The 111,323-nt window shown below is 71.4% G+C and carries 103 protein-coding genes, 2 other RNA genes, 7 pseudogenes and 1 riboswitch; of the genes and pseudogenes, 50 read left to right on the top strand and 62 right to left on the bottom strand.

The genetic code is table 11. The annotated features are described in order from the left end of the window. Positions 1-83 precede the first annotated feature (83 nt). Entirely contained in the window at positions 84-761 is a 678-nt protein-coding gene (locus tag ACFPZI_RS03780; RefSeq protein ID WP_381358150.1) for an HAD-IA family hydrolase, read from the top strand. A 54-nt stretch (positions 762-815) separates the two neighbouring features. Here ACFPZI_RS03780 and ACFPZI_RS03775 read toward each other — a convergent pair whose 3' ends face one another. Next, the gene (locus ACFPZI_RS03775; protein ID WP_381358147.1) at positions 816-2,204 is read right to left on the bottom strand and encodes a peptidoglycan-binding domain-containing protein; all 1,389 of its coding nucleotides are present in this window, start codon (positions 2,202-2,204) and stop codon (positions 816-818) included. 161 nt (positions 2,205-2,365) lie between these two features. On the opposite strand from ACFPZI_RS03775, the gene ACFPZI_RS03770 reads away from it, so the two are divergent. Continuing rightward, positions 2,366-4,603, top strand: coding sequence for an MDR family MFS transporter (locus tag ACFPZI_RS03770; protein WP_381358144.1), 2,238 nt, complete (start codon positions 2,366-2,368; stop codon positions 4,601-4,603). A gap of 14 nt (positions 4,604-4,617) precedes the next feature. Here the strand turns inward: ACFPZI_RS03770 and ACFPZI_RS03765 are convergent, their stop codons facing one another. After that, a complete protein-coding gene (locus ACFPZI_RS03765) occupies positions 4,618-5,109 on the bottom strand; it encodes a GNAT family N-acetyltransferase (RefSeq protein WP_381358142.1) in 492 nt (163 codons plus the stop codon). 124 nt (positions 5,110-5,233) lie between these two features. Here ACFPZI_RS03765 and ACFPZI_RS03760 point away from each other — a divergent pair, with 124 nt between their 5' ends. Together ACFPZI_RS03760 and ACFPZI_RS03755 are read left to right on the top strand one after the other, a co-directional pair. Next, on the top strand, positions 5,234-5,908 hold the full coding sequence (locus tag ACFPZI_RS03760; RefSeq protein ID WP_381358139.1) for a hypothetical protein: 675 nt from the start codon (positions 5,234-5,236) through the stop codon (positions 5,906-5,908). A 5-nt stretch (positions 5,909-5,913) separates the two neighbouring features. Next, the gene (locus ACFPZI_RS03755) at positions 5,914-6,567 is read left to right on the top strand and encodes a hypothetical protein (RefSeq protein WP_381358136.1); all 654 of its coding nucleotides are present in this window, start codon (positions 5,914-5,916) and stop codon (positions 6,565-6,567) included. A gap of 24 nt (positions 6,568-6,591) precedes the next feature. Here the strand turns inward: ACFPZI_RS03755 and ACFPZI_RS03750 are convergent, their stop codons facing one another. Beyond that, positions 6,592-7,023, bottom strand: a complete 432-nt coding sequence (locus ACFPZI_RS03750) for a DnaJ family domain-containing protein (RefSeq protein WP_381358134.1) — start codon at positions 7,021-7,023, stop codon at positions 6,592-6,594. Between the two features lie 149 nt (positions 7,024-7,172). Here ACFPZI_RS03750 and ACFPZI_RS03745 point away from each other — a divergent pair, with 149 nt between their 5' ends. Continuing rightward, a complete protein-coding gene (locus ACFPZI_RS03745) occupies positions 7,173-7,565 on the top strand; it encodes an FHA domain-containing protein (RefSeq protein WP_381358132.1) in 393 nt (130 codons plus the stop codon). Between the two features lie 30 nt (positions 7,566-7,595). On the opposite strand, the gene ACFPZI_RS03740 is transcribed toward ACFPZI_RS03745, so the two are convergent. After that, entirely contained in the window at positions 7,596-8,267 is a 672-nt protein-coding gene (locus ACFPZI_RS03740; RefSeq protein WP_381358129.1) for an O-methyltransferase, read from the bottom strand. 420 nt (positions 8,268-8,687) lie between these two features. On the opposite strand from ACFPZI_RS03740, the pseudogene ACFPZI_RS03735 reads away from it, so the two are divergent. Then, positions 8,688-9,959, top strand: a pseudogene (locus tag ACFPZI_RS03735) (phosphatase PAP2 family protein); the annotation flags it as partial. Positions 9,960-10,088: 129 nt separating this feature from the next. On the opposite strand, the gene ACFPZI_RS03730 reads toward ACFPZI_RS03735, so the two are convergent. From ACFPZI_RS03730 to ACFPZI_RS03695, 8 genes are all read right to left on the bottom strand, one after another. After that, positions 10,089-10,505 carry an aggregation-promoting factor C-terminal-like domain-containing protein gene (locus ACFPZI_RS03730; protein WP_381358127.1) on the bottom strand — a complete coding sequence of 139 codons (417 nt, stop codon included), beginning with the start codon at positions 10,503-10,505 and terminating at the stop codon, positions 10,089-10,091. Between the two features lie 364 nt (positions 10,506-10,869). Continuing rightward, positions 10,870-11,751 (bottom strand): ECF transporter S component, encoded by an 882-nt coding sequence (locus ACFPZI_RS03725; protein WP_381358124.1) that lies wholly within the window; start codon positions 11,749-11,751, stop codon positions 10,870-10,872. Further along, positions 11,748-13,508: an ABC transporter ATP-binding protein gene (locus ACFPZI_RS03720; RefSeq protein ID WP_381358121.1), complete on the bottom strand. Its 1,761-nt coding sequence runs from the start codon at positions 13,506-13,508 to the stop codon at positions 11,748-11,750. The genes ACFPZI_RS03725 and ACFPZI_RS03720 overlap by 4 nt, the downstream gene beginning before the upstream one ends. After that, complete coding sequence (locus ACFPZI_RS03715; RefSeq protein WP_381358186.1) at positions 13,505-14,572, bottom strand: energy-coupling factor transporter transmembrane component T; 1,068 nt, start codon at positions 14,570-14,572, stop codon at positions 13,505-13,507. The genes ACFPZI_RS03720 and ACFPZI_RS03715 overlap by 4 nt, the downstream gene beginning before the upstream one ends. 70 nt (positions 14,573-14,642) lie before the next feature. After that, positions 14,643-15,368 carry an SCO2322 family protein gene (locus ACFPZI_RS03710; protein ID WP_381358118.1) on the bottom strand — a complete coding sequence of 242 codons (726 nt, stop codon included), beginning with the start codon at positions 15,366-15,368 and terminating at the stop codon, positions 14,643-14,645. Continuing rightward, on the bottom strand, positions 15,365-16,612 hold the full coding sequence (locus ACFPZI_RS03705; protein ID WP_381358115.1) for a prenyltransferase/squalene oxidase repeat-containing protein: 1,248 nt from the start codon (positions 16,610-16,612) through the stop codon (positions 15,365-15,367). The genes ACFPZI_RS03710 and ACFPZI_RS03705 overlap by 4 nt, the downstream gene beginning before the upstream one ends. Before the next feature lie 122 nt (positions 16,613-16,734). Then, positions 16,735-16,833, bottom strand: a riboswitch (adenosylcobalamin-variant (AdoCbl-variant) riboswitch). Between the two features lie 195 nt (positions 16,834-17,028). Beyond that, the gene (locus ACFPZI_RS03700) at positions 17,029-18,384 is read right to left on the bottom strand and encodes a glycoside hydrolase family 10 protein (RefSeq protein ID WP_381358113.1); all 1,356 of its coding nucleotides are present in this window, start codon (positions 18,382-18,384) and stop codon (positions 17,029-17,031) included. 289 nt (positions 18,385-18,673) lie between these two features. Next, complete coding sequence (locus tag ACFPZI_RS03695; protein WP_381358110.1) at positions 18,674-19,375, bottom strand: TetR family transcriptional regulator; 702 nt, start codon at positions 19,373-19,375, stop codon at positions 18,674-18,676. Positions 19,376-19,582: 207 nt separating this feature from the next. Here ACFPZI_RS03695 and ACFPZI_RS03690 point away from each other — a divergent pair, with 207 nt between their 5' ends. The 3 genes from ACFPZI_RS03690 to ACFPZI_RS03680 are packed head-to-tail and all read left to right on the top strand — an operon-like array spanning position 19,583 to position 22,961. Beyond that, positions 19,583-21,094: a glycosyltransferase family 4 protein gene (locus ACFPZI_RS03690; protein ID WP_381358108.1), complete on the top strand. Its 1,512-nt coding sequence runs from the start codon at positions 19,583-19,585 to the stop codon at positions 21,092-21,094. Continuing rightward, positions 21,088-21,888 carry a class I SAM-dependent methyltransferase gene (locus ACFPZI_RS03685; RefSeq protein ID WP_381358105.1) on the top strand — a complete coding sequence of 267 codons (801 nt, stop codon included), beginning with the start codon at positions 21,088-21,090 and terminating at the stop codon, positions 21,886-21,888. Before ACFPZI_RS03690 ends, ACFPZI_RS03685 begins: the two co-directional genes overlap by 7 nt. Next, positions 21,885-22,961: a prenyltransferase gene (locus ACFPZI_RS03680; protein WP_381358103.1), complete on the top strand. Its 1,077-nt coding sequence runs from the start codon at positions 21,885-21,887 to the stop codon at positions 22,959-22,961. The genes ACFPZI_RS03685 and ACFPZI_RS03680 overlap by 4 nt, the downstream gene beginning before the upstream one ends. A gap of 79 nt (positions 22,962-23,040) precedes the next feature. On the opposite strand, the gene ACFPZI_RS03675 is transcribed toward ACFPZI_RS03680, so the two are convergent. From ACFPZI_RS03675 to ACFPZI_RS03655, 5 genes are all read right to left on the bottom strand, one after another. After that, positions 23,041-23,334, bottom strand: a complete 294-nt coding sequence (locus tag ACFPZI_RS03675; protein WP_381358100.1) for a hypothetical protein — start codon at positions 23,332-23,334, stop codon at positions 23,041-23,043. 200 nt (positions 23,335-23,534) lie between these two features. Further along, positions 23,535-24,356, bottom strand: a complete 822-nt coding sequence (locus ACFPZI_RS03670) for a hypothetical protein (protein ID WP_381358097.1) — start codon at positions 24,354-24,356, stop codon at positions 23,535-23,537. A gap of 157 nt (positions 24,357-24,513) precedes the next feature. Continuing rightward, positions 24,514-25,530, bottom strand: coding sequence for an N-acetylmuramoyl-L-alanine amidase (locus tag ACFPZI_RS03665; RefSeq protein WP_381358095.1), 1,017 nt, complete (start codon positions 25,528-25,530; stop codon positions 24,514-24,516). Between the two features lie 77 nt (positions 25,531-25,607). Beyond that, a complete protein-coding gene (locus ACFPZI_RS03660; protein ID WP_381358092.1) occupies positions 25,608-26,300 on the bottom strand; it encodes a class I SAM-dependent methyltransferase in 693 nt (230 codons plus the stop codon). A gap of 200 nt (positions 26,301-26,500) precedes the next feature. Further along, positions 26,501-27,991, bottom strand: a complete 1,491-nt coding sequence (locus tag ACFPZI_RS03655; protein ID WP_381358089.1) for an MFS transporter — start codon at positions 27,989-27,991, stop codon at positions 26,501-26,503. A gap of 278 nt (positions 27,992-28,269) precedes the next feature. Between ACFPZI_RS03655 and ACFPZI_RS03650 the strand changes: the two genes are divergently transcribed. Next, a complete protein-coding gene (locus ACFPZI_RS03650; protein WP_381358087.1) occupies positions 28,270-29,709 on the top strand; it encodes an MFS transporter in 1,440 nt (479 codons plus the stop codon). Positions 29,710-29,872: 163 nt separating this feature from the next. Here the strand turns inward: ACFPZI_RS03650 and ACFPZI_RS03645 are convergent. The 3 genes and pseudogenes from ACFPZI_RS03645 to ACFPZI_RS03635 all read right to left on the bottom strand — a co-directional run bounded on the left by ACFPZI_RS03645 (position 29,873) and on the right by ACFPZI_RS03635 (position 33,082). Further along, a pseudogene (locus ACFPZI_RS03645) lies at positions 29,873-30,201 on the bottom strand (ATP-binding protein). A 1,136-nt stretch (positions 30,202-31,337) separates the two neighbouring features. Beyond that, positions 31,338-31,634 (bottom strand): hypothetical protein, encoded by a 297-nt coding sequence (locus ACFPZI_RS03640; RefSeq protein ID WP_381358085.1) that lies wholly within the window; start codon positions 31,632-31,634, stop codon positions 31,338-31,340. A gap of 815 nt (positions 31,635-32,449) precedes the next feature. Then, positions 32,450-33,082, bottom strand: coding sequence for a response regulator (locus ACFPZI_RS03635; RefSeq protein ID WP_381358183.1), 633 nt, complete (start codon positions 33,080-33,082; stop codon positions 32,450-32,452). A gap of 252 nt (positions 33,083-33,334) precedes the next feature. Here ACFPZI_RS03635 and ACFPZI_RS03630 point away from each other — a divergent pair, with 252 nt between their 5' ends. Then, complete coding sequence (locus ACFPZI_RS03630) at positions 33,335-34,216, top strand: MaoC/PaaZ C-terminal domain-containing protein (protein WP_381358082.1); 882 nt, start codon at positions 33,335-33,337, stop codon at positions 34,214-34,216. A 237-nt stretch (positions 34,217-34,453) separates the two neighbouring features. On the opposite strand, the gene ACFPZI_RS03625 is transcribed toward ACFPZI_RS03630, so the two are convergent. Further along, a complete protein-coding gene (locus tag ACFPZI_RS03625; RefSeq protein WP_381358079.1) occupies positions 34,454-34,621 on the bottom strand; it encodes a hypothetical protein in 168 nt (55 codons plus the stop codon). Between the two features lie 97 nt (positions 34,622-34,718). Next, positions 34,719-35,960 (bottom strand): hypothetical protein, encoded by a 1,242-nt coding sequence (locus tag ACFPZI_RS03620; protein WP_381358077.1) that lies wholly within the window; start codon positions 35,958-35,960, stop codon positions 34,719-34,721. 197 nt (positions 35,961-36,157) lie between these two features. On the opposite strand from ACFPZI_RS03620, the gene ACFPZI_RS03615 reads away from it, so the two are divergent. The 3 genes from ACFPZI_RS03615 to ACFPZI_RS03605 are packed head-to-tail and all read left to right on the top strand — an operon-like array spanning position 36,158 to position 39,246. Continuing rightward, positions 36,158-37,024, top strand: a complete 867-nt coding sequence (locus ACFPZI_RS03615; protein WP_381358074.1) for a Nif3-like dinuclear metal center hexameric protein — start codon at positions 36,158-36,160, stop codon at positions 37,022-37,024. Next, on the top strand, positions 37,021-37,764 hold the full coding sequence (locus tag ACFPZI_RS03610; RefSeq protein ID WP_381358181.1) for a zinc ribbon domain-containing protein: 744 nt from the start codon (positions 37,021-37,023) through the stop codon (positions 37,762-37,764). Before ACFPZI_RS03615 ends, ACFPZI_RS03610 begins: the two co-directional genes overlap by 4 nt. 60 nt (positions 37,765-37,824) lie before the next feature. Beyond that, positions 37,825-39,246 carry a bifunctional RNase H/acid phosphatase gene (locus ACFPZI_RS03605; protein ID WP_381358071.1) on the top strand — a complete coding sequence of 474 codons (1,422 nt, stop codon included), beginning with the start codon at positions 37,825-37,827 and terminating at the stop codon, positions 39,244-39,246. Here ACFPZI_RS03605 and eda read toward each other — a convergent pair. The 5 genes from eda to ACFPZI_RS03580 form a co-directional block, all read right to left on the bottom strand. Beyond that, positions 39,221-39,931 (bottom strand): bifunctional 4-hydroxy-2-oxoglutarate aldolase/2-dehydro-3-deoxy-phosphogluconate aldolase, encoded by a 711-nt coding sequence (gene eda / locus ACFPZI_RS03600; protein ID WP_381358068.1) that lies wholly within the window; start codon positions 39,929-39,931, stop codon positions 39,221-39,223. The genes ACFPZI_RS03605 and eda overlap by 26 nt on opposite strands. 79 nt (positions 39,932-40,010) lie before the next feature. After that, positions 40,011-40,793, bottom strand: a complete 783-nt coding sequence (gene yaaA / locus ACFPZI_RS03595; protein WP_381358066.1) for a peroxide stress protein YaaA — start codon at positions 40,791-40,793, stop codon at positions 40,011-40,013. A 49-nt stretch (positions 40,794-40,842) separates the two neighbouring features. Next, positions 40,843-41,445: a hypothetical protein gene (locus ACFPZI_RS03590; protein ID WP_381358063.1), complete on the bottom strand. Its 603-nt coding sequence runs from the start codon at positions 41,443-41,445 to the stop codon at positions 40,843-40,845. Then, positions 41,442-42,200, bottom strand: a complete 759-nt coding sequence (locus tag ACFPZI_RS03585) for a MerR family transcriptional regulator (RefSeq protein ID WP_381358060.1) — start codon at positions 42,198-42,200, stop codon at positions 41,442-41,444. Before ACFPZI_RS03585 ends, ACFPZI_RS03590 begins: the two co-directional genes overlap by 4 nt. Before the next feature lie 526 nt (positions 42,201-42,726). Continuing rightward, entirely contained in the window at positions 42,727-43,392 is a 666-nt protein-coding gene (locus tag ACFPZI_RS03580; protein WP_381358057.1) for an NADPH-dependent F420 reductase, read from the bottom strand. Between the two features lie 407 nt (positions 43,393-43,799). Between ACFPZI_RS03580 and ACFPZI_RS03575 the strand changes: the two are divergent. The 4 genes and pseudogenes from ACFPZI_RS03575 to ACFPZI_RS03560 all read left to right on the top strand — a co-directional run. Further along, positions 43,800-44,030: pseudogene (locus ACFPZI_RS03575) on the top strand (EamA family transporter); the annotation flags it as partial. 115 nt (positions 44,031-44,145) lie between these two features. Further along, positions 44,146-44,435, top strand: an RNA gene (gene rnpB / locus ACFPZI_RS03570) — RNase P RNA component class A. Positions 44,436-44,564: 129 nt separating this feature from the next. Next, a complete protein-coding gene (locus tag ACFPZI_RS03565; RefSeq protein ID WP_381358055.1) occupies positions 44,565-44,825 on the top strand; it encodes a type II toxin-antitoxin system VapB family antitoxin in 261 nt (86 codons plus the stop codon). Continuing rightward, a complete protein-coding gene (locus ACFPZI_RS03560) occupies positions 44,822-45,235 on the top strand; it encodes a PIN domain nuclease (protein WP_381358054.1) in 414 nt (137 codons plus the stop codon). Before ACFPZI_RS03565 ends, ACFPZI_RS03560 begins: the two co-directional genes overlap by 4 nt. Positions 45,236-45,353: 118 nt before the next feature. On the opposite strand, the gene ACFPZI_RS03555 is transcribed toward ACFPZI_RS03560, so the two are convergent. Together ACFPZI_RS03555 and ACFPZI_RS03550 are read right to left on the bottom strand one after the other, a co-directional pair. Further along, positions 45,354-46,196 carry a hypothetical protein gene (locus ACFPZI_RS03555; protein ID WP_381358051.1) on the bottom strand — a complete coding sequence of 281 codons (843 nt, stop codon included), beginning with the start codon at positions 46,194-46,196 and terminating at the stop codon, positions 45,354-45,356. Positions 46,197-46,425: 229 nt separating this feature from the next. Then, positions 46,426-47,574: a M50 family metallopeptidase gene (locus ACFPZI_RS03550; protein WP_381358048.1), complete on the bottom strand. Its 1,149-nt coding sequence runs from the start codon at positions 47,572-47,574 to the stop codon at positions 46,426-46,428. A gap of 234 nt (positions 47,575-47,808) precedes the next feature. Between ACFPZI_RS03550 and ACFPZI_RS03545 the strand changes: the two genes are divergently transcribed. From ACFPZI_RS03545 to ACFPZI_RS03535, 3 genes are all read left to right on the top strand, one after another. Beyond that, positions 47,809-48,105, top strand: a complete 297-nt coding sequence (locus ACFPZI_RS03545; protein ID WP_381358046.1) for a hypothetical protein — start codon at positions 47,809-47,811, stop codon at positions 48,103-48,105. A 905-nt stretch (positions 48,106-49,010) separates the two neighbouring features. Further along, positions 49,011-49,160, top strand: coding sequence for a hypothetical protein (locus ACFPZI_RS03540; RefSeq protein ID WP_381358043.1), 150 nt, complete (start codon positions 49,011-49,013; stop codon positions 49,158-49,160). Positions 49,161-49,664: 504 nt separating this feature from the next. Further along, the gene (locus ACFPZI_RS03535) at positions 49,665-50,201 is read left to right on the top strand and encodes a manganese efflux pump MntP (protein ID WP_381358040.1); all 537 of its coding nucleotides are present in this window, start codon (positions 49,665-49,667) and stop codon (positions 50,199-50,201) included. A gap of 9 nt (positions 50,202-50,210) precedes the next feature. On the opposite strand, the gene pqqE is transcribed toward ACFPZI_RS03535, so the two are convergent. From pqqE to ACFPZI_RS03490, 9 genes are all read right to left on the bottom strand, one after another. After that, positions 50,211-51,317 (bottom strand): pyrroloquinoline quinone biosynthesis protein PqqE, encoded by a 1,107-nt coding sequence (gene pqqE, locus ACFPZI_RS03530; protein WP_381358038.1) that lies wholly within the window; start codon positions 51,315-51,317, stop codon positions 50,211-50,213. After that, positions 51,310-51,639, bottom strand: coding sequence for a pyrroloquinoline quinone biosynthesis peptide chaperone PqqD (gene pqqD / locus ACFPZI_RS03525; protein ID WP_381358036.1), 330 nt, complete (start codon positions 51,637-51,639; stop codon positions 51,310-51,312). Before pqqD ends, pqqE begins: the two co-directional genes overlap by 8 nt. 5 nt (positions 51,640-51,644) lie before the next feature. Beyond that, the gene (gene pqqC / locus ACFPZI_RS03520; RefSeq protein WP_381358033.1) at positions 51,645-52,343 is read right to left on the bottom strand and encodes a pyrroloquinoline-quinone synthase PqqC; all 699 of its coding nucleotides are present in this window, start codon (positions 52,341-52,343) and stop codon (positions 51,645-51,647) included. A gap of 4 nt (positions 52,344-52,347) precedes the next feature. After that, on the bottom strand, positions 52,348-53,235 hold the full coding sequence (gene pqqB / locus ACFPZI_RS03515; RefSeq protein ID WP_381358030.1) for a pyrroloquinoline quinone biosynthesis protein PqqB: 888 nt from the start codon (positions 53,233-53,235) through the stop codon (positions 52,348-52,350). A 105-nt stretch (positions 53,236-53,340) separates the two neighbouring features. After that, positions 53,341-53,439 (bottom strand): pyrroloquinoline quinone precursor peptide PqqA, encoded by a 99-nt coding sequence (gene pqqA / locus ACFPZI_RS03510; protein WP_381358027.1) that lies wholly within the window; start codon positions 53,437-53,439, stop codon positions 53,341-53,343. A gap of 47 nt (positions 53,440-53,486) precedes the next feature. Further along, entirely contained in the window at positions 53,487-55,187 is a 1,701-nt protein-coding gene (locus tag ACFPZI_RS03505) for a PQQ-dependent dehydrogenase, methanol/ethanol family (RefSeq protein WP_381358025.1), read from the bottom strand. A gap of 13 nt (positions 55,188-55,200) precedes the next feature. Further along, positions 55,201-55,662: an MSMEG_3727 family PQQ-associated protein gene (locus ACFPZI_RS03500; RefSeq protein ID WP_381358022.1), complete on the bottom strand. Its 462-nt coding sequence runs from the start codon at positions 55,660-55,662 to the stop codon at positions 55,201-55,203. Between the two features lie 466 nt (positions 55,663-56,128). Then, entirely contained in the window at positions 56,129-58,369 is a 2,241-nt protein-coding gene (gene katG / locus ACFPZI_RS03495) for a catalase/peroxidase HPI (RefSeq protein WP_381358020.1), read from the bottom strand. A gap of 21 nt (positions 58,370-58,390) precedes the next feature. Further along, on the bottom strand, positions 58,391-59,785 hold the full coding sequence (locus ACFPZI_RS03490; RefSeq protein ID WP_381358019.1) for a DNA-binding protein: 1,395 nt from the start codon (positions 59,783-59,785) through the stop codon (positions 58,391-58,393). Between the two features lie 447 nt (positions 59,786-60,232). On the opposite strand from ACFPZI_RS03490, the gene ACFPZI_RS03485 reads away from it, so the two are divergent. The 11 genes and pseudogenes from ACFPZI_RS03485 (at position 60,233) to ACFPZI_RS03435 (ending at position 74,324) form a co-directional block, all read left to right on the top strand. Then, entirely contained in the window at positions 60,233-61,066 is an 834-nt protein-coding gene (locus ACFPZI_RS03485) for an AraC family transcriptional regulator (RefSeq protein ID WP_381358017.1), read from the top strand. 19 nt (positions 61,067-61,085) lie between these two features. Beyond that, positions 61,086-61,865 (top strand): annotated as a pseudogene (locus ACFPZI_RS03480) (DMT family transporter); the annotation flags it as partial. A 115-nt stretch (positions 61,866-61,980) separates the two neighbouring features. Further along, an RNA gene (gene rnpB / locus ACFPZI_RS03475) (RNase P RNA component class A) lies at positions 61,981-62,386 on the top strand. Between the two features lie 307 nt (positions 62,387-62,693). Then, positions 62,694-65,213, top strand: a complete 2,520-nt coding sequence (locus tag ACFPZI_RS03470; RefSeq protein ID WP_381358015.1) for a sensor histidine kinase — start codon at positions 62,694-62,696, stop codon at positions 65,211-65,213. A gap of 230 nt (positions 65,214-65,443) precedes the next feature. After that, positions 65,444-65,533, top strand: coding sequence for a K(+)-transporting ATPase subunit F (gene kdpF, locus ACFPZI_RS03465; RefSeq protein ID WP_381358012.1), 90 nt, complete (start codon positions 65,444-65,446; stop codon positions 65,531-65,533). 12 nt (positions 65,534-65,545) lie between these two features. Beyond that, entirely contained in the window at positions 65,546-67,210 is a 1,665-nt protein-coding gene (kdpA, locus tag ACFPZI_RS03460; RefSeq protein WP_381358009.1) for a potassium-transporting ATPase subunit KdpA, read from the top strand. Further along, on the top strand, positions 67,210-69,345 hold the full coding sequence (gene kdpB / locus ACFPZI_RS03455) for a potassium-transporting ATPase subunit KdpB (protein ID WP_381358006.1): 2,136 nt from the start codon (positions 67,210-67,212) through the stop codon (positions 69,343-69,345). Before kdpA ends, kdpB begins: the two co-directional genes overlap by 1 nt. Positions 69,346-69,380: 35 nt before the next feature. Further along, complete coding sequence (gene kdpC, locus ACFPZI_RS03450; RefSeq protein ID WP_381358003.1) at positions 69,381-70,010, top strand: potassium-transporting ATPase subunit KdpC; 630 nt, start codon at positions 69,381-69,383, stop codon at positions 70,008-70,010. Between the two features lie 141 nt (positions 70,011-70,151). Then, complete coding sequence (locus ACFPZI_RS03445; RefSeq protein WP_381358000.1) at positions 70,152-70,277, top strand: hypothetical protein; 126 nt, start codon at positions 70,152-70,154, stop codon at positions 70,275-70,277. 711 nt (positions 70,278-70,988) lie between these two features. Next, entirely contained in the window at positions 70,989-72,641 is a 1,653-nt protein-coding gene (locus ACFPZI_RS03440; RefSeq protein WP_381357998.1) for a serine/threonine-protein kinase, read from the top strand. A 393-nt stretch (positions 72,642-73,034) separates the two neighbouring features. Beyond that, the gene (locus tag ACFPZI_RS03435; RefSeq protein ID WP_381357995.1) at positions 73,035-74,324 is read left to right on the top strand and encodes a serine/threonine-protein kinase; all 1,290 of its coding nucleotides are present in this window, start codon (positions 73,035-73,037) and stop codon (positions 74,322-74,324) included. Positions 74,325-74,572: 248 nt separating this feature from the next. On the opposite strand, the gene ACFPZI_RS03430 is transcribed toward ACFPZI_RS03435, so the two are convergent. From ACFPZI_RS03430 to ACFPZI_RS03415, 4 genes are all read right to left on the bottom strand, one after another. Next, complete coding sequence (locus ACFPZI_RS03430; RefSeq protein ID WP_381357992.1) at positions 74,573-75,139, bottom strand: TetR/AcrR family transcriptional regulator; 567 nt, start codon at positions 75,137-75,139, stop codon at positions 74,573-74,575. Next, entirely contained in the window at positions 75,136-75,498 is a 363-nt protein-coding gene (locus ACFPZI_RS03425) for a DUF1304 domain-containing protein (protein WP_332427058.1), read from the bottom strand. The genes ACFPZI_RS03430 and ACFPZI_RS03425 overlap by 4 nt, the downstream gene beginning before the upstream one ends. 295 nt (positions 75,499-75,793) lie before the next feature. Next, positions 75,794-76,012, bottom strand: coding sequence for a DUF397 domain-containing protein (locus ACFPZI_RS03420; RefSeq protein ID WP_381357989.1), 219 nt, complete (start codon positions 76,010-76,012; stop codon positions 75,794-75,796). After that, complete coding sequence (locus tag ACFPZI_RS03415) at positions 76,009-76,956, bottom strand: helix-turn-helix domain-containing protein (RefSeq protein WP_381357987.1); 948 nt, start codon at positions 76,954-76,956, stop codon at positions 76,009-76,011. Before ACFPZI_RS03415 ends, ACFPZI_RS03420 begins: the two co-directional genes overlap by 4 nt. A 289-nt stretch (positions 76,957-77,245) precedes the next feature. Between ACFPZI_RS03415 and ACFPZI_RS03410 the strand changes: the two genes are divergently transcribed. Then, positions 77,246-77,977: a DUF7873 family protein gene (locus tag ACFPZI_RS03410; protein ID WP_381357984.1), complete on the top strand. Its 732-nt coding sequence runs from the start codon at positions 77,246-77,248 to the stop codon at positions 77,975-77,977. A 386-nt stretch (positions 77,978-78,363) separates the two neighbouring features. Here ACFPZI_RS03410 and ACFPZI_RS03405 read toward each other — a convergent pair whose 3' ends face one another. Together ACFPZI_RS03405 and ACFPZI_RS03400 are read right to left on the bottom strand one after the other, a co-directional pair. Then, positions 78,364-78,642 carry a hypothetical protein gene (locus tag ACFPZI_RS03405; RefSeq protein WP_381357982.1) on the bottom strand — a complete coding sequence of 93 codons (279 nt, stop codon included), beginning with the start codon at positions 78,640-78,642 and terminating at the stop codon, positions 78,364-78,366. Between the two features lie 83 nt (positions 78,643-78,725). Further along, positions 78,726-79,268, bottom strand: coding sequence for a DoxX family protein (locus ACFPZI_RS03400; RefSeq protein ID WP_381357979.1), 543 nt, complete (start codon positions 79,266-79,268; stop codon positions 78,726-78,728). A 406-nt stretch (positions 79,269-79,674) separates the two neighbouring features. On the opposite strand from ACFPZI_RS03400, the gene ACFPZI_RS03395 reads away from it, so the two are divergent. Together ACFPZI_RS03395 and ACFPZI_RS03390 are read left to right on the top strand one after the other, a co-directional pair. After that, on the top strand, positions 79,675-80,904 hold the full coding sequence (locus ACFPZI_RS03395) for an RNA-guided endonuclease InsQ/TnpB family protein (protein ID WP_381357976.1): 1,230 nt from the start codon (positions 79,675-79,677) through the stop codon (positions 80,902-80,904). A 9-nt stretch (positions 80,905-80,913) separates the two neighbouring features. After that, positions 80,914-81,234: pseudogene (locus ACFPZI_RS03390) on the top strand (nuclear transport factor 2 family protein); the annotation flags it as partial. A gap of 134 nt (positions 81,235-81,368) precedes the next feature. On the opposite strand, the gene ACFPZI_RS03385 reads toward ACFPZI_RS03390, so the two are convergent. After that, complete coding sequence (locus ACFPZI_RS03385; RefSeq protein WP_381357973.1) at positions 81,369-82,394, bottom strand: Gfo/Idh/MocA family protein; 1,026 nt, start codon at positions 82,392-82,394, stop codon at positions 81,369-81,371. Between the two features lie 164 nt (positions 82,395-82,558). Between ACFPZI_RS03385 and ACFPZI_RS03380 the strand changes: the two genes are divergently transcribed. The 3 genes from ACFPZI_RS03380 to ACFPZI_RS03370 all read left to right on the top strand — a co-directional run bounded on the left by ACFPZI_RS03380 (position 82,559) and on the right by ACFPZI_RS03370 (position 86,185). Then, on the top strand, positions 82,559-83,968 hold the full coding sequence (locus ACFPZI_RS03380) for a multidrug effflux MFS transporter (protein ID WP_381357970.1): 1,410 nt from the start codon (positions 82,559-82,561) through the stop codon (positions 83,966-83,968). Between the two features lie 11 nt (positions 83,969-83,979). Continuing rightward, positions 83,980-85,098: a serine hydrolase domain-containing protein gene (locus ACFPZI_RS03375; protein WP_381358178.1), complete on the top strand. Its 1,119-nt coding sequence runs from the start codon at positions 83,980-83,982 to the stop codon at positions 85,096-85,098. Between the two features lie 76 nt (positions 85,099-85,174). Then, entirely contained in the window at positions 85,175-86,185 is a 1,011-nt protein-coding gene (locus tag ACFPZI_RS03370) for a small ribosomal subunit Rsm22 family protein (RefSeq protein ID WP_381357967.1), read from the top strand. A 259-nt stretch (positions 86,186-86,444) separates the two neighbouring features. Here the strand turns inward: ACFPZI_RS03370 and ACFPZI_RS03365 are convergent, their stop codons facing one another. Genes ACFPZI_RS03365 through ACFPZI_RS03355 form a run of 3 tightly spaced genes read right to left on the bottom strand, consistent with a single transcriptional unit; the run spans position 86,445 to position 88,741 of the window. After that, entirely contained in the window at positions 86,445-87,251 is an 807-nt protein-coding gene (locus tag ACFPZI_RS03365; protein ID WP_381357965.1) for an ABC transporter permease, read from the bottom strand. After that, positions 87,248-88,189: an ABC transporter ATP-binding protein gene (locus ACFPZI_RS03360; RefSeq protein WP_381357963.1), complete on the bottom strand. Its 942-nt coding sequence runs from the start codon at positions 88,187-88,189 to the stop codon at positions 87,248-87,250. Before ACFPZI_RS03360 ends, ACFPZI_RS03365 begins: the two co-directional genes overlap by 4 nt. A 36-nt stretch (positions 88,190-88,225) precedes the next feature. Then, positions 88,226-88,741, bottom strand: coding sequence for a YceI family protein (locus tag ACFPZI_RS03355; RefSeq protein WP_381357961.1), 516 nt, complete (start codon positions 88,739-88,741; stop codon positions 88,226-88,228). Positions 88,742-88,919: 178 nt separating this feature from the next. Between ACFPZI_RS03355 and ACFPZI_RS03350 the strand changes: the two genes are divergently transcribed. Beyond that, positions 88,920-90,119, top strand: coding sequence for a sensor histidine kinase (locus tag ACFPZI_RS03350; RefSeq protein WP_381357960.1), 1,200 nt, complete (start codon positions 88,920-88,922; stop codon positions 90,117-90,119). Continuing rightward, a complete protein-coding gene (locus tag ACFPZI_RS03345) occupies positions 90,116-90,772 on the top strand; it encodes a response regulator (RefSeq protein WP_461111634.1) in 657 nt (218 codons plus the stop codon). The genes ACFPZI_RS03350 and ACFPZI_RS03345 overlap by 4 nt, the downstream gene beginning before the upstream one ends. Before the next feature lie 3 nt (positions 90,773-90,775). Here ACFPZI_RS03345 and ACFPZI_RS03340 read toward each other — a convergent pair whose 3' ends face one another. Together ACFPZI_RS03340 and ACFPZI_RS03335 are read right to left on the bottom strand one after the other, a co-directional pair. Beyond that, positions 90,776-91,303 (bottom strand): glycosyltransferase, encoded by a 528-nt coding sequence (locus tag ACFPZI_RS03340; RefSeq protein ID WP_381357954.1) that lies wholly within the window; start codon positions 91,301-91,303, stop codon positions 90,776-90,778. Between the two features lie 66 nt (positions 91,304-91,369). Next, complete coding sequence (locus ACFPZI_RS03335) at positions 91,370-91,588, bottom strand: DUF6243 family protein (protein WP_381357952.1); 219 nt, start codon at positions 91,586-91,588, stop codon at positions 91,370-91,372. Between the two features lie 101 nt (positions 91,589-91,689). Here ACFPZI_RS03335 and ACFPZI_RS03330 point away from each other — a divergent pair, with 101 nt between their 5' ends. Together ACFPZI_RS03330 and ACFPZI_RS03325 are read left to right on the top strand one after the other, a co-directional pair. After that, positions 91,690-92,361 carry a TetR/AcrR family transcriptional regulator gene (locus tag ACFPZI_RS03330; RefSeq protein WP_381357949.1) on the top strand — a complete coding sequence of 224 codons (672 nt, stop codon included), beginning with the start codon at positions 91,690-91,692 and terminating at the stop codon, positions 92,359-92,361. A gap of 203 nt (positions 92,362-92,564) precedes the next feature. Continuing rightward, complete coding sequence (locus tag ACFPZI_RS03325; protein ID WP_381357947.1) at positions 92,565-93,302, top strand: bifunctional DNA primase/polymerase; 738 nt, start codon at positions 92,565-92,567, stop codon at positions 93,300-93,302. A gap of 90 nt (positions 93,303-93,392) precedes the next feature. Here the strand turns inward: ACFPZI_RS03325 and ACFPZI_RS03320 are convergent, their stop codons facing one another. From ACFPZI_RS03320 to ACFPZI_RS03305, 4 genes and pseudogenes are all read right to left on the bottom strand, one after another. Then, the gene (locus ACFPZI_RS03320) at positions 93,393-94,415 is read right to left on the bottom strand and encodes an SCO2278 family lipoprotein (RefSeq protein ID WP_381357944.1); all 1,023 of its coding nucleotides are present in this window, start codon (positions 94,413-94,415) and stop codon (positions 93,393-93,395) included. Next, positions 94,381-94,512, bottom strand: a pseudogene (locus tag ACFPZI_RS03315) (iron transporter); the annotation flags it as partial. The gene ACFPZI_RS03320 and the pseudogene ACFPZI_RS03315, both read right to left, overlap by 35 nt. A gap of 51 nt (positions 94,513-94,563) precedes the next feature. Further along, entirely contained in the window at positions 94,564-95,313 is a 750-nt protein-coding gene (locus ACFPZI_RS03310) for an ABC transporter ATP-binding protein (protein WP_381358175.1), read from the bottom strand. Further along, positions 95,274-96,317: pseudogene (locus ACFPZI_RS03305) on the bottom strand (serine hydrolase domain-containing protein); the annotation flags it as partial. The pseudogene ACFPZI_RS03305 and the gene ACFPZI_RS03310, both read right to left, overlap by 40 nt. A 255-nt stretch (positions 96,318-96,572) precedes the next feature. Here ACFPZI_RS03305 and ACFPZI_RS03300 point away from each other — a divergent pair. Continuing rightward, positions 96,573-96,701, top strand: coding sequence for a hypothetical protein (locus tag ACFPZI_RS03300; RefSeq protein WP_381357942.1), 129 nt, complete (start codon positions 96,573-96,575; stop codon positions 96,699-96,701). 26 nt (positions 96,702-96,727) lie between these two features. On the opposite strand, the gene ACFPZI_RS03295 is transcribed toward ACFPZI_RS03300, so the two are convergent. Continuing rightward, positions 96,728-98,527: a hypothetical protein gene (locus ACFPZI_RS03295; RefSeq protein WP_381358173.1), complete on the bottom strand. Its 1,800-nt coding sequence runs from the start codon at positions 98,525-98,527 to the stop codon at positions 96,728-96,730. 278 nt (positions 98,528-98,805) lie between these two features. Between ACFPZI_RS03295 and ACFPZI_RS03290 the strand changes: the two genes are divergently transcribed. Next, positions 98,806-99,267 carry a DNA-binding protein gene (locus ACFPZI_RS03290; RefSeq protein WP_381357940.1) on the top strand — a complete coding sequence of 154 codons (462 nt, stop codon included), beginning with the start codon at positions 98,806-98,808 and terminating at the stop codon, positions 99,265-99,267. Between the two features lie 87 nt (positions 99,268-99,354). Here ACFPZI_RS03290 and ACFPZI_RS03285 read toward each other — a convergent pair whose 3' ends face one another. Continuing rightward, entirely contained in the window at positions 99,355-99,777 is a 423-nt protein-coding gene (locus tag ACFPZI_RS03285; protein WP_381357938.1) for a hypothetical protein, read from the bottom strand. A gap of 150 nt (positions 99,778-99,927) precedes the next feature. Continuing rightward, positions 99,928-100,680, bottom strand: a complete 753-nt coding sequence (locus tag ACFPZI_RS03280; protein WP_381357935.1) for an SCO4225 family membrane protein — start codon at positions 100,678-100,680, stop codon at positions 99,928-99,930. Positions 100,681-100,844: 164 nt separating this feature from the next. Between ACFPZI_RS03280 and ACFPZI_RS03275 the strand changes: the two genes are divergently transcribed. Beyond that, positions 100,845-101,489: a PhzF family phenazine biosynthesis protein gene (locus ACFPZI_RS03275; protein ID WP_381357932.1), complete on the top strand. Its 645-nt coding sequence runs from the start codon at positions 100,845-100,847 to the stop codon at positions 101,487-101,489. 2 nt (positions 101,490-101,491) lie between these two features. Here the strand turns inward: ACFPZI_RS03275 and ACFPZI_RS03270 are convergent, their stop codons facing one another. Both ACFPZI_RS03270 and ACFPZI_RS03265 read right to left on the bottom strand, forming a co-directional pair. After that, positions 101,492-101,695 carry a DUF397 domain-containing protein gene (locus tag ACFPZI_RS03270; protein WP_381357929.1) on the bottom strand — a complete coding sequence of 68 codons (204 nt, stop codon included), beginning with the start codon at positions 101,693-101,695 and terminating at the stop codon, positions 101,492-101,494. Next, the gene (locus ACFPZI_RS03265) at positions 101,692-102,576 is read right to left on the bottom strand and encodes a helix-turn-helix domain-containing protein (protein ID WP_381357927.1); all 885 of its coding nucleotides are present in this window, start codon (positions 102,574-102,576) and stop codon (positions 101,692-101,694) included. Before ACFPZI_RS03265 ends, ACFPZI_RS03270 begins: the two co-directional genes overlap by 4 nt. Positions 102,577-102,765: 189 nt before the next feature. Here ACFPZI_RS03265 and ACFPZI_RS03260 point away from each other — a divergent pair, with 189 nt between their 5' ends. The 3 genes from ACFPZI_RS03260 to ACFPZI_RS03250 are packed head-to-tail and all read left to right on the top strand — an operon-like array spanning position 102,766 to position 105,195. Next, positions 102,766-103,389 (top strand): ATP-binding protein, encoded by a 624-nt coding sequence (locus ACFPZI_RS03260; protein ID WP_381357924.1) that lies wholly within the window; start codon positions 102,766-102,768, stop codon positions 103,387-103,389. Between the two features lie 44 nt (positions 103,390-103,433). Further along, positions 103,434-104,618 carry an AAA family ATPase gene (locus ACFPZI_RS03255; protein WP_381357921.1) on the top strand — a complete coding sequence of 395 codons (1,185 nt, stop codon included), beginning with the start codon at positions 103,434-103,436 and terminating at the stop codon, positions 104,616-104,618. Continuing rightward, a complete protein-coding gene (locus ACFPZI_RS03250; protein WP_381357919.1) occupies positions 104,608-105,195 on the top strand; it encodes a DUF4276 family protein in 588 nt (195 codons plus the stop codon). The genes ACFPZI_RS03255 and ACFPZI_RS03250 overlap by 11 nt, the downstream gene beginning before the upstream one ends. Before the next feature lie 168 nt (positions 105,196-105,363). Here ACFPZI_RS03250 and ACFPZI_RS03245 read toward each other — a convergent pair whose 3' ends face one another. Beyond that, on the bottom strand, positions 105,364-106,788 hold the full coding sequence (locus ACFPZI_RS03245; RefSeq protein WP_381357916.1) for a sugar porter family MFS transporter: 1,425 nt from the start codon (positions 106,786-106,788) through the stop codon (positions 105,364-105,366). Positions 106,789-107,300: 512 nt separating this feature from the next. Further along, positions 107,301-108,599, bottom strand: coding sequence for a DUF1479 domain-containing protein (locus tag ACFPZI_RS03240; protein ID WP_381357913.1), 1,299 nt, complete (start codon positions 108,597-108,599; stop codon positions 107,301-107,303). A gap of 92 nt (positions 108,600-108,691) precedes the next feature. On the opposite strand from ACFPZI_RS03240, the gene ACFPZI_RS03235 reads away from it, so the two are divergent. After that, positions 108,692-109,834, top strand: a complete 1,143-nt coding sequence (locus ACFPZI_RS03235; RefSeq protein WP_381357910.1) for an ROK family transcriptional regulator — start codon at positions 108,692-108,694, stop codon at positions 109,832-109,834. Between the two features lie 143 nt (positions 109,835-109,977). Next, positions 109,978-110,313 (top strand): hypothetical protein, encoded by a 336-nt coding sequence (locus tag ACFPZI_RS03230; RefSeq protein ID WP_381357908.1) that lies wholly within the window; start codon positions 109,978-109,980, stop codon positions 110,311-110,313. Positions 110,314-110,510: 197 nt separating this feature from the next. Here ACFPZI_RS03230 and ACFPZI_RS03225 read toward each other — a convergent pair whose 3' ends face one another. Next, entirely contained in the window at positions 110,511-111,263 is a 753-nt protein-coding gene (locus tag ACFPZI_RS03225) for an SCO4225 family membrane protein (RefSeq protein ID WP_381357905.1), read from the bottom strand. Positions 111,264-111,323: the final 60 nt, after the last annotated feature.

Raw genomic sequence — 111,323 nt, 5'->3', positions numbered from 1 at the left:
GCGGGGCCGCCTTGTCTCCCCTTCCCGAAAACCGCACCGGGGCCCGCACCCGGGCCCCACCTTCCCGCGCTTTGGAGCTGCCGATGACGGCCACCGCCGTACTCACCGCCCGCGCCCTCCTGCTGGACATGGACGGCACCCTCGTCAACTCGGACGCCTCGGTGGAGCGCGTCTGGCGACGCTGGGCCGAGCGGAACGGGCTCGACGGCGACGAGGTCATGAAGGTCGTGCACGGCCGCCAGGGCTACGCCTCGATGGCGCTGCTGCTGCCGGACCGGCCGACGGAGCGGAACCACGCCGACAACGCGCGCATGCTCGCCGAGGAGACCTCGGACATCGAGGGCGTCGTCGAGATACCGGGCGCCCGCGCGTTCCTCGCCTCGCTCGACGGCCTCCCGCACGCCCTCGTGACCTCCGCCGACGTCGCCCTGTCCACGGCACGGATGGCCGCCGCAGGGCTGGAGCGGCCCGAGGTGCGGGTGACCGCCGAGTCGGTCGGCGCGAGCAAGCCCGACCCCGAGGGCTTCCTCAAGGGCGCGGCGGAACTGGGCGTCGCCCCGGCCGACTGCGTGGTCTTCGAGGACTCCGGGGCGGGGATCGCGGCAGGGCGCGCGGCCGGCATGCGCGTCGTCGGCATCGGTCCGCGCGCCGGACTCCACGACCCGGACGTGGTCGTACGCGACCTGACCCAGGTACGGGTGGAGCGCGGCGCGGACGGGACGATCCTGCTGCACATCACGGAAGCCGGGCACGCGGGCTGACGTCGCCTGTCGCCGCCGCGAGGCGGTGCGGCCGGTACGGCAGGTTCCGTCGCCTCAGCGGTTCCCGGTCTCCGCCTCCAGCCGGGCCCGGGTCTCCGGTCCGTACACACCCGGCTCGTCGCCACGGACGCCCCGCGTCCACTGGTAGGTGCGGACGGCGTCCTCCGTGCGGCGGTTGAACTGGCCGTTGGCCGAGCCGTTGTACAGGTACACCTTGCTCAGGCGCTGCTGGAGGTCGACGACCTCCGGACCCCGGTCGCCGCGCCTCAGTGTGGGACCGGTGGCGGTGCCGTCGTCCAGTTCCTCCGCCTCCTCGGGGGCCTCGGCCGGGGCGGTGGTCGTCGGGGTCGCGGAGGGCTCCGCCGCATCCGACGGGGCCGCCGAAGCGCTCGCCTCCGACTCCGCCTCCGCCTCCGAGGCCGATGGCGACGCCGACGGGCTCGCGGTCTCGGACGGCGGGGCCGGGGCCGACGCCGGGGCGGACACCTCCGGTGAGCCGGACACGCTCGTGTCCGGTGCCGCCGAGGGCGCGTCGGCCACGAGCGTGTCCGGCACGCTCGCCCGTACGTCCTTCGGCAGTGCGTCGTCCCGGGACGGCGTCTCGTAGGCGAACAGCCCGCTCGCCCACCCGGCGGCCCCGATCACCGCCACGACGGCCCCGGCGGCCACGACCAGCGTGGTGCGGCGACGGCGGCGGCGGCTGCCGGGGGGAGCGGGTTCGCCGGCCTCCGGGACCGGAAGTGAACCCGCCCCGGCAGGTACCGTCCCGAGGGGACGCGTGGAGTCGAACAGGTTCAGGTCGGTGGCGCTCGGCTCGCTCGTGGACGGCGCGAGAGGCGCGGCGAGGGGCGTGGGCCGGGGGGCCGGGGCCGGCACGGGGGTGGCCGGGGGGAGCACGGACGTCGCGTCCGGGTCGCCGGGGGTTTCGGGTGCGGCGAGCGAGTCCGCGGTGAGGGCACGCAGTTGCATGGTCGCGTCGGCGGCCGGCCGCAGTGCCTCGGGTGCCGTCTGCCCAGCCCGTGCGGTCCGCTCGCCGTGTGCGGTCTGCTCGTTCCGTGCTGTGGGCCCGCCGTGAGCCGCCGGGGTGTCCCGCCGGTTCGAGTCGGCCGGGGTGCGGGCCTGCTCGGTCCCCTGCCCGGCTTCCGGCGCACCGCCGTCGGCCGGGGTGTCGCCGACCTCCGGCATGCCGGGGTTCCCGTCGGCCGGTGCGGCGTTCGGCGTACTCGCTGCGGCTGCCCCTGCCGCTGCCATCGTCGTGCCGTCGTCGAGTTCGACGTACGGGCGGATGCGGAGCGGAGTGAAGTCCTCGGCCTCTGCCGCCTGCGCCGTACGGGCGTCGCGAAGGGCGTCGGACGCGCGCAGATTGCAGGCGCAGGAAGGGGTGTTGTCCCTGTTCCTGGACGCACCGCAGTCCGGGCACGGGGTGCCCGTCGAATCGTCCACGTGTATTCCCTCCCCTCGCGATCTCCAGAGATTATGCAGATCTTCTCCACACGCCGACGCACACGCCCCCCGGAATGCGGTCTTCCGGATGGACTCAACAGGCCATAACCGGTCACACCGATCACGATGGACCGTGGAAACGAGAACCTGTGGAGGTGGTCATGTCCGGGGACACGCACGGCAGGGCGGAGAGGGCGGGCAGCGCGTGGCCCTCGCCCGGTGCCGGTTCCGGTTCCGGACCGCCGGCCACCGATGCCGGCCCGGGCGGCCCGGGCGGTCCAGGTGGCCCGGGCGGTCCGGGCGGTCCCCGTGAGCAGGTGTCCCGCAACGTCATCGTCTCGATGGGCGCACTGCTCCTCGGCCTGCTGCTCGCCGCCCTCGACCAGACCATCGTGGCCACCGCGCTGCCCACCATCGTCAGTGAGCTGGGCGGCCTGGAGCATCTGTCCTGGGTGGTCACCGCGTATCTGCTGGCCTCGACCGCCGCGACCCCGCTGTGGGGCAAGCTCGGCGACCAGTACGGCCGCAAGCGGCTGTTCCAGACCGCCATCGTCATCTTCCTGATCGGGTCCGCGCTGTGCGGCGTGGCGCAGGACATGGCCCAGCTGATCGGTTTCCGCGCGCTCCAGGGGCTGGGCGGCGGCGGACTCATCGTGCTGTCCATGGCGATCGTCGGCGACCTCGTCCCGCCCCGCGAACGCGGCAAGTACCAGGGCATGTTCGGCGCCGTCTTCGGTACGACGAGCGTCCTCGGGCCGCTGCTCGGCGGACTGTTCACCGAGCATCTGAGCTGGCGCTGGGTGTTCTACATCAACCTGCCCCTCGGGGTCGTCGCCCTCGCCGTCATCGCGACGGTGCTGCACATCCCGCGCAGTTCGACCCGGCACGTCATCGACTACCTCGGCACCTTCCTCATCGCCTCCGTCGCGACCTGCCTGGTCCTGGTCGCCTCCCTCGGCGGCACCACCTGGGCCTGGGGCTCGCCGCAGACCATCGGCCTCACGGTGCTGGGTGTCGTCCTCGCCGTCGCCTTCGTGTCCGTCGAACGCCGGGCCGCCGAACCGGTGCTGCCGCTGAAACTGTTCCGGATCCGCACCTTCACGCTCGCCGCCGTGATCAGCTTCATCGTCGGCTTCGCCATGTTCGGCACGTCGACCTACCTCCCGACGTTCCTCCAGGTGGTCCAGGGAGTCACCCCGACCATGTCCGGCGTGCACATGCTGCCGATGGTGGCCGGAACGCTGCTGGCCTCGACCGGCTCCGGACAGATCATCAGCCGCACCGGCCGCTGGAAGGTGTTCCCGATCGCGGGCACCGGCGTCATGACCGTCGGCCTGCTGCTGCTCCACCAGATCGACGAGCACAGCACCACCGCCGTGATGAGCGCCTTCTTCTTCGTCTTCGGCCTGGGGCTCGGCCTGATGCTGCAGGTTCTGGTGCTGATCGTGCAGAACTCCGTCTCCTACCAGGATCTGGGCGTCGCCACCTCCGGCGTGACCTTCTTCCGTTCCATCGGCGCCTCGTTCGGCGTCGCCGTCTTCGGCATGATCTTCACGAACGGCCTCGACGACAAACTCGCCGACGTCTTCCGCGGCGCCCGGCTCCCGCCCGGCGTCTTTGCCGACGCGCTGGAGGCCGACCCGCGCGGCATCCAGGACCTGCCGGCCGCCCTGCGCCCGGAGGCCGTCCACGCGTACGCCTCCTCCATCACCGCCGTCTTCCTGTACGCCGCTCCCGTCGTCCTCGTCGGGTTCGTCCTGGCCTGGCTCCTCAAGGAGGACAAGCTGCGCGCCTCGGTCACCGCGCCCGACGGTGCCGAGACGCTGGCCGGCAACCCGGTGGAGCGGTCGTCGTACGACGAGGTGTGCCGCGCGCTGTCACTGCTCGGCACCCGCGAGGGCCGGCGCGACATCTACCGGAAGACCACCGCCCGCGCGGGCTACGACCTGCTGCCCGCGACGAGCTGGCTGCTGCTGCGGATCAGGAGGCACGGCACGGTGGAACCGGTGCTGCTCGCCGAGCGCAGTCCCGTCCCGCTCGATGTCGTCATGGAGGCCGCACGCCAGGCCGAGGTGCGACACCTCGCCCGGCGCGAGGGCCTCGGCCTCGTCCTGACCGACGACGGGTTCGAGGCCGCCGAGCGGCTGGCGCGGGCCCGGGAGGAGTCCCTGGCCGAGCTGCTCGGCGACTGGTGGGGACCGGGCCGGCCCACTGATCTGGTGCGGCTGGTGCACGAGCTCTCGGGGGAGCTGGGCGGATCACGCGGGGAACGCCCGCACGGGGAACGCCCGCACGGGGAAGGCCCGCACGGGGAAGGCCCGCACGGGGAACGCCCGCACGGCGGCGGCGAGCGTCCGGGGGGTGCGCGCGGCGGGCGCCCGGGTACGCCGGTCGGCTGAGCCCGGAACGGGGTTCACCCGAGCTGCTTGGTGAACCAGTGCTCGGCGGTCGGTTCGCTGTTGTGCGGTTCCGTCTCGGTGAAGCCGAGCCGCGCGTACAGGACGCGGGCCTCCACCAGGTCGCCGCGCGTGTCCAGGATCAGCCGGGTGGCCCCCGACGCGCGGGCCGCGTCCTCGGCGGCGCGCACCAGGAGCGCCGCACCGCCCCTGCCCCGCATCCCCTGGTGCAGGAAGACCCGGGTGAGTTCGGCGGTCGCAGGGTCCAGCAGCCGGATCCCCGCACTGCCCGCCGCCTCGTCCCCGTACCGCGCGACCAGCAGATGCCCGCGCGGCGGCACGAGGTCGGCGCCCGACTCCGCGGCGATCTCGCGCTCCAGTTCCTGCGGATCGGTCCGGCGTCCCTCGTGCAGCAGGTACCAGCGGTCGCTGACCTCCGTGTAGTACGCCCGCCAGAGCGCGGCGGCGACGGGGGAGTCGGGGAGTTCGGGGCGGATCGTCCATGTCATGTCCGCATTCTGCGTATACCTGTCCCCGGGCCCGCAACTCTGTTTGCGGGCGGGCATTTGGGCAACCCGAACGGAGAACCGGCGCGCGAGGAGCGCCGGTTGGCCGACGAACCGGAAGGCATCCATGTCCACTGGCCTGATCATTGCCTTGATCGTGATCGTGGCGGTCGTTGTCGTCGCGGCGGCCGTACTGACCCTGCGCGCCCGTGGCCCCCGCCACGGCGCGCACCTGAAGCGGCGCTTCGGACCCGAGTACGACCGGGCCCTCGCCCGGCACGACGGGGACGCGGAGGCCGCCGAACGTGAACTGGCCCAGCGCGTGAAGCTCCACGGCGACCTGCGGGCACGCCCGCTGGGGGCCGCCGAACGGGAGAGGTACGAGGCGGGCTGGACGGCCGCGCAGGAGCGGTTCGTCGACTCGCCGCGGGACGCCGTCGCCGAGGCGGACCGGCTGCTCGCCGACCTCGCCACCGCCCGGGGCTACCCCGACGGCGGACAGTACGAGGAGCAGCTCGCCGCACTGTCCGTGCACCACGCCCACCACGTCGACGGCTACCGCCGGGTGCACCGGGTCGCGCAGGCCCGCGTGAACGGCGGGCACGAAGGCGGCGCGGGCACCGAGGAGATGCGCGAGGCCATGGTCGAGGCCCGCGCCCTCTTCGACGACCTGGTGCGGCCGTCCCGTCACGACGACGGAGACCATCGCGGCGGCCCGGACGGCCACCGCGCGAGGACGGCCGAACGCGGCCGCCCCCACACGCCCTCACTGCTCCACCGGCGACAGGCGAAGGAGAGCTGAGCGAGATGACCGACACGACCCGGCGCCCCGGCGACGAACCGCTGACCGAGGCGCCCCGCACCACCACCCGCACGACCGCCCCCGGGACCCGTGACGGAGTCCACGGGAACGTCCGCGAGGACACCCACGGGGACGTTCACCAGGACATCCACGAGGACATCCACGGTGACCCCCGCCGTGACGCCTACGAGAAGGGCGCCCGAGCCGGCGCCCCGGACCTCCGCGAGGACACCGGCACAGTGATGCCCGCCCGCGACGGCGCAGGCTCCCCGGCCGCCGACCGCTCGCGGACCGGTGGCACGCCGGACCCGTACACGCCCCTGGACGACCGCCACGACGGTGACCGCGCCCCCGGCGCCGCGCACGGCCCCGGTCTGCTCCCGCTCGACGACGGCGACAAGCTCTCCGCGCAGTTGCAGCACGCCGTGGCCGGTTTCGTGGACGCCCCGCGGGACTCCGTCGCGGAGGCCGATCACGTGCTGGAGGAACTCGCCGCCCGCTTCACGGACGTGGTGACCGAGCGGCGCCGTACCCTGCGCCGGTCCTGGCAGACCGCGGACGTCGGCGAGGGCCCGAACGCCGCCGAGACCGGCACCGAGCAGCTGCGCCTGGCCCTGCGGGACTACCGCGAACTGGCGGAACGGCTGCTGCGCGCCTGACCGGCTCCGCGCCGGGGCCGGCCGTCAGGTGCCCCGGCGCTCCGGCCCCCCGGCCCCCGCCCGGCGCTCCCGCCACTGCCGTACGACGTCCTCGACGTCGTACGGTTTTTTGCCCAGCGGGGGGCCGGGCGGCGGCTTGTACATCATGTCGCGGATCTTGACGTTGATCTCCGTGAGGATCCTCCGGACGATCCGTTCCGAGGGGGCCGCGTAGGCCGCCTCCAGGGCGTCCTCGGCCTCCTTGCGCAGGGCCAGCGTCGGCGGCAGCACCGAGTAGCCCTCGCGGGCCAGCTTCCGCTTGACCCACCACATCTCGTCGTACGGGGACTCCAGGTCGGGTGGGAGGGGCTTGCCCGCTCCCGGCAGCCGCGCGAAGTCCTCGCGCGCCTCGGCGTCACGGATCTGCTTGTCCACCCACGTTTCGAAATCGACGTCCGGCGGCTTTCGCTCGGTCATGGGGCCATTGTGCCCGCCGGACGGACGGGAGGGAGCCGGGCGTTTTATCATGCGGCGACAGCGAGCCGTTCCGGCCGCCGCACCAGGCCGTTGTGGCCGCCATCGGGCCGGTACCGCCGGTCCGCCAGAACGTCTCAGGAGGAGCGCACGTGCTCGAACTCACCATGGCCACCGTGTCGTCGGCGGAATCGGGGGCCACGGCCGGCATGCTCATGGCCGACGCGCCGACCGAGCCGGGCGCCGTGCTGCGGGTGGGCCGGGACAGGTCGGTGTGCCGGCTCTCCACGCCGGACGACTGGCTGTTCGTGTCCCGGGTTCACCTGGAGTTCCAGTGCGCCCAGGACGGCACCTGGTACCTGAGCTGGCTGCGCGGTTCGCTCCCCGAGCCGTCCTCCGAGGTCCGGCTGACCATCGGGGACCAGGTGCACCCTGTCTCCTACGGCGGCAGCGTCGCCCTGCCCCGGGGCGGCAACGGCGAGGTCGTCGTCCTGGACCGCTCGGCCCCGCGCAGCGTCAACGTGGGCTTCTACCACGAGGTGTGAGGCCGGCCGGCACCGCACGGGCACACCGGCTCACTCCAGCACCCGCGCCAGGGCGAAGCCGTCGTACCCCTTGGCGCCGACCGTCTGGACCGCCGTCCCGCTCAGCCTCGGGTGGCCGGCGATCAGCTCGAGGGCGGCGCGGGTGCCCACCAGGTCCGGGTCGGTGCTGTCCCGGTCGATCACCCGGCCGCCCCGGACGACGTTGTCGAGGACGATGACGCTGCCCGCGCGGGTGAGCTTCAGGGCCCACTCCAGGTAGTGCGGGTTGTTGGCCTTGTCCGCGTCGATGAAGACCAGGTCGAACGGGGGCGGGTGCTCGTCGGCCAGCCGGGGCAGCGACTCCAGCGCCGGACCCACGCGTACCTCGACGAGCTTGTCCAGGCCCGCGCGGGCGATGTTGCCGGTGGCGACCTCGGCGTGCCGCGGGTCGTACTCCAGGGAGATCAGCCGCCCGTCGGCCGGGAGGGCGCGGGCCAGCCAGATCGTGCTGTAGCCGCCGAGGGTGCCGATCTCCAGGATGCGCCGGGCGCCCTGCACCTGGGCGAGGAGGTGGAGGAACTTGCCCAGGGCGGGGGTGACGGCGATGGGCGGGAGGCCGGCGGCCTCGCTGTCCCGCAGGGCGGCCGTCAGGGCTTCGTCGTCGGGCGCGAGGAGGGCGGCGAAGTAGTCGTCCACCTGGTGCCACAGCTGTGACTCGCTCATGTGCGCACACCTTCGTTCTTCATCTCGTTCTTCATACGACCAGTCAGTCGGACCCAGTTGGTTCATTCCCTCCGGTCCCCCCGGCGAAGGTACGTCTTCGGCCTCCCCTGTGATCCCTCTCGCGTCCCGGCGGGCAACCCGCTCTTCTCCGTCTATCGTCATCCGGACCAAAGCGGGACCAAAGCGGGAAAGACGTCAGGTGAACCGGGGGTTGCCTGCGTCTCTTCCGGGGGTGGCGCGAGCCTCATAGGGTTCGCGGAGTGACCCTCACGCGCGGGACGCGTGGGATCAACGGGGCGGGAGGCCGACGAGGCGTGGCAAACGCGGAACACAGGGGGCGAACGGCGGAGTCCTTCGGAACCACGGCCGCCGGCGGTACCGGATCACGCCTGCACACGGTGCGGCTCGGACTGTGGCTGCTCGGCGCTCGGCCTGCGCCGCGCGGTGCGTTACGCCCACGACGGCCGGCTGCTGCTCGCCGTCGCGATCACCGGCTGCGCCGCCATCGTCGTCTCCCCGGCCGCGTGGCAGCACCAACTGCTGTGGGTGCTGCTCACCGTCGTCGGCACGGTCGGCAGACGCGCCTCCGACCGGCTGGTGTGGCCCGTCGCCGTCGTCCTGGTGATGACGCTGCTGGCCCAGATGATCCTGCCGGAGATGCCGTTCCCGTACCCCGTCCGGGACAACGCCGTCCTGCTCGCCGCCCTCGCCGCCGCCACGGTGGTCCCGTTCCTGTCGCGCACCTCGCCGTACTTCCACACGCCCGTCCCGACCCGGTACGCCGAGCCCGTCCCCACCCGCTTCCGGCACGTCCCGCTGCTGCCGTTCCTGCGCCGGGTCGTGACCCGCCCCAATCTGCTGCTGGAACTGCTGCTGCTCCGCGTCACCTACGCCGCGTACTCCAAGGTGCGGCTCGCGGCGACCGGCGGCAGGGAGCGCGCGGAGGAGCACGCCCACCAGATCCTCGACCTCGAGCGCGTGCTCCACCTGGACATCGAGCACGCGGTCAACCACGCCGTCGTGGAGATCGACTGGCTGCGGAACTTCTTCGACTTCTACTACATGTCGTTCCGCTTCGCCGTCCCGCTCACGGTCCTCGGCCTGCTGTACTGGCGGCGCCCCGTCGACTACCGCTGGGCGCGCGCGAGTCTCGGCTTCACCACGCTGCTGGCCCTGGTCGGCTTCTGGCTCTACCCGTTGGCCCCGCCGCGTCTGATGCCGAACCTGGGGATCATCGACACCGTGCACGGCGTGCAGGACTTCTCCAAGCCGGACTACGGCGCCCTCACCGCCCTCACCAACCAGTACGCGGCGATGCCGTCCCTGCACTTCGGGTGGTCCCTGTGGTGCGGCGTGGTCATCGCGATCATCGCTCCGAAGCTGTGGATGAAGACACTCGGGCTGCTGCACCCCCTGCTCACGGCCACCGCGATCGTGGTCACCGGCGATCACTGGGTACTGGACGCGGCCGGCGGCGCGATCGTCGTCGCCGCCGGCTTCGGCCTGACCTACCTCTTCCAGGGGCCGCGGGCCCGGACGGTGACGGCCGCCGCCGCCGTCACCGACACCGCGCCAGGGCCCGAGGCCACGGAGGCCAAGCCGCCGGACCCCGCCCCCGCACAGGGGGAACCGGCCCGGAAGCAGGTTCCTGCGCGGTCCTCGCCGCAGTGGTCCGCGAGGACTCAGCGGTGAAGGCTCAGCGGTGAAGGCTTCGCCGGGCACGGCGAAAGCGGCGGCCCCGGGGATCTGGGGGCCGCCGCTTTCGGTATGCGGGGTGGTGCGGGTGGTGCCGGGGTGGTGCGAGGGCTGGTGCCGGGTCGGTCAGTACCAGCTGTTGGCCTGCCAGAAGTCCCAGGCGGCGCACGGGCTGCCGTAGCGCTCGTTCATGTAGTCGAGGCCCCACGAGATCTGGGTGGTGGGGTTGGTCTTCCAGTCGGAGCCGGCCGAGGCCATCTTGGTGGCGGGCAGGGCCTGGACCAGGCCGTAGGCGCCGCTGGAGGGGTTGGTGGCGGTGTGGTTCCAACCGCTCTCGTGCTGGACGATGTTCGAGAAGCACTGGTACTGCGCGGAGTCGCCGACTATGGCCTGCGCGGTCGCCTGGGCCGAGCCCGAGCCCGTGGTGGCGGCCTGCGCGGGGGCGGCGGCGATCAGCGTGCCGCAGGCCGCGGCGGCGATGGCGGCACCGGCGAGGGCCTTCTTCGGGGTGGCGATGGCGCGGAGGAGGGAAGCGGCGGTCACGTAGAAACCTTTCTTCGGCTACAGGGCGGTCGTCGTAGGTCCGGCCCCCGGAACACCCGGTGGTGTGTGGGGGTGGGGCATACGTCGGCGCCGCGGCCCGGGTGGGGCACGTCGGCGCCTGGCGACTGCTCCACAGAAGCAGATTTCGAGGTTTGTCCGCAAAGGTCCCTTTTACTATTCGTGGTCGCATTTCGGGGGAAGTGCCGCCCTGGGGTCGGCGGTCATCTGCGCAGGTCGGGGTGGGCGGGCGCGGGTGCGGAGGAGGCCTCCGGGACTACGACCCCGCTTCGTATGTGAGCCGGGTCATGTGGGGCGCCTCACGACGAGCCGTCAGTTCCGTCACTGTCGGCGTGCGCGGGGTCACTCAGGGGTGTCCGGTGAAAGTGACCGGCGTCTCGAAAGCCGCCCTGCGGGTGGCGCGGCGCAGGGCGCGGAGCACCGGGGGGCCCAGGGTCAGGGCCAGGACGACGGTGAGCAGGGCCCGGCCCAGGTCCCAGCCGAGGGACGTGGCCAGGCAGTACGCCAGGAAACGGGCCAGGTTGGCGGGGACCGGCGCGTCCGGGTCGAAGGAGATGTTCGAGGCCAGGGCGGCCATGAAGGGCCAGCCCGCCATGTTCATCATCGTGCCGTAGGCGAAGGCCGCCAGGAAGCCGTAGGCGGCGAGCATGCACAGCTCCGCCCGGCCCCGCAGTCGGTCCGGGCCCGGGAGCAGGCCCGCGCCCATCGTGAACCAGCCCATCGACAGCATCTGGAACGGGAGCCACGGGCCCACCCCGCCCGTGAGCAGTGCGGACGCGAACATCGTCACCGAGCCGAGCACGAAGCCGAAACCCGGCCCGAGGACCCGGCCGCTGAGGACCATCAGGAAGAACATGGGTTCCAGACCGGCCGTCCCCGCGCCGATGGGGCGCAGCGCCGCCCCCGCCGCCGCCAGCACGCCCAGCATCGCGACCGCCTTCGGGCCCAGGCCCGACTCCGAGATCGTCGCCGCCACCACACCGACCAGCAGCACGAGCAGACCCGCGAAGAGCCACGGCGCGTCCTGCGCGTGGGCGTTGAGGGTGGAGGCGGGCGGGGCCAGGAAGGGCCAGCCGAACGCGGCCACGCCCACCGCGCTCACCAGGGCCAGCGCCACCAGTGAACGCGGGCCCAGGCGGACGGCCCGCGCCTGGCGCTGGGTGCCGGTGGATTTGCCCGTGGCGGAGGCCGGTTCGGTGGCTCCGGGGCGTGCGGGTGTGGGTGTCATGACAGGGCCTCCCGGACCTGGGAGACCGTGAGCCAGTGCTGCGGGGCCAGGATCTTCGCCACCTGCGGGGCGAAGGACGGCGACGCGACGACCACGTCGGCCGCCGGGCCGTCGGCGATGACCTCGCCCTCGGCGAGGAGGACGACCCGGTGGGCGAGTTCCGCCGCCAGCTCCACGTCGTGCGTGGCCAGGACGATTGCGTGGCCCTCGGCGGCCAGCCCGCGCAGGACGGTCACCAGACGGGCCTTCGCCGCGTAGTCCAGGCCGCGGGTCGGCTCGTCGAGCAGGAGCAGCGGCGGGCGGGCGGTGAGGACGACCGCCAGGGCGAGGGTCAGGCGCTGGCCCTCGGACAGGTCGCGCGGGTGGGTGTCGTCCGCGATGCCGGGCAGCAGCTCCGACAGCAGGGCGCGACAGGTGCCCGGCTCCGCCTCCGCGTCCCGGTCGGCGGCGGCGCACTCCGCGGCGACCGTGTCCGCGTACAGCAGGTCCCGCGGCTCCTGCGGGACGAGCCCCACCCGGCGGACCAGGTCGCGGGGACGGGTGCGGTGCGGCACGGCGTCACCGGTGCGGACCGAACCGGCGGACGGTTCCACGAGCCCGACCAGTGCGCCGAGCAGCGTGGACTTGCCGGCGCCGTTGCGGCCCATGAGCGCGATCGTCTCGCCGGGGGCGACCGTCAGATCGATGTGGCGCAGCGCCCGGACGCTGCCGCGACGGACGGCCAGGGCGCGGACCTCGGCCACGTGGGCGGGGGTGGGTGCGAGGGTGGAAGGAGAGGCCGTGGCGGTGCCCGGCCGCTTGCGGGTGAACAGGGAGAGGGGGGTCCTGCGGGTGGTGGAAGTGGTGGGGGTGGCCGGGGGTTTCCGGGCGGGGACCGGTGCGGTCGTTGCGGCTGCCGTCGCCGTCGCCGTCGCCGTTGCCGTCGCGGTTGCCGTTTCCGCCTCCGCGAGGCGCTCACGCAGGGGGGCCGCGCGGCGGCGGGCGTCGCGCACGGTCAGCGGGAGCGGGGACCAGCCGGCGAGCCGGCCCAGGGCCACCACCGGCGGGAACACCGGGGACACCGCCATCACTTCCGCCGGGGTCCCGAACAGCGGGGGCTCGCCCGGTCCCGGCAGCAGCGCCACCCGGTCGGCGTACTGGACGACGCGTTCCAGGCGGTGCTCGGCCATGAGGACGGTGGTGCCGAGATCGTGGACGAGCCGCTGGAGCACCGCGAGGACCTCCTCTGCCGCCGCCGGGTCCAGCGCGGACGTCGGCTCGTCGAGGACCAGCACCCGGGGGTGCGGGGTGAGGACCGAGCCGATGGCGACGCGCTGCTGCTGGCCGCCGGAGAGCGTGGAGATGGGGCGGTCGCGCAGGTCGGCCAGGCCCAGCAGGTCCAGGGTCTCCTCGACGCGACGGCGCATCACGTCCGGGGGCAGTCCCAACGACTCCATGCCGTAAGCGAGCTCGTCCTCGACGAGGTCCGTCACGAAGTGCGACAGCGGGTCCTGGCCCACCGTCCCCACCACGTCGGCGAGTTCGCGTGGCTTGTGGGTACGGGTGTCGCGGCCGGCCACCGTGACCCTGCCGCGCAGGGTGCCGCCCGTGAAGTGCGGGACGAGGCCGCTGACCGCGCCCAGCACCGTGGACTTGCCGACCCCGGACGGCCCGGCGAGCAGGACGAGTTCGCCCTCCGGGACCTCGAAGTCGACGCCCCGCACGGAGGGTTCGGGGGAGCCGTCGTACGTCACGGAGACGTTCTCGAAGCGGATCACGACGGCTCCTTGCCGGTGTCCTCGGGGGCGGGGGTGACGAAGGCGGGGAGCAGGCCGATGAGGACGGCCGCTGCCGGCCACAGGGGCAGCGTGGGCGCGACCAGCGGCACCACACCGGGGTGCAGGGCCGCCGGGTCGCGCACGGCGGCGACGGCCAGCAGCGCCGCGACAGCCGAGCCGGAGCCGGCGACCAGCCAGGCGCGGGCGTCCCAGCGGTCGGGTCGGTAACGGGTGCGCAGGGAACGCCGTCCGCCCAGCCACAGCCCCGCGAGCGCGGCGGCCAGACCGGCGAGGAGCACGGGGACACCGTACGTGGCGCCTTCGGCGGTGAGCAGCCCGTACGTACCCGCGCAGACGCCGAGCAGCCCGCCGAGGGTGAGGACGGCGGTGGTACGCCGGACCCCGGCCGGGACCTGCGCCGTACGGCCGTACCCGCGGGCGTCCATCGCGGCGGCGAGCGCGACCGAACGCTCCAACGCGCCCTCCAGTACAGGGAGTCCGACCTGGAGCAGACCCCGGACCCCGCGGTCGGGACGGCCCCGCAGCCGACGGGCGGCGCGCAGCCGCTGGACGTCCGTGATCAGACTCGGCGCGAAGGTCAGCGCCACGACCACGGCCACACCCATCTCGTACAGCGCGCCGGGCAGGGACTTCAGCAGGCGGGACGGGTTGGCGAGGGCGTTCGCCGCGCCGACGCAGATGAGCAGCGTGGCCAGCTTCATGCCGTCGTACAGGGCGAACGTGAGCGCCTCGGCCGTGACCCGGCCGCCCAGACGGATGCCCTGCGCCCAGTCGGGGAGCGGGACTTCGGGCAGGTCGAGGAGGATGTGCGTACCGGGGACGGGGGAGCCGAGGACGATCGCGAAGAGCAGCCGGATGACGATCACGGCCAGCGCCAGCTTGACGAACGCGCCGTACGAGCGGGCCCAGGGGGCGTTCGGCCGGCGGGTGGCCACGACGTACGTGGAGACCATGACCAGGAGGGCGAGCAGCAGGGGGTTGGTGGTGCGGGTGGCGGCGACACCGAGAGCCAGCGCCCACAGCCACCAGGCGCCGGGGTGCAGGGGGGTGCCCTGCCGGCGACGGAGGGCGGGGGCGGTCGCTGTGCGTTCCCGTGGCCGGCTGCCGTCGGGCTCAGCCACGACGGCGTATCTGCCGGAAGGCCGCCGCCCCGAGCAGCGCCACCACGGCGATCCCGGCGACGAGACCGAGGGACGGACCACCGTCGCCGGACTCTCCGGACTCCCCGGCCTTATCGGACGCGGGGGAACCGGTGTCCTTGGCGCCGTTCTCGGTCTCCTTCCCGGGCGTCGATGCGCCCGTGCCGGACTCCGTGCCCGTCCCCGACACCTGCTCCCCGCACCCGCGCTGCGGGTATCCGGCGATGGCGCACAGCAGGGCGCTGTTGTCGTAGCGCAGGGGTTCGGCGACGGAGGCCAGGGCCTCGGCGCTGCTGGCGTCCGGGGCGACCCGGGCGCAGGCGGTGCGGTTCGCCGGCGGGGTCTCGCCGGACGGGGCGTCCTGGGCCGTACCGAAGTCGATGACGAGGGCGACCCGCTTGCTGCCGTCCTTCGCCGGGGTCTGCCCGCAGATGGCGGCGAAGTCGGTGGCGCCCCGGGGCTGCGCCGAGTCGTCGGACTCCTCGCTGACGGCGAAGCGGAAGCCCTGGACGTCGCCGTCGGCGGGGCGGGCGATGGACGGGCCCTGGGTGGCGTACGTCCAGGTGTCGCCGTCGAGGTCCCAGAAGGACCAGTACCGGTAGCCGGCGGCCTGCGCCTGGCCCGCGCCCGCCAGAAGGGGCAGGAGCGCGGCCAGGAACAGTACGACGGCCCGGCCGGCCCGGTGGGGCCGGCGGATCACGGCTGCTGCCTCTTCTTCCGGCTGCTCACCAGGATGCCGACGCCGGCACCGGCCACCAGGCAGACCCCGAGGGCCCACCAGACGCCCGAACCGGAGCCCGAGTCGTCCTTCTCCTTCTCGTCCTTCCGTTCCTGCCCGTTCTTCTCGCCGGAGGTGTCGGCCGCCTGTGCGGCGGGCCCGGTGGCGGTCAGCTGCTTCACCAGGTCGGTGCCGCCGAAGGCGCGCGGGTCGGTGCCCGTGGCGTGGGCGGCGAAGATCAGCTGGGCGTAGGCGGCGGGACCGCTCTGGGCGGCCCAGTCGGCGGCGTTCTTCTCCAGCCAGGCCACGGACTTCGCAGCCGGCCCGGTGGCGCCCTGCGCCGCGAGCGCGACCACCGCGTCGGCGGTGTTGCCGTAGTCGGGCTGGTCCTCGGCGCCGGGGAGCGCGGAGACGAGGTGACCGTCCGCGGCGAGCGCGTCCGTGAGGTGGGCGGCACCGTTGGCGGCGGCCTGCTCGGGCGTCCCGGCCTTCTCGCACGCGGCGTCCGCCGCCTTGCCCTTGCCCGGCTCGACCACCAGGCCCACACCGAGGGAGCCGGCCACACCGGCCGCGGTGGCGTCGGCGTTGGCGACCAGTTCGCCCTTCTTGTCCGGCTGGAAGGCGAAGGCGCCCGCCCCGTCGCCCTTGGTGTCGCACGGCAGGGCCAGCTTCAGCAGGGCGTCGTAGGGGGACTTGCCGTCCTTGACGACCGCGGCCGGCTTCTCGCCTGCGGCGGCGAGCGCGCCGACGACGACGGACGTGGAGTTGGCGTCGCTGTCCCCGCCCGCCATGTAGCCCCAGCCGCCGTCCTTGTTCTGGACGGACTTCAGCCAGTTGAGGGCCTTGCCGGTGACGGCGTCGTGCCCGCCGAGCGCGGCGAGGGCCTGCACGGCGGCGGCGGTCTGGTTGGTGTCGACCATGGTCTTGGCGTCGCACGCGGTGCCGGTGTCGGCGCGGAACGGGGCGAAGGAGCCGTCGGCGCACTGCTGGCCGGCCAGCCAGTCGACGGCCGCCTTCGGCGGCTCGGCACCCACCGTGTGCTGGGCGAGCAGGGCCAGCGACTGGCGCCACACACCGTCGTACTGCGGGTCGCTCTCGCCGTACAGGGCGGAGGGCAGGGCCTGCTGGGACGGCGAGGGGGACGGCGACGAGTCGGCGGTGGCCGGTGCGGCGGCGCCGAGCACGGCTATGGCGGCCAGGACCGCTGCGCTGCTGCGGACGTTCATGATCGGCGGGGGCCTCTCCCTGTGAGGGAGCCGGGCAGCACGGGACACCCCGGCGGCTCGGCTCCGCATACCTCGGCGGTGCCGCGCACCGGCGGACCGCCGGACGCGTGAGCCGGTCACGATCCGTCCGGGGCATTCCGGCTCACCGTCACGGTGGACGGCTCACGGTTGCGGGTCAGCGCCGGAATTGCACCGGCTTTCCCCCGTACGGGTGTGATGACGACGTCGCCACTCTACCCGCCCGTAAGAAAGCGGTCAGGAGTGGCTTGAAACGGGTGGCCGAGGTCACGTGACCGCGTAGGTCACCCGCTCACACCACCGCTTACGTCACCGGCCCGCACGGCCGTGTACGTCACCGGCCCGCACCCGTCGACGGGTGCGGGCCGGCACCTGAGCCGCTGGAACCGGGGCTTCGGTCAGGAGGCTGTGCAGGGGCCGAGCTGGGGTGGCGTCGTCGAGCCGCCGTTCCTCGTCACCGTGAAGCCGAAGGTCGTCGAGGCTCCGGCCGCGAGCGTGCCGTTCCAACTGGAGCGCACCGTCATGACGTTGCCGCTGGTGTCCCAGGTGGGTGAGCCGTTCCAGACCGTGGAGACCTTCTGCGGGGGCGTCATGGTGACGTTCACGCTCCACGCGCTGATCGGCGAACTGCCCGCCGTGATGGTCACCTTGCCGTTGTAGGCGCCGCCCCAGTCCTCCGTCGTGGTGTAGGCGGCGGTGCAGGCCGCGCCGGGGGTGCCGGGGCCGCCGCCACCGCCGGGGGCGCCGCCGAGCGCGCTCAGGACGGCGTGGTAGGCGGGTTTCTTGGTGTAGTTGTCGTCGAACAGCAGGGGCGTTCCGCTCGACCGCCACGAGTACTTGTCCGGGATGCCCCATACCGTGATGCCGGTGCACCGGGACACCGCGAGGCAGGTGGTGACGACATTGCCGTAGTGGGTGGCCTGGGTCGTGCCCGAGCCCTCGATGTCCAACTCGGTGATCTGTACGTCCACACCGAGGTCGGCGAAGCGCTGGAGGTTGGCCCGGTAGTCGGAGGGCACCGGGGAGGCGCTGTTGAAGTGGGACTGGAAACCCACGCAGTCGATGGGCACGCCACGGGACTTGAAGTCCCGGACCATGGCGTAGACGGCGTTGCTCTTCGCGTTGACGCCGTCGGTGTTGTAGTCGTTGTAGCAGAGTTTGGCGTTCGGGTCGGCCGCGCGGGCCGTACGGAAGGCCTCCTCGATGAAGCCGTTGCCGAGCCTGTCCTGGAAGGGCGAGCTGCGCCGGGCGCCGCTGCTTCCGTCCTGGAACGCCTCGTTGACCACGTCCCAGGAGTGGATCGCGCCCCGGTAGTGCGTCATGACCTGGGTGATGTGGTTGTTCATCGCCGACCGCAGGTCGGTGGCGCCGAGGCCGGAGACCCAGCCGGGCAGCTGGGAGTGCCACACCAGGGTGTGCCCGCGGACCGACTTGCCCCGGCTCCGGGCGTGGTCCACGATCCTGTCGGCGTTGCCGAAGCTGAACGAGCCGCGGCTGGGCTCGAGGGCATCCCACTTCATCTCGTTCTCGGGCGTCACCGAGTTGAACTCGGTGTTGAGCGTGGCGGCGTACTGCGCCTCGCCCAGGCGGTTCGCGGCGACCGCGGCACCGAAGTAGCGGCCCTTCTCGGCCGCTGCCGCGCCCAGGGTGTCGGCGGCGTGCGCGGTGCTCTGGGGGAGCGCCACGAGCGCGGTCACGGTGAGCAGCGCGGTCGCGGCGACGGCCAGGGGGCCTCTGGCCGCCTTGGCTCTCATCTCCCGGACTCCTAATTTGATCATGTGCATGTCATCTCTTCTCTGGTGGGGGTTCCGTGGTGGTGCGGACGGCGGGGATCGCCTGCTGTCGCGCTCTGTGTCGAGGTGCCCGAAGCTCGCCCTGCGGGTTCGAATGTTTCGGGATGAACTCCGAATGGCAGCGCAGACGATATGGATGAACGGAGGGGTGGTCAATCATTCGCGCGCAACTGGTCCGCGTATGGCCGAAGGGTGACAGGCGTGGGGGAGGCGGGCGGCCGAGGGAAGGTGCTCGAAAGTTTCGACTTCGTCAGTCGGAATCCTTCGATGGTGACGCAGGTGCCGTCAGGTCGATCAGGCGGCACACCGTCTCTATGTCGATCTTGACCTGGGCGATGGAGGCGCGCCCCGACAGCCAGGTGATGAGCGCCGAGTGCCAGGTGTGCTCGATGACGCGGACCGCCGAGAGCTGGTCCGGCGTGGGATCATCGAGGCCCATCGAGTCCAGGATGATCGCCGTCGTCTGGCGGGAGACCTGGTCGACCTCCGGACTCACGCTGCGGTCCGCGAACGTCAGGGCGCGCACCATCGCGTCGGCCAGCTGGGGCTCGCGCTGGAGAGCGCGGAAGGCCCGCATCAGGGTCTCCGCGACCCGTTCGCCGGCCGTCTCGCCCGTCGGCGGCTTCTTCCGCAGGGTGGCGTGCAGGTGCTCCAGCCGGTCCTGCATCGTGGCGACCAGTAGATGGATCTTGGACGGGAAGTACCGGTACAGCGTGCCCAGCGCCACCCGGGAGGACTCCGCGACCTCGCGCATCTGCACCGCGTCGAAACCGCCCCGGCCGGCCAGCTGGGCGCTCGCGTGCAGGATGCGCAGCCTGCGCGCCTCCTGCCGCGCGGTCAGGGGGGAGGCAGGGGAGGCAGGGGAGGTTCGAGTGGTGCCGGCTTCCATCGTCGCCGCCTTGTCCGCCGTGGCCGCCTCGGCCGCCTTGTCCCTGTGGGCTTCCGCGGGCATGGGCCCCATTCCGTGACCGTCGGTGAGGGTTGATGATCGGACAGCATGGCACGCATCCCGCCGTGGCGTGAATCACCTGATCCACTGCCCGCCGCGTCCTTACCTGCCGGTAGATTCGGAGCCTCCGAACGATCAACTCTGAAACTTGTTCTAGGTTAGCGTCCCGACGTACAGTCGCGGGACCGTGCAGGGAGAAGGGGGCCCAGAGTGACCGCTGAGGCCAGTCAGGCCGGGCTCTCGCAGGGGTCCTCCCCCGCGGTCTCGACTGCGCTCGCGCAGGGAGGTGCCCCCATCGACGACTCGCGACCGCTCCGCATCGCGCTCCTCACCTACAAGGGGAACCCGTTCTGCGGCGGACAGGGTGTCTACGTCCGTCACCTCTCCCGCGAGCTCGCCCGCCTCGGACACCAGGTCGAGGTCATCGGCGCCCAGCCCTACCCCGTCCTCGACGAGGGCTACGACGGGCTGAGCCTGACCGAGCTGCCCAGCCTCGACCTCTACCGCCAGCCGGACCCCTTCCGCACCCCGGGCCGCGGCGAGTACCGCGACTGGATCGACGCGCTCGAGGTCGGCACCATGTGGACCGGCGGCTTCCCCGAACCACTGACCTTCTCCCTGCGCGCCCGCCGCCATCTGCGGGCCCGGCGCGGCGACTTCGACGTCATCCACGACAACCAGACGCTCGGCTACGGCCTGCTCGGCGACATCGGCGCGCCCCTGGTGACCACGATCCACCACCCCATCACCGTCGACCGGAAGTTGGACCTGGACGCGGCGGAGAGCAGGCGCCGACGCGCCTCGGTGCGCCGCTGGTACGCGTTCACCAGGATGCAGAAGCGGGCCGCCCGCCGGCTGCCCTCCGTGCTCACCGTCTCCGGCACCTCCCGCGACGAGATCGTCGGCCACCTGGGCGTACGCCAGGACCGCATCCACGTCGTCCACATCGGCGCCGACACCGACCTGTTCTCGCCGGACGCGTCGGTGCCCGTCGTACCGGGCCGGATCGTGACGACGTCCAGCGCGGACGTGCCGCTCAAGGGCCTGGTCTTCCTCGTCGAGGCGCTGGCCAAGGTCCGCGTCGAACAGCCCGAGGCGCACCTCGTCGTCGTCGGCACGCGCCCCGCCAAGGGGCCCGTCGCGCAGGCGATGGAGCGGTACGGGCTCGGCGACGCCGTCGAGTTCGTCAAGGGCATCTCGGACGCGGAACTGGTCGATCTCGTGCGCTCCGCCCAGGTCGCCTGCGTACCGTCGCTGTACGAGGGCTTCTCGCTGCCGGCCGCCGAGGCCATGGCCACCGGCACCCCGCTGCTCGCCACGACCGGCGGCGCGATCCCGGAGGTCGCCGGCCGCGACGGCGAGACCTGCCTGGCCGTCCCGCCCGGCGACGCACAAGCGCTGGCCGCCGGGCTGAACCGGCTGCTCGGCGACCCGGAGCTGCGCGCGCGGCTCGGCGCCGCCGGACGGGAACGGGTGCTGCGGCACTTCACCTGGGCCCGCGCGGCCGAGGGCACGGTCGCCCGCTACCGCGAGGCGATGGCCCGCGCCAGAGCCGCAGCGGCCGATCCTGCCGCCGCCGCTCCCGCTCCCGCTCCCGCGGCCGATCCGGCGCTTGTGGCGGCCGGTCCGGCAGCCGAGGGTGCCGCCGGCCCCGGGGCGATCCGGACGCCTGCCGCAGAAGAACCCGTCACCTCCCCTCGTGAAAGCAGGGCCACGTGCTGACCGTCGACTTCTCCCGGTTCCCGCTCGCCCCGGGCGACCGTGTCCTGGACCTCGGATGCGGTGCCGGCCGGCACGCGTTCGAGTGCTACCGGCGCGGGGCGCAGGTCGTGGCGCTGGACCAGAACGCCGAGGAGATCCGCGAGGTCGCCCAGTGGTTCGCCGCGATGAAGGAGGCCGGAGAGGCGCCCGCCGGAGCCACCGCCACCGCGATGGAGGGTGACGCCCTCGCGCTGCCCTTCCCCGACGAGTCCTTCGACGTCGTGATCATCTCCGAGGTCATGGAGCACATCCCCGACGACAAGGGCGTCCTCGCCGAGATGGTCCGCGTACTCAGGCCCGGCGGCCGCATCGCGGTCACCGTGCCGCGCTACGGCCCCGAGAAGGTGTGCTGGACCCTGTCCGACGCCTACCACGAGGTCGAGGGCGGCCATATCCGCATCTACAAGGCCGACCAGCTGCTGGCCAGGATGCGCGAGGCCGGCCTGCGCCCCTACGGCACCCACCACGCGCACGCGCTGCACTCGCCGTACTGGTGGCTGAAGTGCGCCTTCGGCGTGGACAACGACAAGGCGCTGCCGGTACGGGCGTACCACAAGCTGCTGGTCTGGGACATCATGAAGAAGCCGCTGGCGACCCGCCTCGCGGAGCGGACCCTGAACCCGGTGATGGGCAAGAGCTTCGTGGCGTACGCGACCAAGCCGCACCTGCCGCGCGCCGAGGCCGAGGCCGGGACCGGTACCGGTACGGGTACGGACACCGCGACGGCTGCCGAGGCCGGGGCGGTCACCCCGTGACGACCCCCCGGACAGAACACCTCGTCCTGCCCGAGGTCCTCACCGCCGAACAGGCCGCCGAGACCGTCGCCGGCATCCTCGCCGTGCAGCGTGAGGACGGGGCGATCCCGTGGTTCAGGGGCCACCACCTCGACCCGTGGGACCACGTCGAGGCCGCGATGGCCCTGGACGCGGCAGGCGCCCACAAAGCCGCCGAGCAGGCCTATCTGTGGCTGGCCAGGCACCAGTTGGCGGACGGATCCTGGTACGCGGCGTACGCCGACGGCGACCCCGACGACGTCACCGACCGGGGACGGGAGACCAACTTCGTCGCCTACGTCGCCGTCGGCGTCTGGCACCACTACCTCTCCACCGGCGACGACACCTTCCTGGACCGCCTGTGGCCCACCGTGTACGCGGCCGTGGAGTGGGTGCTGCGGCTCCAGCAGCCCGGCGGGCAGATCGGCTGGCGGCGTGACGACGACGGCACGCCCACCGCGGACGCGCTGCTCACCGGCTGCTCCTCCGTCCACCACGCGCTGCGCTGCGCCCTCGCCATCGCCGAGCAGCGGGAAGAGCCGCAGCCGGACTGGGAGCTGGCGGCCGGAGCGCTCCGGCATGCGATCCGGCACCACCCGGAGCGGTTCCTCGACAAGGACCGCTACTCCATGGACTGGTACTACCCCGTGCTGGGCGGCGCCCTCACCGACGCCGAGGCCAAGGAGCGGATCGAGGAGGGCTGGGACCGCTTCGTCGTCCCCGGGCTCGGAGTGCGCTGCGTGACCCCCAACCCGTGGGTGACCGGCGGTGAGTCGGCCGAACTCGCCCTGGTCCTCTGGGTGATGGGCGAGTCCGACCGCGCGCTGGAGGTGCTCCAGTCCATCCAGCACCTGCGCGATCCGGAGACCGGACTGTACTGGACGGGGTACGTCTTCGACGACGAGGCGATCTGGCCGGTCGAACTGACCGCCTGGACGGCCGGTTCGCTGCTGCTGGCCGTCGCCGCGCTCGGCGGTCACGAGGCCACCTGCGCGGTCTTCAGCGGCGACCGCCTGCCCCGAGGCCTCGACCCCGACTGCTGCACCCTGGTCTGACCGGGGACGCGGCCGCCGGGGCGGGGGCTCTCGGCCGGGCAGCCGCGGCCTCGGCGGACGCGGGCGAAGACCCTCGCCCTCAGCGCCGGTGGAGGCTGTTGGCGATGGCGTGGCCGATGAAGAGGTAGACCACGGCGGCCAGGCCGTATCCGGCGACCACCCGCGCCCAGTCCTCGTCGAAGGTGAACAGATCACGTGACCAGCCGGCCAGCCAGTTGGCCGCGTCATGGACGAACTGGACCAGTTCATTGGCCCGGTTGGCGTCCAACAGGTACATCAGAATCCAGAGTCCGAGAATGGCGGCCATGACGTCCGCGATCACCGCGACGGCCGTCCCTGCGGAGTTGGAACCACTGCGAGTTCGTGGGGACATGGTGTCCGTCTGGCCCCGAAACCGCGGTTGAAACCCGTACGGCCGGACAGGCGCCGGCGGGGCGGCCGGTCGTCCTGCCGGTCCTCCGGCTGGGAATTCACGCGTTCGGCTCGGCCAGTACCTCCGGCCGGCGCCCGCGCCGACCGTACGACAACGGCCCCCCGCCCAAAAGGGCGAGGGGCCGCGTGCTGTGGAGCGGGTCAGCCGCGCTGGATGCCCGAGGTGTCCTGGAGGACCCCGCGACGGCCGTCCTGCGTCTGGGCGACGAGGGACGGGCCGCGCTGCTCGACGGCCAGGTACCAGGTGCCGGGGGCCAGTTCGGCGATCGGCGTCTGCGAACCGTCCTCCGGGAACAGCGGCCGGGGCACCGGCACCGCGAACCAGAACGGCGAGAAGCCACCGGCGGGCGGCGCGGCCGGCTGACCGGGCTGCTGGCCGGCGAACGGCTGACCGGGCTGGCCCGGCTGCGGCTGACCGCCGAAACCGGCCTGCTGCGCACCCGGGTAGCCGTAACCACCGGGCGGCTGGGCGCCGTAGGGCTGCGGAGCGGCGGGACGGGCCGCCGGCACGAGCGCGCCCTTGAGGGCCGGAACCAGCGGGGTGGCGACGGCGGCGGCGGCCATGATCAGCGTCGCGACGAGGGCCAGGATGAGGCCGACGCCGGAGTCGGGCCCATTGGCGGAGGAACCACTGGTGACGTTGTTGGCGCCACCGGCCGGGTCGAAGATGTTGCCGAGCGCGCTCCAGGCGGCGAAGACGGTGAACGCGACGCCGAACTGGCCGAGGTCCAGGCCCGCGACCTTCGGCGGCTGCGGCAGTCCGCGGGACACGACGACGAGCGCCGCGCCGATGATGCCCGCCAGCACCACACCGAACACGACCGGGCCGCTTCCCCACAGGCTGGGGATGACGTCGTCGGGAACGCCGTCGATCGAGTAGAGGTCGAGGAACGACGCGATGAACAGCAACACCGCTGCTCCGATCACCACGCCGTCGCCTCGAGTGAGGGAGCGGATATTCACTTCAGGTCCTTCTCGGTCGTCTCGTCGTCAGCAGAGGCGTCGCTGTCACCACGTCGCCCTCAGGGCCCGGTGTGAAGCGCGGGGGTGACCCCTCATCGTGGGGACGACACTATCGTCCGCACGATTGGGCTGTCCGCCCGGATCAGCGCACATCCCCCTACCCGCGCAGGAAACTCACCATTCCCTCGGAGATTCCCCGCGCCGCCTTCTGCCGCCAGGCACCGCTGGTCAGAAGTGCCGCGTCCTTGCTATCGCGCATGTTGCCGCACTCGATGAACACCTTCGGAACTGTTGACAGATTGAGACCGCCCAGGTCCTTACGCGTGACGAGACCGGTGCCGCCGCCCACATAGTTGGACGGCGCGTTGCCGGTGACGCGTACGAAGTTGCCCGCGATGCGCTCACCGAGTTCGCGGGACGGCTCGACGATGGCCCGGGTGTCGGCGGCGCCGGAGTTCACGGGGCCGGGCAGGATCACGTGGAAACCGCGGTTCCCGGCGCCCGAACCATCCGCGTGGATCGACACGACGGCATCCGCCTTCGCCTCGTTGCCGATCCGTGCCCGTTCGTCGATGCACGGCCCGAACGGCCGGTCGTCGTCCTGCGTCAGCTTCACCGTGGCGCCCTGCTCCTCGAGGAGCGCGCGCATCCGGTGGGCGACGTCCAGGGTGAACTTCGCCTCGCTGAAACCGTCGTTGGTGGACGTGCCGGTGGTGTCGCACTCCTTGGAGTTCGTCCCGATGTCCACCTGACGGTTGATCTCGGCGGTGTGCCGGACATTGCCCGGGTTGTGCCCGGGGTCGATGACCACGACCTTCCCCTTGAGCGGCCCGGTCCCGGCGGGGGCGGACGAGGACGGGGCGGAGGACGCGGATGCGGAGCCGGATTCGGAGTCGGGGGAGGCGCTCGGCTTCTTGCCGTCGGACTCGTCCGACTCGTCCGCCCCGCCCGACGGCGAGGCGCCGGCGGAGGACGGTGCCGGGGAGGAGGCCGAGGCGGACGCTCCGGCGGACGTGCTCGCGTCGCCCCCGTCGTCCCCCGACCCGCCCACGGCCGCGTAGACGGCCCAGCCGAGCAGCGCGCCCGGCACGAGCGCGGCGAGCGCCACAGTCAGCGGTCCGCGCCGGAAACGGCGGGACGGTGGCGGATCGAAGTCGGGCCCTGTGTACGACACGCAGCCACCCTAACGGCCGCCCGTACCCGTCATTGTCCGATCGGGCAGCGTTCACCGTCGGGCGGCACGTACCCGCCTCAGATCCCGTCTCCCGTGCGGCGTAGGACGCGCAGCGAGTCCGTCGCGGAGAGTTCCTTGAAGGCGCCGGAGGCCAGGGCGCGGAGGTATACGCGGTACGGGGCCTGGCCGGTGAACTCGTCGACGGGGTCGGGGAAGACGTCGTGGATGACGAGGAGACCGCCCTCGGCGACGTGCGGGGCCCAGCCCTCGTAGTCGGCCGTGGCGTGCTCGTCCGTGTGGCCGCCGTCGATGAAGACCAGGGCGAGGGGGGAGTTCCACAGGGCCGCGGCCTTGGGGGAGCGGCCGACCAGGGCGACCACGTGGTCCTCCAGGCCCGCCCGGTGCAGCGTGCGACGGAAGGTGGGGAGGGTGTCCATCACGCCCAGCTCGGGGTCGACCGTCTCCGGGTCGTGGTACTCCCAGCCCGGCTGCTGCTCCTCGCTGCCCCGGTGGTGGTCCACGGTGAGCGCGGTGACCCCGGCCTCGCGGGCGGCACCGGCGAGCAGGATCGTGGAGCGGCCGCAGTAGGTGCCGACCTCCAGCAGGGGGAGGCCCAGCCGTCCCGCCTCGGCCGCCGCCGCGTACAGGGCCAGACCCTCGCCGACGGGCATGAAGCCCTTCGCCGCCTCGAACGCGGCCAGGATCTCGGGCCCCGGCGCCGGGGGGTTCGGTGTCGGCGTCGGAGTCGGAGTCGGAGTCGGAGTGGGCATCGGTCCGGCGTCCTCTCGGTCGTGTGTCCTGGGTGCATGACTCGGGGCTACGGCTCCGGGTGCATGGCCTCGGGGTGGATCTCTTGGGGCGCGTGTCTTGGGGTGCCCATGCTGCCGTACCGCCCGCCGTGCGGTTCGGCAGGGGTACCGGCGAGAAGTGCCGGGAGGAGTACCGCGGAGGAGCGACGCCGGCCCGCCGGTCAGGCCGAGACCGGCCCGCGCAGGGCCCGCTCCGCGCGCTCCAGGTGGGCGTCCTCCTCGCTGCTCGCGCGCAGCCGCAGGGTGTTCGACGGGCGGCGGCCGGGGATGAACAGGGCCAGGACCAGGCCCACGGTCACCGCCGCCGTCGCGATCAGGAAGGAGAGGCGGAAGCCGTGCATGCTCGGGATATCCACCCCGCCCACCGTGTTCGCCGTACTGGCCAGCACCATCCCGACGACCGCGCTCGACATCGACGTACCGATCGAGCGCATCAGGGTGTTGAGGCCGTTGGCCGCGCCCGTCTCCGAGGCCGGGACCGCGCCGATGATCAGGGCGGGCAGGGAGGCGTAGGCCAGGCCGATGCCCGCGCCGATGACGACCGAGATGACGACGGGTCCCCAGACCGCGTTCAGCAGGCCCAGACCGCCGGCGTAACCGGCCCCGATGATCGACAGGCCCAGGACGAGGGTGACCTTGGGACCGTAGCGGGCGGACAGACGGGCGTAGACGGGTGCCGTGAACATCATCGTCACGCCCAGCGGCGCCACGCACAGACCCGCCATCACCATCGACTGGCCGAGGCCGTACCCGGTGGAGGCGGGGAGCTGGAGCAGTTGGGGCAGCACCAGGGAGATGACGAAGAAGGAGACGCCGATCATGATCGACGCGAGGTTGGTGAGGAGGACCTCGCGGCGGGCGGTGGTGCGCAGGTCCACCAGGGGTGCGGACACCCGCAGTTCCATCAGGCCCCAGAGCAGGAGCACCACGACCGCCGCCCCGAGCAGGCCGAGCGTGGCCTTGGACGTCCAGCCCCAGTCGCTGCCCTTGGTGAGGGGCAGGAGGAAGAGGATCAGCCCGGCGGACAGCCCCAGCGCGCCCGGCAGATCGAAGGTGCCGGGCGCCCGTGCCGGTGACTCCGGTACGAGGGTCAGGGTGAGGGTGATGGCGAGGACGCCGAGGCCGGCGGCGCCGAAGTAGAGGGCGTGCCAGTCGGAGTTCTGGGCCACCAGCGCGGCGGCGGGCAGCGCGAGACCGCCGCCGATGCCTATCGAGGAACTCATCAGCGCCATCGCGGAGCCCAGCCGCTCCGGGGGCAGCATGTCGCGCATCAGCCCGATGCCGAGCGGGATCGCGCCCATCGCGACGCCCTGGAGCGTACGGCCGGCGATCATCAGCAGCAGGTCGCTGGTGAGTGCGCTGATGAGGGCGCCGACCACCATGACCGAGAGGCTGGCGACCAGCATGCGCCGCTTGCCGTAGAGGTCGCCGAGGCGGCCCATGATGGGGGTGGCGACGGCACCGGACAGCAGCGTCGACGTCAGGACCCACGTGGCGTCGCCGGGCGTGGTGTCCAGCAGGCGCGGCAGATCCTTGATCACCGGGACGATCAGGGTCTGCATCACCGCGACGACGATGCCTGCGAAGGCGAGCACCGGGACCAGGGCCCTGCCCGCTCCGCCCGCGGGACGGTCGTTCGTCGACTGTGTCATGGAAGGGGGCCTCCAGGCCGAAGCGTGAGGTCGGTACGGGGTCGGTACGGGATACGGGGTGCCGGATACGTGCGTACGGAACCTGTGTGCCGGGGCAACTATTCCGATGCTTTGGCACACTAACGATTTCTTGACCAACCCTTGGGACACCGAACGCCGCTGGACCATCTCTCGTGGTGCCAAAGGGTTTTGGGGGTTCTTCCGGCCCGTCCTGAGCCGGAAGACTGAGGACTCGCCCGGCGAAATCCCGAGGCACGGGGCACCGGACGGCTGAGACCATGACACCCATGCTCGAAGTCCCGGACGCCGCCGTCACCGCCCGCACGCCCCGTCGCCGCACGCCGCCCCCATGGCTGGCGGTGGCACTCGCGTGCCTCGGGCAGTTCCTCGTCGTGCTCGACATCTCCGTGGTCAACGTCGCGCTGCCGTCGATGCGTACCGGCCTCGGGCTCAGCGAGCAGGGCCTGCAGTGGGTGGTGAACGCGTACACCATCACCTTCGCCGGGTTCATGCTGCTCGGCGGCCGCGCCGGGGACCTCTACGGGCGCAAGCGGATGTTCCTCGTCGGCCTCGGCCTGTTCACGCTGGCCAGCCTGGCGGGCGGGCTGGCCCAGGACGACTGGCAGTTGCTGCTGGCGCGGGCGGTGCAAGGGCTCGGGGCCGCGGTCCTGGCGCCGTCCACCCTCACCCTCGTCACCTCGGCGGTCCCGGAGGGCCCCGCGCGGGCCCGCGCCATCGCGACCTGGACCGCCGTCGGCGCGGGCGGCGGCGCGGCCGGCGGTTTCGTCGGTGGGGTGCTGGTGGACGCCCTGTCATGGCGGTGGGTGCTGCTGATCAACGTGCCGATCGGGGTGCTGATGCTGGCCGGGGCAGCCTGGTGGCTGGCGGAGGGCCGGGCCGGGGACGGACGGCGGCTCGACCTGCCCGGCGCGCTGCTCGTGACGGCCGGCCTCGCCACCCTGGCCTTCGGCATCTCCCGGACCGAGGCCGAAGGATGGACTGCGCCGCCCACCCTGGTGCCGCTGTGCGCCGGACTCGCCCTCATCGCCCTGTTCCTCCTCGTCGAGGCACGGACCAAGGCCCCGCTGATGCCGCTGGGCCTGTTCCGGGTGCGGTCGGTCTCGTCGGCGAACGGGGCGATGTTCCTGAACGGCGCCGCCATGTTCTGCATGTGGTTCTTCATGACCCTCTACGCCCAGAACGTGCTCGGCTACACCCCGCTCGAGGCCGGATTCGCCCTGGTGCCCAGCTCACTCGCCGTGGTCGTCGGCTCCAAGGTCGCGCCCCGGCTGATGCGCGTCGCCGGGGCACGTGCCGTGGCCGTGCTCGGCACGCTCGTCGCGCTGGCCGGTTTCGCCTGGCAGTCGACGATGACGGCCGACGGCGCGTATCTGACGGCGATCATGTTCCCCGGCATTTTGATGATGCTGGGCGGGGGCCTCGCCGGAACCCCCCTCGCCGCGCTCGCCACCTCCGGCACCGCGCCGGGGGAGGCCGGTCTGGTCTCCGGCTTGATCAACACCTCGCGCACGGTGGGCGGTTCGCTCGGTCTGGCCGTCCTGTCGACCCTCGCGGCGGCCCGTACAGGAGGCAGTACCACCCCGGAGGCCCTGACCGAGGGCTACGCCCTGGCCTTCCGCACCGGAACGGCGATCCTGGCCGTCGGCCTGCTCCTGATGTGGCTGTGGTTGCCCCGAAAGGCCGCGGCGGCCCACTGATTTCCTGGGCGAACGGACGGATCGACTGGCCGACTGGCTGGCCTGGCCCTGGGGACCAACGGAACATCAGTAACGCCAAGCACTTGATCTTGGTCGTCCAGCAGGGGCGATCGGCCCTGTGCGGGGGTTCGGAGGGTGATCCTCGATCGCTGCCTGGGGGTGGCTACCGGGCGAGGCGGTTGACCATGGGCCGGCCGAAACCTCCGGCGCCGCTGTTCAGGTCGGGGTGCGCATATGAGGCGCCTGCGGACTGCGGTTGTGCACAGCCACCCCGATGCTGTCCGGGTGCGCGCTCAGGTCCAGGGTGCAGGTGCCGCCTCCGTGGCGCAGGGCGTTGGTGACGAGCTCCGAGACGACCAGGGCCACGGTGTCGGCAGCCTCCGCTGCGATCGGACGTACGAGGCCGTCGAGGAAGTCCCGGGCGCTCTCGCGTGCGCCGGCGACGGATGTCACGGAGCGAGCGGTTGCGACGTCGAAGCTCATCGTGTCCATCAGATCACCCTGGTCTCTGGAGCATCCGTGCCCGGTCCTGTCGGCGAGGTGCTTGTGCCCCGGTCTGTGGCGGTCAACCCGGCGATGGCCGCCTTGCGCCTGCCCACGTCGCTGTTCGAGGCCGATTACCTCACTGTCGAACGCGCAGAAACCTATGTTGGCGGGAGTAGACATTGGGCGGTGGTGTGGTTATGGTTTCTCTCGTAGCCCAGAGAGACCGCAGGGCCCGGCAGAGACGAACTGCCGGGCAGCAGTACCCGCAGTTGTAGTGCGCAGGACGGTGCGGTGGTGGAGTTCCGAAGCCAGGGTTGTTGCAGGACGGCGACGGGACTGACGGCCGGACCGGGTGGCCCGCAGTGATCAGGGGCCGCCGTGAGCAGTACCGCAGTTAACGCAGTGGCAGTACCCAGCAGCGAAGTCAGTGAGCAGTACCTCGGTGAAGGCGTCGGCTGCGGACGCGCGCACCGGGAAGTTCGGCAGTGGGGTTCTAAGCCAGAGCAGACGCACGATGGGCGACGGGGCTGGCTGCCGGAGGGTGGCGCTGTCACAGGCCACCGGCAGTTCGCAGTATCAGCAGTACCGCAGTAAGTGCAGTACCAGCAGTGAGTGCAGTACCCCGCAGTTAGCGGTCTCTCCCGTTTGGTAAGCAGTTGAAACCGAGGGAAGAACGGAGGATCCGAGCGCCATCAGGATCGCCCGGGCGGAAGTCTGAGCCCGGGTACCGCAGGACATCGATAGTGAGGTGGTCTCCGGTCAAGCAACCGCGATCCCCGCACCCCCGACAGCATCTCGGTCGGGTCTGCGGAAACAGGAGGCCGGCGCAGTACCAGGGCCGGCAGATGGTGTAGCAGTTCCTTCGGGGCCCTGGTGCCATACGGCACCAGGGCCCCTCCGTACGTTCCACAGAGAGGTGCGCTCGAAGAAACCCGGCGCATCAACGCCGAACACCGCCGTGCCGCCGAAGCGACGAACCCGACGGCCGCGGCCTGAGACCCGTGGCTTCCCTAGGAGCTGTGCGGGTGGCCGTTCCGCACGGACACGAGGCTGGAGCCCGGTCGGGCTGTACGAGTACCCGACCACGGGGCGGCGCTGGGACTACAGGGGCCAGTGTCCCGAGAATACGCCGGGCAACGGGCTCAGCAGGGCCACACGATGCCCTCGGTCTTCACGTTCCCGCTGTAGATCCAGCCGCGGGTGTAGTTCGGGTAGGTGCTGACGTAGTACCAGGTGTTGTCGTAGTCGTTCTTGTAGTAGCAGTAGATGACCATGGGCCAGCCCCGCTGCAGGGTCTCCCTCGTGCCGCAGTCGGCGTAGGGACCTGGCCGCAGTGGGGCGGTCGGATCTTTGACCGAGCCCGAGGTCGGGTCGTCGTACCAGTCGGGGTTCGGAGACCATGTCGTAGGACAAGCCAGAGCGATTGCGTCGCCCGACACGCCCGACACGCCCGACACGTCTGCCGACGCAGCAGAAGCCGCAGAGGCTGGCGCGGTCAGCGCCAAAGCGGCCGTGACTGTGGTCATCGCCATGCTTGCTCTCCTGGATAACAGGCGCATTGTTCCTCCATCGTCTCAGCGGACGTTTCCGCTCTCAGTTGCGGTTCGGCCTCGCCGCCGACTGACCGCGACCGCCGAAACCGGTTTAATCCTGACCGACTGTCGGGCGGGGTGAATAGAGCACGAATCGGTTGCCCTGTCTCATCCTCTTCGCGGGCAGTCTCCAGGGCGCCGCTGCAGAATCTGCGGGAGCGCGCCGGCCGACGAGACCCGCTCCACCTCCGACGCCGTGAGCGCACGATCTCCCTGCGACCGGGCCCGGGGAGTTCCGCAGCACCTTTCCGAAGTACACGTCGGCATCGGCCGGCTCCATCTCCCACAGCGGCTGGCCGAACCAGGTCCTGATCTGCTCCAGGTGCCCGACGTCCCCGCGGATGGTGCCGTCAGCCAGGCCCGCCGAGGTCCTCGCGAGGACGAACCCGGACAACACGTCGGTCTCGAACCGCTCCAGCTCCGCTGCCGCTGGCGCCCAGTGTTCACGCAGGTCCCGCGCACGACTGCCGGCGCCGCCAACCCGAGCCTCCTCGCCTTCGGCCCGACTGCGGATCGGCCGGACGAGGTGAGAAAGCTTCAAGAATCCCGAAGTTACGTCACAAGGCCACAGAGCACCCGAAGGAGGAAGAACCCTCTGGCCACGGGGATGAGGACTTGGCGGGACTCGGGAGAACCCACGGGATGTCGTACAGCCGACCGGCTCAGACCCAGCCCAGTCTGCGGGCCTCGCGCAGGGCCTCCGTGGGGTGGGATGCGCCGGTCTTGGCGAGGGCGCCGGTGAGGTGGGCGGTGACGGCGGCCTCGGAGAGATGGAGCCGGGCGGCCAGGTCGGCGAGCGGTGTGCCGTTCGCCGCGGCCTCGAGGGCGGCGCACTCGTCGGGGGTGAGGGGAGGGGGCCCCGCGCTCTGGGTCGCGGCGGCCAGGACGGGGTCGATCACCGTCTCCCCGGTCAGTACCCGGCGGATCGCCGAGGCCAGCTCGTCCACCGAACCGTCCCTGACCAGGAAACCGGCGGCCCCCGCGGCCATGGCCCGCTGCAGATGGCCGGGGCGGCCGGACGTGGCGAGGATCAGCACCCGGCAGTCCGGCACCTGGTCGCGCAGCACGGCGGCGGCGTCCAGGCCGCTCATGCCGGGCAGTTCGATGTCCAGGAGGGCGACGTCGGGGCGGTGGGTGAGCACCGCGTCCAGGATCGCGTCCCCCGCCGCTACCTGGGCGACGACCTCGAGGTCCGGCTCCATCCGGAGCAGTAGGGCCAGTGCCCCGTGCGCCGTCCCGCCGTCCTCCGCCAGCAGGACCCGTACGGACTTGGCGGGCCGGTGGTCCACGGGCATCTCGTTCACGGAGGAAGCTTAGGGCGGATGGGATGGTATGTCCCTGTCGGGGCGTATGTTCCACTCCCGACGTGGGAGTCTTCGCAACGGCCGGGGACTGGGCTATACAGGGGACGCCGTACGGGAACGAGTTCTGGAACCGGCGGGTTCCCACGGCCCGTGACGATCCTGGTGCGACCGACGGTGCGGAAGGCCGTACCAGGGCTCGCCGGGGTCTTCGAGCCCGGCATCCTTCCGGCGATCAGGAGACCCATGCCCATCGACACAGCCAAGGCGCTCGCCGCGGAACCCCGGACCGGCGAGATCTCCTGGGGGCACAAGGACGTCCAGCTCTACCACCTCGGCATCGGCGCGGGCATCCCCGCCGCCGACCCCGACGAACTGCGCTACACCCTGGAGTCCCGGCTGCACGTCCTGCCGAGTTTCGCCACCGTCGCGGGAGCCGGATCCCCCGGGGTGATCGGCGGACTGTCGATGCCCGGCGTCGACGTCGACCTCGCCCGCGTCCTGCACGGCGGCCAGTCGCTCACCCTGTACCGTCCCCTGCCCGCCGAGGGCACCGCCACCACCGCCAGCCGTATCGCGGCGGTCCACGACAAGGCCAAGGCGGCCGTCCTCGTGATGCGCACCGATGTCGCCGACGCCGACGGCCCGCTGTGGACCGACGACGCGCAGATCTACGTACGCGGCGAGGGCGGCTGGGGCGGCGACCGCGGACCGTCCGCCCGGCGGGAGACCCCCGCCGGGTCGCCGGACCTGACCGTCGAGCGGACGATCCGGGAGGACCAGGCCCTGCTCTACCGCCTCTCCGGCGACTGGAACCCGCTGCACGCCGACCCCGGGTTCGCGAAGCGCGCCGGGTTCGAGCGGCCGATCCTGCACGGACTGTGCACCTACGGCATGACGCTCAAGGTGGTCGTCGACACGCTGCTCGGCGGGGACGTCACCCGCGTCCGCGGCTACGCCACCCGGTTCGCCGGGATCGTGTACCCGGGCGAGACGCTCCGCATCCGCATGTGGCGTGACGACAGCGGCGACGGTGGTGCCGACGGCGGCGAAGTGCGGGTGGCCGTGAGCGCCGTCGAGAGGGACGACGCGCCCGTGCTCGCCGACACGGTCGTCGCACACTCCTGAACCAGCCGGCCCACAAGCCGAGGAGAGCCCGGCCATGCGCGTCGCCGCGGGCATCGACGGACAACTGCTCGTCGTGCACGGCGGCACGGACGCGGACACGGAACGGCCCCGCTCGTCCATGACGAACGGGGCCGCTCAGCTGTCCAGCTGGTGCCTACGTGCCTACGTGCCTACGTGCCTACGTGCCTACGTGCGTACGTGCGTACGTGCGTACCTGAGTACGTGCCTGACGTGACGTCAGGCAGCTGTCTCCGCGCGCTCGTTCTCGTTGGCAGGCCTCCGGTGGCGGCCGTGGGGGGCCGCCGTGGAGTCCTGCCGGGATACCGGGCCGCGGTGCTTGCCGTGCCCGACAGCGGTCTGCCCGCCGTCGACGGTCTGTGGCTGGTTGGTGCTCGCATCGTTCATCGGAAGGAACTCACCCCGTAAACATGATCTTTCCTATAACCGGGCGATTTTAACCGGGGGACCAGGGGGTGGATCCAGGCGGCCACGCCGACCGCCACTACTTCGTTACAAGCCGTCCCAGGGGCGCCTGTTGCAGGGGGACGGGGCGGGGTGCGGCCGGTTCGGCCGGAGTCATGGACTCCCCTTCCAAAGAAGGCTGTTCAGGCTTCACGGAGGAGCCCTTCCTGCCCTCCTTCCCATCTCGCTCCGACTGCCGTTTCGGCCCCGGCGGGTTCAGCAGGGCCACCCCGCACGGCATCGCCGGCGTGGCGCACGGCAGGCGCAGTACCCCGTCCGCCGCCCACAGTCCGGTGCCGGCCAACCACCCTTCGGGCGCCGGAAGATGATGCAGCTGCCGCTGGGTCGGCCGCCACACCCCGACCCGGCGGCCGAGTGGCCCGTCGACGCGCAGCGCCACCGCGGCCCCCTCCGGCGTCAGCACCTGGCCGGGCTGGATCGCGAACGGCGTGACCGCGCAGTCCGGTAGCCGCAGGCACGTGGGGAAGCGCACCGGCAGCGTGCTGCCCAGCACCCCCCAGCCCAACCGGCCCTGCCCCGGCGAGGGCGCGTCCGAGCGGATCAGCAGCAGGCCGCTGTCCGGGTCGGCGAGCAGGACCCGGTCGTCGCTCTCCTCGGCGATCTGCAGCAGCGGCGACACCTCGCCCCCGCGCTCCAGATCCACGACGACCGCCTTGGTGCGCCCGCCGGTCTCCCGGTCCAGGGAGAGCATCCGGCCGGTGCGGTCCAACCACACCCCGCCCGAGCAGCGGCCCGGGATCTCGGCGACGTGCTCGGGCCCGAAGGCGCCGCCCGCCACCAGCCACAGGGCCGTCGACCGCGGGCCCACGGCGACGGCGTACGCCCGCCGCCCGCACGGCGCGGGCGGCAGGAGCCGCAGCCGGGTCTCCTCGTCCGGGCACGCGACCGCGCCGAGCGTCACCTCGCCGGTGCCGGGACCGGTCGGGTACAGCAGGGAGAACACGTGCCTCCCGTCCACCAGCCGGTGGACGAGGACCCGCCCGTCGGCCATGGGCTGTACCTCGGTGCCGGGCTCCTCGGGCTGGCCGGCGCGCAGCGGCACCGCGTAGGGCTCGGGGCCGTCCAGGGTCCAGCGCTCCGGGAACAGGGAGTCGCCTTCGCGGGCGAGGCGCGCACCGTAGGAACCGTCGGCACTGAGGACGCAGCCCGGCGCCACCGCCGCCACCGCCGTCCTCTCCCCGTGCCCGGTGTCCTCGTGACCCGAGACCTCGTGACCCGGAACCTCCCGGCCCGCGGAAGGCTCGATCGCACACATCGTCATCGTTCGGTCACCTCCGGCGACGAAGGTAGTTTTCGTACGCGCGGGCGGGAGACCCACCGGACCCCGCTTCACACATAAGGGTGTTCCAGGAACGATTCGCCTGAGGAGGCGGAGGCGTATGTGCTGGCCGGGAGCGGGCGCGGTTCTCATACCCGCACCGGTACTGCCGCGCCGAACAGCCAGGTAGCCTTGCGCTTGTGCCCCGTCTGTCTGAAGTCATCACCGCACTCGAGACCCTGTGGCCCGTCGAGCGGGCCGAGTCCTGGGACGCGGTCGGTACCGTCACGGGCGACCCCGACCAGGAGGTCGGCCGGGTCCTGTTCGCGGTGGACCCCGTCCAGGAGATCGTCGACGAGGCGGTGGAACTGGGCGCCGACCTGCTCGTCACCCACCACCCGCTCTACCTGCGCGGCACGACCACCGTCGCGGCCTCCACCTCCAAGGGCCGCGTGGTGCACGCGCTCATCAGGAACGACATCGCGCTGCACGTCGCCCACACCAACGCCGACACGGCCGACCCCGGTGTGAGCGACGCCCTGGCCGGCGCCCTGGACCTGCGCGTCGTCCGACCGCTGGTGCCGGACACCACGGACCCCAAGGGCCGCCGCGGGCTCGGCCGCGTCTGCGAACTGGACCACCCGCTGACCGTCCGCGAGCTCGCCGCCCGCGCCGCCGAGCGTCTGCCCAGCACCGCGCAAGGCATCCGCGTCGCCGGTGACCCCGAGGCGCTCGTGCGTACGATCGCCGTCAGCGGCGGCTCCGGCGACAGCCTCTTCGCCCACGTCCGGGCGGCCGGCGTGGACGCGTACCTCACCGCGGACCTGCGTCATCACCCGGCGTCGGAGTTCGCGGCGGATCACGCCGCCGACCGTTCCCTCGCACTGCTCGACGCGGCGCACTGGGCCACCGAATGGCCCTGGTGCGAACTGGCCGCGGCCCAGCTCGACGAGATCTCCGACCGTCACGGATGGGGCCTGCGGGTCCATGTCTCCGCCACGGTCACCGACCCCTGGACCGCCCACGCGGCGTCCTCCGACATCGATACCTCTGGAGCCCCCAACTGAACGCCGAGCCCGCCGACCAGATCCGACTCCTCGACCTCCAGGATCTCGACGTCCGCCTCCAGCAGCTCGCGTACAAGCGGAAGTCGCTCCCCGAGCACGCCGAGATCGAGTCGCTGACCCGGGACCTCGCCCAGCTGCGTGACCTGCACGTGGCCGCGCAGACCGAGGAGAGCGACTGCGCCCGCGAGCAGACCAAGGCCGAACAGGACGTGGACCAGGTGCGCCAGCGCGCCGCCCGCGACCAGAAGCGCCTCGACTCCGGCGCCGTCTCCTCGCCCAAGGACCTGGAGAACCTCCAGCGCGAGATCGTCTCCCTCGCCAAGCGCCAGGGCGACCTCGAGGACGTCGTCCTGGAGGTCATGGAGCGCCGCGAGTCCGCGCAGGAGCGGGCCGGCGAACTGGCCGAGCGGGTCACCTCCGTCCAGTCGCGGATGGACGACACGACCGCACGCCGGGACGCGGCCTGCGCGGAGATCGACGGGGAGACGGCCACGGTCACCAAGGAGCGCGCGGTCGTCGCCGCCTCCGTCCCCGCGGACCTGCTCAAGCTGTACGAGAAGCTGCGCGAGCAGCAGGGCGGCGTCGGCGCGGCGAAGCTGTACGCCCGCACCTGCCAGGGGTGCCGCCAGGAACTCGCCATCACCGAGCTGAACGAGATCCGCCACGCCGCGCCCGACACCGTGGTGCGCTGCGAGAACTGCCGCCGCATCCTGGTCCGCACGTCGGATTCGGGGCTGTAGGGGGATCCCCTGGATCCAGGGGATCCGACGGGATACAAGGAGATCTGAGGGGATTTCCCGGTGCGGGAGTTCATCGTCGAGGCGGACGGCGGATCGCGGGGCAACCCGGGACCCGCCGGCTACGGGGCCGTGGTCAGTGACGCGGCGACGGGGGAGACCCTGGCGGAGGCGGCCGAGTACCTCGGCACCGCCACGAACAACGTCGCCGAGTACTCGGGCCTGCTGGCCGGCCTGCGGGCCGCCCACGAACTGGACCCGCAGGCCACGGTCCACGTCCGGATGGACTCCAAGCTCGTCGTCGAGCAGATGTCGGGCCGCTGGAAGATCAAACACCCCGCCATGAAGCCGCTGGCAGCCGAGGCGGCACGCGTCTTCCCGCCGGGCCGGGTCACGTACGAGTGGATCCCGCGCGAGCGGAACAAGCACGCGGACCGTCTGGCGAACGAGGCGATGGACGCGGGGCAGCGGGGTGAGTCGTGGAACGCGTCGGCGTCACGGGCCGCGCTGGATACGCCGAGTGTCAGGGCGGTTTCGCCCGAGCCGCCCTCGGGCCCGCCCGGGGACGCGGCCGCCGGTGCGGCACGGGTGCGCGCGGCCCTGGCCTCGGCTTCTGCCTCCGCCCCTGCTTCCGTCTCCGCCACGGAGCCAGGCGCCACGGAGTCAGGCGCCACGGATTCGGGCGTGCGGGAAGCCGTCGGCGTCGGCGCCGGCGCGGGTGACGCCCCCGCCGGGAAGGCCGCCGCCGACCTGCGGGCCGCGCAGGCCGTGGCCACCCCGGACACCGGGGCCGCTGCCGCCCGCGGCCCCGAGCCGGCCTCGGCCGCCACCCCCTCCTCGGGCTGGGCGCCCGCCGACATGGGCCCGCCGGCCACCTTCGTACTCCTCCGGCACGGCGAGACCCCGCTGACCCCGCAGAAGCGGTTCTCCGGCAGCGGCGGCGGCGACCCCTCCCTCTCCGACGTCGGCCGGGAGCAGGCCGAGAGGGTCGCCGCGGGCCTCGCCCGGCGCGGCACGATCCAGGCGATCGTCGCCTCTCCTCTCGCCCGCACCCGTGAGACTGCGGGCGTTGTCGCTGCCCGCCTGGGTCTCGATGTCACCGTCGACGACGGGCTGCGCGAGACCGACTTCGGCGCGTGGGAGGGCCTCACCTTCGCCGAGGTGCGCGAACGCCACCCCGAGGACCTGAACGCCTGGCTGTCCTCCCCGGACGCCGAGCCCACCGGCGGCGGCGAGAGCTTCGCGGACACCGCGACCAGAATCGCCGCCACCCGGGACAGGCTGACCGCCGCGTACGCCGGCCGCACGGTCCTGCTCGTCACCCACGTGACACCGATCAAGACCTTGATACGGCTCGCCCTGGGCGCCCCGCCCGAGGCCCTGTTCCGGATGGAACTGTCGGCGGCTTCGCTCTCGGCGGTGGCGTACTACGCCGACGGCAACGCCAGCGTCCGGCTGTTCAACGAGACGTCCCACCTGCGCTGAGTCCCGCCGCCGCGCGGGCCAGCCGCTCGATCCGCGCCCAGTCGCGCGCCGCCACCGCATCCGCCGGGAGCATCCAGCTCCCGCCGACACAGGCGACGTTGGGCAGGGCGAGATAGTCCGGTGCGGAGTCCGGGCCGATCCCTCCGGTCGGGCAGAAGCGGGCCTGCGGAAGCGGCCCGGCGATCGCCTTCAGATACGCGGTGCCGCCCGCGGCCTGCGCCGGGAAGAACTTCATCTCCCGCACCCCGCGCTCCAGCAGCGCCACGACCTCCGAGACCGTCGACACCCCCGGCAGGAACGGCACCCCGGACGCCCGCATCGCCTCCAGCAGGACGTCCGTCCAGCCCGGACTGACCAGGAACCGCGCCCCGGCCGCCACCACCTCGTGCACCTGCCCCGGCGTGATCACCGTGCCGGCCCCGACCACCGCGTCCGGCACCTCGGCGGCGATCGCGCGAATGGCGTCCTGCGCGGCGGGTGTCCGCAGGGTCACCTCGATCGCGGGCAGTCCACCGGCGACCAGTGCCCGCGCCAGCGGCACGGCGTCGGCGACGTCCTCGACCACGACGACCGGCACGACGGGCGCGAGATCCAGTGCGGAGGCGGTGGCAGGGGCAGCCACGGCTACGGCTTCGGGAGCGGGGGCCGGCGGGGGCAGGGGAGCGGAGGGCAGGGATGAGCTCATGGCGTCATCCTGCCTACGACGAAGCGCCCTGCGCAAAGGGCATTGCATAGAGTGCAACGCGTGGGGATTCTGCTGGTCGTCAGTGCACCTCGTCCACCAGCACGTCCAGCGCCCACGGCGTCCCCGCACGCCCCGGCGCCTGCGCCTCGACCACGTACCCGAGATCCCGCAACGCCTCGACCAGCCCGGCGGGATCCCTCGGCGCGGCCCCGTCCGTCAGCAGGCTGCGGACGATCCGCCCCTTGGTCGCCTTGTTGAAGTGGCTGACCACCTTCCGGGTCGGCGCGTGCAGCACCCGCACGGTCGCCGTACGGGCGGCCACCTCTCCCTTCGGCTTCCACGCCGCCGCGTACGCGGCCGACCGCAGGTCCAGCACCAGGCCGCGGCCGGCCGCCTCCGGCAGCACCGAGGCCATCGGCGTACGCCAGTACGCGCCCAGCGCCCCGAGCCCCGGCAGCCGTACGCCCATCGAGCAGCGGTAGGAGGGGATCCGGTCGGTGACCGCGACCGCGCCCCACAGCCCCGAGAACACCAGCAGCGAGCGGGCGGCCCTGCGCTTGGCGGCCGGGTCGAGGGAGGCCAGGTCCAGGGCGTCGTACAGCACCCCGGTGTAGATCTCCCCGGCGGGCCGGGCCCCGGCGGTACGCAGCTCCAGGTTCTTCGCGACCTCGCCCCGCAGCCCCTCGCTCAGCCCCAGTACCTCGCGCGCCTTGTCCTCGTCGGCGGCGCACAGCTCCACCAGCTCGGCGAGAACGGCCTCCCGGGCGTCGGCCAGCCCCGGCAGCGACAGGGACTCCGGCTTCAGCGGGGCGCCGCGGCCGGAAGCGGCCTTGCCTTCGGACGGCGGCAGCAGGACAAGCACGCGGTACTCCTCACGGTAGAGCTCAGCCGACAGGGTACGGTGCCGGGCCCTACGCCCGAGCGGCCCACTGCCCCGCTGCCAGCGCTCGGACCAGGGCGTCGGGCTCGTCGGCGTGGAACCGCACGACGTGAACGTCCCGGCGCCGCCCGAAGAAGCCGACGTGGGTGACCGGCTCCGTGAGTTCCAGCGCGACCGTGGTCTGCGAACCGACCTCGACGTTCAGCTCCCCGTCGGCCCGCTCATGGCTCATCCGCAGCTCACGCCGTACGGAGGCGATCCGCTCCAGCGGTATCCGCAGATCGACGTGGACGGCCCGGCGGATCCGCAGCGTGCCGGAGTCCGGGTCCAGCACATGGGGCCGTACGACGCCCGCGGCATGCAGCGCGACGACGAACACGACGGTGTACACGTCCAGGAACAGCACCACCGCGTGGACGGTCGGCCAGTCGAGCAACAGTACGGACAGCATCACCGTCTCGACCACGCACACGAACGCGAACCCGAACATGACGGCACCCTGCCCCCGCGCGTACCCGAAGGCCGTCCCGCCCCCGACGCCATGCGTCCGCCGCGCCAGCCACAGCACCAGACTCACCATCAGCCGCAGCTCGTGCCGGGCGAGGACCCGTCCAACCCGCACGCCGGTCCTCATGCCGTCCGCTCCTCCATGATGATCCGCAGGGTGCGGCGGACCGCCTCCGCCTGGGCCGGGGGAAAGTCCGCGTACATGGCCCGCAGGAAGCTGTCGTCCCGGTCGAAGGACGCCCCCTCCGGGAGCAGACCGGCGGGCAGGCACTCGGCGAGGGCGCGGGCCGCCTCGTCCACACGGGGGTCGTCCGGTCCGGCGTCGGCGAGTTCGTCGAGCAGCGCGTAGGCGGCGAGCGCGCGCTCCACCCCGCCCGGCACCTTCATGAACCCGGTCAGCAGGCCCATCAACTGCTCCCGCTGCTCCGGGGGCGCCGCGGTTTCGATGAGGGCGAGCATCTCCCGGTCCCTGGCGGCCATGGGCGAGTCGGACAGATCCGCCATCTCCCGGAACAGCGAGGCCAGTTCGGGGGAGACGGGTCCTTCGACGGTCAGCCCGCCCTCCGTCCCCAGCAATGCCCGCAACCGCGCCCGGCGGTCCCGGATCGCCGCCTCCTGACGTGCCAGGTCCTCGTCCAGCTCGGTCAGCACCTCGACGAGGTCCTTGCCGGCGTCGTCCGCGAGCACGTCCCGCACCTCGGCCAGCCCGAGCCCCAGCTCGGTCAGCCGCCTGATCCGCGCCAGCACGACGGCGTGCCGCAGCGTGTAGTCCCGGTACCCGTTGGCCCGCCGCTCCGGCTCCGGGAGCAGCCCCAGATGGTGGTAGTGCCGCACCGTCCGGGTGGTGACCCCGACGGCCGCGGCGAGTTCTCCGATCCGCATGCCCCCAGTAGAGACGTTGACGCCGCGACAGGGTCAAGCGAGCACGGTCGGGTGAACGGGACCTGGCGGACGCGACGAGGGACGACTGCGGGGCCCAGCCTGGCAAGCGACCGAAAGAGAGGCACAGCATCGTGATGACCTACGACCCGATCTCGGAGCAGTCCTGAAGCCCGGCGCGGGTGCGCCGCGCCGGACCGGTGCTACTTGGCGGTCCGCCGGGGCCTGGAGACTCCGCCCCTGCGGCCGATGTTGAAAGCGAGCCGGTAGACGTCGGGCAGGTCCACGGCGCCGCTGGCGCGCCTGGTCATCACTCCCACCACGGCCTGCCGGATCGCGTCGTGGTGGAGTGCGAACTCGTGCCCGGGGTGCCCGGTCCCGTGTCACCCCCGCGGCCTTCGACACCGCGCGGAGCATGGTGCGGGGGCCGATCTGCCCGTTGTCGTCCTGAAGGTGGTTGGGCAGCCAGGGGGCTGAGAACAACCATCACGCGTTGCATCGGGGAGAGACAAAGCTGATGCGCCGGCTGTCACGGCAGGATCGCGATGGCGCTGGACCAGTTCAGGCCGAGTCGTTCCTGGGACGCCATGTGCAGGAACTGGAAGGCTTCCAGCTCGCGTGCCCGGCGCAGCGGCCCCACGTCCAAGGGGCGCAGCCCCGCGGAGGAGGCCAGGTTCGAGACGGTCTGTTTCGCCGTGTCGTCGTCTCCGGCGATGAAGACGTCCAGCGGCCGGCCTGCCACCTCCCCCGTGGTGAGCGGCCCGGCGAAGGTGGTGTTGAAGGCCTTGACGACCCGGCTTTCCGGCGCGGCGGCGGCGATCTGTTCGGCGGCGGAGGTGCCGGGGGGTACGACGAGTGAGTCGAAGGTGGTGAAATCCACCGGGTTGGAGATGTCGACGACGATCTTCCCTGCCAGGGCGCCGGCCCACGCGGCGGCGACATCGCGTCCGGCCGGATAGGGCAGGGCGAGCACCACGATGTCGGAGTCAGCCGCGGCATCGGCGTCGGCCGCCGTGACGTCCGCTCCGGGGGTGGCCTGGCTCAGGGCGGTGGCCAGCTCCTCCGCCTTGGCTTTCCCGCGATCGTGCAGACGGACGGAGTGCCCGCCCGCCAATGCCCGGGTACCGATGCCGCGGGCCATGTTCCCGGCACCGACGATGGTGACGATCATGCGTTGCTCCTCGATGGACGTCACATGCCTTCCACCCTCGCACCCCCGGACGGCCCCTGCCACCGGTCGGGGTTCTTCCTGCTGATGCCGCACGCCGGGCCGGCGAGACAGCAGCGAGGGGCAATGGCACCTGCACGGCGGATGCACGGAGGCGTGCCGAACAGCCGCCGATCTCTGCCACCGGCTCGGTTCTTGGTGTGGAGCGTGTCGGGGTGGGTCTTCGGCTACGAGAACGAGTACTGGGCCGCCTCACCATGGGACTGGCCGCAGAGGAAGGACTCCACAGTCTTCGAGGGGATCGACATCTGGGGCATCCCTTATCTGTTCGCTGGCCGAGGTGCTGGTGACGGTCCTGGGCTACGCCATCGCCCCGCTGATCGCCGCCCGCCATCTGAAGCAGGTCCCGTCCCCTCCAGCTCACCGCACTCTGCCTGACCCTGGCGGCACTGGTCTACGCCCCGGCCGCGGTCATCACGCGGCCGGCCGAGCTGCCCTCGGCCGGGGCCCTGACCGCCCTCGCGGGCCTGGGCGCCGTCTGCACGGCGGTCGCGTTCGTCGCCTTCCTGGAACTGATCAGGGAAGCGGGTCCGACCCGGGCCACCGTCATCACCTACGTCAACCCGGCGGTCGCGGTGACGGCCGGGGTGCTCCTCCTCGGCGAGTCCCTGACCGCGACGGTCCTGGCCGCGTTCGCCCTGATCCTGACCGGCTCGGTCCTGGCGACCGCGGCGGCGCCGAGGCCCCGTCCACGGCCGGTACCATGGTCGACACGGCAGACGAGCCGGGCGGACGGCCGCGTGGAGACCCCCTGACGGGGGAGCTTCCCGAGGAACGTCCGGGCTCCACAGGGCAGGGTGATGGCTAACGGCCACCCGGGGTGACCCGCGGGACAGTGCCACAGAAAACAGACCGCCCAGCGCTCCGGCGCTGGGTAAGGGTGAAACGGTCGAGTCCGCGGGTAGACCGCACGAGGCCGGCGGCAACGCCGGCCCTAGATGGATGGCCGTCTCCCCGGCCGCCGCGAGGCGACCGGGCGACAGAACCCGGCGTACAGCCCGACTCGTCTGCCGCCACCTGTGATCCTGCGTGCTTCGGCGAACGCCGCAACGCTGCGGCGTGATGTTCGACGGCCCGCGCGCTACGATGTGTGAAGAGTGGCATGTTCTTCCACATGGCCAACATGGGAGGTGGGTCGCGTGAGTGTGACCAACGTGGACCTGGACGACGACGCCTTGGCCGCGGCCGCTGAGATATTCGGCACGACCACGAAGCGCGACACCATCAACACCGCCCTGCGTGAAGCCGTGCAGCGCCACAAGCGGCGTGCCGCGGCCGAGCGCTTGGCCGAGCGGGCAACGCGCGGAGACTTCCATCCGACGCGCCGGGTATGGCAGGCGCGTAAGGCCACCCAGCGTGCCGAGGCTGCCGCACTCGACGACCGCGAGGGCATTGAGTGATCACGTACCTGATCGACACCGGCGCATATGTCGACCTGGTGAGCGAGCCCGCGATCCGGCGCCGCTGGGATGCCGAGATGGAAACGGGCGCCATCGGCCTCTGTGAGCCCACGCGCGCGGAGATCCTCTACAGCGCGACCGGACCCGCCGACCGTGACGAGATGGACATGGATCTGTCGGACCTGTTCGGGCACGTGGCGGTCCCCAAGGACGCATGGCGGTGGGTCGACTCGGCGCAGTACAAGCTGACGCAGAAAGGCCAGCACCGCAGCGCGGGACCGATTGACCTCCTCGTGTGCGCCACGGCCGTACACCATGGGCTGATCGTGCTGCACCGTGACAACGACTTCGCCACCGTGGCGCGGGTCCTGCCCGAGGTGGAGCAGCAGGACGTACGCGGGGGGCCCTGACCGCTCTGCCGACGGCGACGACCCCTGCGGGATGCCGGCGGGGACGAACGGCCCGGCCCCCTCGCTTTGCAGGCGCCCGGACGCGTCAACGGCTCACGTGGTGCTTCCCGCCCGGCTGTCATGGTGTGTCGGGTCGGGACTCATAGTGCAGGGTGTGGAAACGGCCGGCTTCCTCGCGCCCTGCGGGGTCGCCGCCCAGCGCCCGTACCGCCGCGATCGCGTACTGCCGTTCTCGCTCGTCGGTGAAGAGGCGCTGCGGATAGGTGCGGGAGGCATCGACGGTGGTGCTCAGACCGTGTGCGGCCAAGGTCCGGACGATCGGTTGGTACGACACCGTCCGCAGCACGAACGCGCTGACCCATACCGGTCTCCGGGCGCCGTCCAGCAGCGCCGTGAACGTTCGGGCGGTGACATAGCTGCCGCCGCCGGTCAGCGTGATGAGGCCGGCCTCGGCGAGCGCGCGGTTCAGCCCGGGGCCGGGCGAGCCCTGTTCGAGGTCGTCGGTGAAGGCGGCGTCCAGGAGCCCCACCTCGAGCGCGTAGTGCACGGCGGGTGCCGAGACGTCCAGGCCGAAGACCGGCACCGCGTCCGGTCGGCGCCGCTCGGCGTAGAACTCCTTGTCCCGTGCTGCCAGATCCGCCGTCGACATCGTCCGGCAGGCAGGGGAGGTGTACCGCTCGTACATCTCCGCCAGCGTCACGTCGTGGTTGAGCAGCGCGGCATTGATCCCGTACGAGCAGCACACGTCCAGCACCGCCGGCCTGTGCGGCCGGCCGTCGTCGAGCGCGGCCCGTTCGGCGGCGACCTGCCGGAAGACCGGCTGGGCGTGGTGCGGGATCTCGTACTCCAGCGGGGCCAGCCGCCTGAAGTACGCGCGCGGATCCGGCCGGTCGTAGATGTCGTCGAACCGCGACTTGCCGTCCCCCGCGTCCTCGGTACCGCCAGAATCCGACCCGGCCATGCCGTCCTCCTCCTCACGGAACGCGTCTGTACCTCCATCATGTCCCGCCTTCGGCAAGCCCGGGATGTCTGCCACACACGGGGCTCGCAAGGGCACACGATTGCTCCGGCCACGGAACAGGACCAGGAGCCGTCGGGAAGACGCGGGCGAGGGAATCTCGGGAGTGGACCGGCTCCAGGGCGCGCCGGAGGGAGCCCTCGCTTGTCGCAGCCGGTGACGCCGAACGTTCTCACGGCGGCCCGGGGGCCGGCGGGGGCGCCGACGGAAGCCGCGAGTGTCGGAGGAACCGGTCGATGTCGTGCGCGGTGATGATTCCGCTCAGCCGGCCGTCGTCCATCACGAGGATCGGCAGGAGGACCCCGGTGGCGCCGAGGCGCTCCAGGACGGAATTCAGCAGCTCGTCCGGTGCGGCGAGCGTGCATCGGGACAGAGGGGTCGCGAGGTCGCGTACCCGCAGCGACGCCCGCTTGTCGGACGGCAGGCCGGCCAGTCGGCGCAGTTGTACGACGCCGCTGGGGTGACCCTCGAAGTCGAGCAGCGGCAGCACCGAGTGCCCCGCCTGCGTGGTCACCTCGGAAAGGAAGCGGTCCACGGTCAGCCAGTCGGGGCCGGTGACCACCGGAGTGGTCATCGCCTGCCCGACCCGTACGCCCCGCAGGGCCGTGACCAGCTCGGCCCACCGGCGTTCGGCCGCCGCGGCGCCCGCCACGAACAAGCCGACGACGATCAGCCACAACCCCGCCGGCAGTCCCCGCGCGAACGCCAGCCAGCCCAGGACGGCAAGTGCCATGCCGACGACCTGGCCACCGCGTCCTGCCGCCCGCTGAGCCCGCTCGCGGTCCCCCGTACGCCACCACAGCAGGGCCTGCGTCAGCCGGCCTCCGTCCAGGGGCGCGGCGGGCAGCAGGTTGAAGACGCCCAGCAACAGGTTCGTGCCACCGAGCCAGCCCAGTACGGCGACCGGGATCCGCCAGCCCAGCGTCGCCGCGACCGCGGCAGCCGCACCGATACCGACGGCGCCGAGCAGCAGGCTGGCGAGCGGCCCGCTGACGGCGACCAGGAAGGCCGTCCGTGGTGTCGTCGGCTGGTCCATCCGAGTGACCCCGCCCAGCGCCCACAGTGTCATGTCCTGCACGGAGATCCCCGCCCTGCGAGCCGCCAGTGCGTGCGCGGCCTCGTGCACCACCAGACTCGCCAGCAGCAGCACGGCTCCGGCCACTCCGGCGACCGCGTACACCACCGGCGCCAGACCCGGCACGTACCCGGGCAGTGTCCGGGCCGCCAGGCCGTACGCGAGGAGCAGCATGAGCAACGGCACGCTCCAGTGCGCCCGCAGCGCCAGACCCCGGACACTCCCGAGCCGGATCGAACCCTTCATCGCCCTCACCGCCGACGACTCCCGCCCCCGACTGCACCACTCTTTTCCTCTTCCATGGTCGGTCGTCGGCCCCCGTAACGGGAAGTCGGCCCCCGTAACGGGAAACGGTCCGTGCGACCAGGTCTGCGAGCCGGGATCGGCGGCGCCGGCGTCCCAGGCAGGCAGAGAGCGTGCCGCGGGCCTACGGTGGTCGAAGAGCTCGGCGAGCCGACCGGTGTTGCGGAGGAGGCTGCGATGGAAGAGCACTTCGTCTGGGTGACGACGCGGCGCATTCGGCCGGGCGCCCTGGAGGACTTCGAGAAGGCGTGGCGGCCGGAACCCGCCCCGCGGGGGCTCCGCCGCGCCTACGCCTACTGGTCCGAGGACGGACAGGAGATCACCGGGGTGTCGTTCTGGGACTCCCAGGAGACCTGCGACGCGTGGCGGTCCTCCGAGGCGGAGGCGCAACGGCGTGCGGCCATGGCCCCGTACGTCGCCGAGGAACGGGAGGGCTTCTACCGCGGCCGCGAACTCGGCGTCCCCCAGCGGTAGCACTGCGTCGAGCCGTCCTGGCGGCATGACGCAGCGGGCCTCCGTGACCCCGACGCGTAGTGCCGTGCGGACCGATACCTCTGTCGTCTGCGGCAGGCCTCATGACGCGGCAGTGGATCAGGCAGGCCGTCCGCGAGAGACGACGGCGGGCGCGGCCGGTCCCGTCCCTCGTGCCGCCGCCCCGGCCTGGAGCGAGGATGGAAGGAAAGGGAGGGAGGGAGGGAACATGGCACGGATCCTGGTGCAGGGCGACGACCTCGTGGTGCGCCTGCTGTGGTGGGAAAAGGCCGCCGCGCGCCGCGGAAGTGTGCGCGTGCCGCTGGCGGCCGTACGCCGGGTGACGGTGGAGCCCAGCTGGTGGCGGGCCCTGCGCGGAGTGGTCCTGCACGGCGTCTGGATTCCCGGCGTGCTGTGCGTCGGCACGCGGGGGCACCCCGGTGGGCAGGACTTCGTGGCAGTACGGCCCGGCAGGCCCGTGGTGTGCGTCGAACTGCGGCCCACGGCTCCCTTCAGCTTCCTGGCCGTCTCGGTGCGGGACGACGCAGAGGCCGTGGCGGAACGGCTGCGGCGTTGCACGCCGGACAACGACGCGTCCACCCCTTGTCGGCAGCCCCTTCCGGCCGCCGAGGAGACGGAGGATTCCTGGAGGGCGCTGGCCAGGGAGCCACGCCGACGACGGAGACGGCCGCGGCCGGCGGCGACGGCCGTCACTTTTGCCACCCCGAGGACGAGCAGGCCCGGATGCCGTCTGCGCCCCGACGGCTCGCCGGAACCAGGACGGCATGACGCGGCCACCGGGCTCCCGGCCCATGTGGGCCGAAGCGCACGTGGACGCGCCGGTGTGCCCCATCTCGCTCCCGCTCGGCTTGACCTTCACATCGATGCCGATTCATGGCGTGAGCGCCATGGACCAGACACCGGCCATCGGCGTCCAGGGCGACCGCCGGCCCCACCTCTCGAATTTCGCTGCTGTCCTTGAGGTAATCCCGATGCCGACAATCGAAGAGGTGGTGCGGACGGCTTACTCGGTAAGTGTCGAAGAGCTCAAGGCGTAGGATGCCCTGGAACAGGTTCATCCTCTTCTGTCGCAGTACAGGTTCAATCCGCTTATCGACCGTCCGTTGATTCGTACGCCGGATGGGCGTTTCTCGGCGCCGGTGCCTCAGCTGATTAATCGCAAGCTCTCGTCCGGAGGATCGCCTCGGCTTAAGCAAGTGGCATTGGTCCCTCGATTCCACTTTCCGGACCGCCGGCTCGTCCGGAGGTGGCTTCTGGCTCCGGCGGATTTCCGTCGATGCGGGAGTGTTTCCGGGAGCAGACCCATCGTGAGGTGGCGAGCCCCGCGCGCTGCAGCGGACGGACCGCCGCGAATGCGCTCGTCAGGTGCCCTGGCAAGCCTGCGGACCACCGTCGGGCGAGTAGTGTCGAGAAATTTCCGGAAATCGGCTGACCGGGTTTATTTCGCGGACCATCTGAGATATTATCTTTAGCATGGCGAATGTTAGCCGAGGCGGAATCGTGCCTGCCCGCGTCGGGCGTCATTGGGCAGCGACGTCGCCATGATCTGGGAAATGCTGGTCTTGGGTTTCGTGCTCAGTCTTGACAATTTCCGGGTATCGATCGCGCTCGGCACCGTCCCATTCGGTCTCAAGCGCGCGGTGCAGGTCGCGCTGACCTTCGGGCTGTGGGACGCGATCATGCCCCTTGTCGGGCTGTTGATCGGTCGCCAGATCGGGGAGGTCTTCGGGGGCGTCGCCGAGCTGGTGGGCGCGGCCGCGCTCGGCGGGTACGGTCTCTACCTCGTCATCTCGGCTCTTCGCAACCCCGAGCCGGACGAGTTGGACCACCCGTGGGCGCTGTTCGGCATCCCGTTGACGCTGAGCCTGGACAACCTGGTCGCCGGGGCGAGTCTGGGGATCCTCGGGCTCTCGCCGTGGTTCTCGGCCGCCGTCTTCGGTGTCATGACGGCGGTGATGTCGCTGATCGGGCTGCGGCTCGGGCGGGCCGCGGCGTGCCTCATCCGGATCCGCTCGGACCTGCTGAGCGGGGTCACCTTGATCATCGCTGCTGTGGCGCTGCCGTTCGTGTTCGGCTAGCCCGCTCACTCAACCCCGGGAGCGGGTCGGCCGGCGGACCCGGTGCGGGCGGGGGACCAGCGGAAGATCGTCGGCCCGCGAGTCGGTGTTGGCGGCCTCGACCGCCCGGGCGACCAGGTCGTGGTCGGGGGACAGGTGGCAGACCGGGTCGGTGCGGGCGGCGTCGCCGGTGAGCAGGAACGCCTGGCAGCGGCACCCTCCGAAGTCCAGCTCCCGCCGGGGGCAGCTCCGGCAGGGTTCCGGCATCCAGTCCGTCCCCCGGAACGCGGTCATCACCGGGGACTCGGCCCAGATCCGCTCCAGCGAGTCCTCCCGCACGCTGGCCCGCGGCAACGGCAGGGACTGGGCGGCAGGACAGGGCAGGACGTCGCCGTTCGGCGTCACGGTCAACTGCCGGGAGGCCCAGCCGCCCATGCAGGGCTTCGGGTAGCGGCTGTAGTAGTCGGGGAGGACGTAGATGACGTCCATGCGGTCCCGCAACCGCTCGCGGGCGGCCCGCACGACGACTTCGGCCGCCTCGAGCTGGGCCCGGCTCGGCAGCAGCGCGTCACGGTTTCGCCAGGCCCAGCCGTAGTACTGGGTGTTGGCCAGCTCCACCCGGTCGGCGCCCACCTCCTCGGCCAGTTCGAGCACGTCGGCGACGCGGTCGATGTTGAGCCGGTGCAGCACCACGTTCACGGTGAGCGGCCAGCCCAGCTCCTTGACCACGCCCATCGCCTCGATCTTGCGGGAGAAGGACGGGGTCCCGGCGATCCGGTCGGACACGGTCGGATCGTCGGACTGGATGCTGATCTGCACGTGGTCCAGGCCGGCGGCCCGCAGCTGCTCGGCCCTCGGACGCGAGAGCCCGAGGGCGCTGGTGATGAGGTTGGTGTAGAGGCCCAGGTCGTGGGCGGCCGCCACGAGCTCCACCAGGTCGCGCCGCAGCAGCGGTTCCCCGCCGGACAGGTGGCACTGCAGAACCCCCAGGTCGCCGGCCTCGACCAGTACCCGCCGCCACTCCTCGGTGGTCAGCTCGTCCTGGTAACCGGCCAGGTTCAGCGGGTTGGAGCAGTACGGGCAGGCCAGCGGGCAGCGGTAGGTGAGCTCGGCGAGCAATCCGAACGGGCTATCCATCGGAGAGCTCCACCCAGCGGCGGGCGACGAGCCGGGTCAGGAACTGCCGCACCTCGTCGTCGGGGACGGTCCGGTAGCGCGCGCCCAGCTCGGCCACGATCTCGGCCACGGTGTGCCGTCCGTCGCACAGCTCGAGGATGTCCGCGCCGCTGCCGTTCAGAACCACCACCGTCTCGGGGAGCTGCAGGACCTGACGCTGCCTGGTCCGGCAGAAGGTCAGCCGGACATGGCGCGCCAACCGGGGCCGGTCCGAGCCGGACACCTCGACGCCGGCTCGGGTGATGGTCCCGGTCTGGGGCGTTCCGGTAGGGGTCGGGTCCATGACGGTCACTCCGGGTAGGCCTGGTCGACGGCGTCCAACAGGCTCCACAGGACGTCGCACTTGAACGACAGCGCGTCGACGGCGCGCGCCTGGGACTCGGCGGAGAGGCAGTGCGCGGTGACCACCTCGAGGGCGTGCTCGCAGTCGCGGGGGGCCTGTTCCAGGCGGGCGCGGAAGTAGGCGAGGCCCTCGGGGTCGATCCACGGATACCACCGCTCGAACCCGGCCAGCCGCGCCGTCATCAGGTCGGGCGCGAACAGCTCGGTGAGCGAGGACGCCACCGCCTCCACCCACGGGCGGGTCCGGGCGAAGTTCACGTAGGCGTCGACGGCGAACCGCACCCCGGGTACCAGGTGCCGGTGGCCTTGGACCTCCTCGCGGGTCAGTCCGGCGGCCTCGCCGAGGCGCAGCCACGCCTCGATACCGCCCTCGCCGGCGGCGGTGCCGTCGTGGTCGACGATCCGTCGGGTCCAGCGGCGGCGGACCTCGAGGTCGGGACAGTTGGAAAGGATCGCGGCGTCCTTGCGGGGGATGTTCTCCTGGTAGTAGAAGCGGTTGGCCACCCAGCCCCGGATCTGCCGGCGGCTCAGCCGGCCGGCGTTCATCCGGACGTGGAACGGGTGCTGGTCGTGGTACTGGCGCGAGTGGGCCCGCAACGTCTCGACGAAGCCGTCGGCACCGGTTCTCGTGGTTGTTGTCGTCATGGCTCTACACCTGGACCTCGAGGCCGTCCATGGCCACTTCCATGCCGCTCTCCTCCAAAGTACGTCGCTCGGGTGCGTCCTCCAGGAGGACCGGGTTGGTGTTGTTCATGTGCACGAAGATCGTCCGCCCCACGCCCAGCGACGGGAGCTGCGCCAGACTGCCGTCCGGGCCGTCGATGGGCAGGTGGCCCATCTCCCGGGACGTCCTGCCGGCCAGGCCGAGCCGTACGAGCTCGTCGTCGCGCCAGCAGGTCCCGTCGATCAGCAGGCATGCGCAGCCCTTGATCTCCACGCGCAGCGCCGGCGTCAGCGATTGGACCCCTGGCAGGTACACCAGCGTCTCCCCGCTGCGCTCGTCGGTCAGCCGGTAGCCCACGACGCGGCCGTGGTCCACCCCGGCTCCGAACCGATCGCGCTTGAGGGTGGGCACGTCGAACGCCCGGCAGGACAGCCCGTCCGCCAGGGCAAGGTCGGTGCCGGGGATCACTGCCCGCCACTCGACCGGACAGTAGCGCTCGAGCGTGCGCAGAATCCCCGAGCCGGCACACAGGGTCTCGCGCACCGCCGGCGTGGCGTACAGCCGCAGGGCGCGGGCCTCGCGCAACAGAAGCAGGCCCAGCGTGTGGTCCAGCTCGGCGTCGGTGAGCAGCACCGCCGCCAGCGGCGTCGTCCGGTCGGCGTGCGGGTGCAGGCCGGGGAAGGCCTCGATCTGGGTGCGGACGTCGGGCGAGGCGTTGATGAGGAACCACCGGCGGCGGTCGACGCTGACCGCGACCGACGACTGGGTGCGCGCGAGGCCGGCCCGCGAGCGGACCGCGGCGCACACCGGGCACCCGCAGTTCCACTGCGGGGAGCCACCCCCCGCCGCCGAGCCCAGCACCCGCAGCAACACGCCGGCACTCCGTTCATCGAAGATCCGGGTCCGTCACCGGCCCGGCCGTCCGTGGCCGTCCCGAGCCCTCGGGCGGCGCCGGACCAGGTCCGGCGCCGCCCCACGTCACTCGTCCTCCAACTGAGCGACGTACATGGTCACCTCGGCCGCGACTCCGATCTCGTCGAACTCGGGGGTCTCCCACACATCGAGCTGGGACTCCATGGATTCACCTCCTCACTGTCCGCATTGCGGCAGGCTCCGGTCACGCGCTACGACGATTCCGGGAGGGCGAAGACGAACAGAGCGCTTCCGTGCCCCGCGCCGAGCATGCCGGGGAGGAACCCCTCGGCCCATCCGCCCCAACCGACCGGCACGGCGATGTACTGCCTGCCGTCGACCACATAGGTGGTCGGGTTGCTGTGGTGGCCGCTTCCGCACTGGAACTGCCACAGCAGCTCCCCGGTGCGGGCGTCGAGCGCGTTGAACTCCCCGGAGGGTTCACCGGCGAACACCAGGTCACCGCCGGTGGCCAGCACCGAGGCGCACATCGGGAGTTCGTTGCGCCAGCGCCACTTCTCCTCGCCGCCTGCGTCGAACGCGCTGATGGACCCCGCCATGTCTTCGATGTCCACCTGAACGCCCGCGCCCCAGTACGGAATGCTCTCCTTGAACTCCCGGCGCCGCCGGGTGGCCGTGGCGCCCGTGTCCTGGACCGGGACGTAGAAGAGCCCGGTCTTCGGGCTGTAGGCCGCATGGGTCCATTCCTTGGCGCCGGCCGGACCCGGGTAGAAGTGGACCGGTTCTCCCTCCTTGTCCGGGTACACCTTGGCCGTCACCTGGCCGTCCCTCGTGATCGCCCCCCACGTGATGCGGTCCACGAAGGGGGTGATCCGGACCCTCTCGCCGTTCGTGCGATCAAGGACGAAGAAGTAGCCGTTCTTGTCGAAGTGCCCGAGCAGTTTGCGCCCGTTCTGCTCGAACAGGATGCACTCGGCGATGCTGTCGTAGTCCCACAGGTCGTGCGGGGTGCACTGGTAGTGCCAGCGGATCTGGCCGCTGTCCACGTCGACGGCGATGACGCTGTCGGTGAAGAGGTTGTCGCCCTCGCGGACGCCTCCGTCGAAGTCGGGCGCCGGGTTGCCGGTGCCGACGTACAGCAGGTTCGTCTCCGGGTCGAAGGTGCCGGTGATCCAGCAGTTCGCCCCACCCCGTGCCCAGGCCTCGCCGTCGGCGGGCCAGGTCTCCGAGCCGGGCTCCCCGGGCTTGGGCACCGTGTAGCAGCGCCACTGGTGCTCGCCGGTCTCGAGGTCGAACGCGTCGAGGTGGCCGCGTACGCCGAACTCGCCGCCGGAACTCCCGACGATGACCATGTTCTTCACGACCAGCGGGGCGACCGTGGCGCTCTCCGCGGCCCGGACGTCTCCGTAGGTCCTGTCCCAGACCCGCTTGCCGGTGGTGGCGTCGAGCGCGAGCACACGAGCATTCGCCGTGACGAAGAAGACCTTCCCCTGAGCCACGGCGACCCCACGGTTCACGTTTCCGCAGCACAAGGACACGTCGAAGGGGACCGCGTGCTTGTACCGCCAGATCTCCACACCCGTCTTCGCGTCAAGGGCCCAGACCCAGCCGTCCCAGCCGGAGAGGAACATGACCCCGTCGACGACGATCGGGGCGGCCTCGAACGAGTAGGTCGACGCGCCCGCGATCAGGCCGGTCGTGCCGGCCTGGAAGACCCACGCGGGGACGATGCGCTTGACGTTCTCCGTGTTGATCTGGTCCAGCGGGCTGTACCGCTGCCCGTTGTAGGCGCCGTAGTAGGTGAGCCAGTTCTGGGGTTCCTCGCGGGCATTGAGTATGCGCTCGTAGTCGACGCCGGCCACTACCGGCGGCGCGAGCTCCCCGCCCGCGACCTTGCCGCTCAGGTTTCCCTGGTCGACAGCCTCACCCGCGTCCACGTATTCGACGGTCATTGTTTCCTCCTTTCTACGGCTGCGGCTGTTCGGGGCGGTCGAGGCGAGCCTCCGGCGGAGCGTTCCCCATGACGACGATGGCCCCGGTCAGCCCCCGGCCTTCGTCATTGCCCGTGGGCGAGCCGAACCAGTAGTAGCCGGGCCCGTCGAGGTTGAGGGTCGCCCGTCCTCGCGAATGGTTCACCAACCAGATGAACTTCCGGTCGCCATTGCTCGGCAGGAGCGCGCAGTGTGTGTTCAGGTCGTCATTGACGAGCTCGAGCTCGATATCGCCTCCATGGGGCATGACCAGAATAGAGGGATCCCAGATCAGCTCATCCGGGTTGATGCGAATGGTGGCCTGCATGCGGCCATCCGATCCCTCAGTGGCCTGCCCAATGCTTCCGGTTCCCAGCACTTGACCCAGTGCTGCTTTGTTCTGTGCGGCCAACCCGATCTTGTTCAGCAGGTCGACTCGTTCCTGCGCGGTCGTCATCGGGGCTTCACTCTCCTCGTCCCGAATCTCTGTGTCCACTTCGCATCGGCCGTGCCGACGGCGGCACGTCGCGGCTGGTTCCACCTCCGCCCGGAAAAATGTTCTCCGAATCGACCTCGAAATTGCTTTCTTTGTGTCGCCCAATGTCCGGCTGTAATCGGTAGCCAGAGAGTGCGCTACCTCAGATGAATCACACCGGAAAGGGCGAAGAATCGGTATTCAAGAAATACGCTACGCTGGGCGAATCGCAGCGACAAGGGTGAGCACCAGTTCGGACCGGCTCATGCCGTTCGTCCGCGACCAGCTACCGTTCGTACCGGATGTGCCACCGTTAGGAGGAGCCGGGCTGCACTGCACCGCGTCGCGCCGGGGCCGGCAGCAGCTCCGATCGATCGTCGCCGATCAACGCCGGCTGACCGGTCACGACGCCTCTCCCGACCTCCGGGCTCCGGGCTCCGACGGAGGATCAAGCGAGGTCGTACCGATCGAGGTTCATGACCTTGTCCCACGCGGCGACGAAGTCCTGCACGAACTTCTCCCGTGCGTCGTCGCTCGCGTAGACCTCCGCGACGGCACGCAGTTCGGAGTTCGAGCCGAAGACGAGGTCGACGCGGCTACCGGTCCACTTGACCTCGCCGGTGGCGCGGTCGCGACCTTCGAAGGTTTCCGCGGCCGCGGATGTCGGCTTCCATTCCGTGCCCGTGTCGAGCAGATTCACGAAGAAGTCGTTGGTCAGCGACTCGGGCGCCGAGGTGAAGACGCCCCGCGGCGACTGCTGGTAGTTGGCGGCCAGCACCCGCAGGCCACCCACGAGGACGGTCATCTCGGGCGCGCTCAGGTTCAGCAGGTTCGCGCGGTCGACCAGCAGGTGCTCCGACGGCAGCCGGTTGCCCGTGCCGCGGTAGTTGCGGAACCCGTCCGCGGTCGGCTCGAGCGGGGCGAAGGACTCCGCATCGGTCCACTCCTGCGTGGCGTCCGTGCGTCCCGGAGTGAAGGGGACCCGGACGTCGTGGCCTGCGGTCCTGGCGGCCTGCTCGACGGCGGCGGCTCCGCCGAGCACGATGAGGTCGGCCAGCGAGATCTTCTTGTCCCCGGTCCGGGAGCTGTTGAAGGACTCCTGGATCCTCTCCAGGGTGCGCAGCACCTGTGCCAGCGTGTCGGGGTCGTTGACCTCCCAGCCCCGCTGCGGATCGAGGCGGATGCGCGCGCCGTTCGCCCCGCCACGCTTGTCGCTTACGCGGAACGTCGAGGCCGACGCCCACGCGGTCGAGACGAGCTGGGAGACCGATAGCCCGGAGGCGAGGATCCGGCTCTTGAGCGCGGCGATCTCCGCCGCCCCGACGAGCTCGTGGTCCACGGCGGGGATCGGGTCCTGCCAGCGCAGCGTCTCCCGGGGGACCAGCGGTCCGAGGTAGCGCTGGATCGGGCCCATGTCGAGGTGCGTCAGCTTGAACCAGGCCCGGGCGAACGCATCCGCGAGCTGGTCAGGGTTCTCCAGGAAGCGCCGCGAGATCGGCTCGTAGACCGGGTCCAGCCGCAGCGCGAGGTCCGTCGTCAGAATCGTCGGGGCGTGTGTCGTCGATGGGTCGTGGGCGTCCGGCACGGTACCGGCCCCGCCGCCCTCTCTCGGGATCCACTGCCACAGACCGGCGGGGCTCAGCTCCAGGTCCCACTCGTAGCCGAACAGCGTCTCGAAGAAACTGTTGTCCCATCTCGTCGGGGTGGGTGTCCACGTACCCTCGAGCCCGCTGGAGATGGCGTCCGTGCCCTTTCCGGTGCCGTAGCCGCTCTTCCAGCCCAGGCCCTGCTCCTCGAGGGGGGCGCCCTCGGGTTCGGGGCCGAGGTGGGCGTCCGGGTCGGCCGCGCCGTGGGTCTTGCCGAACGTGTGGCCGCCCGCGATCAGCGCGACGGTCTCCTCGTCGTTCATCCCCATGCGCCGGTGCGTCTCGCGGATGTCCCGGGCCGCGGTGAGCGGGTCCGGGACGGTGTTCGGTCCCTCCGGGTTGACGTAGACGAGGCCCATCTGGGCGGCGGCCAGAGGGCTCTCCAGCTTCCGGACGCCGCCGTGGCGTTCGTCGCCGAGCCAGGCGTGCTCGGGACCCCAGTACACGTCCTCGTCGGGCTCCCAGACGTCCGCCCGGCCGCCGGCGAAGCCGAAGGTCGTGAAGCCCATCGTCTCCAGGGCGCGGTTGCCCGCGAAGACCATCAGGTCGGCCCAGGAAATCTTGCGCCCGTACTTCTTCTTCACCGGCCAGAGCAGCCGGCGCGCCTTGTCGAGGTTGCGATTGTCCGGCCAGCTGTTCAGCGGCGCGAAACGCTGCATGCCGGCGCCCGCGCCACCGCGGCCGTCGTCGATGCGGTACGTCCCGGCGCAATGCCACACCATCCGGATCATGAGCGGCCCGTAGTGGCCGAAGTCGGCCGGCCACCACTCCTGCGACGTCGTGAGCACCTCGTCGACGTCTCGCGCCAGGGCGTCGAGGTCGAGCGTCCGGAACTCCGCGGCGTAGTCGAAGTCCTCGCCCATGGGGTCGGCCATGGCGGGGTGTTTCCGGAGGATCCTCAGGTCGAGCTGGTTCGGCCACCAGTCGCGGTTGCTCGCGCCCCCGGTCGGGTGACCGCGGTGCCCGGCCGGGACAGAGAGGCCGAGGCCGCCCGCGCTCCCCACGTTCGTCTCGCCGGCAACGGCGTCCGGACTGTCAGACACGGCGATTTCCTTCCGGGAAACTCAGAGGTCCAGCGCGCGACGCACGGCCGGCGCGTTTCGCCGGGAAACCGGCACCATCTCGTTCGGCCGGTCATCCATGACCAGAGACAGCTCGCCCTTGGGTCCGCGCTCGATCTCCCGGATGCGGCTGAGATTGACCACGTACCGGCGGTGCACCCGCAGGAAGCCGACATCCGCCAGCTCTCTGTCGAGCTTGTCGAGGCTCGGATAAGCGGCTCGCAATCGCCCCTGATCGGTGGAGAGCCATACGTCGTTTCCCTGTGATTCAGCGAAGGAGACTTCCGGCAGCCGCAGCAGCACCATCCGGTTGTCGCGCGTCGCGACCAGTCGGCGGGGCTGCACCCGAGGGTGCGCGGGCCCCTCCGCCTGGGGCAACTGCGCCCCGTCGGAGGCACCGAACGAGACCAGGTTCCCGATCAGGTGTCCTGACGAGAAGACGGGTCGGATGCTGATCGATGTCGGCTCGTCCGCGAGGGGGGCGAAGATCTGCGTCGAGCCGACCCAGTCAGGGTTGCGGACTGCCTGCCTGGTGGCACACCGGGCGGCTGCGATCAATTCCGGCAGCCCGGCGTTCCATCGCAGCGTGGGATCGACCGCCGGGGTCGATGCCGGGACCCCCAGGAGCATGCTTGCCATGTCGTCGGCTATCACCACCTTGCCCGCGGTGTCCACCGCGGCGAGCGCCGCACTGGAGCGTGTCCTGGCCCGGGTGTAGGCCGCTACCAACTCGGCGCCGTTGTCCCGGGCGCGCCTCTTCAGCGGGTGCTGGGTCATGGTGACCGCGTTCGCCAGCCAGCTTTCCGCGGACGCGGGAAGCGGGCTGCGCCAGCAGCAGATGTTCAGGACCGCGATCGGTTCCCTGGTCACCACGTCGCGCACCGCGATGCCCGCGCAGACCCAGTCGTGGAACGCCTGGCACCAGTGCTCCGCGCCCCTGATCGGTACCGGGCCGTGCGCCTCGAGCGCCGTGCCCATGCCGTTCGTGCCGACCGCACACTCGGACCAGCAGAACCAGGGCGCCAGATGGGATTCGCCGGCTCTGGCGAGCGTGGCTTGGTCGCCCCACTCGGCCAGGATCCGGCCAGTGGCATCGGCGACGGTGACGACGCCACCGAGGTTGCCCACTTCGTGTGCCACGGAGGCGGCACGAAAACCCAGCTCAGCGAATACGACATCGTGCTCGGGCGTACGGTCGGGCGCCGCGACGGCTACCGGAGCCTCTGTGAGGCGAGGATCGACCCGGTATTGCTCTCGGCTGCGATGCCAGGAGATCGCCACCAGGGGCCGGACACCCGGGACCTGATCCTCGCCCTGCACGAACCGTTCCCACGCCGCGAGCACGGTGCCGCTGCCCAGGTTCGCCGAGACGGGCTCGAGCCGATGTGCATCCCTCATGGTTCAGAACCGCCCTTGGTCCATCCCCAACGCCCGACGGCGAGCGCGGTCCGCGCCGGTCGCCGTTCGTCGCGGCCGGGCCTACAGCGGACCGGGCACTGCGTCGTGCGTCTTCCTTCCTCGTCACTCGTTCCAGGCCGTGTCACAGACCTGCACTCCCGCACCCCCACCCTAGGTACCGTTGTCGGGCTGCGCACGTCCCGCTCCGGGCCGCGTGTGCGAAATGTCGCTTCCTGGTCGGCCTTGGACAGCGCACCCGCGGGCCGCGGGCAAGGTGCGCGGCTCGCAGCAGTCGGTCCACCCGGTGGATCGGTACTCGGAGCCGCGAGGTCTGCACCCGCCCCCCTGGGCAAGCCCCTGCCCCCTCCCGCACCCTTCGATGGAGACCTGGACACCGCCGACTTCCTCTGATCCCCTTGATCCCCTGGGATCGGGAGGGGGTGCGAGGTGACGAACGTACGGGAACAGACCAGCTGGACCAGAACGCGGCTCGGGCGCTGCGGCCCACCCGTCGACCTGCTCACCGCCCGCTTCGACCGGCACGAGTACGCCCCGCACGCCCACGACGAGTTCACGGTCGGCGTGACCACCGGCGGCCTGGAGGCCATCGCGTACCGCGGCGGGCGCATCGTCTCCGGCCCCGGATCCATCGTCGTCCTCGAACCCGGCGAGATGCACACCGGAGGTCCGGCCGCCTCCGACGGCTACGCCTACCGCGCCCTGTACGCCACTCCCGCCCTGCTCACCGACGGCACCCACGGCATCGGTCTCCCGCACTTCCGCGAGCCGGTCCTCGACGACCCCGAGCTGGCCGGCGCCCTGCGCCGCGCGCACACCGAGGTCAGCGCCTGCCCCGACCCGCTGGAGGCGGAGTCCCGGCTGCCCTGGCTGCTCACCGCCCTCGCGCACCGCCACTCCACCGCCCGCGTGCACGCCTGCGCGGTCCCCGGAGCCGGGCGCATCGCCCTGGCCGTCCGCGACCGCCTCGCCGACGAACTGCTCGCCCCGCCCTCCCTCGCAGCCCTGGCCACCGACCTCGGCCTGTCCCGGTACCAACTGCTGCGCGCCTTCCGTACGACGATGGGGATACCGCCGTACGCCTGGCTCGCCCAGCACCGGGTCACCAGGGCCCGCGGCCTGCTGGAGGCCGGGCTGCGCCCCGCCGAAGTGGCCGGGCTCGTGGGCTTCGCCGACCAGGCCCACCTGACCCGATGGTTCCGCCGCGTCCTCGGGGTGACCCCGGCGGCGTACCGCAACAGCGTTCAAGACACCGGGCGCTGACCCGGCCGAGACTCGCCGCATGACTGCACGCGGCTGGTTCCTGTTCTCCCTGATGGGAGTGGTCTGGGGCATCCCCTATCTGATGATCAAGGTGGCGGTGGAGGAGGTGTCCCCGTCCGGGGTCGTCTTCGCCCGCTGCGCCCTCGGCGCGCTCCTCCTGCTGCCCTTCGCCCTACGGCAAGGAGGCCTCACCGGGACCGTCCGCGCCCACTGGCGCCCCCTGCTCGCCTTCGCGCTCATCGAGATCATCGGCCCCTGGTACACCCTGACCTCCGCGGAACGCCACCTCTCCAGCTCCACCGCCGGCCTGCTGATCGCGGGCGTCCCCATCGTCGGCGTGACACTCGCCAGGTTCTTCGGCGACACGGAACGCCTCGGCGCCCGCCGCCTCGTCGGCCTGGGGCTCGGCCTGGTGGGCGTGGGTGTCCTCACCGTCCCGCACCTGACCGGCGGCAACGCCCGTTCGCTGGCCGAGGTGCTGGTGACGGTCCTGGGCTACGCCATCGCCCCGCTGATCGCCGCCCGCCATCTGAAGCAGGTCCCGTCCCTCCAGCTCACCGCACTCTGCCTGACCCTGGCGGCACTGGTCTACGCCCCGGCCGCCGTGCTCACGCGGCCGGCCGAACTGCCCTCGGCCGGGGCCCTGACCGCCCTCGCGGGCCTGGGCGCCGTCTGCACGGCGGTCGCGTTCGTCGCCTTCCTGGAACTGATCAAGGAGGCGGGGCCGACCCGGGCGACCGTCATCACGTACGTCAACCCGGCGGTCGCGGTGACGGCCGGGGTGCTCCTCCTGGGCGAGTCCCTGACCGCGACGGTCCTGGCCGCGTTCGCCCTGATCCTCACCGGCTCGGTCCTGGCGACCGCGGCGGCGCCGAGGCCCCGTCCACGGCCGGTACCATGGTCGACACGGCAGACGAGCCGGGCGGACGGCCGCGTGGAGACCCCCTGACGGGGAGCTCCCCGAGGAACGTCCGGGCTCCACAGGGCAGGGTGATGGCTAACGGCCACCCGGGGTGACCCGCGGGACAGTGCCACAGAAAACAGACCGCCCAGCGCTCCGGCGCTGGGTAAGGGTGAAACGGTGGTGTAAGAGACCACCAGCGCCTGAGGCGACTCAGGCGGCTGGGTAAACCCCACCCGGAGCAAGGTCAAAAGGAAACACCCCGGTGTTTCTGCGCGGACGTTCGAGGGCTGCCCGCCCGAGTCCGCGGGTAGACCGCACGAGGCCGGCGGCAACGCCGGCCCTAGATGGATGGCCGTCTCCCCGGCCGCCGCGAGGCGACCGGGCGACAGAACCCGGCGTACAGCCCGACTCGTCTGCCGCTCTGTATTTCCGCGTGGCGGCCGAGCCCGGGCGGTCGAGGGCCGGGAGCTTCGTCCCCACCGGGGAACAGGCTGAGAGTCATCGTGCGCTCACCGGAACAAGAAGGAAGCAGGATCCACCTCGAGGCCTGCCTTCACATCGCCATCCTCACGCGGCGGCCGGCGGCCGGCGGCCGGCTGGACCCGATGGGCCGTGAGGGTGCCGTTGCGGGCTTGAGGGCCGGTGCCGTCGAGTGGAGGGGCCTGGCGGGGCGCACCATGGTAGGGGCGCGTACGGCGTGGGGTGTCTGGCAGGAGTTCGCCGGTGGCACATGGGCGGTTGCGGATCTACCTCGGGGCCGCTCCCGGGGTCGGGAAGACGTATGCGATGCTCGTGGAGGGGCAGCGGCTGCGGTCCCTGGGCGCGGATGTCGTCGTGGGTTTCGTCGAGCCCCATGGGCGTCGGCCGACCGCTGCCATGGCTGACGGGCTGGAGACGATCCCCCGGTGCACTCTGGTCCATCGCGGTGCGGCCTTCACCGAGATGGATCTCGACGCGGTGCTGGCCCGCCGCCCTCAGGTCGTGCTGGTCGACGAGCTGGCCCACAGTAACGTTCCGGGGGCCCGCAACGCCAAGCGGTGGCAGGACGTCGAGGAGTGCCTGGACGCCGGCATCGATGTCGTCACCACGCTCAACGTCCAGCACCTGGAATCCCTCAATGACGTGATCCGGCAGATCACCGGGGTCAGGCAGCGGGAGACTCTGCCCGACGAGGTGGCGCGCCATGCCGACCAGATCGAACTGGTGGACCTGCCGCCCGAGGTGCTGCGTCGCCGCATGGTGCATGGCGACATCTACCCACCGGACCGCATCGAATCCGCCCTCACCCACTACTTCAGGGTCGGCAACCTCACCGCACTGCGCGAACTGGCCCTGCTGTGGCTCGCCGACCGAGTGGAGGAGGGTCTGCAGCGCTACCGCGCCGAACACGGCATCTCTGCCCCCTGGGAGACCCGGGAGCGGATCCTGGTGGCCCTGAGCGGTGGTGCGGAGGGCGAGACCCTCATCAGACGCGCCGCGCGGATCAGCGCTCGTACCCCCGGCACCGAATTGCTGGCCCTCCATGTGGTCCCGGAGGATGGTCTCACCGGCATCGACCCTGTGGTGCTGGATGCCCAGCGCCTGCTTCTCGAGTCGCTCGGCGGTAGCTACCACCAGACCACGGGCGAGGACGTCGTCGATGCCCTGCTCCAGTTCGCCGAGGCGGAGAACGTCACTCAGATCGTGCTGGGCGCGAGCCGGCGCGGCCGCCTCGCCTCCTTTCTGGGAGCAGGCGTGGGCGAGCGGACGATCAAGGGGTCCGGCCGCATTGACGTGCACATCGTCACGCATGAGGAGGCGGCCGGCTCGGCTGCGCTCAGGCTTCCGCATCCCAGTCGTGGCATGGGCCCACGGCGGTACTGGTCCGCGCTGGCCGGCGCCGTGGTGCTGCTGCCCCTGCTGGCGCTCCTGCTGACCGTCCTGCGGGGCCACCTCGGTCTCTCCAGCGACCTGGTGGTCTTTCTCCTCGCCGTCGTGGTGGTCGCCCTGGTCGGTGGGCTCTACCCCGCTCTGTTCGCCGCCGTTGCGGCGGCACTGCTCGCCGATTACTACTTCACAGCACCGGTGCATTCGCTGGCCGTGGAGCGCGCCGACGAGGTCACTGCTCTCGTGGTCTTCGTCGCCACGGCGGCTCTCGTCGGCACTGCTGCGGGAGCGGCTGCGCAGCGTACGCACCAGGCCGTGCGCGCGACATCGGAGGCGCGGGTGTTGAGCCGCCTGGCTGCCGCCGTGATGCGTGGCCAGGATCTGCCGGCGCTGCTCGAGCAGATCCGGGAGTCTTTCGGCCTGGCCTCGATCAGCCTGCTGGAGAGGGATCCGGAAGCATCTTTCGTGCCCCGCTGGTACGTGGTCGCCAGTGCCGGGGAGCGGCCGCCGGAAAGACCAGGTGCGGCGGATGTGGAAAGCCCGGTCGGCGACCGTCTCACGCTCGCCGCCCGCGGCTCAGCACTGAGTACGGAGGACCGACGCGTTCTCGCCGCGTGCGCCGCCGAACTGGGGCCGGCTCATGCCAGGGGGCGGATCGCCGGGCTGTCCGGTGGCGCGGACGTTCTCGCCGACGCCGAGCGCACCCGGGCATCTCTGCTTCTGGCAGCGGGCCGGGACTTGCGTGCTCCGCTGCACACTGCCGAGGAGTCGCTCCTGCGCTTGGGGCGTCGGCGTGTCGGTGAGCCGGCTCCGGAAGAGGCGCAGCTTTTGGACACTGCCCGCGCGGCCGTGCACCGCGCGGCGCAGTTGGTCACCGATCTCGATGACCTGAGCCGTCTGCATGCCGGGGCCCTCGATCTGTATCTCCGCCCGGTCGACCTCAGCGAGGTGCTGGGCGCCGCCCTGGACGACCTCGGGCCCGGAGGCCACTCGATCGTTCTGCGCCTGCCGGAACGGCTGCCCGATGTGATCGCCGACGCTGTCCTCCTCACCCGCGCCCTGACCGCCCTCGGGGCCGACGCGCTGCGGCACAGCCTGCCGGACCGGCCCCCCGTCTTCACCGCCGAGGTCCGCGGCGACCGCCTGGAGATCCGGGTGGAGGACGGGATGCCGGGGCGGGGCCCGGAACCGGGCATCACCGCCACCCGGGCATCGGGGAGCAGGGGTGACAGTCTGGCGCTGCGGCTGTCGCGCGACCTGGCCGAGGCCATGGACGGGTCCCTGGAGACGGCCACAGAGGGGGCCGCCTTCTCGGTGACGCTCACACTGCCGAGCGCCGCGCCCGGCGGCAGCGCGACATCCGGTCTCGCCGAGTGAATCCCCGTGTTCAACCGTCACCCGATCGGCCCGCGGAGCGTCAGGGCACCCGCAAAGCAAACCGATATAGCGTCAGAAATGACTCATCTCCCCACCGGCCGGGAGGGCCGAACGGTCCCGCCCCTGATGACTCTGCGGGGTGCCTGGCACATGTCCGACGTCGCGTTCATCGGTCTCACCGTTGTGGTGTTCGCCCTCATCGGCCTGGCTGCCAGGGGGGTCGGGCGTCTGTGAGCCTGGAAAACATCGTTGGTCTGATCGTTGCCGTGTGCCTCGTGATCTATCTGGTCGTCTGCCTGATCTTCCCCGAGAGGTTCTAGGAGACAGCCCCGATGAACGACACCCTCGCGGGCTGGCTCCAGGTGCTCGCCCTGGTGGCCGCGCTCGGTCTTTCGTATCGGCCACTGGGTGATTACACGGCCCGGGTCCTGACCACCGATCGCCATGGGCGGGCTGAACGCCTGGTCTACCGGGCAGGTGGAGTGAACGCCGACATCGATCAGACGTGGCCGGCCTATCTGCGCAGCCTCCTGGCCTTCTCCGCGGTGTCGGTACTGTTCCTGTACGCGTTCCTGCGTCTGCAGAACCATCTCCCGCTGTCGCTGGGGATGAAGCCGGTCACCACGGACCAGTCCTTCAACACTGCGGCATCCTTCGTCACCAACACCAACTGGCAGTCGTACTCCGGCGAGTCGACCATGGGACATCTGGTCCAGATGGCGGGCCTCGCCGTACAGAACTTCGTCTCCGCTGCCGTGGGCATCGCCGTCGTCGCCGCACTGATCCGCGGATTCACCAGGAAGAAGACCGATCGAGTCGGGAACTTCTGGGTGGACCTGACACGGATCGTGCTGCGCGTTCTGCTGCCCTGTGCGTTCGTCTTCGCGATCGTTCTGGTGGCCTCCGGGGTCGTTCAGAATTTCCACGGAATCCACGACATCACCACCCTCGCGGGCGGGCACCAGCGCCTGCCCGGCGGGCCGGTCGCCTCCCAGGAGGCCATCAAGCAACTGGGAACCAACGGCGGTGGTTTCTACAACGCGAACTCCGCACACCCCTTCGAGAACCCCAACGCCTTGACCAACCTGATCGAGATCTACCTCATGCTGGTCATCGCGTTCTCACTGCCGCGGACTTTCGGGACCATGGTCGGCGACAACCGCCAGGGTTACGCGATCGTCGCCGTGATGGCGTTGATCTGGGGTGCCTCGGTCGCCATCGTGACCGCCAACGAGCTGCACAGCGTCAGCAGCGCGGCCGGTCACGCGGCCGGCGCCATGACGGAGGGCAAGGAGACGCGGTTCGGGATCTGGGCCTCGGCGCTGTTCGCCGTGTCCACCACCCTCACGTCGTGCGGAGCGGTCAACTCCTTCCACGACTCGTACACGCCCGGCGGCGGCGGAATGCTGATCTTCAACATGATGCTGGGGGAGATCGCGCCCGGCGGCACCGGCTCCGGGCTCTACGGGATCCTGATCCTCGCGCTCATCACGGTCTTCGTCGCCGGCCTGATGGTCGGCCGTACGCCCGAGTACCTGGGCAAGAAGCTCCGGGGCCGGGAGATGAAGTTCGCTTCGCTCTACATCCTGACCACACCGGCGCTCGCGCTGGCCGGTGCCGGCCTGGCGATGGCGTTCCCGGGGGAGAGAGCGGCCATGCTCAACTCCGGTCCGCACGGCTTCTCCGAGGTCCTGTACGCCTTCGCGTCGGCCGCGAACAACAACGGCTCGGCGTTCGCGGGGCTGAGCGTGAACACCGTCTGGTACAACACCGCGCTCGGCGTGGTGATGCTCGTCGGCCGGTTCCTGCCGATGGTGTTCGTCCTGGCGCTCGCCGGCTCGCTCGCCGGGCAGCAGCACGTTCCGGTCACCGCGGGCACCCTGCCCACGCACCGGCCGCAGTTCGTCGGGCTGTTGACCGGGGTCGTCCTCATCGTCGTCGGCCTGACGTACTTCCCCGCCCTCGCGCTCGGCCCTCTCGCGGAGGGGCTGCACTGATGTCCACGACCGCCGCTCCCGCTCCCGCTCCCGTCCCGCCGCGCGGCGGGCGTCCGCAGCAACGGGTCTCGGGCGGACTGCTCGATCCCAAGCAGCTTCTGGTGGCGTTTCCCGATGCGCTGCGCAAGCTGGATCCGCGCTCGATGTTCCACAACCCCGTGATGTTCGTGGTGGAGGTCGGGGCGGTCCTGACCACGCTGTCGGCCATCAGGACACCCAGTGTCTTCGCCTGGGTGATCACGGCGTGGCTCTGGCTGACGTCCCTCTTCGCCAACCTCGCCGAAGCCGTGGCCGAGGGACGCGGCAAGGCCCAGGCGGAGACTCTGCGCCGCACCAAGACGATGGCGACGGCCCGCCGTCTCATCGACTGGAGGCCGGGCGCGACCGACACCGCGGAGGAGGAAGTTCCGGGCGTCGCCCTCCGTGTGGGCGATCACGTCGTCGTCGAGGCCGGGCAGACCATCCCCGGCGACGGGGATGTGGTCGAGGGCATCGCGAGCGTCGACGAGTCGGCCATCACGGGCGAGTCGGCGCCGGTGATCCGCGAGTCGGGCGGCGACCGGTCGGCCGTCACGGGCGGCACGAAGGTGCTCTCGGACCGGATCGTCGTGAAAATCACCTCAAAGCCGGGAGAGACCTTCATCGACCGGATGATCGCACTCGTGGAAGGCGCCGCACGGCAGAAGACGCCGAACGAGATCGCACTCAACATCCTGCTGGCCTCCCTCACGATCATCTTCCTGATCGCGGTGGTGACCCTGCAGCCCTTCGCCCTCTTCGCGGGGGCCGAGCAGACCATCGTCATCCTCGTCGCCCTCGTCGTGGCCTTGATCCCCACGACGATCGGAGCGTTGCTGTCGGCGATCGGAATCGCGGGCATGGACCGGCTGGTGCAGCGCAACGTGCTGGCGATGTCCGGACGCGCGGTGGAGGCCGCGGGCGACGTCAACACCCTCCTGCTCGACAAGACGGGCACCATCACCCTCGGCAACCGCCAGGCCGCCGAGTTCCTGCCCGCGGACGGGGTGGGCGTCGAGGAACTCGCGGACGCCTCCCAACTGTCGTCGATCGCCGACGAGACGCCCGAGGGCCGCTCGATCGTCGTCCTCGCCAAGCAGCAGCACGCGCTACGCGGCCGTGGCGAAGGAGAACTGGCCCAGGCACAGTTCGTCCCCTTCACCGCGCAGAGCCGGATGAGCGGTGTCGACCTCAACGACCCCCACGAGAGCCGGTCCCTGCGCAAGGGTGCGGCAACGGCGGTGATGCGCTGGGTCCGTGACCACGGCGGCCACCCCATGGCAGAGGTCGGCTCCATCGTCGACGGCATCTCCGCGAGCGGCGGCACCCCGCTGGTCGTCGGCGAGGTGACCCGGCGCGGCGGCCCGCCCGTCGCCCGCGTGCTGGGCGTCATCCACCTCAAGGACGTCGTCAAGGAAGGCATGCGCGAACGCTTCCAGGAACTGCGCCGGATGGGCATCCGCACCATCATGATCACCGGCGACAACCCGCTCACCGCCCGCGCCATCGCCCAGGAGGCAGGCGTGGACGACTTCCTGGCCGAGGCCACCCCCGAGGACAAGATGGCCCTGATCCGGCGCGAACAGCAGAGCGGCAAACTGGTCGCGATGACCGGCGACGGCACGAACGACGCCCCGGCGCTCGCCCAGGCAGATGTCGGCGTGGCCATGAACACCGGTACCTCGGCCGCCAAGGAGGCCGGGAACATGGTGGACCTGGACTCCAACCCGACCAAGCTCATCGAGATCGTCGAGATCGGCAAGCAACTGCTGATCACCCGTGGCGCGCTCACCACCTTCTCGATCGCCAACGACGTCGCGAAGTACTTCGCGATCATCCCGGCGATGTTCGCGAGCGTCTACCCCGGCCTGGACAAGCTCAACATCATGCGCCTGCACAGCCCGACCTCGGCGATCACCTCCGCGATCGTCTTCAACGCGCTGATCATCATCGCCCTGATCCCGCTCGCTCTGCGCGGCGTGCGCTACCGGCCCTCCTCCGCCGCGAACCTGCTCAGCCGCAACATCTGGATGTACGGGCTCGGCGGCCTGGTGCTGCCGTTCCTGGGCATCAAGCTGCTCGACCTCTTCATCCAGTTCATCCCCGGCCTGCGCTGACAGACAGCCCGACGAGAGAAGAAAGGGATCTCACCGTGCGCGCCATCCTCCCGCCCGTACTCCAGCACCATCTGGTGGCCCTGCGCATGCTGCTGGCGTTCACCGTGATCACCGGCATCGCCTACCCGCTGCTCGTCACCGTCATCGCCCAGGCCGGCCTGTCCCACCAGGCCAACGGCTCCCTGCTGACAACGAACGGCACACCGGTGGCCTCCAGCCTGATCGGCCAGAACTTCGCCCTGCCCACGAAGAATCCCCACGGCGCCCAGGAGCCGCTGCGCCCCGACCCCAAGTGGTTCCAGCCCCGCCCGTCCGCGGGTGGCTACGACCCCCTGAACTCCGGCGCCTCCAACCTGGGCCCGAACAACCCCGCCCTGATCAAGACCATCAAGGGCCGCCGAGCCGCCGTCGCCGCCTTCGACGGGGTCCCGTCCTCGTCCGTCCCCGCGGACGCCGTCACCGCCAGCGGCTCCGGGCTCGACCCGGCGATCTCCCCGGCGTACGCCTACGAACAGGCCGGCCGCATCGCGAGAGCCCGCCATGTCGACCCCGCCAAGGTCAGGGCGCTGATCGCACAACACGTCCAGGGACGCGTACTGGGTTTCCTGGGGCAGAAACGCGTCAACGTCGTCGAACTCAACCACGACCTGGCCAGGCTGACGTGACCGGAATGCGCGTCTGCCGACGCGACGGCGGCCGAAACGGGCACGAGGACGTGGAGCCACGGCTGTTCTTGCGTGGATCGCAGCGCTGGGCAGCGTGTTCGCCATCCTTGTGGGGCCCATGGCTTGCGCCAGGCTCGGGGAGTGAGAGCCAGGGGCGTCTTCGTCGTGCCGCTCTCGGTGACGGTGACGGTGACGGTGACGGTGACGGTGACGGTGACGGTGACGGTGACCGTGACCGTGCTCGCCGTCGCGACTGCGCGGCAGTGAGAGACCCGTGCCGAGTTCTCGGTAGCGCCTCGTGCGGGCGGAGTGATCCGAGGCCGCGGCTGGGCGCCGGCAGTGCAGGCATATCGGCCGCCGGGGACACGGGCTCGGCCGACGGGCCCGCGCCGTCAAGCGAGGGCGCGACCGGCCGTGTCGAGTGCCGCCCCGACCTGGTCGGCCAGGGTCACCGCGACCAGACGTGCGGCCGGCGGGGGTGCCGACCCGGGCGCGGGCTGGAGCAGGAACCGGCCGTAGAAGCGTCCGTCGCCCGGGTGGGCGCGGAGCCGACCTCCAGGGTCGGCAGGCCCCTGATGCGGTCACTTTGCTGCAGCGCGAGCCGGCGTTTGCGGAGACCGGGGTACGTGGCGTCCTTCCGCGCGATCTCGTCGCACCCTTCGGGAGGGGAGGGGAGGACGACCCACCCATGGACTCCAGCGGTCACCAACACGCGGTAGAGGTTGGCGCCCGCGAAATGGGATATGAACGGCCGTCAAGAGCCATGGATTTATGGGTTATTGGGGGTGGGGGGCGAGTAGGGTGTCGGTGATGTTGACATCGCCTCTCTTTCTGCCCGGAACTGGCGTGGGTCTGTCCGTTTGCGGCGCTGTGGAGGCCGCGACGGTCGTCAAGGGCTGGGCGTAGGAGCGAAGGGGATGTGAGAGGCCGGTGCTGTCCGGTATTCCTGAGCGGCAGGCGGACCAGGGCTCCGGGCGTATGATCGCCGGCCGTTATCTGCTGCACGACATCCTCGGCAGGGGCGGTATGGGCACCGTATGGCGGGCCCACGACCAGCTGTTGGACCGTCAGGTCGCCGCCAAGGAACTGCACATCGCCACCGACGGCGACGAGGACCACCGGGTACGCATGCGTCGTGCGGTCCGTGAGGCGCGTGCCGTCGCCCGGGTGCCGCACCCCCATGTGATCGGGGTGCACGATCTGGTCGAGCACGAGGACCGGCTCTGGATCGTCATGGAGCTCGTGCAAGGTCCCTCGCTCGCCGACCGCGTGGCCCGGTCCGGGCCCCTCACCCCGCAGCACACGGCCGCCATCGGCCTCCAACTGCTCGGCGCGCTCAAGGCCGTTCACGATGCCGGGACCCTGCACCGCGACGTCAAACCGGCGAACGTCCTGCTCCGTCCGGACGGTGGCGCCGTGCTCACCGACTTCGGCATCGCCGCCCTGGACGGCGGCGAGTTCCTCACCTCCACCGGTCAACTCGTGGGCTCCATCGAGTACATGGCGCCGGAGCGGGCGCTGGCGCAGGAGTCCGGACCGGCGTCCGACCTGTGGTCGCTGGGCGCGACCCTGGTCACGGTCTGCGGTGGGCAGTCCCCCTTCCGCCGGCCCGCCTACCCGGCGACCTTCCACGCGGTCGTGTACGACGAGGCCGTGCTCCCGGAGCGGCTGGGCCCGCTCCGTCCCGTCGCCGAGGCCCTGCTGCGCAAGGGGCCGGGCGAGCGTCCCACCGCCGCGGACGTGTCGGCCGCGTTGCGGCGGGTCGCGGCGGGGGAGACGGACATCGATCCGCTGCCCGCGGCCGACCCGCGTACGTACCAGCCGACGACGAGCACCGTGAGCGCGGCCGGGCCCATGGGCGGCCCGATGAACGACGCGGTCACCGTCACCGGCCTTCACCGGCAGCCCGCCCGGGCGGGGGACACCCTTCTTGTGCCCGCGGGCGGAACCGCGGGCGGAATCGGGGGCACCACGGTCCACCCCGCCCTTCCGGTGCCCGCGAGCCGGCCGAGGCGCAGGAAGTGGCCGGGACCGGTGATCGCCGGTGTCGCCGTGCTCGCCGTGGGGGTGGGTGGTGGGCTGTTCCTCGTGGGCGCGCCGCCGTTCCAGGCCACGGAGCAGGGGCAGGAGAAGCAGGCGAACGACCGGGGGCAGGAAAAGGCGAACGACCGGGCGGACGGCCAGGAGCAGGGGCAGGGGCAGGAGAAGGGGACGGAACTGCCCGTGGTGACCTCCGTCGTGCAGGCCGTGGGGTCCGACGTGGGCTGGCAACCGGTGGAGAAGGCGGTGGTCCGGGAGGGCGACAGCGTCACCGTGAGGTTCCAGGAGGGCGGGTGGTCGGTCGACCGTGAACAGATGCCCATGACGGGGCCAGCCGGCTACGACGCGGAGAACGACCGGCTACTGGGGTTCGCCGAGCACTGCAAGGTCGCCCCGGAGGCACCGTTCGGCACCCTGCTGACGCGACTGTCCGGCAAGGACGCCGCGCCGGTCCTCGCCGTCGGAGACGCCGTCACCTTCCAGGCGGCCGGCGACGGAGTGGTGGAACTACGTATCAACGACGACGAAGGCTGTCTCCACGACAACGAGGGCGAACTGACCGTGTCAGTGGAGGTCACCCACACCCCGTGACGGGCGAGGTCCCGCCGACCGCTCCCGCCCGTCAGCTCCGTGCCCTGGGACAGGTCACCCGAAGGAAGTGCGGGTCACAGCGCGGCCCGAACGACGAGGAACGCCTCGAACGGCGCTCGCCAACGGCTCCCCGATCGGGCCGCGGCGTTGGAATCCGGTGCCGGGCCACCTGCGTACCGGGACGGCCACGGGCACACGACCCCTGTGGCCGGGCGGTCCCGTGTGCCGCGACCTCACGACAGCACGTTCGAACCGCTCTCGGAATACCGCCGCTTCAAGCCCTGGGTGACCGGCTGAAGCCCTCCGTGTTCGTCCGGTCGCAGACCGTAGAGTGCGGGGCGGCAGTGGGGCCGGGGAGGACCGTGACGAGAGTGTGGGGATACGGGAGCGCCGATGAAACCGTTGGACACCAATGCGGACCCGCGTGTGGTGGGGCCGTTCGAACTGCTCGCCCGGCTCGGCGCGGGCGGTATGGGCGTCGCCTATCTGGCGCGCGAAATCCCGCTGGACGGTCTCTCCGACGAGATGGTCGCGGCCTACCGGCTGGTCGAACCCGACCATGATCGTGGCCGTGACGAGGCGGCCGACCCGTCGCGGCTCGTCGTCGTGAAGATGATCCAGCCGAACCTGCTGGACCGGTGGCAGTCCCGGGAGCGGTTCGCGCGGGAGATCGACGCCGTCCGCGCGGTGGTCAGCGACCGGGTTCCGGCGCTGCGTGCGGCGGACCCGGAGGCGGGTGAGCCGTGGTTCGCCATGGACTACATCGCCGGGCCGTCGCTGCACACCATGGTGAAGGAGGCCGGCCCTCTACCCGTCGGGCCGTGCGCGGCGCTCGGCCTGGCCCTCGTGGACGCGTTGGCCGCCATTCACGGTACGAGGCTGCTGCACCGCGACCTCAAACCGAGCAACGTCGTGCTCGGTCCGGACGGGCCGGTGGTGCTGGACTTCGGCCTGGCGGTCCTGGCCGAGCGCCAGTCCAGTCAGGCGCTCACGCGGACCGGCGACCGCCTGGGCACGCGTCCCTACATGCCCGTCGAGCAGCTGCGGGACACCAAGCACGTCGAGGCGCCGGCCGACGTCTACGCCCTCGGCGCCACCCTCTTCTTCGCGCTGACGGGCCGGGCACCGTATCCCTACATGCCGTTGATGGTCCCCCCGATGTGGGGAGGCGTCGACCCGGCCTTTCTGCCGCTGCTGGGTCGGGTGATCGTCGACGAACCGCTCCGGCGTCCGGCTCTCGACGGTGTGCGGGAGAGCTTGTCCGCCCTGCTCGCCGATGCGGGTCTGACCGTCGAGCAGGCGGCGGCGCAACTCCGGGAGCGGGTCGCCGCCGCCGGTCTGACGCCGGTGCTGCCGCCCGAGGCGCTCGTCGGCCGTGCCGATCCCGTCGTACGGGAGTTGGCGCAGAAGGCGGTCGACGAGGGCGAGGCGCCGGACGCGCCCTGGGCGGAGGGCGACCCGGGCTTCTATGGCGTCGTCGCCGCGGAGGAGATCGAGTGGGCCGGCGGGTGGGCGGACAGCCATGCCGGCCACCCGCTCACGCTCCTGGACGACGGCCAGGGGTGGGCGTCCACGGCATCGACCATCCCGCTGCCCGCCTCCGAGCACCGGCCGGGTGCCGGACCCGCCGTCGGCCAGCCCTTCCTGCCTCCGCAGACCGGGAGGCTCCGACGGTCCCGGTGACCCGGTGGCCCGGTGACCCGGTGAACCCGGCAGAGCCGACGGCGGACACCGCCCCGGGTCTCTCACCGACCTCACCGACCTCATCAACGACACCGGCCGCGCCGGCGGCGCACGGTGTCGACAGGTGGCTCCATCAGACGGGTCACACGGGCGATGTGCGCGTGGGAACGTCCGCGGGCGGTGTCCGGGGCGACTCGCCGATGGCGGGTGAACACCGCGAAGGGAAGGCTGTCGGGGCAGGCGGCCGGTCAGGGCAGGGGGGTGCGGTGCAGGTTGATGAGCAGACGCCAGACCCGCTGCGCGATCTCGGTGGGTGTGGCCTCGATGAGGCCGTGCAGCCAGTCGGCGAGAACTCCGGCGAAGGTCGCGGCCACGGCCGAGGCGACCAGGTCCGGCTCCGGTGCACCGGCCAGGGCGCGCTCGGTGTGGCTACGGGCGCGCAGATCCTGGTGGAGTACATGGCCGAGAGGGCCGCTGCCGCCCGGGCGCAGCAGTTCCCGGTAGAGCCCGGCGTGCGGGGCGAGACGGTCGAAGAAGGCAAACAGGGCGGGCGGAGGGGCCTCGGGATCGGGTGTGCCGCGCCATGCGTGCAGGGCGTCCACGGCTTCGCGGACGATATCGGCGCAAACGTCGACGGCGAGCGCCTCCAGGTCGGCGTAGTGGAGGTAGAAGGTGGCGCGGCCGACTCCCGCCCGGCGCACCAGGGCGGCAACGCTGACCTCCGCCAACGGGCGGTGGGCACACTCATCGAGCAGCGCCCGGCCCAGCTTGGCCCGCGTCCGTGTCGTGCGGGGATCCGCTTGCCCGGCAGTCACCGGGCAAGCAGAACGGCGGTGAGTGCCAGGGCCCCGGGCGCTGCCTGGGCCATGAGGATCCGCCGGTTGGTGGTGAGTCCGCCGTACAGCCCGGCGATGAGCACGCAGCTGAGGAAGAAGACCTGGACCCGGAACCCGGTCGGATCATCTGCGATCAGAGCCCAGATCAGCCCGGCGGCCAGGAACCCGTTGTAGAGGCCCTGGTTCGCGGCGAGCGGGGCAGTGGCACGGGCCATGGCCGCGTCAAAGCCGGAGAGCTTGCGGCCCGGCCTCCTCTCCCACAGGAACATCTCCAGAACCAGGAAATATGCATGCAGCGCGGCCACCAGCCCCACCAGCACGTTCGCAGTCGTCTCCACCAGGTATCCCCACCCTCAGACATCATGGACAGATGTCCACCATACATGGACACCTGTTCATGATGTCTGAGCGGGGCGACAGCCGCCGCCGTATCCGCGTCCACTGCATCGTGTCCACCGCAAGAAGGAAATGCGGGTCGCCTGCAAGGAGTTCGCCCGATGCCTGCGCGCGGTCGGCCGGGGGCCCGGTGACACCGGCCCTCCGGGCGACGTCTGAAGCTGATCGGGCATCCCGCGCGCGTGAGAGCCCCGCCGGCCCCTTCGGGACGGCGGGGCTCTCACGGCTGTGCGTGTGTCAGACGCTCCGCTCCGACAAGGCCGACGATCCGACGAACCCTGTCCACGCGTCACGCGACACCGTGAGGACGGGCCCGGCGGTGGCCTTGGAGTCCCGGACGTGCACCGCGGCCGTGGCGGTCGCGACCTCTACGCAATCGCCGCCCTCGGTTCCGCTGTAGCTGCTCTTGAACCAGGCGAGGCCGGAGGAGACGGTCGAGGACTCAGCGTTGTTCATAGCGATCCCAGCACCCCTTCGATGAACTCCGTTGACTCTTGCGGACTGAGAGCCTGTGATCGGATGATCCCATAACGAGCGGCGGCCATAACCCCTCGTTCCGGGTCGGTTTGCAGGGAGCCGATTCCTTCTGCCTCGGCGTACACGAACTTCTTGCCGTCCCTGCGAGTGACGACGGTGAAGGGCCCGTTGACGCCCGGGTTGTCCTCGCGATCGATCGGCATGATCTGGATCTCGACGTTGCGCTTCTGGCCGATCAGCAGCAGGTGTTCCAGTTGTCCGCGAAGCACGGACCTGCCGCCGTACGGACGCCGCAGGATCGACTCGTCGAGCACGAAACTGAGCAAGGGCGTGGGGCGGCGGTCGAAGATGTCCTGCCGGGTCAGCCGTGCCGCTACCCGCTGTTCGATGGTCTCCTCGTCCAGGGGGGGACGCCTCACGTTGAGCAGGGCTCGCGTGTAGTCCTCGGTCTGGAGCAGGCCCTTGACCACCATCGTGTCGTAGGCGACGAGCTCGATGGCCTCCTTCTCCAGGGCCGCCATCCCCTGGAAGAACACCGGATACTGAGCCCGCTCCACCTCCTCCTTCCACAGGCGCAGCAGCCCGCCCGCGTTCAGGATCTCGTCCGCGCGGTCGATGGTCGACGGGGACGGGATTCTGCGGCCCTGTTCGAAGGAGGCGACGGTGGAGGCCGAGTAGCCGAGGCGGTTGCCGAACTCCTGGCGGTCCAGGCCCTCCCTCAGCCGGAGTGTCTTCAGGCTCTGCCCGAAGGCGGTGACCACACCCTTTGCCGCGCCGTCCTCCGGTCGCCGTGCACCGCCACCGTCGCCGGCCTCCCACCCGTCCCCGAGACTCACGACCGATGTTGTGGTCACCATCCCGCCACCGCCACCGGGGACCGCCCTCGTTCCCGTCGCGCCGTCCGCACCCGTGCGTTCCGTCATGGATCACCGCCTCCTCTGCAACAACGCCCCGCCCGGGTCCGCCGTCACGCAGCGCGCTTCGTACCGGTGGAGGCACCACGCGTACAGACGGTTCGCGTCGGTGCGTCACAGTTGCGGCTCTCGTGCTCTGTCCGCTCTCGAGGAGGTGAGGTCCCGCCCGAGGCTGTCCAGTGATGCTCCGGCCCCGCTCGTCCATCGCGTGCGTCCCCCGGCGACGACCCGACCAGCGGTAATTCATATGACGGATCAAGGGAGTTGGGATAGGTTCCTCCTGTTCGAAGGGGGACCAGTGACCAGGCTGAACCAGATCATCGCTGTCGAAAAGGGCGTCAAGAGCAAGGCCGTTCAGGACGTCAACGGGGCGCACCAGAAGGTGCAGAAGCCGGCACTGCTGGCCGGGATCTCGCGTACGTACCAGCCGAAGGACGAGGAGGGCGAGCAGTTGCCGCCCGAGTCCACGCGGGTGCAGGTGCAGGGCGAGGACGTGCTGCGCGAGATGGCTGCCTCGCTGACCCGGCTGTTCGACGTGACGGCGACCAAGGACTGGGCGAACTGCACGGCCCGCGCGGACGTCACCGTCGAGGGCCGGACCATCCTCGCCGAAGTCCCGGTCGGCTACCTCCTCTTCCTGGAGAAGCAGCTCACCGATCTGCACGCCTTCGTCCGGAAGCTTCCCACGCTCGACGCCGCCGAGTCCTGGTCCCACGACCCCTCCACGGACTGGTGGAAGACGGACCCGGTCCGCACGATCCGTACGAAGAAGGTCCCCCGCAACCACGTCAAGGCCGAGGCGACCGAGAAGCACCCGGCGCAGGTCGAGGTGTACTACGAGGACGTGCCCATCGGGTACTGGACGACCGTGAAGTTCTCCGGCGCGCTTCCGGCGCGGCGGGTGAACGAGCTGGTGGAGCGGGTCGAGAAACTCCAGCAAGCGGTCAAGTTCGCCCGCGAGGAGGCCAACGCCACCGAGATCACCGACCAGCGGGCCGGCGACGCGGTGTTCGGCTACCTGTTCGGCTGACGCCGGCCGGTAGCCTCCATGATCGCCCCCGCGTACGAGCGCGGGGGTGCGCGAACAGCGCGGGCCGGACTGAGGACCGGTTCGCGCGACGAGCGCAAGCTGAAACTGACGTTCAGCCTGAAGGAACGGCGTTCCGCACGTGAAGGCCGTATCAATCTCAGACTCTCGCTCCAGTCTCAGCATCGCTGCCGATCGCCGGAACGACCGGGGAAGGACGATTGCCGTCGGATGCGAGTTCAATTCTCGCCTGCACCTCTGCCTGGTGCGGTAGTTCAAAGGAAGAACACGACGGCTTGATGACTGATCCTTCCTCTTAAACGCGTCGGCGTGCGCAATGAGGTGGCATCCCCAGGGGCCCGGGAGCTGGATACGACTCCCGGGCTCCGTCACGTCCGGGGACCATCGGCGGTCCGATCCTGGGCGCGATCGTGCTGATCGCCGACCTCGCCGACCTCGCCGACCTCCTCGGACAGCTTCAGGACGCGCAGCAGCAGGGCTTCTTGGCCGACGACCGCGCGGTGGGTGTTCAGCCAGGCGTGCAGGCCGTCGACAGAATCCCAGAGACCGCCGGACGGCGGGGAAGGGGCAGAGGGGGAGGAGGCGAGCGCGGGTGCGCTCTGGACCGGCATCGGCATCGGCATCGGCATCGGGCTCGGATCGCTCATCGGCAGACTCTGGCACAGGGCGCCGACAATGCCCGGCCCCCGGCCCTCCGGGTGGCGTCCGACCGCCGAAGGCATGCTGGCCGTCAGTCGAACAGAGCCTCCTGCTCGCCCTCCCGCGCCTTGCGCAGGCGCCGGCTGCGCGCCCCCACGACCACCGCCGTTGCCGCCGCGGTCGAGGCGAAGGCCGCGACGACCATCCAGTCCCGGTCGGCCGAGTGGCCGAAGACGTGGTCCAGCGAGAGGCGGCCGGGTCCGGTGACGGCGAGGCCGGCCGCCGTCAGCCCCAGGAGGGCGGCATGCTCGTAGCCGCCCTCCTGGTTGAAGAAGCCGTTGGGCGCGTGCACGGCCGCCGCGCCCGCCATCGCACCGGCCGCCGCCGCACCCGCCGCCGGGGTGGCGAGGCCGAGCGCGAGCAGCGCGCCGCCGCCCGCCTCCGCGAGGCCCGCCGCCGTGGCGCTGGCCTTGCCCGGTGTGTAGCCGATGGTCTCCATGAACTGGCCGGTGCCCTCGATCCCGCCACCACCGAACCAGCCGAACAGCTTCTGCGCGCCGTGTGCCGCCAGTGCCCCGCCCGTTCCCAGCCGGAGCAGCAGCAGGCCCAGATCACGTCGGTCGTAACAGGTCACGTCGTCTCCCGGTCCCCGAGCAGTCCCAGTGGCAGTGGCAGTGGCACTCGCAGTCGCTTGGCGTGACCACCGTCGCACCCCTGCGCCCGGCCCGGCCTGCAGCCGTCCGCCGTTCGGGTGGTGCGGCTGGCGCCGTGCGGCGGCCGGGAGGACGCTGACGGACATGACGTTTCAGCAGATTCTTGCGAGGAACCCCAGGGCTTCGGCCCTGGGAGGAATCGCATCTGCGTGGTCGCGGCGCGGAGCGCCGCGGCATCGCTCGTGCGGGCTCGGTCGTGAAGCGGCCAAGTGTCGTGTTCCGGCGGAGCCGTGCTGTGCCGGTGGTGGGTTCACTCGGCCGGGTGATGGTTGGTGAACGTACGGTGGCTGGTCGTATGTGTGTGTAGGTTCGGTGATCGTGAAGCTGATGGTGCAGGTCAAGCTGCTGCCGACGCCGGTGCAGGCGGCGGCGCTGGAGGCGACTCTGCGGGCCTGCAACGAGGCGGCGACCTGGGCGAGCGAGGTCGCTTTCGAGAAAGACGTGAAGAGGAACTTCGCGCTGCGTGAGCACACCTACACCGAGATCAAGGCCCGGTGGAACCTGGGTGCGCAGGCCGCCCAGCACGTGATCAAGAAGGTGTGCGACGCGTACGGCACGCTGACGGCCAACCTGAGGGCCGGGAATCTGGGCGGGCCGGGCTCGAAACGTTACCGCAGGGCGGTGGAGAAGCCGGTCGCCTTCCGTCCGCAGGGCGCGCAGCCCTACGACGACCGCATGCTGTCCTGGCAGACCGGTCGGCGCCGGGTCTCGATCTGGACGACCGCCGGGCGGCTGAAGGACGTGGCGTTCACGGCCTCACCGGAGCAGATGGCGACCCTGGCCCGGTACCGCAGGGGTGAGTCCGACCTGCTGCGGCGGGACGGCATGTGGTTCCTGAACGCCACCTGCGACGTTCCCGAAGCGCCGCCGAACACCGCTGCGGTGGATTTCCTCGGTATCGACCTGGGCATTGTCAACATCGCCACCACCTCGGACGGCGAGATCATGGCCGGGCGAGAGCTCAACCGCATCCGTACCCGGGAGCGCACGCTCCGCACCAAGCTACAGAGGAAGAACACCCCGTCCGCCAGGCGCCGGCTGAGGAAACGGCGGCGCAAAGAGGCGCGGCGGGCCAAAGACATCAATCACAAGATCGCGAAACGTGTGGTGGCCGAGGCAGAACGCACCGGTCGCGGAATCGCCCTCGAAGAACTCACGGGCATCCGCGGACGGGTACGGCTTCGCAAGCCTCAACGGGCCACCCACTCTAGCTGGGCCTTCGCCCAGCTGGGGCAGTTCATCGCGTACAAGGCCCGCCGGGCGGGGGTGCCGGTGGTGTACGTCGATCCGGCGTACACCTCCCGGACCTGCGCCGAATGCGGGCGCATGGACAGGGCGAACCGGGTCTCACAGGCCCGGTTCGCATGCCGGTCCTGCGGATTCGTTGATCACGCGGACCGGAACAGCTCCCGCAACATCCGCGCGAGAGCGTGGGAGTTGTGGCGACGCGGGGCGGAGTCAACCGCCCCAGTTCCACTTCCCGGACCGGGGCGTGGGACAAGACGCAAACGCAGCACCACAGCCAGTGGCGCCCGTTCTGCAAGCCCGGGACTTTAGTCCCGGGTCGTTGACACCACCCGTCTCAGCGACCCCGCCGTCCGTGCCTTCGTCAGCGCCGTCAACAACCACGACCGCGAGGGCTTCATGGCTCTTCTCGCGCCCGGCGCGACCATGACGGACGACGGTTTTGAGCGGGACCTCGCGGACTGGACCGACCGGGAGATCTTCTCCTCCCACGGTCACATGGACGTCGACCGGGAGTCCGACGGCGGCCGTGCCCTCGTCGTCCGCTACAGCAACGACGTCTGGGGCGAGATGCGTACCCGTTGGAGCTTCACCGTCGACGGCGACGGCAGGATCAACCACTTCGAGACCGGGCAGGCGTGACACACCGACCCGGCCCGACACCATGGCTTGACACGGCAGTCGTCCCACCCTCTTGGGAAGCCTGAGGAGTCGACGGCCGCATGAGGCGGCACGCCGACTGCCCGACTACCTGGCTACCCGGATGTCCGGATCACTCAGTGGGTTTCCCCCGGGTAGCGGACCCCGATGCGCTCTCGGATCGTGTCGAGCGTCCGCATCACCGCGAGTGTGCCGTCCAGTGGGACGAGCGGGGACTCGGTCTCACCCGCCCGCAGGGCGCGCATCGCCTCGGCCGCCTCGTGCTTGAGGGTGTTGCGGGCCCCGTCCGCCGGGTCGGCGGTGAACTCCTCGGCGTCCTTGCCGTCCCGGTGCAGCACGAACCGGTCCGGGAAGAAGAAGCCGTACGGGATGTCGATCCGGCCCGCGGAACCGGTGACCGACGCGGACGTCGACGTACCGCCGACGATGGAGCAGTGCACCGACGCGATGGTCCCGTTCTCCCAGGAGAGCAGCGCGCCCGTCTGGAGGTCGACCCTCTCCTTTGAGAGCGTGGCCTTCGCCACGACGTCCGACGGCTCCCCGAGCAGCAGCTGCGCGAACGACACCGGATACACACCGAGGTCCAGCAGCGCGCCGCCGCCCAGCGCCGGGTCCCGCAGCCGGTGCGACGCCGGGAAGTCGCCCGCCAGCCCGAAGTCGGCCTGCACCGTGCGTACTTCACCGATCGCGCCGTCGTCGATCAGCGCCTTCAGCCGCCGCACCATGGGATGGCAGTACATCCACATGGCCTCCATCAGGAAGCGTCCCCCGTCGCGTGCCAGGCCGACCAGTTCCGCCGCCTCGCGCGCGTTGAGCGTGAACGGCTTCTCGCACAGCACGTTCCGCCCGGCCTCCAGACACAGCCCGGCCGCGGCCCGGTGCGCCGAGTGCGGAGTGGCGACGTAGACGATGTCGACCTCCTCGTCCCGCGCGAGCGACTCCCAGTCGCCGTACGCCCGCGGTATCCCGAACCGCTCGGCGAACGCCTTCGCCGGCTCGGGCGACCGCGAGGCCACCGCCACGATCTCCGCGCCCGGCCCCGCGGCGGAGCCGCTGTTGGCCGCAGCCAACAGATCCGCCGTGAACGTCGCGGCCATCCCGCCCGTCGCCAGAATTCCCCAGCGCACGTTCTGCCCTGTCATCCGCCCCACCCTCGCTCGTCATCGTCCGGGATCCCGGTCGCCCTTCCGTGGAAGCGCTCCCATGGCATCTTCGCGAACATCTTCGCCCGAGATCGTCGCCCACAGCGAGAACTCCGCACGGGCTGAGAGCATAGGGAGCGCACGACTCGGAAAGGGAGGGCCACATGCCCGAGGGCGGGGCGTCCATATCCGGAACGACATCCGGAACGACATCGACGACAACATCGTCAGCTACTTCGGCAGGGAGCCGGCGCGGGGAGCCCGGGGCCCCGGGACGGGCGACGCTCCTGGTCACGATCGTCCTGGGCAGCCTCACCGCCACCGCCCCGCTGGCGACGGACATGTACCTCCCCGCGCTCCCCGAGGTCACCCGGGCACTGGGGGCCACCGCGTCCACCGTCCAGCTCACCCTCACCACCTGCCTGGCCGGCATGGCGCTCGGGCAGCTGGTGGTGGGCCCCATGAGCGACCGGTGGGGGCGCCGCCGTCCGCTGCTCATCGGTCTCGCCGTCTACATCGTGGCCACCGCGCTGTGCGCGATCGCGCCCACCGTGGAACTCCTCATCGCCTTCCGGCTGGCCCAAGGCCTCGCGGGCGCGGCCGGCATCGTCATCGCGCGAGCGGTGGTCCGCGACCTCTACGACGGCGTGGCCATGGCCCGCTTCTTCTCCACCCTCATGCTGATCTCCGGCGTCGCCCCGGTCGTCGCCCCGCTGATCGGCGGGCAGTTGCTGCGGGTGACGGACTGGCGGGGCGTCTTCGTCGTCCTCACCCTGCTGGGTGTCCTGATGGCGGCCGTGGTGTGGGTGAAGCTGCCGGAGACGCTGGAGCCCGCCGCCCGGCACGGCGGCGGCGTCGGCGAGGCGCTGGGCTCGATGCGCCGGCTGCTCGCCGACCGGGCCTTCAGCGGCTACGTCCTCACCGGCGGCTTCGCCTTCGCCTGCCTCTTCGCCTACGTCGCCGCCTCCCCGTTCGTCATCCAGGAGATCTACGGAGCCTCCCCGCAGACGTTCAGCCTGCTGTTCGGGATCAACTCGGTGGGGCTGATGGTCATGGGCCAGATCAACGGCAAGGTGCTGGTCGGCAGGGTCCGGCTGGACCGGGTGCTCGGTCTCGGCCTCGCCGTCGTCGTGGCCGCCGCGACCGCGATCCTGCTGATGGCGCTGGGAGTGTTCGGGGACGTCGGGCTGGTGCCGATGGCCGTCGCGCTGTTCGTGCTGATGTCCGCCATGGGCATCACCATGCCCAACACCCAGGCGCTCGCCCTGATGCGCGTCAAGCACTCCGCGGGCTCCGCGTCCGCCCTGCTCGGCACGTCGTCCTTCCTCATCGGCGCCCTCGCCTCCCCGCTGGTCGGGATCGCGGGCGAGGACACGGCCGTTCCGATGGCCGTCGTCCAACTGGCTGCCGCTCTGGTGGCATTGGCCTGTTTCGTGGGAATGTGCCGACCCTGGGGCGGACGCACGGACACGGACGACGGAATCACCCTCCGTCGGCGCGCAGCCGACGGACCTGGCGGACCTGGCGGAACCGGCGCAGCCGGCGGAACCGAGAGAGCGGAGGCGGACAGCTGAGCGCGCCGAGACTGCGCCACGGCACACCGGAACGGGCCGGGCTCGACCCCCGCGAACTCGCCGCCCTCGTCCGGGAGGTCCGCGCCCGCACCACCGGGGAACACCCCTGGGCCGCGGGCGCCGTGGTCCTCGCCGGCCGCGGCCCGGTGCTCGCCGTGCAGGAGGCGGCGGGCTGGGCCGTACGGTACGCGGCGTACGACGAGCGGACCGGCACCGCGGTGGAACTGCCGCCCGGTGACCGCGTGCCGATGACCGTGGACACCCCTTTCGACCTGGCGTCCCTGACCAAACTGTTCACCTCGGTGGCCGCCGTGCAGCAGATCGAGCGCGGCACCCTGGGCATCGACGCCCGCGTGGGCGCGTATCTGCCGGACTTCCCCGCGGCCGCACGGCACGGCATCACCGTCCGGCAACTGCTCACCCACACCTCCGGGCTGCGCCCCGAACTCCCGCTGTACGACTGTGCCGACGACGCCGAGCGCCTGGACCGGCTCCGCGCGGAGCGGCCGATCGGGGTGCCCGGCACGTACTGCTACTCCGACCTGAACATGCTGCTGCTCCAGCACCTCCTGGAGCGCCTCACCGGCCGCGCTCTCGACACGCTCGTCCGCGACGGCATCACCCGGCCGCTCGGCATGAACGCGACCGACTTCGGCCCGTGTCCGGGCGCCGCGGCCACCGAGGACCAGCGGTGGCCCTGGGCCAAGGCAGACCGCGGCATGCTGCGCGGCGAGGTGCACGACGAGAACGCCTGGGTACTCGGCGGTGTCGCGGGCCACGCCGGCCTCTTCTCCACCGGCCCCGACCTGGCGGTCTTCTGCCGCACGCTCCTTGCGGGCGGCTCGTACGGTTCCGCCCGCATCCTCGGCCCCGACTTCGTGGACCTGCTCCTCGCCCCGCCGGGCCTGGGCTTCGCCCTGGACCAGCCGTGGTTCATGGGGGAGCTGGCGGGCCGGGGCGCGGCCGGTCACACCGGCTTCACCGGCACCTCCCTGGTCCTGGACCGCGCCACCGACACCTACCTCGTCCTTCTCGCCAACACCGTCCACCCCCGCCGCCCCCGCACCCCGGACCACACCCTGCGCACGCAGGCGGCGACGCGGGTGGCGCGGGCGGTACGGGGGAGGTGAGGGGGCCATGGGCAGGGGGCGGGCCCGGCACCCCTGCCGGTGAACCGGCCGCCGCCCCGCGCCATAGAATCGCGAGGTGAACGCCCCCGCTCCCGCTTCTCCCGCCGACACCCTGCGCAGCGCGCTCGCCGGGCTGCTCGCCGGGCTTCCGCCGCGGCAGGCCGCGCAGGCCGTCGAGCGGCTGATCGCCACCTACCGGGGCGCCACCCCGACCGCGGCGCCCATCCTGCGCGACCGCGCGGACGTCGCCGCCTACGCCGCGTACCGGATGCCCGCCACGTTCGAGGCCGTACGGTCCGCGCTGGCGGCGTTCGCCGACGCGGTGCCCGGGTGGACACCCGGCGACCACCTCGACATCGGCGGCGGAACCGGCGCCGCCGCCTGGGCGGTGAGCGCCACCTGGGACGGGAAGCGGCCGGTGACCGTCCTCGACTGGGCCGAGCCCGCCCTCACCCTCGGCCGGGAACTCGCCGCCGCCCACCCCGCCCTCGCGGACACCCGCTGGCAGCGCTCCCGGATCGGCACCGCGCTCACCCTCGAGCCGGCCGACCTCGTCACCGTCTCCTACGTCCTCAACGAGCTGACCGACGGCGATCGCGCCGCCCTCGTCGACGCCGCCGCCGGGGCCGCGCAGGCCGTCGTGATCGTCGAACCCGGCACCCCCGACGGCTACGCCCGCGTCATCGAGGCCCGCGACCGGCTGGTCTCCGCCGGCTTCCGGATCGCCGCCCCCTGCCCGCACAGCGCCGCCTGCCCCATCGTCCCCGGTACGGACTGGTGCCATTTCTCGGCCCGGGTCAGCCGCTCCTCGCTGCACCGCCAGGTCAAGGGCGGGTCCCTCGCCTACGAGGACGAGAAGTTCAGCTACGTCGCCGCCACCCGCCTCCCGGTGAGTCCCGTCCCCGCCCGCGTCGTCCGCAAGCCGCAGATCCGCAAGGGCCAGGTCCTCCTCGACCTGTGCGAGACGGACCCGGCCCTGGGCCGCACCACCGTCACCAAGCGCCACGGTGACCTGTACCGGGCGGCCCGGGACACCGACTGGGGCGACGCCTGGCCGCCGCCGTCGGCCGGCGACGAGGAGTACTAGCCAGTGCCGCATCAGGCAACCTTCGCCCCGCCGTGACGGGTCATTGGCAGAGGCTTCACGGTTCGGTGAGGCACGGTCTTGCGTCCGGGAGCGAGCTCAGCCGGGTGGTTCCTCCGCGTGCATGCTCTTGAAGTCAGGGGCAGAGGTAAGGCCCTCGATGAAGGACCGGAAGTCCGGGGCGAGGGCCAGCTCTGTGGCCGTGGGGGATCGGCCGGTCCTGAGGCCGGATCAACCGGCGGGTCTCCCGCAGGAGACCGGATCACTCCGCGCGCGGGTCCCAGCGGAACCGCCGCACCGCCACCACCGCGCCGAGCGCGCCCCACAGCAGCAGGACCCCGAGATCCCGCCAGGGGAGGCCGGCGTGGTCCGTGGTGAACGCGCGGAGCAGGGCGTCGTTGAACGGCTTCACCGGCAGTGCGGCGGCGATGCCGTTCAGTGGACCGGAGTGGATCGGCATGTAGGTGCCCGAGATGAACACCAGCGGGAACAGGACGAACTGCACGACCGACGGCGCGGCCTCCGCGTTGCGGATCAGCGATGCCACCGCGACCCCGAGGGTGCAGAAGGCGGCGGCGCCGAGCACCAGCGTCAGGGCCAGCGCGGGCAGCTGCGAGGAGGCGGGCAGCGAGACGCCGTAGAGCCGGCCGACCACGGTGATCAGCAGGACGTCGACGACGCTCACGACGACGCAGTGCGCCAGGAGGCCCACGAAGTACGCGGACGCGGGCAGCGGTGTCGCCCGCACGCGTTTCAGGATCCCGTTCTGGCGCCGTGCCGCGAGCACGATCGCCAACTGGCTGTAGCAGGAGCCCAGGACGGACACCGCGGCGATCGTCGACACGTAGTACTGCAGGGCGGAGCGGCCGTAGTAGAACTCGCTCTCGCCGATGCCGCCGAACAGCCCGCCGAAGATCGCGATGACGATGACCGGGAAGACGAACGTGAAGAACGCGCTCTGCGGATTGCGCCAGAACGTCAGCTGCTCGTAGCGGATCTGATGCCACAGCAGGGCGGGGCCGCGGCGTTGGGCCGGCCGGCCCGCGGCGCGGGGAACGGCGATGCTCACGGTGCGCTCCTTTCCCGCGTGCGTTCGGGCGCGCTCCGGTCCTGGGCGGTCAGCCGGAGATAGACGTCCTCCAGGCTCGGCCGGTCGACCGTCAGCCCGGCGAGCACGGTGCCGCGCCGCAACGCCCAGTCGGTGAGCTGGTGCAGGGTGCCGGTCGGCTCCGCGGACTCCACGGTGACCAGGCCGTCCTCGTCCGGCTCGGCGACCACCGGCAGGTCGGCGACCGTGCTGCCGGGCGGCAGCACGAAGCGGATCCGGGCCCGCGCGGTGTCACGCCCCCCGAGGGCCGTGGGGGTGCCCTCGGCGACGATCTGTCCGGCGGAGATCACGGCCACCCGGTCGGCCAGCTCCTGCGCCTCCTCCATGTAGTGCGTGGTGAGCAGGATGGTGGTGCCCGCGTCGCGCAGGTTGCGCACGAGCTGCCAGGCGCCGCGGCGCGCGTTCGGATCGAACCCGGTCGTCGGCTCATCGAGGAACAGCAGGCTCGGGTTCCCGATCATTCCCAGCGCCAGGTCCAGGCGCCGCTTCTGGCCGCCGGAGAGCGTGCGAACCTTCTTCTTCTCCTGCCCGGCGAGGTCGACCAGGCGGATCACCTCGTCGACGTCGTGGGGCGCCGGGTAGTAGCCCGCGTTGCGGGCGATGGTCTCGCGGACGGTGAGGTAGGGCTCGACCGCGATGTCCTGCAGCACCAGCCCGATCCGCTCGCGCAGGGCGCGCGCCGTGGACCGGTCGCCCGGGTCGAGGCCGAGGACGTCGACGTGTCCGCCGTCCCGGGTGCGGAACCCTTCGAGGATCTCCATGGTGGTGGTCTTGCCGGCGCCGTTGCGGCCGAGCAGCGCGAAGATCTCCCCGTGCTCGACGGTGAAGCTCACCCCGCCCACGGCCCGCACCGCGCCGTAGGTCTTGTGCAGGTCTTCGACCACGACCGCGCTAGACATGACGGTCACCCGCCGTCCGGTGCGCGTGCGGCGGCGTCAGGCGTGGACGCACGTGACCTCCAGCGTCAGGTCGAGCCGTCGCCCGGCCATCCCGCGGGCCGCGGTCACACCGAACTCGGTGCGGTCGACGCGGGTGGTGGCGTGGACGGTGAACGAGTTGGCGTGCACCTCCGAGCGCACGACCGCCAGGCTCGCGGGCCGGGTGACCCCGCACGCGGTGAGCGTGCCGGAGACGGACGTGGCGTCCACCCGCTCGGAGACGAAGGTGATCAGCGGGTGCCGGTCGGTGTCCAGGAACTTCGCCGACCGTACGTCGCCGTCGCGGTGGTCGTTGCCGGTGCTGAAGCTCGCCGCGTCGATCTCCACGCGCAGACGCGACTCGGACAGCGGCTCGGCCACGTCGACCGTGCCGCCCCGGATCGCGAACGTGCCGCGCACCGGCATCAGGCCGAAGAGGTGTCTGCCCTTGAACGTGATGGACGAACTGTTCGTGTCGATCGTGTAGCGACCGAGCCGGGGAGTCGTCGTGATGGGGTTGCCTGTCGTATCCATGCCCTCATTCCACGGCAGCGGGACCCTCGCGCGGCAGGGCGAGCGGTCGGTTCCGGGACCGACGAACGGCTGGTCGTCGCGGGCGGCATGCGACTTTCGTAGGGTCCCCCCGAGACGGAGGTACGGGGTGGTCCCGGCGCGGGCGGGGCGGCGGCGCGGATGGCCTACGGTAAGCCTCATGACCGACGGACCGTGGCACCGCCGGCACCGGGTGGCCGTGGACGTGGCGATCGCGGTCGCCTTCGTGCTGCTCGACACCGGCACCACGCTGATCGGCGCCAGCTGGTGGCCGGACCGCCCGGACACCCTCGCCTGGGTCATGCTGGGCGTGCAGGCACTCGCCTGCGCCTCGCTGGCCGTCCGCCGCGTCGCCCCGCTCACCGTCGTCGGCGTGCTCGGCGCGTTCACGGTCGCGGTGACGCTGCTGATCTCACCGGCCGGCGCGCTCACGCCCGCCCACGACACCAACGTGTGGGCCCCCTACGCGACTGTGATGGCCGCCTACGGCCCGTTCTTCTACCAGCAGCACCGCCGCCGCACGGCGTTCCTCGTGCTCGCGGCCTTCACCCTCGTCATCATGCGGCCCTGGGAGCCGTCGGTCGCCGTCATGACGATCGGGCTGCTGCGCACCGCGGTCGGGCCGCTGCTGGCGCTGTACTTCGACGCCCGCCGGCGGATGGTCCTCGCCCTCGTCGAACGCGCCGAGCGAGCCGAGCGGGAACGCCACCTGCTCGCCGAGCAGGCCCGCGCCGAGGAACGCGCCCGGCTCGCCGGGGAGATGCACGACGTCGTCACGCACCGGGTGAGCCTGATGGTGCTGCAGGCCGGAGCCCTGCGGGTGACGGCACAGGACGAGGGGACCCGGCAGGCGGCGGAGGAACTGCGCGCCGCGGGCTGCCAGGCGCTGGAGGAACTGCGGGACCTGGTCGGCATCCTGCGCACCACGCCCGAGGGCGACCACACGCCCTCGGTGGGGGGCTTCGCCGACCTGGTCGCCGAGTCGGCGGCGGTGGGCACACCGACCGAGCTGATCGAGGACGGCGACCCGGCCCTCGCCTCACCGGTGGTCGGACGCACCGCCTACCGCGTCCTGCGCGAGGCGCTGACCAACGTCCGCAAGCACGCCCCCGGCGCCCAGGTGACCGTGCGGGTGGAGTACGACAAGGCCCAGGTGCGGCTCACCGTCCACAACACGCCCCCGACCGGCGGAGCCGGCAGCTCCCTCGCGGACACCGGCTCCGGCCTGGGCATCGCGCATCTGCGCCAGCGCATCGAACTCGTGCACGGCACCCTGCGTGCCGGACCCTGTCCCGACGGCGGCTTCAGCGTCGAGGCGACGCTGCCCGCGTACGTCCCCACCGCGGAATCGGCGGTGTGAGCGTGGCCCGAGTAGTGGTGGTGGACGACGAGCCCATGGTGTGCGTGTTCCTGCGCACCATTCTCGACTCGGCCCAGGACCTGGAGGTCGTCGACGAGGCCCACGACGCCGCGGCCGGCATCGAGGCCGTCCGGCGCAGCCGCCCGGACGTCGTCCTGATGGACCTGCGCATGCCGGGCATGGGCGGGCTGACCGCGATCGAACGCATCAACGAGCTCGCGGAGCCGCCGAACATCGTGGTGCTGACGACCTTCGACGCCGACGAGTACGTGCTGCGTGCCCTGCGGGCCGGCGCGACCGGGTTCCTGGTCAAGTCGACCCCGCCGGAGGAACTGATCGGGCTCGTACGGACGGCCGCCCAGGGGCACACCGTCCTCTCGCCGTCCGCCGCCCGCCGGCTCATCGCCGCGTCGACGGACAGCCTCTTGGCCCGCGACCGCGCACGCGACCTGGTCGCCTCGCTGACCGAGCGGGAGGTCCAGGTCCTGGCAGGCCTGGGCGAGGGCCTGTCGAACGCGCAGATCGCGGCCCGGCTGTTCCTCTCCGAGGCCACGATCAAGGGCTACGTCTCGCGCATGCTGGACAAACTGGGCTGCGTCAACCGCACCCAGGCCGGCCTCCTCGCCCACGACGCGGGCATCGTCGGCACGTAGGGGTCAGGCGCGCCACGGCGTGGTACGCCGGTCCTGCACCAGTTGCTCCAGTACGGCGACCTTCTCGGCCGGGGCGGGGCGGGAGTTCGCCTCGTCGCGCAGCCTGGTGGCGTTGTCCTGGAAGGCGGAGTGGGCGAGGATCCGCGACACCCGCTCGTACACCGCGTCCGGCGTGGCCCGGTCGTGGGGCAGGAGCAGCCCCGCGCCCTGCTCCTCCAGACCGGCCCCGCGGTGCAGTTGGTCGGCCACCGGCGTGGTGACGGTGAGCTGCGGAACCCCGTACACCAGCGCGTTCGCGTACGAGCCGAAGCCGCCGTGGTGGATCAGCAGGGAGCAGTTCGGCAGGAGGGCGTGCAACGGCACCGACTCCACGACCCGCACGTTGTCCGCCATCGGCCCCAGCTCCTCGACCTGCGCCGGCAACAGCGCGGCGACCACCTCGGCGTCGAGCTCGGCCAGCGCCTCGAGGATCTGGCCCTTGGAGACGTAGTCACCGCCGTAGCGCTCGGTGTTGGAGGCGCCGAGGCTCATGCAGATCCGGGTGCGCTCGGGCGGCGTGAGCAGCCAGTCCGGGACGACCTTCTCAAAGCGCCGAAGTCAGTAGACCCGCTTCACGGGCCCTCCCGCTCCGCCTCCCTCACTTCCTTCCTGCTCCCGTCGCTCCTGGAGCTTGCGCAGCAGTTCGCGCTTCTGGGCCCGGGCGTCGAGCCCGCCGCCGATGCGGCCGTCGCGTCCGCCGCCGCGCAGGGCCTTGCGGCCGAGGTGCTGTCGGGTGCCGCCGACGCCCAGCATGTTTCCGGATCCGCCTCGGGACATGGTGATCTCCTTACTTCCGACCACTGAACCCGTAGCGAGACGCATCGTCTCGCCACCCTCGGGCGAGACGTGCCGTCTTGTCAACCTGATAAATTCGACCCATGGCCTCGAACAACCCCGCACCCCCCGATTCCACCCGCCGCAGCGAGCGCTCCCGCCGTGCCATCTACGACGCGGCCATCGCCCTGGTCGTGGAGATCGGCTACCCGAAGACCACGATCGAGGGCATCGCCGCCCGCGCCGGCGTCGGCAAGCAGACGATCTACCGGTGGTGGGGGTCGAAGGCGGAGGTCCTGCTGGAGGCCTTCCTCGACCTGAGCGAGCAGGCCGCCCGCACCGCCGCGCAGGAACGCGAGGAACGCGAGGACCGTGAGGGGCAGGAGGGGCGAGCGGGCCACGAGAGCCAGGGGATTCCCGACACCGGGGACCTCGCCGCCGACCTCAAGTTCGTCCTGCGCGCCACGGTCGACGAGCTGCACGACCCCGCGTTCGAGGCGCCGTCCCGCGCGCTGGCCGCCGAAGGTGTCGTCAACGAGGAACTGGGCCGGAGGTTCGTCGCCAAGCTGCTGGAACCCCAACTTCAGCTCTACGTCGACCGGCTGCGCTCCGCGCAGGAAGCCGGTCAGGTGCGTCCCGACATCGACCCGCGCATCGCCCTGGAACTGTTCGTCTCGCCACTCGCCCAGCGCTGGCTCCAGTACACGGGGCCGATCACCTACACGTACACCGACACCCTCGTCGACTACGCCCTCAACGGCCTCGCCCCGCGCTGACCAGGTCCGACACCGAAGGGCGACCGCGCTCGCGGGCATACCTTTCGCCCCGTGGGGCACCCCTCGTCACGTCGGGGCACCCCTCGTCACGTCGGGGCCCCGCTTGTCCCGGCTGCACCGATTATGGGCTCCGGCCCCCCGAGGCGCAGGATGGTGGGACGATAGGGCATGCTGGGGAGCACGAGGGCGAGGCGAGGAGCTAGATGAGCGCGGAGTTCGGCGGTAGGACCGGCAGGCAGGGCAAACTCTCCCGGTGGCTGCGCGGACGCCGCCCGGAGCCGGCCGTCGACGAAGGCGACCGTGAGGCTCTGCTGCTCGCCGCCGCCGGTGCGGGACTCCCGCTCGCGCCCGCCGCCCACCCGGCCGGATACGGCTGTTCCTGCGACCGCGTCGGCTGTCCCACTCCCGCCCGGCACCCCGTGTCGTTCGCCTGGCAGACGCAGTCCACCACCGACCGCGCCCAGATCGAGCGCTGGGCCCGCCACCAGCCGCAGGCCAACTTCATCACCGCGACCGGCATGGTGCACGACGTACTCGACGTGCCCCTCGAAGCCGGTCGCGAGGCGTTGGAGCGCCTGTCGGAGGCCGGGGTCGAGGTCGGCCCCGTCGCGGAGAGCGACGACGGCCGCATGCTGGTCTTCACCCTCACCCGGGGCACCCCCGAGGACGAGGACGAGTGGTGGCCGTGCGAGCTGGACTGCCACCCCGAGACGATGGACGAGCATCCCGGCCTGCGCTGGCACTGCCGCGGTTCGTACGTCCTGGTACCGCCCGCGCGACTGCCCGGCGACGACCACCGGTCGGTGCACTGGGTCCGCGGCCCGGAGCATCCGCTGCCCGACCCGCTGAGCCTGCTGGAATACCTCACCGACGCCTGCGCCCGCCACGCCGGCGAGCACCCCGAACAGGCGGCCGCCGCGGCCTGGCCCTCGCGCCGCTAGGGCCTGTCGGCCCGGCCCCCGGTCCACTCCACCCCGGTCCACTTCACCGCGGTCCGGTCCGGTCGTCCCGGCCGTACGGCAGTGGCCGCGTTATTCGCCCTTCGCCGACGTCAGCCCCTGGATCCGCCCCAGGATCTCCACCTTGCCGTCGCCACCGTCGCCCGGGTCCAGAGCCACCTGGTTGGATACGAACTCCATCGTCAGGGTCTGCCGGATCTCGCCGGTGGTCAGCGCCAGCACGTCCTTGTTCGGTGTCGGCACGGACGCCCCCGCAGCGGCGGTCTGCTTCTCGAAATGGCGCGTGGTGAAGAAGACCAGCGCCTCGCCGTCCTCGGTACGCAGCGCCAGCGGCGCGTAGTCGCCGTTCGTCATCGGCTCGTCGATGTACTGCGTGGCCAGACCAGGCCGGGCCGACTTCTTCGTCCGCAGCGCCCGCCACGCGCTGGTGTGCGGCCCCTCGGCGAAGGCGGCTTCGCCACCGTCCTCGCCCTTCTTCAGATACGTCGCGTAGGTCGCACTCAACTCGCCGGGTGGTACGGCCGGATCGGCCGCGTTCGCGGGCACCGCCTCGGCCCAGCCGTCCTTGTCCACCGCGAACTTCGGCAGGGCGTCCGGGGCGACCAGCGTCAGATACGCCGCCTCCCAGGTCTCGTCCAGAGAGTTCCGTGTGAACACCAGCAGCCAGCGGGAGTCGCCGCCCTTGTTGCCGGCCGCGTCCGCGAGGAACCAGCGGGGCCAGCCGGCCTTCTTGGGGATGGTGAACTTCGCGTCCGTCAGCTTCAGCGGCGCGTGCCGGGCATTGCCGTCCGGGCTGTTGGCCTTCCCCGCCGTCAGCCGCGCCGAGTCGATGTCGGCGAGCGCGCCGGTGGTGTACTCGGCGTCCAGGGAACTGTCGTACGCCTTGTCGGCCTTGTTGTAGGCGGCCGTGAACTCCTGGAGCGCCGTGGCCGCTTCGGCGCGGGTGGTGGCCGGAAGCACCTCCCGCTCACCGTGCACCACCACGCAGCCGCTCGCCGTCAACGACAGAGCGGTCACCGAGGTTGCCACGATCAGCACGCTCCGGTCGAACCCGTGGAACCCGTGGAGCCTTCGAAGGCCGAGATACCTGCTCATCCGGATCCTTCACCTTCCCCTTCCCGGAGGCGAACCCTACCGGGGCGAGATGCCGCGGCAACGCCGGGACCGGATACAGCGGCCACACCGTGACCCGGCACGAAACCCGCCCAGGTGAGGGGCCGGAGAGAACCGTGGGACGTGACGATCAGCCGTCCCGGTTCGGGAGGACCAGTACCGCGCCCGTCCGGGGATGCGGAAGCACCTCGACGGGCTGGTCGTACACCTCGGACAGCAGCCGCTCGGAGAAGACCTCGTCCGGCGGCCCGTCGGCCGCGACCTCGCCGGCGCGCAGGACCGCCACCCGGGTCGCGTAGGCCGCCGTGAGTCCCAGATCGTGCAGGACGACGACCACCGCGTCCCCGGCGAGCGCCCGCGTACTGCACAGCCGCAGCACCAGCTCCTGGTGCCGGAGGTCGAGGGCGGCGGTCGGTTCGTCGAGCAGCAGCAGGGGAGCGCGCTGGGCGAGCACCCGGGCGAGGGCGACCCGGGCCCGCTCGCCGCCGCTGAGCGCGGAGAACGGGCGCGCGGCGAAGCCGGTCACTCCGGTCGCGGCCATCGGCGGCGCGGCGGCGGCAGCGGTCGCCGCGGGCGCGGCCGTGGTCTTCGCCCTCCGCAGGCGCAGCTCCACGACGGAGTGAGCCGGAGCGCGGGGACGTAACCGCATGACCGGGAAGGGTGCCCCTCGACCGGGGGCACCCTTCGCGCGTGGGGCCGTGGCCGTGCCCCTCCCGGAATTCCCTAACGGTTGAAGGCGGGCAGGGCGAACCGGGCGATGAGCGGGAAGCCGTCCTCCCGGGCGCTCTTGGCGTTCACCGAGTACACCACCGTCCGGGACAGGTCCCGGGTCGCGGCCAGCACCGTGTGGTAGCCGGGCCGGGACCCCGTCTTGCCCCAGATCTCCGTCCCGTTGTGGACGAAGCGCTGCAACGCCATGCCGTATGACGCGCCCTCGACGTCGGGGACGACGAACATCTGGTCCAGCAGCGGCTGCGGCACCACCTTGCCCCGGAACAGGGCCACCAGGAACCGCTCCAGGTCGGCGGTGGTGGAGATCATGTTGCCAACGGCCCAGCGGTCGGACATGTTCCACTCCGTGACCTCGGTGGTCCGGCCGCCGATGTCCGTGTAGGCCCGGTGATGAGGGCCGTGGACACGAGGGTCCGCCCCGGCGGGGAAGCCGGTGTGCCGCATGCCCAGCGGACGGAAGATCCTTACGTCCGCCTGGTGTTCGTACTGGTCGCCCGTCACCTTCTCGATCAGCAGAGCGAGCACGGTGTAGTCGATGTTCTGGTACTTCTGCCGCTCCCCGGGGGCGGACGCCGGCCCCTTCGCGACCGCCGTGGCCACCACCCGCTCCGGGCTGAGGGTCCGGAACCGGTGGGGATACATCTCCTCGGTGGTCGAGCCGAGGTCCGCGCCGGGCTGCAGGCCGCTGGTGTACGTGAGCAGGTGCCGTACGGTCGGCGGCTCGGTGAAGGAGTCCGGCAGCAGGCCGGGCAGATACCGGGTGAGGGGCGCGTCGAGCTCGACCCGTCCCTCCGCGACGAGTTGGAGCACCAGCGCCGCGGTGACCACCTTGGTCGTCGACCCGGCCCGGAACCGCGCGTTCTCCAGAGCCGGCGCCCCGGTCCGCAGGTCCCGCACCCCGGCGGTCCCCGTCCACCTGCCCTTGCCCCCGACCCGGACGAGGGCGGCCGAGACGTCCCCGTCGGGGATTCCGGCGAGGGCCTCCTCCAGGGCGGCGGTGTCGGGACCGTCGATGGCCGGGGCGTCCCCGGCCACCGACACGGCGCCGGGCGCCGCACCGACGGCGCCGGCCGCTCCGGCGAGCGGGCCGAGAACCAGAGCGGCCAGCACGGCGGAGGCGACAGCGGTGCGGGCACGAGTACGGGCAGTCATGGGCGGACTCCGTCTTTCCAGGGGGTGGAACTTCGGACGGTCCCCATCCTGGTGATCACGCACGCCCTCCAGATCCTGCGCACAGAGGAGTCCAACCCCCCATATTCCGAGGCCAGTTCTCGGGGTGACCCTTAGGTTGCGTCCGGCGGATCATGCCGGGGCGAACTCATCCGGTGCCGATGTCGGCATGATTCGCCGGACGCTCCCACCCAGCGCCCGGCGGCGGCCTCCGTCGCGAGGAGACTCAGGTCAGGTATGGCCCTGCGTACGACCGCCACCTGGCAGTTTGCTGCACGTCATGGCCGCTCCTCTGGTGGGGAACTGCTCTCCACCCTGGGGGACGCGGCCCGCCCGCCGCAGGTCACGGACTTGAGCGAGGCCTGAGGCCAGGTCACCGACCTGCGGTCCGGTCAAAGCAGAAGCAGCACCGCCATGCCCCACAGCACCGACAGGGCCACCAGTGGCGGCCCGACCGGCATGCCCTGCCGCCCCGTCGGCGCCTCCTCCAGCGGCCGCAGCTCCGGGCGGAGCAGCAGCGCCTGCACCTCCTCGACGGCGCGCCCCGCATGCGGCTCGCGGGCCAGGCGGCGCTCCAGCCACGCCCAGCCGGTGGGGGAGAGCTCGACGGGGGAGTCCTTGACCCGGTCGACGCGGATGCCGTCATCGGAGTGCCGCACGGATGTGATCATGTTCCACGGGACCCGCCGCACGCGCCACGCCCCGGTCACCCACAGCCCGTCACGGTCGGCGGTGATCCGCCAGGTAAGCGCCGTCGCCACGGCCGTCACCAGCCACGGCAGACCCACGACCAGCCACAGCCAGGTCCACGACAGCCCCTCGTCGAGCGTGCCCCAGATGCCGCCGCCCTGTATCAGCAGCAGGCCGAGGCCCACCGCGCGCGAGAAGCCGTGCGCCGTCCACACCCGCGGGCCCGCCGTGGGCGTCATGCCGGCGGCGATCTCCTCGACGGACCGCCGCTGGCTCTTCCGCTTACGGCGCTGCGGCCCGCGCTTCACCAACCGCGGGACGGCCGGCTTCACCGCGGTGACGCTGCACTCCACCGCCACCTCGGCGTCGTCCGCGTCCTCGCGCGCGACGAAGGCGACTTCGGCGCCGACGTAGGGAACGCCGTACAGGACGGCCTCCCGCAGTGGCTGGGGAGGGTCCTCGCCCCGGAGGATCTCCGTGACCTTGCCGAGTTCGACGACGGTTGCGGGGCTGTCGCCTGCGTCGAGGCTGTCTTCGTCTTCGTCCTCGTCCCCGTCCCCGTCCTCGAAGGCGTACAGCGAGTGAAAGTGCAGGATCGGCCGAAGGCCCTCCAGGTCATCGGCCGCGAACACCCAGGTGCGGCCGTCGTCGTGACCCTCGCGCACCAGCACGTGCAGCACCGGCAGCGGCCCGCGTCGCAGTCGCTGCGAACGCGTCCGCCCGTCCACGCCGTTCGCGAGGAACGCCAGCCCCGCGACGGAGCCGCCCAGCACCAGCAGCTCCCAGCCGAAGACGTCGTACGGCTCCGCGACCAGCGCCGCCCAGTCGCCGTCCACGACGATGTCGACCCGGCTGTCCACGGGGAAGTCCTCGGGGAAGGCCGTCTCGAAGCGATAGGTACGCCCGTCGGCCTCCACCTTGAGGATGCCGATGCCGTCGTCGTCCTCTTTCAGGGCCGTGACCCGTCCGGACAGGACTGTGGCGCCCGCGGCCCGCTCCTCGTACGCGTCGACGACCTGCTGGACCTGCCAGTAGCCGAACCCGGCGACGGCCAGCAGCAGCGCGGCCAGGACGAAGGAGAACCGGCCCCGGCGGAACGTCCGCGCGGCGGCGGGCAGCGGCTGGGCGACCGGCCCGGCCGCCTCCAGGGCCAGCGCCCGCTGCCGCCCGGCGACGGCCAGCCGGTGGACGAGCCCGGCGGCGGTGAACGCGGCGGCCAGGAGGAACACGAGCGCGGACGGTTCGCCGAGCGCCGCCGTGACGCCGCCGTCCGCGGCGAACCCCGCCAGCGTGGCCGCGAGCCCCGCGAGCGCGAACCGCGGATGCCGCCACACCCAGTACAGGGTCAGCACCAGCACGACGGCTGTCCCGAGGCCCAGCCAGTCGGTGCCGCACGGGTCGGCGGACGTGCAGGGGGCGACGGGAGCCGCCTCCATGTCCCACACCAGCGAGGCGACCAACGCCAGCAGCGCCCACAGAGGGTGTGCCCACCGGGCGGGCACGGCAGCGAGCCAGCGCTGGGCGTCGGGAGTCCGCCAGTCGGCGGTGCCGGGCGGTATGTGTTCGGCGGGCAACGGCACAGGATGTCTGGTCACTTGCGCATTATGACTACGCGCGATGCCCGGACGATCAGGACCTGTCCGGCGGCTCATGTGACCGTCTCGGGTTTGCGTCGTCGCCATGCACATGGGGCGGGGAGATCTTGGTTGCACAGCCGGATTGAACGAGTTGTTCAAAATAATTGGTTGACACGCAACTGTTGGTGCCGCAGCCTTGCCCCATGCCGCCGACTCCCGAACAGCACCCCGCCCCCGGCTCCGACCCCTTCACGCCCCCGCGGCCGGAACAGGCGCGGGCGCAGCGCGTCCACGCGTCCCTGTTCCGTATCGCCGAGCGGCACGCGGCCACCGACGAACAGCGCCGTCGGCAGGTCCACCCCGCGGTCCTGGGCCCGCACGAGGCCGTCCGGCTGGTGTCGTTCCTGCTCAGCGGGGCCGCGCAGCACGAGGACGGCGAACCGGAAGTGGACCGGGCCGACATCACCGCCGCGTTGAGTCTCGTCCCGCTGGTGCGCGGAGAGATGGACGAACTGGAGACCGGCCTCCTCCAGATGGCCCGTGGGCGCGGCATGACCTGGCAGGACATCGCCTTCGGTCTCGGCCTCGGCACTCCGCAAGCGGCCAGGCAACGCTACGAACGCCTGGCCGACCGCACGGCGACCACCGAGGAAGGCCCGAAGTAGAAGGGCCCGCCGTCCACCCTCCCCGTGGCTCGTCCCCGGGGCTGCGGCACGCGCTCCAAGGAGTCCGATCAGACGGTCATCGTGAACTCAGCACCATTCCGATTCCGCGTGGTCCGCGATGATGTCCACGTGAAGAACGCCTTTCTCCAGGATCTCCACACTGAGGTATGCGGTCGTTCCGTCCACCGGCTTGGTGAAGCACTCTGGCAGCTTCTCGCCGTCGGCCGTGGTGCGAGGCCACCAACTGTCGGCCTGAGCTGCCTCCCGGTAGTGCCGCAGGGCCGTCTTCGGTGAACCGGCGTACTGGTACTGCGTCCCCACGGTCACGAAGAGATCGTCGTCGTCGCACCCCTGGTAGCGGCTCGCCCGGTCGGCCCCTTCCGGTGCTGTGCCCAGTACCGCCTCGCCGGCCATCGCCTCGGCGAGGCGGTCCTCTTCCCCACCACAGCCGTAGGCGGTCAGGAAGTACACCGCGGGCAACCCCACCAGCAGTAGTCCTGCAACGGTCACGATGGCAGTTGCAAGGGTTCCCGCCCCAATTCTCTTCATGACGCCGGACGTTAGCGCATCCACCGCGAAGGCCTACCGCACCACCCCTCCTGCCGTCGGGGGCTCCAGGCCGACCTGCCCGGAGCCCGCGACGGCAGTACGCGAAGGCCTTCAGGCGGCCGGGCGTGCTTCCCGCGCCCGCAGCGTGCGGGCGAGCCGGCCGAGCAGTACGGCGTTGAACAGTCCGGACAGGGCCGCACCGGCGCAGAAGACCAACGGGCTCAGCCAGGCGAGGGAGAAGGCCCACTCGGCGGGGGAGGCCACCAGGAGGGCGACGATGCTGAGCGGCGCCGTGGTCATGAGCGGCCAGATCCCGGCGAACCCCGGGTCCGGCAGCAGGTACGCGGCCACGAGGAAGAACCCCAGCGACGCCGCGACCACGGCGAGATACCCCCGCGCGAGCCAGTTGTCCACCGCGGGCGCCAGCAGAGCCCGGATCCTGCGCGAACGAGGGCTCGCGGGACGCGCCGTGCCCGTCGCTCCTCGTTCCGAGGAGCCCGGGACAGGGGGGAGGGGCGCACGGGAGCCGGGCGAGGCGGCGTTCGCGGATCTTGTGAGGAGGGCGCCGAGCACGGCGGCGTTCACGAAGGCGCACAGAAGGAGCCACACCACCCAGAAGCCGAGGGCCGACACCTCGGCCGCCCCGTCGACTTCGACGCCCGGATCGAGGGGCAGGAACGTGGCCAGGTAGGAGAGAGGTGCGGTGAGCAGCAGGGGATCCGGGGCGAAGCCGCTCTCCGGGAAGAGGAACATGGCCAGGAGGGAGAGGGCGAAGACAGCCAGATAGCTCCTGGCGAGCCAGTTGCCCGTGGCGAGCGCGAGGAGCCGGTGCGGGAGGCTGCGCGGACGGGAGTCGTTCGGCATCGCGGATTCCTTAGGAGCGGTCCAAGAGTGTCGGTCTCAACGATGGACCGGGAAGCCGGTGCGGGGATGAGTAGGTGTACTCATCCTTGCTGGGGAGTACCGGCACACTCTCACGGAGCGGTCTCTTGGGTCCGAAGTGGCGTGTGGGCTGCTTGAATGCCCCCGTGAGCGATTACGACGTGGTGCGCGTCTTCTGCGGCCCCCGGGGTGGGTACGGCAACGAACTCGGCGTCGTCCGTGAGGGTTCCGTCATGCCCGAGCGGAGCGAGCGGCAGCTGTTCGCGGAGAAGCTCGGCTTCAGCGAGACCGTGTTCGTCGACGACCCCGAGCGTGGGGTGATCGACATCTATACCCCCACCCTGCGCCTGCCCTTCGCCGGCCACCCCTGCGTCGGCACGGCCTGGCTGCTCGACGTCCCCGAACTGGTCACGCCCGCCGGGACAGTGGGCGCCCGGCAGGACGGGGAGTTCTGCTGGATCGAGGCGCGCGCGGAGTGGGTGCCGCCGCGCACCCTGCGCCAGTACGCCACCGGCGCCGAGGTCGACGACCTGGCCATCCCGGCGAAGGGGGAGTGGATCTACGCCTGGGCCTGGGAGGACGAGCCCGCCGGCCGGATCCGCGCCCGCGCCTTCCCCGGCCGCGACGACGGCATCGACGAGGACGAGGCGACCGGCGCCGCCGCCCTGCTCCTCACCGACCGGCTGGGCCGCGCCCTGAACATCACCCAGGGCGCAGGCTCCCAGATCCTCGCGGCACCTCAGCCGTACGGATGGACCGAGATCGGGGGGCGGGTGGTCCTGGAGCGCTGACGTCAGCTCAGGTGCGTGAGAAAGACACGCCAGGCATCACGCCCGAACGCGATCACCGGACCGGCCGGGTCCTTGCTGTCGCGGACGGGGGCGAGGGCGGGGACACCGTGGGCGAGTTCGAGGCATTCGTTGTTGCCGCCGCTGTAGCTGCTGCTACGCCACTTCGCGCCTGACAGATCCGGCGTGCCATGGCGTGCGGTGTTCATGCCCTGTGCTCCTTGGCTCTGCGTCGGATGACCGTGCGGGATTCCACGGGGGAGAGCGCAGAAGTACGGGCTGCGTCGAACAATTCCTGGTAGCGGCCGACTTCGGCCTCTCGCTCCAGCCACATCGAGCCGGTGGGATTGTCCGCCAGTACCACGTCCAGCGCAGCTTCCTCGGGGAAGCCCAGTACTACGTATGGCCCGAACATACTCGCATGGGCTCCGCGGGAGAACGGCAGGACCTGGATGGTTACGTTGGGCCGCGCGGATGCGATCAAGAGCTGTTCCAACTGTGCGGACATCACCTTTGGCCCTCCCACCTGCTGAAGGAGTACGGCTTCGGACAGCACCGCCCAGAGTTGGAGTGGTGAGTCACTGACGAGGCGTTCCTGACGGGCGAGGCGCACCTGGACGAACTGTTCGATCTCGTCCGCCGTTTGCCACTGATGGGAGGCGACAGTCACCGCGCGGATGTATTCAGGAGTCTGCAACAGGCCCGGCACCAGTTGCGCCTGGAAGGTGCGGATGGTTCCGGCCATGGCTTCCAGCGCGATGTAGTCGCGGTAGGTGTCGGCCAGCACCGGTCCGTACTGGTTCCACCATCCCTGCCTGCGGCGGCGATTGGCCTTGCGGGCGAGCAGGCTGAGTCTGTCGCGCAGTTCGGCGTCCGTAGCTCCGTACGCGAGCAGCATCGCGGTCAGGTCGGGGATGCGAACAGTCACCCGACCGTTCTCGATACGGCTGATCTTCCCCTTGGTGCAGTCGAGCGCCTCGGCCGCTTGCGTGGTGGTGAGTGCGGCGGCCTCCCGCAGTCGACGTAGTTCATCGCCCAGTTGGCGGCCGAGGACGGTCGACGGGCTGGAGGCAGTGGTGTTTGCAGACATGGCAACAGCTCTAGCAGCGGGATGGCTGGGATGTGCGGGACTTAACTCGAAAGACGGAACATTGAGTGCATCTCTACTGGAAACGTTGCTACCCCGCATGGTGCGCCTTCAGGCTGTTGGAGTGCGCAGTCCCAGCGGAACTTGCGCCCCGCGGATTTCGCCGCTGACGCCGAGTCCTGAGGAGCCCCCATGACCTCATCGAACGACATCACCTTCCGCCTCTCCCGCAGTCGCAGCAGCGTGCCCCGGGCGCGGGCGCTGCTGCATGCGGTGCTCGGCGGGTGGGGTGTCGCCCAAGAGGTGCTGGACGACGCTGAATTGGTGCTCTCCGAGCTGGTGACCAACGCGCTGCGCGTGCCGGTGCCGAGCGATCGGCAGATCGGGGTGCGGATCGTGCGCTCCGCTGCCGAAGGGTTGCTGCGGCTGGAGGTGAGTGACGCCGGGGGTGGCCGGCCCGAGGTCCGGGAACCCGGTGAGGACGAGACCGGCGGGCGGGGGCTGCTGCTCGTGGCGGTCCTCGCACATCGCTGGGGCTGTGAGGAGCGCGCCGCAGGGATCGGGAAGACGGTGTTCGCGGAGCTGAAGGCCCCGGACATCGTGGCCGAGCCCGCGGTGCGCGAGGTGGCGGCGGTGATGATCCGGACCGGGCAGACAGTGCGGGTGCGGGGCGAGTGGCGGACCGTACTCGCGGTGCGGAGCGACCAGTACGCGGCCGGCGGTCCCGCCGTGGTGCTGGAGCTGGACGACGGCCCGTCACTGCGGGTGCACGCGGCCGAACCGTTGGCCGTACGGACGGGTGAGTGCTCCGGATAATGTGGCGCCATGTGCATGCGGCCGTGCCGAGAGGAGGTGACAGCGTGATCACGCGGATCGAGATCGACGGGTACAAGTCGTTCGACGACTTCGCCCTCGACCTGCCGCCGTTCACCGTCCTGGTGGGAGCCAACGCCTCGGGCAAGTCCAATCTGCTGGAGGCCGTGGACTTGCTGGGCCAGTTGATCCGGGAACCGACGAGTCAGACGATCGTCGACCACGCCCGCCGGGGAGGACCGAAAGAACTGTTCCGGCGTGGTCCGGACGGTGTGCCGGTCGGAGCCATGCGGATCGCGGCCCATGTGCTCGTGCACGGTTACGCCGGGTACTGCCACCTCAGAGTCGAAGTGCGGGTGACGTACGCGGACCCGCCGGACCCCCTGCGCGTCGACACCGAAGTCCTGAACGTCCACGACCACTACGCGGGGGACGTGGATTGGAACCCGCCCTCGCCGAACCTGAGCTCTGGCGAAACCGGTCAGCTGCACTGCACGGAGGTTCCCGTGCAGGAGGCCGCATACCGCACGGAGCTGGCCGAGACCTCCGGGAACTGGCGGATCCTCGAACCCTCACCCAAGGCGATGCGTGTCGTGTCCTCCACCTACGACACCGCGCCTCTAGCGGAGGACGGAAAGAACCTAGGCGCCGTTCTCGGGCGGATCGCTCGGGACCCCGAGGCCTGGTACGACTTCCGTGCCGACGCCGTGGCGTTGCTCCCCGATCTCGTGGACATCGCGGTGGCGGCCAACGCGGAGTGGGGTCAGTGGGACGTCTGGCTTCAGCACCGGCACGAGCACCGCGTGCCTCCTGGCGCGGCGTCGGCGGGCACCCTGCGCATCCTGGCTCTGCTCGCCGCCGCTCACGATCCCGCCCACGAAGGGCTCCTTTTGATCGAGGAGCCCGAGAACGGTCTCCATCCCACCCGGGTTCCGCAATTGCTGTCCCGGCTGAAGGCCAGGACCAGCGATCCCTCGACGCTCACCTCCGGTGACGGAAGGCAGATCGTGATCACCACGCACTCACCGGTCGCGCTCGCCGCCGCTCTGGAGGACGCCCCGGACTCGGTGGTGTTCCTGGACACGGTGACCCGGTTCGGTGACGGACTCCCGCCTCGCCGGCTGACCCGGGCGCGGAAGGTGGCCGACAGCGGCGAGCGCGGGACGTTCGTCACCCCCCTCGAGGTACGGAAGTACCTCGATCCCACAGGGCGGTACGCGCGTGGGGCGTAGGTATCTCAGTCTTACTCTCCTCACCGAGGGGGCCAGTGACCAGTGGTTCCTTGTGCCCCTCATCGACCGGCAGATCGCCGAACTCGCCCTTGAAACGCCGGTCGGCTTCGATTACTCGGGAGTGGACGTCGGAGAGTGCTTCACCGTGGCGCACCGGGACCTGGTGGTGTGCGAAGTGACCGATCTGCTCTGCTACTACGACATCGTGATGATCCACCACGACCACAATGAGCGGGGCAAGGTGGACGCCATCCGTGACCGCTTCCCCGACGACGCTCATCGGATCGTAGCCCTGGTGCCCGTACGGGAGACCGAGGCGTGGATGCTGGCGGACCCCGCAGCGCTGAAGGAAGCGGCGCCCGTACGTGACACCGCGTGGGAGGTGCCGCACGACGTGGAGAAGGCCGCCGACCCGAAGGCCGTGCTGAGAACGGCCTTGGGTGGGCGGCGTGACGCGGAACGGGACTTCGGGCGGCTGGGGCAGGCGGTCGCGCTCGAGGCCCTGCGCAAGGTTCCCGCGTACCGGGCCTGGACCGCTGAGCTTCGCAGGGCCATGGAGCGATTGCGCTTCCTGTGATTCCGGCAGGAGTCATGTCGGCGGGGGGACTCCTTGCCCAGGCCAGAGGGCGCGGAAGACATCCAGGTTCGGGGCGGCGAAGGCCTGCAAGCGGCCGGGTGTGCTTCTGGCGTTCTCCGGAACTTCCGTGCAGGGACGAGTGGTTGCACTCATCCCTGCACGGGACGCTCAGCCCATCTCCTCCAGCGTCCTGCCCTTGGTCTCCGGCACCCACTTGATGATGAACGGGACCGCCAGGGTGGCGAAGATCGCGTAGATCACGTACGACCCGGACAGGTTCCACTCCGACATGGCCGGGAACGTCGCGGTGACCAGCCAGTTGGCGATCCACTGCGCGCAGGCGGCGACGCCGAGCGCGGCCGCTCGGATACGGCTGGGGAACATCTCGCCGAGCAGCACCCAGACCGCCACGCCCAGCGACATGGCGAAGAAGAGGACGAAGGTGTGGGCGGCGATCAGCGCGACGGCGGCCTGGGTGTCGGGCAGCGAGATGTTGTCGCCGGTTCCGGTCTTGTGGGAGAAGGCCCAGGCGACGGCCGAGAGGGAGACCGCCATGCCGGCGGAACCGGTCACGGCCAGCGGCTTGCGGCCGACCCGGTCGATGAGCACCATCGCGATCACCGTGCCGACGATGTTGATGACCGACGTGGTGAACGAGTAGAAGAACGAGCTCGACGGGTCGATGCCCACCGACTGCCACAGCGAGGAGCTGTAGTAGAAGATCACGTTGATGCCGACGAACTGCTGGAAGACCGACAGTCCGATGCCGACCCAGACGATCGGCAGCAGGCCGAAGCGGCCGCGAAGGTCCCTGAATCGCGGTGCGTCGTCGCTGCGCACGGACCGTTCGATCTCGGCCACCCGGGCATCGAGGTCGACATGCTCGCCTTCGAGCCGGCGCAGCACGTCCTTGGCCTCGTCGGTTCTGCCGGCCGAGATCAGGTAGCGCGGCGACTCCGGGATGCGCAGCGCCAGCAGGCCGTAGACCACGGCGGGAACGGCCGCGATGCCGAGCATGACCTGCCATGCCTCCAGCCCCAGCAGGCTGCCGCGTTGGTCCCCGTCCGCGAGGGTGAGCACCATCCAGTTGACCAGCTGGGAGACCGCGATGCCCAGGACGACGGCGGCCTGCTGGAAGGAGACGAGCCGGCCGCGGTACTGGGTGGGCGCGACCTCGGCGATGTACGTCGGGCCGATCACGGACGCCATGCCGATGGCCGCGCCGCCCACGATGCGCCAGAAGGACAGGTCCCACGCCGTGAACGGCAGCATCGAGCCGACACTGCTGGCCAGGAAGAGCAGGGCGGCCAGCTGCATCACCCGGAGGCGGCCGACGCGGTCGGCGAGCCGTCCCGCGAGCATGGCGCCGCCGGCCGCGCCGAGCAGGGCGATGGCGATGACGGCGCCGAGCGTGCCGGCGCCGACGTCGAACCGTCCCCTGATGCCCTCGACGGCGCCGTTGATCACGGCGCTGTCGTAGCCGAAGAGGAAGCCGCCCATGGCGGCGGACGCCGCGATGAAGACGACGTGACGCAGCCGGTCCGGCCGGGCCGAGAGGCCTCCGGCGGCAGGCTGTTGTGCTGTGCTGGTCACCTGCGAACTCCTGTGATGTGTGTCGTTGCCGTCTGCCTCGGGCAAGGAGCAAGGACAGCGGGCGCCGCGGCAGGTGCACGCACACTGCGGAGAGCGGCGCCCGGTGAGGAAGGGGGGAACCTGGTGCCCGGCTTCCGGACAGGCTGTGCAGGGCACCGCTCGAGCCGGGGCGAGCCGGCTCGGCGGGAGGCCGTTTCGGCCCGTGGGCAAGCCGGTCGGGTGGTCGATCGCGGGTGTTTGGTCGTGCCCGCGCCATCCGGGGGAGCGGGGCTGTCCGGCGGCTGCGTGAAGTTCTTCCGCGCTGCCGTGAACGGACCGGCGCGGAGGTGGCGCGCGGGCCGCGACGGCCGCCCCGGGGAGGGCGCCCGGCCCCGGCGCCGTCCGGGTAAGGACTGCGCTGCGGGGTGCCGGGCGCCCTCCCCGTCCGTGTCACGCCGGGTGATGCGGCGTCATGCCGGGGGATGTCGGCCGAGAGGTTTCGGCGCCGACCCGGTGTACGGGGGGCGGGTCCGTCAGTCGAGGTCCAGGCCGCGTCGGCCCGTCTCGTTCAGCTGGTCGGCGCCGAAGCGGCCGGTCCAGGTGCGCTCGTAGTGCTCCTCGGGGAAGTCACTGGGGCTGGAGCCGGTCAGGAACGCCTCGCGGACCTTCGCCGAGTACTCCTCGTTGCGGGGGCACCAGGGAGCGGCGGGGATGTACATGACGTTGCCCCAGCCCTTCTGGTCGGTGATCGGCGCGACGCTGTGGATCATGTCGCAGTGCCACCAGACGGAGTCGCCCGCCTTGACGTCGGGGATGCCGGTGAGGGCTTCCATGAGGAGCGGGTGCCACTTCTCGTTGGCGGGGAAGACCTGGTTGGTGGTCACGCCGCACATGTCGTCGTCCGCGACGTCCGCGAGCAGCGGCCGCAGCATGAGGTACGCCATGGCCTCGGGGATTGGGACGGTGTGCAGGACGCCCTGGTCGTGGTCCATGTCCGACAGGGCGGTCCAGCCCTGGAAGGTGCGGAACGCCGAGCACATGGTGGAGCCGGGGTACTGGGGGCCGGCCGTGCGGTGGGCGGCGTCCCAGGGGTCGTACTCCTCGATGCTGCCGTCGAACAGGTGGCGGAACGCCTGCTGGTAGGCCTGCGTCAGCCACAGGTCGAGGGTGCCGGGGTCCAGGTGGGTGCCGAGCCCGTTGGAATCTGCGCCCGGGGGACGGCGGCGGATGCGGTCGGGGTACAGCGCGTCGCGGTTCGGGTCGAACCACTGCACGCCCTCGGACTCGTGCTTCCACAGGGAGTTGAGGAAGGACTGGACGTTGGCCATCCGGTCGCTCTGGCGGGCCTCCATCTGGGCCTGCGACCAGTAGATGGGGTAGATCTCCGGCTTGGAGCCGACGCTGCCGAAGAAGTCGTCGCCGGGGCCCCGGTAGTTCTCGAAGAACTCGTTGCGCTCCACGTAGTCCACGATCGAGGCGTCCCAGGCGAGGGCCTGGTCGCGCTCGAAGTGGCCGCGGACCACGAGGCAGCCGCGGCGGCGGAGCTTGTCGAGCTGCTCCGGGGTGACGGTGCCGTTCGCGATGTCCGCGTAGTCGATGACCGGCCACACGCTCTCGCCGCGCTCCCTGTCCGCCTGGATCTCGGCCAGCCGGGCGCGGACGCGCTCCTCGACGACGGCGAAGACCTCCTCGACGGTGCGTCCGGAGGACTCGATACGGGCGCGCAGCGCTGGCTTGATCTCGCGGATGGCAGTGGCGAGGTCGTCGGGGACGGTCTCCCAGTGCGGCAGGGCGGGGAGACCGGCCTGCTGGGTACCAGTTGCGAGCGTCATTGCTCGGGCTCCTTTGGTCAGGACTCCTTACTAGATGGTCAACGTAGCCGCACGCCCACATTTGGGCAAGAGTCCTGACTAAAATCCTCGGCATGTCACTGGCCAAGCCGTCACTCGAAATGCTGCGCACGCTGACCGACGAGAACGTGCTGCGCGCGCTGATGGAGGAAGGGCGCCTGACCCGCGCGGAGATCGCCGCCCGGACCGGGATCTCCAAACCGACGGTCTCCGACAGCGTGCGGCGGCTGAGCGAGGCCGGCCTGCTCGCCGACACGGGCGAGCGCACCACCGGCCGCGGCCGGGTCGGCACCTACTACTCGCTGGCCGCGGACACCGGAGCGGCGCTGGTGGCGAGCATCAGCCCCGACGGCGTCGTCGCGGAGACGGTCGACGCCTTCGGCACCACCACCGCCCGCGCTGAAGTCGGCCTGGGCCGCGCCCCGGGCCCGCACGCGACCGCACAGGCCCTGACCGAAGCGGTCGCGCTGGTCCGGCCCCGGGTGCACGGCCCACTGCGTACGGCCGTGATCAGCGCGGCCGATCCGGTCGACCGCGCCACCGGACGCCTGGTGCATCTGCCGGACGCCCCGTTCCTGGTCGGGGACCTGGACCCGGCCGCGGTGCTGGCCGGCCCGGTGGACGGGGCGGTGCTGGTCGACAACGACATCAACTGGGCCGCCCGCGCCGAGCACGCCACCGGACGCGCCCTCGGCGTCGACGACTTCGTCTACGTCCATCTCGGCGAGGGACTGGGATGCGCGGTGGTCACCGATGCGGAAGTCCGCCGCGGACACCATGGGTTGGCCGGCGAGATCGCTCACCTCTACACCGCGGGGCCCCGGGGCAGGGCGATGCCCTTCATCGAGGTCTTCGCCGAACTGGGCCTGCGCCGGACCGCGTCCACCGCCATCGACGTCGACGCCCTGCTGGGGGCCGCTCTCGGCGACTCCGCGACGGCGCGGCGGACCCGCGGCGCGCTGGCCCGCGCGGTGGGCGGGGTGCTGGCGGCGGCGGTCGCCCTGGCCGACCCCCAACTGATCGTCCTCGGGGGCCTCTGGGGCGCCGAGCCGGGCATCGCCGAGGCGATCCGCGAGCACTTCGCCGAACTGCCCCGCAGTGTGCCGGTCGCGGCGGCCCAGGTCGCCGAACCCACACTCGCCGGCGCCCGCGCCCGCGCCGTGGAGGAACTGCGCACCGCCATCATCACCACACCCCGCCCGGAACCGTCCGCCTGACCCGAAGCGTCCGGGTGTGCGACGCCCACCTGCGACGCTGCTGGCGCTCCGACCGGACAGGTTCGCCGGAAGCTCGCGGTGTTCGGCATGGACGGGCCTCGCCAACCCTCCGTAAGCTGGTGATCGCCTATGAAGGGGGCGGAGTGAACGGCAATCCGCTGTACCACTGGATAGCGTTGGCAGTGTCCACGGCGCTCACGCTGCCGTTGCCGGTGGCGATACTGGCAGGGTGGACACCGCCGTGGATGCGGAAGCGACAGGCCGGGATGAGGCTCCGCGCCTACGGCCTTCTGTGCATCTACGCCCTCATGCTCGTCAATGGCCTTCCCCGGATCGCCGACGCCTCCATCGAGACGGTCATGGCCTTCATGAACGTGGGTTTCGGCTTCATCGCCGCCGCCGCAGTCCTGTTCCTGCTCGCGGAACGCAGGGATTCAGCCGCCCGGGCAGTCGGCCCGGTCGAACCCCGGGAAGGGTGAGAGACACCTCGCCGCGCCGGGCGAGACACGGTCCGGATGGAGCACATTCCCACAGCGAGTGGTGGTCGCTCGGGCTGTATTGGGCGACCCCGGTTCCGGCCCCGGTAAGGGGCGGACAGTGCCTGGTTGGAGGGGCCCGCCGGCCCTTCCATACGGCCCGTCTTCGGGCTCTGCGGTGCGCGCTCCAGGAAGTTCGGTCAGGCGGCCGGGCGTGCTTCCCGCGCCCGCAGTGTGCGGGCGAGCCGGCCGAGCAGTACGGCGTTGAACAGTCCGGCCAGGGCCGCACCGGCGGAGAAGACCAACGGGCTCAGCCAGGCGAGGGAGGAGGCCTGCTCGGCGGGGGAGGCCATCAGGAGGGCGACGATGCTGAGCGGCGCCGTGGTCATGATCGGCCAGATCCCGGCGAACCCCGGGTCCGGCAGCAGGTACGCGGCCACGAGGAAGAACCCCAGCGACGCCGCGACCACGGCGAGATAACCCCGCGCGAGCCAGTTGTCCACCGCGGGTGCCAGCAGGGCCCGCGTCCTGTGCAGACGAGGGGACGCGGGGTGCGCCGTGCCCGTTCCCTCACGTTCCGGGAGGCCCGGGACGCGGAGGAAGGGCTTACGGAAGCCGGTCGATGCGGAGGTCGCGGATCTTTGGAGGAGGGCACCGAGTACGGCGGCGTTCACGAAGGCGCACAGAAGGAGCCATATGACCCAGAAGCCGATGGCCAGTACCTCGACCGCCCCACCGCCCTCGGTGCCCGGGCCGAAGGGCAGGACCATGGCCAGGAAGGAGAGAGGCGCCGTGAGCAGCAGAAAGCCCAGGGCGAAGCCGCTTTCCGGGAAGAGGAACATGACCAGGACGGAGAGGGCGAAGACAGCCAGATAGCTCCTGGCAAGCCAGTTGCCCGTGGCGAGCACGAGGAGCCGGTGCGGGAGGCTGCGCGGACGGGAGTCATTCGGCATCGCGGGTTCCTTCAGGTCGGTCCAAGCTCGGTGTTCTCCACAGTGGACCGGAACTCCCGT

This window comes from Streptomyces chlorus (assembly GCF_042655885.1).
GTDB classification, from domain to species: domain Bacteria; phylum Actinomycetota; class Actinomycetes; order Streptomycetales; family Streptomycetaceae; genus Streptomyces; species Streptomyces chlorus.
This window is presented reverse-complemented; position numbering and strand designations above follow the sequence as displayed.

Excerpts from the sequence above, each read along its gene's own strand:
- ACFPZI_RS03780 (WP_381358150.1), top strand. The coding sequence starts at position 84 with ATGACGGCCACCGCCGTACTCACCGCCCGCGCCCTCCTGCTGGACATG.
- ACFPZI_RS03770 (WP_381358144.1), top strand. The coding sequence starts at position 2,366 with ATGTCCGGGGACACGCACGGCAGGGCGGAGAGGGCGGGCAGCGCGTGG.
- ACFPZI_RS03765 (WP_381358142.1), bottom strand. The coding sequence starts at position 5,109 with ATGACATGGACGATCCGCCCCGAACTCCCCGACTCCCCCGTCGCCGCC.
- ACFPZI_RS03760 (WP_381358139.1), top strand. The coding sequence starts at position 5,234 with ATGTCCACTGGCCTGATCATTGCCTTGATCGTGATCGTGGCGGTCGTT.
- ACFPZI_RS03755 (WP_381358136.1), top strand. The coding sequence starts at position 5,914 with ATGACCGACACGACCCGGCGCCCCGGCGACGAACCGCTGACCGAGGCG.
- ACFPZI_RS03750 (WP_381358134.1), bottom strand. The coding sequence starts at position 7,023 with ATGACCGAGCGAAAGCCGCCGGACGTCGATTTCGAAACGTGGGTGGAC.
- ACFPZI_RS03740 (WP_381358129.1), bottom strand. The coding sequence starts at position 8,267 with ATGAGCGAGTCACAGCTGTGGCACCAGGTGGACGACTACTTCGCCGCC.
- ACFPZI_RS03725 (WP_381358124.1), bottom strand. The coding sequence starts at position 11,751 with ATGACACCCACACCCGCACGCCCCGGAGCCACCGAACCGGCCTCCGCC.
- ACFPZI_RS03705 (WP_381358115.1), bottom strand. The coding sequence starts at position 16,612 with ATGAACGTCCGCAGCAGCGCAGCGGTCCTGGCCGCCATAGCCGTGCTC.
- ACFPZI_RS03700 (WP_381358113.1), bottom strand. The coding sequence starts at position 18,384 with ATGAGAGCCAAGGCGGCCAGAGGCCCCCTGGCCGTCGCCGCGACCGCG.
- ACFPZI_RS03695 (WP_381358110.1), bottom strand. The coding sequence starts at position 19,375 with ATGCCCGCGGAAGCCCACAGGGACAAGGCGGCCGAGGCGGCCACGGCG.
- ACFPZI_RS03675 (WP_381358100.1), bottom strand. The coding sequence starts at position 23,334 with ATGTCCCCACGAACTCGCAGTGGTTCCAACTCCGCAGGGACGGCCGTC.
- ACFPZI_RS03660 (WP_381358092.1), bottom strand. The coding sequence starts at position 26,300 with ATGCCCACTCCGACTCCGACTCCGACTCCGACGCCGACACCGAACCCC.
- ACFPZI_RS03655 (WP_381358089.1), bottom strand. The coding sequence starts at position 27,991 with ATGACACAGTCGACGAACGACCGTCCCGCGGGCGGAGCGGGCAGGGCC.
- ACFPZI_RS03650 (WP_381358087.1), top strand. The coding sequence starts at position 28,270 with ATGACACCCATGCTCGAAGTCCCGGACGCCGCCGTCACCGCCCGCACG.
- ACFPZI_RS03635 (WP_381358183.1), bottom strand. The coding sequence starts at position 33,082 with ATGCCCGTGGACCACCGGCCCGCCAAGTCCGTACGGGTCCTGCTGGCG.
- ACFPZI_RS03630 (WP_381358082.1), top strand. The coding sequence starts at position 33,335 with ATGCCCATCGACACAGCCAAGGCGCTCGCCGCGGAACCCCGGACCGGC.
- ACFPZI_RS03625 (WP_381358079.1), bottom strand. The coding sequence starts at position 34,621 with ATGAACGATGCGAGCACCAACCAGCCACAGACCGTCGACGGCGGGCAG.
- ACFPZI_RS03620 (WP_381358077.1), bottom strand. The coding sequence starts at position 35,960 with ATGACGATGTGTGCGATCGAGCCTTCCGCGGGCCGGGAGGTTCCGGGT.
- eda (WP_381358068.1), bottom strand. The coding sequence starts at position 39,931 with ATGAGCTCATCCCTGCCCTCCGCTCCCCTGCCCCCGCCGGCCCCCGCT.
- ACFPZI_RS03590 (WP_381358063.1), bottom strand. The coding sequence starts at position 41,445 with ATGAGGACCGGCGTGCGGGTTGGACGGGTCCTCGCCCGGCACGAGCTG.
- ACFPZI_RS03585 (WP_381358060.1), bottom strand. The coding sequence starts at position 42,200 with ATGCGGATCGGAGAACTCGCCGCGGCCGTCGGGGTCACCACCCGGACG.
- ACFPZI_RS03555 (WP_381358051.1), bottom strand. The coding sequence starts at position 46,196 with ATGGCCGGGTCGGATTCTGGCGGTACCGAGGACGCGGGGGACGGCAAG.
- ACFPZI_RS03550 (WP_381358048.1), bottom strand. The coding sequence starts at position 47,574 with ATGAAGGGTTCGATCCGGCTCGGGAGTGTCCGGGGTCTGGCGCTGCGG.
- ACFPZI_RS03545 (WP_381358046.1), top strand. The coding sequence starts at position 47,809 with ATGGAAGAGCACTTCGTCTGGGTGACGACGCGGCGCATTCGGCCGGGC.
- ACFPZI_RS03540 (WP_381358043.1), top strand. The coding sequence starts at position 49,011 with ATGGACCAGACACCGGCCATCGGCGTCCAGGGCGACCGCCGGCCCCAC.
- ACFPZI_RS03535 (WP_381358040.1), top strand. The coding sequence starts at position 49,665 with ATGATCTGGGAAATGCTGGTCTTGGGTTTCGTGCTCAGTCTTGACAAT.
- pqqE (WP_381358038.1), bottom strand. The coding sequence starts at position 51,317 with ATGGATAGCCCGTTCGGATTGCTCGCCGAGCTCACCTACCGCTGCCCG.
- pqqD (WP_381358036.1), bottom strand. The coding sequence starts at position 51,639 with ATGGACCCGACCCCTACCGGAACGCCCCAGACCGGGACCATCACCCGA.
- pqqC (WP_381358033.1), bottom strand. The coding sequence starts at position 52,343 with ATGACGACAACAACCACGAGAACCGGTGCCGACGGCTTCGTCGAGACG.
- pqqA (WP_381358027.1), bottom strand. The coding sequence starts at position 53,439 with ATGGAGTCCCAGCTCGATGTGTGGGAGACCCCCGAGTTCGACGAGATC.
- ACFPZI_RS03505 (WP_381358025.1), bottom strand. The coding sequence starts at position 55,187 with ATGACCGTCGAATACGTGGACGCGGGTGAGGCTGTCGACCAGGGAAAC.
- ACFPZI_RS03500 (WP_381358022.1), bottom strand. The coding sequence starts at position 55,662 with ATGACGACCGCGCAGGAACGAGTCGACCTGCTGAACAAGATCGGGTTG.
- ACFPZI_RS03490 (WP_381358019.1), bottom strand. The coding sequence starts at position 59,785 with ATGAGGGATGCACATCGGCTCGAGCCCGTCTCGGCGAACCTGGGCAGC.
- kdpA (WP_381358009.1), top strand. The coding sequence starts at position 65,546 with ATGAACGACACCCTCGCGGGCTGGCTCCAGGTGCTCGCCCTGGTGGCC.
- kdpB (WP_381358006.1), top strand. The coding sequence starts at position 67,210 with ATGTCCACGACCGCCGCTCCCGCTCCCGCTCCCGTCCCGCCGCGCGGC.
- ACFPZI_RS03440 (WP_381357998.1), top strand. The coding sequence starts at position 70,989 with ATGATCGCCGGCCGTTATCTGCTGCACGACATCCTCGGCAGGGGCGGT.
- ACFPZI_RS03435 (WP_381357995.1), top strand. The coding sequence starts at position 73,035 with ATGAAACCGTTGGACACCAATGCGGACCCGCGTGTGGTGGGGCCGTTC.
- ACFPZI_RS03420 (WP_381357989.1), bottom strand. The coding sequence starts at position 76,012 with ATGAACAACGCTGAGTCCTCGACCGTCTCCTCCGGCCTCGCCTGGTTC.
- ACFPZI_RS03415 (WP_381357987.1), bottom strand. The coding sequence starts at position 76,956 with ATGACGGAACGCACGGGTGCGGACGGCGCGACGGGAACGAGGGCGGTC.
- ACFPZI_RS03405 (WP_381357982.1), bottom strand. The coding sequence starts at position 78,642 with ATGAGCGATCCGAGCCCGATGCCGATGCCGATGCCGATGCCGGTCCAG.
- ACFPZI_RS03395 (WP_381357976.1), top strand. The coding sequence starts at position 79,675 with ATGGTGCAGGTCAAGCTGCTGCCGACGCCGGTGCAGGCGGCGGCGCTG.
- ACFPZI_RS03385 (WP_381357973.1), bottom strand. The coding sequence starts at position 82,394 with ATGACAGGGCAGAACGTGCGCTGGGGAATTCTGGCGACGGGCGGGATG.
- ACFPZI_RS03380 (WP_381357970.1), top strand. The coding sequence starts at position 82,559 with ATGCCCGAGGGCGGGGCGTCCATATCCGGAACGACATCCGGAACGACA.
- ACFPZI_RS03360 (WP_381357963.1), bottom strand. The coding sequence starts at position 88,189 with ATGTCTAGCGCGGTCGTGGTCGAAGACCTGCACAAGACCTACGGCGCG.
- ACFPZI_RS03355 (WP_381357961.1), bottom strand. The coding sequence starts at position 88,741 with ATGGATACGACAGGCAACCCCATCACGACGACTCCCCGGCTCGGTCGC.
- ACFPZI_RS03350 (WP_381357960.1), top strand. The coding sequence starts at position 88,920 with ATGACCGACGGACCGTGGCACCGCCGGCACCGGGTGGCCGTGGACGTG.
- ACFPZI_RS03340 (WP_381357954.1), bottom strand. The coding sequence starts at position 91,303 with ATGAGCCTCGGCGCCTCCAACACCGAGCGCTACGGCGGTGACTACGTC.
- ACFPZI_RS03335 (WP_381357952.1), bottom strand. The coding sequence starts at position 91,588 with ATGTCCCGAGGCGGATCCGGAAACATGCTGGGCGTCGGCGGCACCCGA.
- ACFPZI_RS03330 (WP_381357949.1), top strand. The coding sequence starts at position 91,690 with ATGGCCTCGAACAACCCCGCACCCCCCGATTCCACCCGCCGCAGCGAG.
- ACFPZI_RS03325 (WP_381357947.1), top strand. The coding sequence starts at position 92,565 with ATGAGCGCGGAGTTCGGCGGTAGGACCGGCAGGCAGGGCAAACTCTCC.
- ACFPZI_RS03320 (WP_381357944.1), bottom strand. The coding sequence starts at position 94,415 with ATGAGCAGGTATCTCGGCCTTCGAAGGCTCCACGGGTTCCACGGGTTC.
- ACFPZI_RS03300 (WP_381357942.1), top strand. The coding sequence starts at position 96,573 with ATGGCCCTGCGTACGACCGCCACCTGGCAGTTTGCTGCACGTCATGGC.
- ACFPZI_RS03290 (WP_381357940.1), top strand. The coding sequence starts at position 98,806 with ATGCCGCCGACTCCCGAACAGCACCCCGCCCCCGGCTCCGACCCCTTC.
- ACFPZI_RS03280 (WP_381357935.1), bottom strand. The coding sequence starts at position 100,680 with ATGCCGAACGACTCCCGTCCGCGCAGCCTCCCGCACCGGCTCCTCGCG.
- ACFPZI_RS03270 (WP_381357929.1), bottom strand. The coding sequence starts at position 101,695 with ATGAACACCGCACGCCATGGCACGCCGGATCTGTCAGGCGCGAAGTGG.
- ACFPZI_RS03265 (WP_381357927.1), bottom strand. The coding sequence starts at position 102,576 with ATGTCTGCAAACACCACTGCCTCCAGCCCGTCGACCGTCCTCGGCCGC.
- ACFPZI_RS03260 (WP_381357924.1), top strand. The coding sequence starts at position 102,766 with ATGACCTCATCGAACGACATCACCTTCCGCCTCTCCCGCAGTCGCAGC.
- ACFPZI_RS03240 (WP_381357913.1), bottom strand. The coding sequence starts at position 108,599 with ATGACGCTCGCAACTGGTACCCAGCAGGCCGGTCTCCCCGCCCTGCCG.
- ACFPZI_RS03235 (WP_381357910.1), top strand. The coding sequence starts at position 108,692 with ATGTCACTGGCCAAGCCGTCACTCGAAATGCTGCGCACGCTGACCGAC.
- ACFPZI_RS03225 (WP_381357905.1), bottom strand. The coding sequence starts at position 111,263 with ATGCCGAATGACTCCCGTCCGCGCAGCCTCCCGCACCGGCTCCTCGTG.